General features: G+C 60.9%; 120 protein-coding genes and 2 pseudogenes (2 of these 122 cut by a window edge). 44 read left to right on the plus strand and 78 right to left on the minus strand.

The window, feature by feature from the left end:
- The 17 genes from ASC96_RS13905 to ASC96_RS13985 all read right to left on the minus strand — a co-directional run.
- Positions 1-592, minus strand: partial view of a bifunctional [glutamine synthetase] adenylyltransferase/[glutamine synthetase]-adenylyl-L-tyrosine phosphorylase gene (locus ASC96_RS13905; protein WP_060503642.1) — the 5' portion only. It extends 2,363 nt beyond the left edge of the window; 592 of the gene's 2,955 nt are visible here — the first part of the coding sequence; the start codon lies at positions 590-592; its stop codon lies beyond the left edge, outside the window.
- A 45-nt stretch (positions 593-637) separates the two neighbouring features.
- Positions 638-2,047, minus strand: a complete 1,410-nt coding sequence (locus tag ASC96_RS13910; RefSeq protein ID WP_060503643.1) for an ATP-binding protein — start codon at positions 2,045-2,047, stop codon at positions 638-640.
- Positions 2,044-2,745 carry a response regulator transcription factor gene (locus tag ASC96_RS13915; protein ID WP_060503644.1) on the minus strand — a complete coding sequence of 234 codons (702 nt, stop codon included), beginning with the start codon at positions 2,743-2,745 and terminating at the stop codon, positions 2,044-2,046. Before ASC96_RS13915 ends, ASC96_RS13910 begins: the two co-directional genes overlap by 4 nt.
- A 155-nt stretch (positions 2,746-2,900) precedes the next feature.
- On the minus strand, positions 2,901-4,466 hold the full coding sequence (locus ASC96_RS13920) for a Do family serine endopeptidase (RefSeq protein ID WP_060503645.1): 1,566 nt from the start codon (positions 4,464-4,466) through the stop codon (positions 2,901-2,903).
- Positions 4,467-4,605: 139 nt separating this feature from the next.
- Positions 4,606-5,061, minus strand: a complete 456-nt coding sequence (locus ASC96_RS13925; RefSeq protein WP_060503646.1) for a cytochrome c-type biogenesis protein — start codon at positions 5,059-5,061, stop codon at positions 4,606-4,608.
- Positions 5,058-7,046 carry a heme lyase CcmF/NrfE family subunit gene (locus tag ASC96_RS13930; protein ID WP_060503647.1) on the minus strand — a complete coding sequence of 663 codons (1,989 nt, stop codon included), beginning with the start codon at positions 7,044-7,046 and terminating at the stop codon, positions 5,058-5,060. The genes ASC96_RS13925 and ASC96_RS13930 overlap by 4 nt, the downstream gene beginning before the upstream one ends.
- The gene (ccmE, locus tag ASC96_RS13935; RefSeq protein WP_060503648.1) at positions 7,043-7,495 is read right to left on the minus strand and encodes a cytochrome c maturation protein CcmE; all 453 of its coding nucleotides are present in this window, start codon (positions 7,493-7,495) and stop codon (positions 7,043-7,045) included. The genes ASC96_RS13930 and ccmE overlap by 4 nt, the downstream gene beginning before the upstream one ends.
- Entirely contained in the window at positions 7,492-8,637 is a 1,146-nt protein-coding gene (ccmI, locus tag ASC96_RS13940) for a c-type cytochrome biogenesis protein CcmI (protein WP_060503649.1), read from the minus strand. Before ccmI ends, ccmE begins: the two co-directional genes overlap by 4 nt.
- Before the next feature lie 106 nt (positions 8,638-8,743).
- A complete protein-coding gene (locus ASC96_RS13945; protein WP_060503650.1) occupies positions 8,744-9,190 on the minus strand; it encodes a hypothetical protein in 447 nt (148 codons plus the stop codon).
- A 193-nt stretch (positions 9,191-9,383) separates the two neighbouring features.
- The gene (locus ASC96_RS13950; protein WP_060503820.1) at positions 9,384-10,772 is read right to left on the minus strand and encodes an ATP-binding protein; all 1,389 of its coding nucleotides are present in this window, start codon (positions 10,770-10,772) and stop codon (positions 9,384-9,386) included.
- Positions 10,773-10,872: 100 nt separating this feature from the next.
- Positions 10,873-11,559: a response regulator transcription factor gene (locus ASC96_RS13955; RefSeq protein WP_060503651.1), complete on the minus strand. Its 687-nt coding sequence runs from the start codon at positions 11,557-11,559 to the stop codon at positions 10,873-10,875.
- Between the two features lie 125 nt (positions 11,560-11,684).
- Positions 11,685-11,936, minus strand: a complete 252-nt coding sequence (locus tag ASC96_RS13960; RefSeq protein ID WP_060503652.1) for a hypothetical protein — start codon at positions 11,934-11,936, stop codon at positions 11,685-11,687.
- Between the two features lie 119 nt (positions 11,937-12,055).
- Positions 12,056-12,262 (minus strand): hypothetical protein, encoded by a 207-nt coding sequence (locus tag ASC96_RS13965; RefSeq protein WP_060503653.1) that lies wholly within the window; start codon positions 12,260-12,262, stop codon positions 12,056-12,058.
- A 60-nt stretch (positions 12,263-12,322) separates the two neighbouring features.
- The gene (locus ASC96_RS13970) at positions 12,323-16,165 is read right to left on the minus strand and encodes a glycoside hydrolase/phage tail family protein (protein ID WP_060503821.1); all 3,843 of its coding nucleotides are present in this window, start codon (positions 16,163-16,165) and stop codon (positions 12,323-12,325) included.
- 5 nt (positions 16,166-16,170) lie between these two features.
- Positions 16,171-16,716, minus strand: coding sequence for an NlpC/P60 family protein (locus tag ASC96_RS13975; RefSeq protein WP_082512065.1), 546 nt, complete (start codon positions 16,714-16,716; stop codon positions 16,171-16,173).
- Complete coding sequence (locus ASC96_RS13980; RefSeq protein ID WP_060503654.1) at positions 16,709-17,599, minus strand: DUF2163 domain-containing protein; 891 nt, start codon at positions 17,597-17,599, stop codon at positions 16,709-16,711. Before ASC96_RS13980 ends, ASC96_RS13975 begins: the two co-directional genes overlap by 8 nt.
- Positions 17,596-18,237 carry a DUF2460 domain-containing protein gene (locus tag ASC96_RS13985; protein WP_060503655.1) on the minus strand — a complete coding sequence of 214 codons (642 nt, stop codon included), beginning with the start codon at positions 18,235-18,237 and terminating at the stop codon, positions 17,596-17,598. The genes ASC96_RS13980 and ASC96_RS13985 overlap by 4 nt, the downstream gene beginning before the upstream one ends.
- Before the next feature lie 187 nt (positions 18,238-18,424).
- On the opposite strand from ASC96_RS13985, the gene ASC96_RS13990 reads away from it, so the two are divergent.
- Entirely contained in the window at positions 18,425-19,039 is a 615-nt protein-coding gene (locus ASC96_RS13990) for a hypothetical protein (RefSeq protein ID WP_060503656.1), read from the plus strand.
- Between the two features lie 180 nt (positions 19,040-19,219).
- Here the strand turns inward: ASC96_RS13990 and ASC96_RS13995 are convergent, their stop codons facing one another.
- From ASC96_RS13995 to ASC96_RS14045, 12 genes and pseudogenes are all read right to left on the minus strand, one after another.
- Positions 19,220-19,801 (minus strand): phage tail tape measure protein, encoded by a 582-nt coding sequence (locus tag ASC96_RS13995; protein ID WP_060503657.1) that lies wholly within the window; start codon positions 19,799-19,801, stop codon positions 19,220-19,222.
- 29 nt (positions 19,802-19,830) lie between these two features.
- A complete protein-coding gene (locus ASC96_RS14000; protein ID WP_060503658.1) occupies positions 19,831-20,040 on the minus strand; it encodes a rcc01693 family protein in 210 nt (69 codons plus the stop codon).
- The gene (locus ASC96_RS14005) at positions 20,037-20,396 is read right to left on the minus strand and encodes a gene transfer agent family protein (protein ID WP_060503659.1); all 360 of its coding nucleotides are present in this window, start codon (positions 20,394-20,396) and stop codon (positions 20,037-20,039) included. Before ASC96_RS14005 ends, ASC96_RS14000 begins: the two co-directional genes overlap by 4 nt.
- Positions 20,396-20,803 carry a phage major tail protein, TP901-1 family gene (locus ASC96_RS14010; protein ID WP_060503660.1) on the minus strand — a complete coding sequence of 136 codons (408 nt, stop codon included), beginning with the start codon at positions 20,801-20,803 and terminating at the stop codon, positions 20,396-20,398. Before ASC96_RS14010 ends, ASC96_RS14005 begins: the two co-directional genes overlap by 1 nt.
- 73 nt (positions 20,804-20,876) lie before the next feature.
- Positions 20,877-21,275 (minus strand): DUF3168 domain-containing protein, encoded by a 399-nt coding sequence (locus ASC96_RS14015; RefSeq protein WP_060503661.1) that lies wholly within the window; start codon positions 21,273-21,275, stop codon positions 20,877-20,879.
- Positions 21,272-21,607: a phage head closure protein gene (locus tag ASC96_RS14020; RefSeq protein ID WP_060503662.1), complete on the minus strand. Its 336-nt coding sequence runs from the start codon at positions 21,605-21,607 to the stop codon at positions 21,272-21,274. The genes ASC96_RS14015 and ASC96_RS14020 overlap by 4 nt, the downstream gene beginning before the upstream one ends.
- 2 nt (positions 21,608-21,609) lie before the next feature.
- The gene (locus ASC96_RS14025; protein ID WP_060503663.1) at positions 21,610-22,179 is read right to left on the minus strand and encodes a phage head-tail connector protein; all 570 of its coding nucleotides are present in this window, start codon (positions 22,177-22,179) and stop codon (positions 21,610-21,612) included.
- Between the two features lie 146 nt (positions 22,180-22,325).
- Positions 22,326-22,427, minus strand: a pseudogene (locus ASC96_RS33810) (phage major capsid protein); the annotation flags it as partial.
- Positions 22,428-22,664: 237 nt separating this feature from the next.
- Positions 22,665-22,886: pseudogene (locus ASC96_RS14030) on the minus strand (HK97 family phage prohead protease); the annotation flags it as partial.
- A 241-nt stretch (positions 22,887-23,127) separates the two neighbouring features.
- The gene (locus ASC96_RS14035) at positions 23,128-23,445 is read right to left on the minus strand and encodes a DUF6107 family protein (RefSeq protein ID WP_060503664.1); all 318 of its coding nucleotides are present in this window, start codon (positions 23,443-23,445) and stop codon (positions 23,128-23,130) included.
- Positions 23,446-23,617: 172 nt separating this feature from the next.
- Complete coding sequence (locus ASC96_RS14040; RefSeq protein WP_060503665.1) at positions 23,618-24,763, minus strand: phage portal protein; 1,146 nt, start codon at positions 24,761-24,763, stop codon at positions 23,618-23,620.
- A gap of 62 nt (positions 24,764-24,825) precedes the next feature.
- On the minus strand, positions 24,826-25,446 hold the full coding sequence (locus tag ASC96_RS14045) for a hypothetical protein (RefSeq protein WP_060503666.1): 621 nt from the start codon (positions 25,444-25,446) through the stop codon (positions 24,826-24,828).
- 164 nt (positions 25,447-25,610) lie between these two features.
- On the opposite strand from ASC96_RS14045, the gene ASC96_RS14050 reads away from it, so the two are divergent.
- Complete coding sequence (locus ASC96_RS14050; protein ID WP_156393792.1) at positions 25,611-25,760, plus strand: hypothetical protein; 150 nt, start codon at positions 25,611-25,613, stop codon at positions 25,758-25,760.
- A 439-nt stretch (positions 25,761-26,199) separates the two neighbouring features.
- On the opposite strand, the gene ASC96_RS14055 is transcribed toward ASC96_RS14050, so the two are convergent.
- Positions 26,200-27,444 carry a terminase family protein gene (locus ASC96_RS14055; protein ID WP_244482050.1) on the minus strand — a complete coding sequence of 415 codons (1,245 nt, stop codon included), beginning with the start codon at positions 27,442-27,444 and terminating at the stop codon, positions 26,200-26,202.
- A 346-nt stretch (positions 27,445-27,790) separates the two neighbouring features.
- On the minus strand, positions 27,791-28,381 hold the full coding sequence (locus tag ASC96_RS14060; RefSeq protein WP_060503668.1) for a hypothetical protein: 591 nt from the start codon (positions 28,379-28,381) through the stop codon (positions 27,791-27,793).
- A gap of 343 nt (positions 28,382-28,724) precedes the next feature.
- On the opposite strand from ASC96_RS14060, the gene ASC96_RS14065 reads away from it, so the two are divergent.
- Complete coding sequence (locus ASC96_RS14065; protein WP_060503669.1) at positions 28,725-29,063, plus strand: MmcQ/YjbR family DNA-binding protein; 339 nt, start codon at positions 28,725-28,727, stop codon at positions 29,061-29,063.
- 3 nt (positions 29,064-29,066) lie between these two features.
- Here the strand turns inward: ASC96_RS14065 and ASC96_RS14070 are convergent, their stop codons facing one another.
- Positions 29,067-29,534 (minus strand): YcgN family cysteine cluster protein, encoded by a 468-nt coding sequence (locus ASC96_RS14070; RefSeq protein ID WP_060503670.1) that lies wholly within the window; start codon positions 29,532-29,534, stop codon positions 29,067-29,069.
- Positions 29,535-29,683: 149 nt separating this feature from the next.
- Here ASC96_RS14070 and ASC96_RS14075 point away from each other — a divergent pair, with 149 nt between their 5' ends.
- From ASC96_RS14075 to ASC96_RS14085, 3 genes are all read left to right on the plus strand, one after another.
- The gene (locus ASC96_RS14075; RefSeq protein ID WP_060503671.1) at positions 29,684-31,933 is read left to right on the plus strand and encodes a transglycosylase domain-containing protein; all 2,250 of its coding nucleotides are present in this window, start codon (positions 29,684-29,686) and stop codon (positions 31,931-31,933) included.
- A gap of 250 nt (positions 31,934-32,183) precedes the next feature.
- On the plus strand, positions 32,184-32,771 hold the full coding sequence (locus tag ASC96_RS14080) for a DUF1214 domain-containing protein (RefSeq protein WP_060503672.1): 588 nt from the start codon (positions 32,184-32,186) through the stop codon (positions 32,769-32,771).
- Positions 32,764-33,309, plus strand: coding sequence for a hypothetical protein (locus ASC96_RS14085; protein ID WP_060503673.1), 546 nt, complete (start codon positions 32,764-32,766; stop codon positions 33,307-33,309). The genes ASC96_RS14080 and ASC96_RS14085 overlap by 8 nt, the downstream gene beginning before the upstream one ends.
- A gap of 114 nt (positions 33,310-33,423) precedes the next feature.
- Here ASC96_RS14085 and ASC96_RS14090 read toward each other — a convergent pair whose 3' ends face one another.
- Complete coding sequence (locus ASC96_RS14090; protein WP_112834541.1) at positions 33,424-33,606, minus strand: hypothetical protein; 183 nt, start codon at positions 33,604-33,606, stop codon at positions 33,424-33,426.
- A gap of 388 nt (positions 33,607-33,994) precedes the next feature.
- Positions 33,995-34,282 carry a hypothetical protein gene (locus ASC96_RS14095; RefSeq protein ID WP_060503675.1) on the minus strand — a complete coding sequence of 96 codons (288 nt, stop codon included), beginning with the start codon at positions 34,280-34,282 and terminating at the stop codon, positions 33,995-33,997.
- Between the two features lie 338 nt (positions 34,283-34,620).
- On the opposite strand from ASC96_RS14095, the gene ASC96_RS14100 reads away from it, so the two are divergent.
- Both ASC96_RS14100 and ASC96_RS14105 read left to right on the plus strand, forming a co-directional pair.
- On the plus strand, positions 34,621-35,400 hold the full coding sequence (locus ASC96_RS14100; RefSeq protein WP_060503676.1) for an SH3 domain-containing protein: 780 nt from the start codon (positions 34,621-34,623) through the stop codon (positions 35,398-35,400).
- 374 nt (positions 35,401-35,774) lie between these two features.
- Positions 35,775-36,857 (plus strand): DUF2336 domain-containing protein, encoded by a 1,083-nt coding sequence (locus ASC96_RS14105; RefSeq protein WP_060503677.1) that lies wholly within the window; start codon positions 35,775-35,777, stop codon positions 36,855-36,857.
- Positions 36,858-36,869: 12 nt separating this feature from the next.
- Here the strand turns inward: ASC96_RS14105 and ASC96_RS14110 are convergent, their stop codons facing one another.
- From ASC96_RS14110 to ASC96_RS14125, 4 genes are all read right to left on the minus strand, one after another.
- On the minus strand, positions 36,870-37,217 hold the full coding sequence (locus tag ASC96_RS14110; RefSeq protein ID WP_060503678.1) for a DUF1491 family protein: 348 nt from the start codon (positions 37,215-37,217) through the stop codon (positions 36,870-36,872).
- Between the two features lie 70 nt (positions 37,218-37,287).
- Positions 37,288-38,739 carry a methyl-accepting chemotaxis protein gene (locus tag ASC96_RS14115; protein WP_060503679.1) on the minus strand — a complete coding sequence of 484 codons (1,452 nt, stop codon included), beginning with the start codon at positions 38,737-38,739 and terminating at the stop codon, positions 37,288-37,290.
- Between the two features lie 94 nt (positions 38,740-38,833).
- The gene (locus ASC96_RS14120; protein WP_060503680.1) at positions 38,834-39,814 is read right to left on the minus strand and encodes a peptidoglycan-binding domain-containing protein; all 981 of its coding nucleotides are present in this window, start codon (positions 39,812-39,814) and stop codon (positions 38,834-38,836) included.
- Entirely contained in the window at positions 39,786-41,384 is a 1,599-nt protein-coding gene (locus tag ASC96_RS14125; protein WP_164491953.1) for an ATP-binding protein, read from the minus strand. Before ASC96_RS14125 ends, ASC96_RS14120 begins: the two co-directional genes overlap by 29 nt.
- A gap of 552 nt (positions 41,385-41,936) precedes the next feature.
- On the opposite strand from ASC96_RS14125, the gene ASC96_RS14130 reads away from it, so the two are divergent.
- Positions 41,937-42,386, plus strand: coding sequence for a DUF5330 domain-containing protein (locus ASC96_RS14130; RefSeq protein WP_060503824.1), 450 nt, complete (start codon positions 41,937-41,939; stop codon positions 42,384-42,386).
- A gap of 158 nt (positions 42,387-42,544) precedes the next feature.
- Positions 42,545-42,967 (plus strand): SufE family protein, encoded by a 423-nt coding sequence (locus ASC96_RS14135; RefSeq protein ID WP_082512073.1) that lies wholly within the window; start codon positions 42,545-42,547, stop codon positions 42,965-42,967.
- Here the strand turns inward: ASC96_RS14135 and ASC96_RS14140 are convergent.
- The 10 genes from ASC96_RS14140 to ASC96_RS14185 all read right to left on the minus strand — a co-directional run bounded on the left by ASC96_RS14140 (position 42,964) and on the right by ASC96_RS14185 (position 51,466).
- Complete coding sequence (locus ASC96_RS14140) at positions 42,964-43,809, minus strand: DUF6456 domain-containing protein (protein ID WP_060503683.1); 846 nt, start codon at positions 43,807-43,809, stop codon at positions 42,964-42,966. The genes ASC96_RS14135 and ASC96_RS14140 overlap by 4 nt on opposite strands.
- Positions 43,802-44,080: a helix-turn-helix domain-containing protein gene (locus tag ASC96_RS14145; protein WP_060503825.1), complete on the minus strand. Its 279-nt coding sequence runs from the start codon at positions 44,078-44,080 to the stop codon at positions 43,802-43,804. The genes ASC96_RS14140 and ASC96_RS14145 overlap by 8 nt, the downstream gene beginning before the upstream one ends.
- Positions 44,081-44,497: 417 nt before the next feature.
- A complete protein-coding gene (locus ASC96_RS14150) occupies positions 44,498-44,929 on the minus strand; it encodes a MucR family transcriptional regulator (protein ID WP_060503684.1) in 432 nt (143 codons plus the stop codon).
- 609 nt (positions 44,930-45,538) lie between these two features.
- The gene (gene mnhG / locus ASC96_RS14155) at positions 45,539-45,886 is read right to left on the minus strand and encodes a monovalent cation/H(+) antiporter subunit G (RefSeq protein WP_060503826.1); all 348 of its coding nucleotides are present in this window, start codon (positions 45,884-45,886) and stop codon (positions 45,539-45,541) included.
- Positions 45,887-45,903: 17 nt separating this feature from the next.
- Positions 45,904-46,278 carry a cation:proton antiporter gene (locus ASC96_RS14160; RefSeq protein ID WP_060503685.1) on the minus strand — a complete coding sequence of 125 codons (375 nt, stop codon included), beginning with the start codon at positions 46,276-46,278 and terminating at the stop codon, positions 45,904-45,906.
- Positions 46,275-46,751: a Na+/H+ antiporter subunit E gene (locus ASC96_RS14165; protein WP_060503686.1), complete on the minus strand. Its 477-nt coding sequence runs from the start codon at positions 46,749-46,751 to the stop codon at positions 46,275-46,277. The genes ASC96_RS14160 and ASC96_RS14165 overlap by 4 nt, the downstream gene beginning before the upstream one ends.
- Complete coding sequence (locus ASC96_RS14170) at positions 46,748-48,307, minus strand: Na+/H+ antiporter subunit D (protein WP_060503687.1); 1,560 nt, start codon at positions 48,305-48,307, stop codon at positions 46,748-46,750. Before ASC96_RS14170 ends, ASC96_RS14165 begins: the two co-directional genes overlap by 4 nt.
- Before the next feature lie 5 nt (positions 48,308-48,312).
- Positions 48,313-48,690: a Na+/H+ antiporter subunit C gene (locus ASC96_RS14175; RefSeq protein WP_060503688.1), complete on the minus strand. Its 378-nt coding sequence runs from the start codon at positions 48,688-48,690 to the stop codon at positions 48,313-48,315.
- Complete coding sequence (locus ASC96_RS14180) at positions 48,690-49,109, minus strand: Na(+)/H(+) antiporter subunit B (RefSeq protein ID WP_060503689.1); 420 nt, start codon at positions 49,107-49,109, stop codon at positions 48,690-48,692. Before ASC96_RS14180 ends, ASC96_RS14175 begins: the two co-directional genes overlap by 1 nt.
- The gene (locus tag ASC96_RS14185; protein ID WP_060503690.1) at positions 49,106-51,466 is read right to left on the minus strand and encodes a putative monovalent cation/H+ antiporter subunit A; all 2,361 of its coding nucleotides are present in this window, start codon (positions 51,464-51,466) and stop codon (positions 49,106-49,108) included. The genes ASC96_RS14180 and ASC96_RS14185 overlap by 4 nt, the downstream gene beginning before the upstream one ends.
- 258 nt (positions 51,467-51,724) lie before the next feature.
- Between ASC96_RS14185 and msrB the strand changes: the two genes are divergently transcribed.
- From msrB to ASC96_RS14205, 4 genes are all read left to right on the plus strand, one after another.
- On the plus strand, positions 51,725-52,132 hold the full coding sequence (gene msrB, locus ASC96_RS14190; protein WP_060503691.1) for a peptide-methionine (R)-S-oxide reductase MsrB: 408 nt from the start codon (positions 51,725-51,727) through the stop codon (positions 52,130-52,132).
- Positions 52,133-52,161: 29 nt separating this feature from the next.
- A complete protein-coding gene (locus ASC96_RS14195; protein ID WP_060503692.1) occupies positions 52,162-52,677 on the plus strand; it encodes a hypothetical protein in 516 nt (171 codons plus the stop codon).
- A gap of 31 nt (positions 52,678-52,708) precedes the next feature.
- Entirely contained in the window at positions 52,709-53,254 is a 546-nt protein-coding gene (locus ASC96_RS14200) for an AAA family ATPase (protein WP_060503693.1), read from the plus strand.
- 185 nt (positions 53,255-53,439) lie between these two features.
- Positions 53,440-54,309 carry a DUF4118 domain-containing protein gene (locus tag ASC96_RS14205; RefSeq protein WP_060503694.1) on the plus strand — a complete coding sequence of 290 codons (870 nt, stop codon included), beginning with the start codon at positions 53,440-53,442 and terminating at the stop codon, positions 54,307-54,309.
- Positions 54,310-54,343: 34 nt separating this feature from the next.
- On the opposite strand, the gene ASC96_RS14210 is transcribed toward ASC96_RS14205, so the two are convergent.
- Together ASC96_RS14210 and ASC96_RS14215 are read right to left on the minus strand one after the other, a co-directional pair.
- Positions 54,344-55,003: a hemolysin III family protein gene (locus tag ASC96_RS14210; RefSeq protein ID WP_060503695.1), complete on the minus strand. Its 660-nt coding sequence runs from the start codon at positions 55,001-55,003 to the stop codon at positions 54,344-54,346.
- Between the two features lie 182 nt (positions 55,004-55,185).
- Entirely contained in the window at positions 55,186-56,094 is a 909-nt protein-coding gene (locus tag ASC96_RS14215) for a LysR family transcriptional regulator (RefSeq protein WP_060503696.1), read from the minus strand.
- Between the two features lie 131 nt (positions 56,095-56,225).
- Between ASC96_RS14215 and ASC96_RS14220 the strand changes: the two genes are divergently transcribed.
- From ASC96_RS14220 to ASC96_RS14230, 3 genes are all read left to right on the plus strand, one after another.
- Positions 56,226-56,621, plus strand: a complete 396-nt coding sequence (locus tag ASC96_RS14220; protein WP_060503697.1) for a cupin domain-containing protein — start codon at positions 56,226-56,228, stop codon at positions 56,619-56,621.
- 15 nt (positions 56,622-56,636) lie between these two features.
- The gene (locus ASC96_RS14225; protein WP_060503698.1) at positions 56,637-57,626 is read left to right on the plus strand and encodes an aldo/keto reductase; all 990 of its coding nucleotides are present in this window, start codon (positions 56,637-56,639) and stop codon (positions 57,624-57,626) included.
- 217 nt (positions 57,627-57,843) lie between these two features.
- A complete protein-coding gene (locus tag ASC96_RS14230) occupies positions 57,844-58,770 on the plus strand; it encodes a sterol desaturase family protein (RefSeq protein ID WP_244482054.1) in 927 nt (308 codons plus the stop codon).
- A gap of 244 nt (positions 58,771-59,014) precedes the next feature.
- On the opposite strand, the gene ASC96_RS14235 is transcribed toward ASC96_RS14230, so the two are convergent.
- Positions 59,015-60,637, minus strand: a complete 1,623-nt coding sequence (locus tag ASC96_RS14235; RefSeq protein ID WP_060503700.1) for an arylsulfatase — start codon at positions 60,635-60,637, stop codon at positions 59,015-59,017.
- Positions 60,638-60,825: 188 nt separating this feature from the next.
- Complete coding sequence (locus tag ASC96_RS14240) at positions 60,826-61,251, minus strand: universal stress protein (RefSeq protein WP_060503827.1); 426 nt, start codon at positions 61,249-61,251, stop codon at positions 60,826-60,828.
- 339 nt (positions 61,252-61,590) lie between these two features.
- Here ASC96_RS14240 and ASC96_RS14245 point away from each other — a divergent pair, with 339 nt between their 5' ends.
- Together ASC96_RS14245 and ASC96_RS14250 are read left to right on the plus strand one after the other, a co-directional pair.
- Positions 61,591-62,454 carry a VOC family protein gene (locus ASC96_RS14245; RefSeq protein WP_112834566.1) on the plus strand — a complete coding sequence of 288 codons (864 nt, stop codon included), beginning with the start codon at positions 61,591-61,593 and terminating at the stop codon, positions 62,452-62,454.
- A gap of 149 nt (positions 62,455-62,603) precedes the next feature.
- Positions 62,604-64,784, plus strand: coding sequence for a right-handed parallel beta-helix repeat-containing protein (locus ASC96_RS14250; RefSeq protein WP_162246351.1), 2,181 nt, complete (start codon positions 62,604-62,606; stop codon positions 64,782-64,784).
- Between the two features lie 59 nt (positions 64,785-64,843).
- Here ASC96_RS14250 and aztD read toward each other — a convergent pair whose 3' ends face one another.
- A complete protein-coding gene (gene aztD, locus ASC96_RS14255; RefSeq protein WP_112834567.1) occupies positions 64,844-66,049 on the minus strand; it encodes a zinc metallochaperone AztD in 1,206 nt (401 codons plus the stop codon).
- A 599-nt stretch (positions 66,050-66,648) separates the two neighbouring features.
- Between aztD and ASC96_RS14260 the strand changes: the two genes are divergently transcribed.
- Positions 66,649-67,683 (plus strand): glycosyltransferase family A protein, encoded by a 1,035-nt coding sequence (locus ASC96_RS14260; RefSeq protein ID WP_060503703.1) that lies wholly within the window; start codon positions 66,649-66,651, stop codon positions 67,681-67,683.
- Between the two features lie 50 nt (positions 67,684-67,733).
- Positions 67,734-68,435: a sugar transferase gene (locus ASC96_RS14265; RefSeq protein WP_156393793.1), complete on the plus strand. Its 702-nt coding sequence runs from the start codon at positions 67,734-67,736 to the stop codon at positions 68,433-68,435.
- Between the two features lie 20 nt (positions 68,436-68,455).
- Here the strand turns inward: ASC96_RS14265 and ASC96_RS14270 are convergent, their stop codons facing one another.
- The gene (locus ASC96_RS14270) at positions 68,456-69,274 is read right to left on the minus strand and encodes a nickel-binding protein (protein WP_060503705.1); all 819 of its coding nucleotides are present in this window, start codon (positions 69,272-69,274) and stop codon (positions 68,456-68,458) included.
- Between the two features lie 361 nt (positions 69,275-69,635).
- Here ASC96_RS14270 and ASC96_RS14275 point away from each other — a divergent pair, with 361 nt between their 5' ends.
- The gene (locus ASC96_RS14275; RefSeq protein WP_060503706.1) at positions 69,636-70,418 is read left to right on the plus strand and encodes an alpha/beta hydrolase; all 783 of its coding nucleotides are present in this window, start codon (positions 69,636-69,638) and stop codon (positions 70,416-70,418) included.
- Between the two features lie 113 nt (positions 70,419-70,531).
- On the opposite strand, the gene ASC96_RS14280 is transcribed toward ASC96_RS14275, so the two are convergent.
- The gene (locus ASC96_RS14280; protein WP_060503707.1) at positions 70,532-72,457 is read right to left on the minus strand and encodes a methyl-accepting chemotaxis protein; all 1,926 of its coding nucleotides are present in this window, start codon (positions 72,455-72,457) and stop codon (positions 70,532-70,534) included.
- Between the two features lie 309 nt (positions 72,458-72,766).
- On the opposite strand from ASC96_RS14280, the gene ASC96_RS14285 reads away from it, so the two are divergent.
- The 3 genes from ASC96_RS14285 to ASC96_RS14295 all read left to right on the plus strand — a co-directional run bounded on the left by ASC96_RS14285 (position 72,767) and on the right by ASC96_RS14295 (position 77,022).
- A complete protein-coding gene (locus ASC96_RS14285; protein ID WP_060503708.1) occupies positions 72,767-74,860 on the plus strand; it encodes a S9 family peptidase in 2,094 nt (697 codons plus the stop codon).
- Between the two features lie 81 nt (positions 74,861-74,941).
- A complete protein-coding gene (locus tag ASC96_RS14290; protein ID WP_060503709.1) occupies positions 74,942-75,406 on the plus strand; it encodes a hypothetical protein in 465 nt (154 codons plus the stop codon).
- 110 nt (positions 75,407-75,516) lie between these two features.
- Positions 75,517-77,022: a protein adenylyltransferase SelO gene (locus tag ASC96_RS14295; protein ID WP_060503710.1), complete on the plus strand. Its 1,506-nt coding sequence runs from the start codon at positions 75,517-75,519 to the stop codon at positions 77,020-77,022.
- Between the two features lie 312 nt (positions 77,023-77,334).
- Here the strand turns inward: ASC96_RS14295 and ASC96_RS14300 are convergent, their stop codons facing one another.
- Entirely contained in the window at positions 77,335-77,574 is a 240-nt protein-coding gene (locus tag ASC96_RS14300) for a hypothetical protein (RefSeq protein ID WP_060503711.1), read from the minus strand.
- Between the two features lie 356 nt (positions 77,575-77,930).
- On the opposite strand from ASC96_RS14300, the gene ASC96_RS14305 reads away from it, so the two are divergent.
- Positions 77,931-80,273 carry a glucose/quinate/shikimate family membrane-bound PQQ-dependent dehydrogenase gene (locus ASC96_RS14305; RefSeq protein ID WP_060503712.1) on the plus strand — a complete coding sequence of 781 codons (2,343 nt, stop codon included), beginning with the start codon at positions 77,931-77,933 and terminating at the stop codon, positions 80,271-80,273.
- 127 nt (positions 80,274-80,400) lie between these two features.
- Here ASC96_RS14305 and dmeF read toward each other — a convergent pair whose 3' ends face one another.
- The 3 genes from dmeF to bla form a co-directional block, all read right to left on the minus strand.
- Positions 80,401-81,432: a CDF family Co(II)/Ni(II) efflux transporter DmeF gene (gene dmeF / locus ASC96_RS14310; protein ID WP_060503713.1), complete on the minus strand. Its 1,032-nt coding sequence runs from the start codon at positions 81,430-81,432 to the stop codon at positions 80,401-80,403.
- Positions 81,433-81,464: 32 nt separating this feature from the next.
- Positions 81,465-81,737, minus strand: a complete 273-nt coding sequence (dmeR, locus tag ASC96_RS14315) for a Ni(II)/Co(II)-sensing transcriptional repressor DmeR (RefSeq protein ID WP_060503714.1) — start codon at positions 81,735-81,737, stop codon at positions 81,465-81,467.
- A 408-nt stretch (positions 81,738-82,145) separates the two neighbouring features.
- On the minus strand, positions 82,146-83,030 hold the full coding sequence (gene bla / locus ASC96_RS14320; protein WP_060503715.1) for a class A beta-lactamase: 885 nt from the start codon (positions 83,028-83,030) through the stop codon (positions 82,146-82,148).
- Positions 83,031-83,405: 375 nt separating this feature from the next.
- On the opposite strand from bla, the gene ASC96_RS14325 reads away from it, so the two are divergent.
- A complete protein-coding gene (locus tag ASC96_RS14325; RefSeq protein WP_060503716.1) occupies positions 83,406-83,909 on the plus strand; it encodes a GNAT family N-acetyltransferase in 504 nt (167 codons plus the stop codon).
- A gap of 85 nt (positions 83,910-83,994) precedes the next feature.
- On the opposite strand, the gene ASC96_RS14330 is transcribed toward ASC96_RS14325, so the two are convergent.
- The 5 genes from ASC96_RS14330 to ASC96_RS14350 form a co-directional block, all read right to left on the minus strand.
- The gene (locus tag ASC96_RS14330; RefSeq protein WP_060503717.1) at positions 83,995-84,336 is read right to left on the minus strand and encodes a type II toxin-antitoxin system HicB family antitoxin; all 342 of its coding nucleotides are present in this window, start codon (positions 84,334-84,336) and stop codon (positions 83,995-83,997) included.
- Complete coding sequence (locus ASC96_RS14335; protein WP_060503718.1) at positions 84,333-84,587, minus strand: type II toxin-antitoxin system HicA family toxin; 255 nt, start codon at positions 84,585-84,587, stop codon at positions 84,333-84,335. The genes ASC96_RS14330 and ASC96_RS14335 overlap by 4 nt, the downstream gene beginning before the upstream one ends.
- 40 nt (positions 84,588-84,627) lie before the next feature.
- Entirely contained in the window at positions 84,628-85,545 is a 918-nt protein-coding gene (locus ASC96_RS14340; protein ID WP_060503719.1) for a cytochrome c, read from the minus strand.
- 87 nt (positions 85,546-85,632) lie between these two features.
- Complete coding sequence (locus ASC96_RS14345) at positions 85,633-86,070, minus strand: cytochrome c (protein WP_060503720.1); 438 nt, start codon at positions 86,068-86,070, stop codon at positions 85,633-85,635.
- Positions 86,071-86,245: 175 nt separating this feature from the next.
- On the minus strand, positions 86,246-86,884 hold the full coding sequence (locus tag ASC96_RS14350) for a LysE family translocator (protein ID WP_060503721.1): 639 nt from the start codon (positions 86,882-86,884) through the stop codon (positions 86,246-86,248).
- A gap of 138 nt (positions 86,885-87,022) precedes the next feature.
- Here ASC96_RS14350 and ASC96_RS14355 point away from each other — a divergent pair, with 138 nt between their 5' ends.
- Positions 87,023-87,733 carry a YafY family protein gene (locus ASC96_RS14355; RefSeq protein WP_060503722.1) on the plus strand — a complete coding sequence of 237 codons (711 nt, stop codon included), beginning with the start codon at positions 87,023-87,025 and terminating at the stop codon, positions 87,731-87,733.
- A 9-nt stretch (positions 87,734-87,742) separates the two neighbouring features.
- On the opposite strand, the gene ASC96_RS14360 is transcribed toward ASC96_RS14355, so the two are convergent.
- From ASC96_RS14360 to ASC96_RS14370, 3 genes are all read right to left on the minus strand, one after another.
- A complete protein-coding gene (locus ASC96_RS14360; RefSeq protein WP_060503723.1) occupies positions 87,743-87,973 on the minus strand; it encodes a hypothetical protein in 231 nt (76 codons plus the stop codon).
- Between the two features lie 91 nt (positions 87,974-88,064).
- Positions 88,065-88,919 (minus strand): metallophosphoesterase, encoded by an 855-nt coding sequence (locus tag ASC96_RS14365; protein WP_060503724.1) that lies wholly within the window; start codon positions 88,917-88,919, stop codon positions 88,065-88,067.
- A gap of 146 nt (positions 88,920-89,065) precedes the next feature.
- Positions 89,066-89,665 carry a superoxide dismutase gene (locus ASC96_RS14370; RefSeq protein WP_060503725.1) on the minus strand — a complete coding sequence of 200 codons (600 nt, stop codon included), beginning with the start codon at positions 89,663-89,665 and terminating at the stop codon, positions 89,066-89,068.
- Between the two features lie 245 nt (positions 89,666-89,910).
- Between ASC96_RS14370 and ASC96_RS14375 the strand changes: the two genes are divergently transcribed.
- The gene (locus ASC96_RS14375; protein WP_060503726.1) at positions 89,911-90,237 is read left to right on the plus strand and encodes a hypothetical protein; all 327 of its coding nucleotides are present in this window, start codon (positions 89,911-89,913) and stop codon (positions 90,235-90,237) included.
- An 83-nt stretch (positions 90,238-90,320) separates the two neighbouring features.
- On the plus strand, positions 90,321-91,211 hold the full coding sequence (locus ASC96_RS14380; RefSeq protein ID WP_060503727.1) for a dihydrodipicolinate synthase family protein: 891 nt from the start codon (positions 90,321-90,323) through the stop codon (positions 91,209-91,211).
- 36 nt (positions 91,212-91,247) lie between these two features.
- Here the strand turns inward: ASC96_RS14380 and ASC96_RS14385 are convergent, their stop codons facing one another.
- The gene (locus ASC96_RS14385) at positions 91,248-91,433 is read right to left on the minus strand and encodes a hypothetical protein (protein WP_060503728.1); all 186 of its coding nucleotides are present in this window, start codon (positions 91,431-91,433) and stop codon (positions 91,248-91,250) included.
- Between the two features lie 233 nt (positions 91,434-91,666).
- Here ASC96_RS14385 and ASC96_RS14390 point away from each other — a divergent pair, with 233 nt between their 5' ends.
- Complete coding sequence (locus ASC96_RS14390; protein ID WP_060503729.1) at positions 91,667-92,173, plus strand: hypothetical protein; 507 nt, start codon at positions 91,667-91,669, stop codon at positions 92,171-92,173.
- 67 nt (positions 92,174-92,240) lie between these two features.
- Here the strand turns inward: ASC96_RS14390 and ASC96_RS14395 are convergent, their stop codons facing one another.
- The 3 genes from ASC96_RS14395 to ASC96_RS14405 all read right to left on the minus strand — a co-directional run bounded on the left by ASC96_RS14395 (position 92,241) and on the right by ASC96_RS14405 (position 95,478).
- Entirely contained in the window at positions 92,241-93,191 is a 951-nt protein-coding gene (locus ASC96_RS14395) for an MYG1 family protein (RefSeq protein ID WP_060503829.1), read from the minus strand.
- A 154-nt stretch (positions 93,192-93,345) separates the two neighbouring features.
- The gene (locus ASC96_RS14400) at positions 93,346-94,428 is read right to left on the minus strand and encodes a D-alanyl-D-alanine carboxypeptidase family protein (RefSeq protein ID WP_060503730.1); all 1,083 of its coding nucleotides are present in this window, start codon (positions 94,426-94,428) and stop codon (positions 93,346-93,348) included.
- 162 nt (positions 94,429-94,590) lie between these two features.
- On the minus strand, positions 94,591-95,478 hold the full coding sequence (locus ASC96_RS14405; protein WP_060503731.1) for a branched-chain amino acid aminotransferase: 888 nt from the start codon (positions 95,476-95,478) through the stop codon (positions 94,591-94,593).
- 153 nt (positions 95,479-95,631) lie between these two features.
- Between ASC96_RS14405 and ASC96_RS14410 the strand changes: the two genes are divergently transcribed.
- The 9 genes from ASC96_RS14410 to tsaA all read left to right on the plus strand — a co-directional run bounded on the left by ASC96_RS14410 (position 95,632) and on the right by tsaA (position 103,517).
- Positions 95,632-96,672 carry a zinc-dependent alcohol dehydrogenase family protein gene (locus tag ASC96_RS14410; RefSeq protein ID WP_060503732.1) on the plus strand — a complete coding sequence of 347 codons (1,041 nt, stop codon included), beginning with the start codon at positions 95,632-95,634 and terminating at the stop codon, positions 96,670-96,672.
- 196 nt (positions 96,673-96,868) lie between these two features.
- Positions 96,869-97,036 carry a Thivi_2564 family membrane protein gene (locus ASC96_RS33355; RefSeq protein WP_112834547.1) on the plus strand — a complete coding sequence of 56 codons (168 nt, stop codon included), beginning with the start codon at positions 96,869-96,871 and terminating at the stop codon, positions 97,034-97,036.
- Positions 97,037-97,126: 90 nt separating this feature from the next.
- Complete coding sequence (locus ASC96_RS14415; protein WP_060503733.1) at positions 97,127-97,330, plus strand: hypothetical protein; 204 nt, start codon at positions 97,127-97,129, stop codon at positions 97,328-97,330.
- A 206-nt stretch (positions 97,331-97,536) separates the two neighbouring features.
- On the plus strand, positions 97,537-98,106 hold the full coding sequence (locus ASC96_RS14420; RefSeq protein ID WP_060503734.1) for a dual specificity protein phosphatase family protein: 570 nt from the start codon (positions 97,537-97,539) through the stop codon (positions 98,104-98,106).
- Between the two features lie 200 nt (positions 98,107-98,306).
- The gene (locus ASC96_RS14425; protein WP_060503735.1) at positions 98,307-98,957 is read left to right on the plus strand and encodes a haloacid dehalogenase type II; all 651 of its coding nucleotides are present in this window, start codon (positions 98,307-98,309) and stop codon (positions 98,955-98,957) included.
- A 118-nt stretch (positions 98,958-99,075) separates the two neighbouring features.
- Positions 99,076-99,846, plus strand: a complete 771-nt coding sequence (gene tam, locus ASC96_RS14430; RefSeq protein ID WP_060503736.1) for a trans-aconitate 2-methyltransferase — start codon at positions 99,076-99,078, stop codon at positions 99,844-99,846.
- 160 nt (positions 99,847-100,006) lie between these two features.
- A complete protein-coding gene (locus ASC96_RS14435) occupies positions 100,007-100,840 on the plus strand; it encodes an arginase family protein (RefSeq protein ID WP_082512070.1) in 834 nt (277 codons plus the stop codon).
- Between the two features lie 120 nt (positions 100,841-100,960).
- Complete coding sequence (locus ASC96_RS14440; protein WP_060503738.1) at positions 100,961-102,922, plus strand: elongation factor G; 1,962 nt, start codon at positions 100,961-100,963, stop codon at positions 102,920-102,922.
- Between the two features lie 70 nt (positions 102,923-102,992).
- Positions 102,993-103,517 (plus strand): tRNA (N6-threonylcarbamoyladenosine(37)-N6)-methyltransferase TrmO, encoded by a 525-nt coding sequence (gene tsaA, locus ASC96_RS14445; protein ID WP_060503739.1) that lies wholly within the window; start codon positions 102,993-102,995, stop codon positions 103,515-103,517.
- A gap of 6 nt (positions 103,518-103,523) precedes the next feature.
- On the opposite strand, the gene ASC96_RS14450 is transcribed toward tsaA, so the two are convergent.
- The 5 genes from ASC96_RS14450 to ASC96_RS14470 form a co-directional block, all read right to left on the minus strand.
- On the minus strand, positions 103,524-103,733 hold the full coding sequence (locus tag ASC96_RS14450; RefSeq protein WP_060503740.1) for a molybdopterin-binding protein: 210 nt from the start codon (positions 103,731-103,733) through the stop codon (positions 103,524-103,526).
- 125 nt (positions 103,734-103,858) lie between these two features.
- The gene (locus tag ASC96_RS14455; protein WP_060503741.1) at positions 103,859-104,458 is read right to left on the minus strand and encodes a YdeI/OmpD-associated family protein; all 600 of its coding nucleotides are present in this window, start codon (positions 104,456-104,458) and stop codon (positions 103,859-103,861) included.
- Between the two features lie 18 nt (positions 104,459-104,476).
- On the minus strand, positions 104,477-105,193 hold the full coding sequence (locus ASC96_RS14460; RefSeq protein WP_244482036.1) for a gamma-glutamylcyclotransferase: 717 nt from the start codon (positions 105,191-105,193) through the stop codon (positions 104,477-104,479).
- Between the two features lie 198 nt (positions 105,194-105,391).
- Entirely contained in the window at positions 105,392-105,991 is a 600-nt protein-coding gene (locus ASC96_RS14465; protein ID WP_060503743.1) for a dihydrofolate reductase family protein, read from the minus strand.
- Positions 105,992-106,027: 36 nt separating this feature from the next.
- A complete protein-coding gene (locus ASC96_RS14470; protein ID WP_060503744.1) occupies positions 106,028-106,924 on the minus strand; it encodes a LysR family transcriptional regulator in 897 nt (298 codons plus the stop codon).
- Between the two features lie 164 nt (positions 106,925-107,088).
- On the opposite strand from ASC96_RS14470, the gene ASC96_RS14475 reads away from it, so the two are divergent.
- From ASC96_RS14475 to ASC96_RS14485, 3 genes are all read left to right on the plus strand, one after another.
- Positions 107,089-108,270 carry an MFS transporter gene (locus ASC96_RS14475; RefSeq protein WP_060503745.1) on the plus strand — a complete coding sequence of 394 codons (1,182 nt, stop codon included), beginning with the start codon at positions 107,089-107,091 and terminating at the stop codon, positions 108,268-108,270.
- Positions 108,271-108,368: 98 nt separating this feature from the next.
- Positions 108,369-109,202 (plus strand): aldo/keto reductase, encoded by an 834-nt coding sequence (locus ASC96_RS14480; protein WP_060503746.1) that lies wholly within the window; start codon positions 108,369-108,371, stop codon positions 109,200-109,202.
- 149 nt (positions 109,203-109,351) lie between these two features.
- A complete protein-coding gene (locus ASC96_RS14485) occupies positions 109,352-110,518 on the plus strand; it encodes an MFS transporter (protein WP_060503747.1) in 1,167 nt (388 codons plus the stop codon).
- A 10-nt stretch (positions 110,519-110,528) separates the two neighbouring features.
- Here the strand turns inward: ASC96_RS14485 and ASC96_RS14490 are convergent, their stop codons facing one another.
- Both ASC96_RS14490 and ASC96_RS14495 read right to left on the minus strand, forming a co-directional pair.
- Positions 110,529-110,900 (minus strand): DUF4440 domain-containing protein, encoded by a 372-nt coding sequence (locus ASC96_RS14490; RefSeq protein WP_060503748.1) that lies wholly within the window; start codon positions 110,898-110,900, stop codon positions 110,529-110,531.
- Positions 110,901-110,914: 14 nt separating this feature from the next.
- Complete coding sequence (locus tag ASC96_RS14495; protein WP_060503749.1) at positions 110,915-111,313, minus strand: DUF2780 domain-containing protein; 399 nt, start codon at positions 111,311-111,313, stop codon at positions 110,915-110,917.
- Between the two features lie 283 nt (positions 111,314-111,596).
- Here ASC96_RS14495 and ASC96_RS14500 point away from each other — a divergent pair, with 283 nt between their 5' ends.
- On the plus strand, positions 111,597-111,623 hold the start of the coding sequence (locus ASC96_RS14500; RefSeq protein ID WP_060503750.1) for a helicase HerA-like C-terminal domain-containing protein. It continues 1,533 nt past the right edge of the window; 27 of the gene's 1,560 nt are visible here — the first part of the coding sequence; it begins with the start codon at positions 111,597-111,599; the stop codon falls past the right edge of the window.

Genomic DNA, 111,623 nt, shown 5'->3' on the forward strand with positions numbered 1-111,623 from the left:
GCTCGAAAGCGCCGAGCTTTCCCATGCCAAGCACGACCACACCCGACCGGTCACTCGGATGCGCGGTATCGACGACATTCAGCTTGCCTGCGTCATGGGCGCTCAAAAGCAGATGATCGATGGTGGCCGATACCGAAGCACCGGCAAAATCGCTCAGCCAGCGCGTGGTCTCACGGGCATCGAAAAGGCGCGAAAGGTCGGCAAGGGCAATCGCAAAGGCAATATCCCGCTTGGCCTGCCGCAAACGCGTCATGATCTCGGCATCCGGCACGGATTTTCCGGCGTCGGCACCTTTCCAGGCATCCCGCGCCGTCTGGATGCACGTTTCCAGATAGGGGATCAAAGGCCCGGCAAGCGCCTGCACAAGCACCTGCGGATGCGAAACAGCCGTGTCCCGCAGATAAGGCGAGAGCGACAGCGCCGCGACGATGAAATCCTTGAGTGGTGTTTCCGCAGCCAGAAGATCGGCAATCTGCGGATGGCTCTTTGCAATATCCTTGAGGCTTGAAAGCACGGACTTCGCATCCGTCTGGCTCATCGGCCGCAGCGCACATGTGCCGATATCCGATAGCCGCCGCATATCCGTCTGCATATTGGTCTCTCCCAGCCGCTCCCGATTTCGGCTGCCCTATGCGTATCAGGCGGAGCGCAATGGGAAAACCATGCTGGCAGTCAAACCACGATTGTTTTCAACGTCCGGAACCGTATCACTCAGTTCGAGAGACCCCTGATGCATCTCCATCACCGCCTCGACCAGCGACAAGCCGAGGCCCGTTCCCGGTTTGCTGCGGCTTTCGTCGAGCCGCACGAAACGCTCCACGACGTCGTCCCGTTTATTGGCGGGTACTCCGGGGCCGTGATCCGCCACCGATAGGACGATCGAACCATCCCGTCTGAAGAGGCTGACCTTGATCAGCGGATTTGCAGCGCCGTCGGAATATTTGATGGCATTGTCGATCAGGTTGCCGAGCGCTTGGCCGATCAGTTCGCGATTGCCGGAAATGTGAATATCGTCAGGCACGTCGGCTTCAAGCTTCAGCGCCTGTTCGTCCGCCACCGGTTCATAAAGCTCGACACAGTCGGCGACGCTTTGTGAAAGATTGACATCACTCATCTCCGCAGCCGCGGCCCCGGCCTCGACCCGGGAGATCATCAGCAACGCATTGAACGTCCGGATCAGCTGATCGGATTCGCCGATGATCTCTTCCAGGGATGCCCGATAGCCGGAATTGGTTGCTTTGTGCGCCAATGCTGCCTCGGCCTTGTTGCGCAGGCGCGTCAGCGGCGTTTTCAAGTCATGGGCGATGTTGTCAGAGACCTGCCGCAGACCCTCGTTCAGCTTTTCGATCCGCCCGAGCATGGCATTGAGCGATTCCGACAGCCGGTCGAACTCGTCGCCGGATCCGCTCATCGGCAATCGTTGCGAGAGGTCACCCGCCATGATCCGCGTGCTTGCGTCCGACATCCGGTCGATCCGCTTCAGCGCGTTGCGGCCGATCGCAAACCAGATGATCAACGCGCCGATGCCCATGATGCCAAGCGCCACCACAAGAGCCTGCCGCACTAGCACCCGAAACTTTTCGGGTTCCTGCAAATCGCGGCCAACGAGAATGCGCAGGCCATTATCGAGCACAAGCACATGCGCCAGTGCCACATGGTCTTCCTTGCGGCTTTCGTCGGTATAGCGCTGATAGCGGAATGCTTCGCCCGTCCATCCTTCCTTGTCCAGAAGGCCGGGTTGCAGCGAGGCGACATTACCCGCGAGGATTTCGCCAGTCGGCCCGGCGATGACATAGAGATTGGCACCAGGTTGACGCGCCCGCCGCTCCAGGGTCCGCAGCAATCCGTTGACGCCGCCGCGGCTATAAATCTGCTCGATCTGCGAAACTTCCGCCGTCACCGCATCCCTTGTCTGCTGTTCCAACAGCCGTTGCGACATGGCGGTGACGTAGAAGACCAGAAAAGCGGCGCAGAGCGAAAAGAGCAGAAGATAAAGCGCTGACAGGCGAACGGCGGTGCTGCGGAAGAGGACGTTCAGCCTGTTCATGCGTCCGTGCGTCCGTCTTCCTTGATCATGTAGCCTGCCCCGCGCACGGTGCGCAGCAATGGCTGATCGAAATCCTTTTCGATCTTGGCGCGCAGCCGCGACACATGCACGTCGATAACATTGGTCTGCGGATCAAAATGATAGTCCCAGACATTTTCCAGAAGCATGGTGCGCGTCACCACCTGCCCCGCATTCTTCATCAGATATTCCAGCAGCCGGAATTCGCGTGGTTGCAATAGAAGCTCCCGGCCCTGCCGGCGCACCGTATGCGACAGCCGGTCCAGCTCCAGATCGCCGACCCGATAGACCATATCCTGTTCGGGAGCGCCTTTACGGCGGCCGAGCACCTCGACCCGTGCCAGAAGCTCGTTGAAGGCGTAAGGCTTGGGCAGATAATCGTCGCCGCCGGCACGCAACCCCGTCACCCGGTCATCGACCTGGCCAAGCGCCGACAGGATGAGGACCGGAGTGTGGACGCCCTTGCGGCGCAATTCCGAGATCACCGACAGCCCATCGCGGCGCGGCAGCATCCGGTCGATGACCAGCACATCGTAGCTGTTCTCGCTCGCCATGAACAAGCCGCTCTCGCCGTCGCTGGCATGGTCAGACACGATGCCAGCCTCGCGGAAGGCCTTGGCCAGATAGGCGGCCGCTTCGAGGTCATCTTCGATAATCAGAATCTTCATACGCGTGACCATAGTACCTGACCCGTCTCTTCCACAACCGGTTTGCCATGGGGAAACCACACCCGCCTGCCCGGTTGCGCAGGTCAGCCATGTCCCGAAACGCCAGACGCCGCGAAACCTGGGTAAAGGTCCGCGGCGCCCGGCAGCTGGAGCTGCGTCAGCCCTCGTCAGCCCTGGCTGATGGGAAGCGCCACGAAGCGGCTTGCGTTGTCGGCCTCGATCTGGAACAGCGCCTTTGTGCGTCCGTCCTTCTTGGCGGCCTCGATCACCTTGAGGATGTCGTCAGCAGACTTGACCTCCTGGTTGTTGACCGAAACGATCTTCTGGCCTTCCTTCAGGCCGCGATCACTGGCGTCGGAGTCAGGATCAACCGAAGAGATCGTTACGCCCTTGCCGTCCTCGGAAGGCGTCACGGTCACACCGAGATCCGCCAATGCCTTTTCGCTTGAGGGCTGCTGGTCTTCCTGCTGCTGCTCGGTGCTGGTAGCAGCATCCTTGGTATCTGCAGGCAGGGTTCCGACTTCGAGCTTGACGCTCTCGGCCTTGCCATCACGCCACAGGGCAACATCGACGCTTGTACCGGGACGCATCAGGGCGATCTTGCGGGCCAGTTCGCGCGGCCCCTTGATGGTGTCGCCGTTGACCGCAGTGATCACATCACCCTTCTTGATACCGGCCTTTTCGCCCGGAGAACCAGCCTGCGGCTCGACAACGAGCGCACCGCTTGCCTCGGCAAGGCCGAGCGATTCAGCCACGTCCTTGTCGACTGGCTGGATCTGTACACCGAGCCAACCGCGCGATACTTCGCCATCCTTCATCAGATCATTGACGACATCCTTGGCAACGGAGGCCGGAATGGCGAAAGCGATACCGACATTGCCGCCCGATGGCGAGAAGATTGCGGTGTTAATCCCGACGACTTCGCCGTTGAGATTGAAGGTCGGACCACCGGAGTTACCGCGGTTCACTGCCGCATCGACCTGAAGGTAGTCGTCATAGGGGCCGGATCCGATATCACGGCCACGTGCAGAAATGATGCCGGCGGTCACGGTACCACCAAGTCCGAACGGGTTGCCGACAGCAACGACCCAGTCACCAACCCGAACCTTGCTGTCGTCGGCAAAGCCGACATAGGCAAACTTGCGCTTGTCATCGACCTTCAGCACGGCGAGGTCGGTGCGGCTGTCCTTGCCGATCAGCTTGGCATCCAGTTCCGTGCCGTCGTTCAGGATGACTGTAAAGGCCGAGCCGTCGGAAACGACGTGATTGTTGGTGACGAGATAACCGTCCTCGGAAATAAAGAAGCCCGAACCTTGCGATGTCGGGCGCAAGCGGCCCGGCTTACCGTCGCGCGGTCCATGGTCGCGATCAGCACGCTTGTCGCCGTTCGGGCCGCCGAACTCCTTGAAGAAGCGCTTCAGCGGGTGGTCGTCCGGGAGTTCGTCCAGCCCACGGCCGCCGAAATCGAAGCTGAAGCCGTTGCCGCTACCAGCGTCATCGGAAACAGGATTGGCACGCGACTGGACGCGCACCGACACCACTGCCGGAGAAACCGCATCAACGACGTCAGCAAAACTTGGAACCTGCGGCGCCTCGATCTTGACGGCGGCGGCAAAGGACGAGGTGATGGTAGCGGGGATGCCGGTCGACAGCATGACGGCTGCCAAACCGGCAACGGTCGAGGTCTTCAAGATGGTCTTGAGGGAGGGACGCAGTGCATTTGTCTGAAACATCCGGTTTGCCTTTTCTTTTCATTGACATTTGGCTGCCTGGAGGAACAGCCGATGAAAAAGGAATAGCCGAGCGCACCTTACTGACTTGTGTCCGGAAAATGAACTTTTGGTAATGTTGGGGAATGGGCCTAAAAGGAAATCAATCCTTCAGGACAGCATCCAGACGCGCCTGCTCATCGGCAGAGAGTGCCGTTCCCGTCACCTTGCCGGTCCTGCGCCGCGCGGCGAGAAGCATTGCCGCCACACCGGCCAGCAACAGGATGACCGGCGCGCCCCAGAGAATCAGCGTCTTTGTCTCGAAGCGCGGATTGAGCAGCACGAATTCGCCGTAACGCGAAACGACATAGGCAATGACCGCGTCGTCACTGTCGCCATTGGTGATCCGCTCGCGCACCAAAAGGCGCAGATCCTTGGCAAGCTCGGCATTGGAATCGTCGATGGACTGGTTCTGACAGACCATGCAGCGCAATTGCGCCGACAGCGTACGCGCCCGCGCTTCCAGCGCCGGATCCGACAGCACCTCGTCGGGATTGACGGCAAAGGCCGGCCACGACGAGACCATGAGGAAAGCGATGACGAGCAACCGGCTGATCATCGCGCAGGCTCCAGAACAGGTTTCTTCTGCTTCTTGGCGCGAGCCGGGGCGCCCACCCGCAGCCGCCTGTCGCTGAGCGAAACCGCACCGCCAGCCATCATGAACACCGTGCCCAGCCAGATGCAGAGGATCATCGGCTTCCACCAGATCCTGATCACGACGCCGCCGTCCTTGATGTCATCTCCGAGCGAAACGTAGAGCTGGCTCAACCCGAACGTCCGGATACCGGCCTCTGTGGTTGGCATTTGCCTTGCTGTATAAAACCGCTTTGACGACCAGACCTCGGCCACCTCGATCCCGCCTTGGCTGATGGTGAAATGCCCGGATTCTTCGCTATAATTTGGACCGTTGCCATTGCGCAAACCATCAAAGCGCAGCGTATAGCCGCCCGCATCCGTGGTCATGCCCGGCTTCATCTCGACAATGTGCTCCGTCTCGAATGCCGTGACCGCGACAATGCCGATCAATGTCACGCCAAGCCCGATATGGGCCAGCGCCGTACCGAAAACCGAACGCGGCAGACCGGACAGACGGCGCAGCGCCACAGATCCCGTCACCTTGCCAAGACCGGAACGCAGATAAAGCTCCGTCAGTGAACCGGCAATCATGTAGGCCCCAAGCGCGAGACCGAACAACGCCATGATCGGGCCGCCATTTTGCATGTAGTAGATGATACTTCCGACAACCAGGCCGAATGCCACCGCGGCAAACAGGCGCTGCCCGGCGCCGAGCAGATCGCCGCGTTTCCAGGCCAACAGCGGGCCGAACGGTACCGCCAGCATCAGCGGCAGCATGAGCAGTCCGAAGGTCATGTTGAAGAAGGGAGGTCCAACGGAAATCTTCGCCCCGGTCACTGCTTCCAGCGCCAGCGGATAAAGCGTGCCGATCAATACGGTCGCCGCCGCCGTCGTCAGGATCAGATTGTTGAGAACCAGCGCGCCCTCACGCGAAATCGGCGCAAACAGCCCGCCCGCTTTGAGGTGTGCGGCGCGGAAGGCAAACAGCGACAGGGCGCCGCCGATGAACAGGATGAGGATGATCAGGATGAAGACGCCGCGCGTCGGGTCGGTGGCAAAGGCGTGAACCGATGTCAGTACACCGGAGCGGACGAGGAAGGTGCCGAGCAGCGACATCGAGAAGGTCATGATCGCCAGAAGCACCGTCCAGATCTTCAGCGCTTCGCGCTTTTCCATCACAAGTGCCGAATGCAACAGCGCCGTCCCGGCTAGCCACGGAATGAAGGACGCATTCTCGACCGGATCCCAGAACCACCAGCCGCCCCAGCCGAGTTCGTAATAGGCCCAGTAAGACCCCATCGAGATACCAGCCGTCAGACAGGTCCAGGCGGCCAGCGTCCACGGCCGCACCCAGCGGGCCCAGGCCGCATCGATACGACCTTCGATCAGTGCGGCGATCGCAAAGGAGAAGCAGACGGAAAAGCCGACATAACCGAGATAAAGCAGCGGCGGATGGATGGCCAGGCCGACATCCTGCAGCACCGGATTGAGGTCCTGCCCTTCACCCGGCGCATTCAGCAACCGGTTGAAAGGATTGGACGTCAAGAGGATGAAAAGCGAGAACGATACCGCGATCCAGGCCTGGACGGCCAGCACATTGGCTTTCAGGGTCTCCGGCAGATTGTTGCCGAACACAGCGACCAGCGCCGAGAAAAAGGTGAGGATCAGCACCCACAACAGCATCGAGCCTTCGTGATTGCCCCAGACACCGGAAAATTTGTAGATCAGCGGGATCTGCGAATGCGAATTCTCCCAGACGTTCTGGACGGAGAAATCGGATGTCACATGAGCGTAGGTGAGAATACCGAATGACAGCGCCATCAGCAGGAATGTCGCCTTGGCCGCCACCGTCCCGATTTCCATCAGCGCGTGATCGTTGCGCAGCGCGCCGATGATCGGCAATACCGCCTGCAGGAGCGATGTGGCAAGCGCCAGAACCAGCGCATAGTGACCAAGCTCGATGATCATTGGATATTTTCCTTGCCGCCAAGATTGACGCCCTGCGCCTTCAACCGGTCCGCCACGTCCTTGGGCATGTAGGTTTCATCATGCTTGGCAAGCACGGTATCTGCAACGAAAACCGGACTCCCCTCCTTGAAACTACCCTCGGCGACGACGCCTTGGCCTTCGCGAAACAGATCGGGCAGAATTCCCGTATAGGTCACCGGCACCTTGTCGAGCGTATCGGTGACGCTGAACGTGATGGTCATGCCTTCACCGCGCTTGAGCGAGCCATTTTCCACCAGGCCACCGAGCCGGATACGCGTACCTGGGGCCAGTTCGGCCTTGGCGAGATCGCCAGGAACATAGAAATAGGCGATTGCCTGGCTGAACGCGACCATCACCAGCAGAACGGCGGCGGCGATGAACGTCACACCGCCGCCAATGATCACAAGGCGCTTCTGTTTGCGGGTCATTCCACGCCTCCGTCTGCCTTCAGCCCAAGCTCGCCTGCCAGCACCAGCAATTGCTTGCCCTCGTCGCCGTCGGCCGGAAAAACCGCTAGGCTCTGTTTCAGGGCGTCGCCTGCCTTGTCCTTCTGGCCAAGCACGGCATAGGATCGGATGATCCGCATCCAGCCCTCGAAATTCTTCGGGTCTGTCTTCAGCTTTTCCGCAAGGCTACCGACCATACCTTCGATCATCGCCGTGCGATCACCGGTACTCATATCGTTGGCCGCAGTGATATCCTCGCTTGTGGGATTGCCCAGCGGGGTGCCGGCCTGCTGTCCTGCAGCCGGGACCTTGAGATCGGCGATATGCTCGTTGATCAGCGGCAACCATGGAGCGCCGGCCGGTGAGGTACGGACGATCTGCTCGAACGCCGCCAGCGCCTCCGTCCCTTTGCCTTCCTGCTTCAAGGCAAGAGCCAGATAGAACTGCGCTCGCGGGTCCGTGGGCTCGATCGCCAGCAATTTCTGCAGCGCATCGCGGGCCTCGTTGGTCACCAGCCCGCCGGAAAGCGCGATCAAGCTTTCGGCGTAACCGCCCAGGCGCGCCGGTGTCGCCCCGAGGATTCGCAGCGCATTGCGAAACGCCGTTGCTGCCTGCTCCAGCCGGCCACTGCGATAATAGATCGGCGCCAGAACATCCCATCCGGCACCATCTTCAGGATTGCTGACCAGTTGCTGTTCGGCCCGCGCGATCAGGATGTTCATATCGTCGCCGGGATTTGCCAAACGCGCGGCCAGCGGCGCATCCGGCACATCCGGATTGCCGGTCCGCAAGTAAAGACAGAGCCCGATGGCAGGCAGGATCACGATAACGGCAAGCTGCGCCAGCCGGTTGCTGCGCCTTACCGGTTGAGCCGGCGCAGCGGCTTTCACGGCATCGGTTGCAGCCAACAAACGGCGGGCGACCTCGGCGCGAGCGAAATTCGCTTCGTCGCCGGAAATCAAACCGTTTTTCTCGTCGCGTTTCAGCTCGTCCAGCTGATCGCGATAGACCTCGACATCATGGGATTGGGGGGCCTCGGCGCTGGCGGCGGCGCGCAGCAGCGGAAGCAGCAGAACAGCGGCAACGGCCGCCGTCAAAGTGGCAACTAGGATCCAGAACAGCATGTTCGCTCAATTACTATGCGAAGCCTGCCATTCCAATCGGAAAACCGGAGATGACGGAAATTTGAGGCGTTTCGCCGCAACTATGGAAACTATCGAATGGGCTGGATCAGCCCAACGGCGTCCACGTGCCGTCGGCATTGCGGCAGGCGGCACCACGCGCGACACTGTCCTGCCCTTTGACCGTTACCGTATGGCTGTATTGGCGGCAGTTCTGCGAGCCGACCTGATACGGTGCGGCGGCAACGACCGAGCCGCTGATACCCGATCCCTGCCAGACCACCGGCTGTCCGCCACGGGATGCTTCCAGGGCGCGGTATTCGGCCTCCAGCGCCCGCTGACGGTCTGCCTTGCTGATCGAAAGTCCGGCTTGATGCCCGATCACACCGCCACCAAGCGCCGCGATATAGGAAGCCGATGTGTTCGAGGTAATGCCACCCAGCTTACCGCCCTCGCGCGAGGCCGTACCGCAGCCGGCGATCAGCAACGACGAGGCGATCAGGCACGCAGCCGGCGAAGCGGAGAGGATGGTCGGGAAACGGGCCTGGTTCTTCATCGTATCGGACAGCTCTTACGGTTTCCGGTGCATCGGCAAATCATGGCTCGGCTTAAGGCCGATTCATGGCTCATTATCTTTTTTACATTCCCCGCATGAGCAGGCAACATCACAGCGATCAAAGCTGCTGCATTGCGGAATTTTGCCTGCAACTCTGTCAAAAAAGTCACGCAACGGCTCAAGACACGTTCCATCATGACACAGCCGGCAGCACGATCAGTGCCTTCAGCCCGCCACGTTCACCGCGTGATAATCCAAGCGTACCCTGATATTCGCCGGCGATTTCGCTGACGATCGACAGACCCAGCCCGGTCCCGGGCTTGCTTTCATCCAGCCGCCTGCCGCGTTTGATGGCAACGGTGATCTGCTCCGGCTCCAGGCCGGGACCGTCATCATCAACCTCTATGGCGATCCAGGTGCGCCGCCCCGGGTCCTTGCCCTGCACGCCCTCGGGCGCGATCTGTGCCACGACGCGAACCTGATCGGCTGCATAGCGCGCAGCGTTGTCGAGAAGGTTCCCCACCGTTTCCTCGACATCCTGCTGTTCCATCGCCAGAATCAGGCCGGGGGGCGAGACAGTCAGCAGAAAGGTCTTTTCCGGATGCAGGCGGCGCATGACGCGAACCAGCCGCTCGAGAACCGGCTCCACCTCGGTGCGGGCCAGAACCGATTCCCGTTGCGCCGCGATCCGCGCCCGGTTGAGATAGGACTGCACCTGCATCTGCATCGCATCCGCCTGCGCCTTGACGAGATCGCCGTGCGGCGGCTCCAGCACCCGCGCCTCATTGATCAAGACGGCAAGCGGCGTCTTCAACGAATGCGCGAGGTTGCCGACCTGCATCCTGGCGCGCTCGATGATGCGCCGGTTGCTGTCGATCAGGGCATTAACTTCGCTCGCCAAAGGTTGGATTTCGCGTGGAAATTCGCCGTCCAGCCGCTCGCTTTCCCCGCCTCGGATCTTTTCCAGCGACCGCCGCGCCTGGTCGAGCGGCCGGAGCCCGAAAAGAATGGCCAGCGCGTTCATGCCAAGACCACCAAAGCCGAAGATCGCCAGCGCCAGATAGAGATTACGATTGAAATCGTCGATGTCGGCTTCAAGGACATCGCGGTTGCCCGCAACCCGGAACCGGGCGGTGTGCCCCTGAATATCCAGAACGACTTCGGTCTCCGCCACTTCGACTTCATTGTTGAAGGAATCAACAGTGGTGTAAAAACGCTCGTAGCGAATATCGAAGGGAACCTCATCGACACTGGCAATCGGCAGCTTGCCTGATCCGAGCGAGGTCGAAATCAGCGGCGGGGTGTTGAATTCCCCAATCGGTTCTACGATCCAGTACCAGCCCGTCTGTGGCTGGGAAAAGCGCAGGTCGCCCAGTTGCGGACTGCCGGCCAGCACCGACTTGTCGTTGACGACGATCGAATTGATGACGTTGTAGAGCTGCGCACGCAAGAGATCTTGAAAGCCGCGCTCAGACCCTTGCCGATAGAGTGTCGAGATCACCACGCCGATCACCACCAGCGCCGCCACCGCCCAGATCGTGGAAACCAGAAGAACGCGTGCGGTCAGCGATTGCGGGCGCAGCATCATGGGTGCCGCCGGATGGTTTGGCGGGACAATGGCGTTAGGCCCTTGCCTTGGTGCGCAACCGCCCTGTCCTTCCAGTTGATCATAGTGATCCCGCTCAGGACTTCACTTCCTTGCTGGCCATGCCGGGAGCCTGCATGCGATAACCAAGGCCACGCACGGTTTCGATCAAGTCGTTGCCGATCTTCTTGCGCAGGCGGCCGACGAAAACCTCGATCGTGTTGGAATCGCGGTCAAAGTCCTGGTCGTACATGTGCTCGACCAGTTCCGTGCGCGACACCACCTGCCCCATGTGGTGCATCAGATAAGACAACAGCCGGAATTCATGCGAGGTCAATTTCAGCGCCACGCCGTTGACCATCGCTTTGGAACCCTTGGTGTCAAGCCGCACCGGGCCGCAAACGATCTCCGAGCTTGCATGTCCGGCCGCACGCCGGATCAGCGCGCGGATACGGGCCAACACTTCTTCAACATGGAATGGCTTGGTGACATAATCGTCGGCGCCGGCATCGATGCCCGCGACCTTGTCGCTCCAGCGGTCACGCGCGGTGAGAATCAGCACCGGCATCGCTTTTCCGGCACCGCGCCATTTTTCCAGCACGGTGATGCCGTCCATTTCCGGCAAACCGATATCAAGGATGACGGCGTCATAGGGCTCGCCCTCGCCGAGGTAGTGGCCTTCTTCGCCGTCGAAAGCCTGATCGACGACATATCCGGCTTCCTTCAACATGTCCGTCAATTGACGGTTGAGGTTGACGTCGTCTTCGACCACCAGAATGCGCATGAACAGACTTTCTTCCCTTGCGCGCCAGCATCTCCTGGAGATTTGCCGTCGCGTCGCAACACCAGACTTACTGCTTACCTTATTTCATCCGTTTCGAGAATGTCTTGAAGGCAGGCATTCTGCGGCTACATCGGCACCCGCATCGTCACCTTTTTCGGGCGGCCGCCATTGCCGGGGATTAGCACGGTGACGACACATTTGCCGTCGCCCGTCGGCTGCGCCGACAGCAGTTCGCCACCGGTCTTGGCAACCACCTCGGCCGCCGCCTGACCACAATCGCCGTCCACAGCGACAACCATCGATGGCACATCAATCGCAGGCGGCGCGAATCCGGACAGGCCCGCTGCAAGCGTTGCTATGATCAAGGGTGAGGACATGAACGCACTTTCGCATTGAAAACAAGATTGGTGGCTTGGGATGCATTGTTGCAGATTTAATAAACGATACAGTCTGAATGGCAAATGAATGTGCCGCCACCACCCGGTTTGCGCAATGTCTAGCGCAAACGCGAGCGCGCTGAAATCCGGCCCCAGATGGCAATCAGTCCGCCCACTGCGGCCGCCAGCGCAGTCAGTCCATCCACAACTCCCCTTTCATCGTCAGGCGCGACCTCCAATCCCAGCAGGTTGGCGCAGGATGCCAGGATTGCCACCACGCCACCCCAGACGGTCTTCGACATGTACCAGGTCTTCAAATCGTTCATTTGACGCTCCTCGTCCGGTTTGCTGAATTTGAGTTTGACTTGAATGGGAAAGCCGGGGTGTTACAGGCTGAGCAGCGCCTGTGCCGGCACGCCGAAGGCAACCTTCTGGCCGCGCTGCCGGACGCGAACCGACAAGTCTGCCTGTGGCGCGCCGAAATCCTCGATCTCGAGACCCGCGGCATAGTGCAACACCGGTTCGGACACGTCGAAGGACCGCTTGACGCTCGTCCCGGCGAGAATGTCGATACGATATCGTTCCTGGGGCTCATCCAGCGCGATATCACCGTCGAGCCAGTGGTCGGCCTCCCGGCGGGCGCAGCGGGTCCAGGTGATTCGGATACCACCGCCCTCAAGACGCCGCCCCCGCAGATGCACCGGCGCAACCGGCCTCTCGGCCCTCAAGCCACCGGCAAAGGCAAAGGGACCGCTTGGCTGAGCGGCCTGCCCGCTCGCCTCGGCGATCCAGTTGATCACACGCCCCGCCTCGTCGGGGCTCAGGGCCAACGGCCTGACCGCCGCATTGAGCACCACCACCGGAGCACCGGAAGCACTCCCCGCCAGCATCGCATCCGTGGTCCCGTGCAGACCCCGCAAAAGCTTTGTCAGCCGCCAGCGCCCGGCAGAAATTTCCTCAGCGCTCTGATAACCGATGATTTCCCAGACACCATTCGAAGCAAGGATCGCCACGCGGTTGCGCCCGTTGAGAACGGAAAGGCGGCCTGCCGAAGACAATCCACCGAAATGTAAATCAAGCGTCAGCGTATGCATGGCATCAAACCTGCCGGTAACACCTGCACCAAGCGACGCCGCCAAGACACCCGTCTGCGCTGGTTGCCCCAGCCGCACCCGCGCCTGATAACCTTCCGCCGTTGCCGATGAAGAAAGCGTCACCACGCGCCATGGCCTGGCAAAGACAGCGGCCCGGGCAAAACTGCTGGCATTGCCTGCCACGTATTGTGGCAGGTCCATCAGGTGCACAACGGGAGAGAACCCGTCGGATGGCCTGCGCGGCGGAACGATCGGTTTTGACGGCTGAACCGGGCGGCCGCCGCTCGACGGCACAAACGCCCGCGCCTCGATCGAACGTGCCGCGCCATCCTCGATCCGGCTGACAATAAAACTGCCCTCCGGTCCATCGTCGAAGGCGACCACATCACCCGGCTCGAACGCCAGTGCCGCCGGCGATAGCGAAAAGCGTACGCTGCGCCTCGACACCTGATGATCGCGCAGCGCGTCCTCGACAGCACTTGCCGACGCCCCTTCATGCATCACCCCCGGCAGTGAAAGCCGCAACACCCGGTCATTGGCCGGCGATACCCGGCGGGAACGGGCGGTGGTTCGCTCAAACGCATTTCCCGGATCGAACCGGTCGAGGATCGCCTCGCTGGCAAAATCGCTGTCGTGGCTGCGCGTCTCCTCAAACAGCGGCTGTCCGTCGAGATCCGCCAGCACTGCAATGGCCCTGGGCTGCGAGGCCTGTTTCATCCGCGACCGGAACCGCAACTTCGCCCCGTCTTCAGCAGCATCGATCTGCAGCGCTGCCATCAGCGGCTCCAGCACATCACGCGCCGACACCTGCTCCGACTGCACATAACCGCTGAGATCACCGCTGACGCAGCTTACATCGCCGCCCTGAAATCCGTGATCGGCAAGTACCGCCGCGATCACGTCGGCCGCCGTCGCCCCACCCAACCGGCCGTTCACCCAATGCCCGGTCTGCCAATTGGCGCCGTCGGACCAGAGCGCCGTATTCTCCGGAAAGGCCGGCATCGGTCGCGCGTCCCAGGTCCAGACGAACATATGATCCGGATCAACACATGCGGGTGCGCCCGAGCCTTGCCAGAACCGGTGCTGCGCCTGTAGAAACCGGCGTTGCATGGCATCGCCGCGCGCGCCGTTCGAAAAATACGGAACCGCCGTTTCCGACGATTTCGGATCAGTAAAGACGTTCGGCTGGTTCGCCCCCTTGTCGATCGCCGGGCAACCGAGTTCGGTGAACCAGACGGGTTTGGAGGCCGCTACCCAGGCCGTCGGCACAGCCTGCTCGACGCCGCCTATCCGGTTGCGATGCATCTGCCCCCACCAATTGGCAATATCCTTGTAGCGGTAGACCCATGGCTTTCCCGCCAGCCCGTCGGTAATCGGCGTGCGGATACGGCCGCGGCGATCGTCCATGCTGGCGTAATACCAGTCATACCCCTCGCCGGCAGTGATCATCCTGCGCATCGCGTCGGCATCTTCCGCCAGCCGGAAACCATCCGCATTTCCCTGAAACAGGTCTCCGTCACGCCAGTCGGACAGCGGCATGTAATTGTCGATCCCGACGGCATCGATATTGGCCGATGCCCAGAGCGGATCGAGATTGTAAAGCACGTCGCCAGACCCATCCGCCGGGTGATAGCCGAAATACTCGCTCCAGTCCGCCCCGTAGGTCAGCTTGGTGGCCGCACCGAGAACGGCCCGGACATCGGCCGCAAGATCCACCAGCTTCTCGACGAAAGGAAACGCGCCCGTCCCATCGCGCAATTGGGTCAGCCCGCGCAATTCGGAGCCGATGATGAATCCGGAAATCCCGCCCGCCGCCTTGCTCAGCAACGCGTAGTGAAGCACCAGCCGGCGATACCCGTCGTCCGCAGCAACCGATCTCACCGACGTGCCCGAAACGGCAAAATCCGCCACCGTGGCCGTTCCGCAAAACGCCGCCACCTGCGTGCGCGCCGCCATCGTCCTGTCGGCAGCGCCCGCAAGCCCCGGCGCCGGATCCGCGGTAATCCGCCCCCGCCAGGGATAGGCAGGTTGCCCCGTACCGCCATAAGGGTTGGGCAACGTGTTCCCGGCCGCAATGTCCATCATCACGAAAGGATAGAGATAGACTTCCAACCCACGTGCCTTCAGGTCAGCAATCGCCGCCACCACGCTCGCATCGCCCGGCGTGCCGCCATAGGCCGGGGCGCCATCATTGCGGCTGATCAGCCTCCCACCACCACGCGAAATTCCCGACACCGACCAGGCCAGGCTTTCCCCCCGCCGCACCGGCGTCTCGACGCCGGGCTCGATCCGGCAATGACCAGCCCGCAAATCCGTTCCGAACCAGGACACCACCAGCGCCACCCGCTCAAGGTTCGGGCAGAGCGCCTGCAATTCATCGATAGACGCACGCCAGTCGGAACTCGCATGAAAAACGTTGCGGTTGATCAACCGGCTCGCACCGGCTCCGGTCTCTTCCCTGACGACGCCAGGGTGATAGCCGTATTCGCTCGAACCCGGAATGATCGTGATGGCGCGGATCTGCTTTTCGAGCGTACCGGTCGGCCGCAAGACCTCGAACTGGATCACCGGAATCCGGTTGCCATAACTATCCAATGGCAAACGCTCGAACACGGCATAGGCGAGCCCCCGGTAGGCCGGTGCTTTCCCCACGCCCTGCTTGGCCTCGATCAACGGATCGGGCAATTGACCGGCTGTCCCGCGATAAATGCGCATCTCGATCCCGGTCAGGTCCAGCTCCCGCCCGTCCGCCCAGACCCGGCGAACGCAGGCAATCTCGCCCTCGCAGATCCCAAGGGCAAAATTGGCATAGTAGCGAAACGTCTCGACCCGCGGCCCGCTCGCCTTGCCGCCCTGCCGTTCGACCCGCACTTCTTCTTCAAACCGTGTCGCCCAGATCAGTGTGCCGCCGATGCGCACCGTGCCATAGGCCCGCGTGATCGCCGTGCCGTCCTCGGCACCGGGTATGCGCGCATCGCCCAGCCGGGCGCCGGAAACCGTCGTCATGCCGTTGATGATCGAGCGGTCGATCACCGAGCCCGCAAGCGCACCAACCGCGCGGCCAAGCACCGCGCCAACCGGACCGAACACGCTGCCAAGCGCTGCACCGGCAGCCTGCAGAAGAATGGTTGCCATGATCGTCAAACCTTTCCGGGAAAACGGAATACACCGGCAATCCGCCGCCGCCAGGACGGAACGAGCGCCGACTCGATCACCGCCGCCTGTTCATAGGCATGGATGAACCTGTCTTCGGTACTGAGAATTCCCGCATGCTTGGCCGGAAAGTCCGGCCGCCAGCAAAACAACAGCAAATCGCCCGGCTGCATTTCCGCGGCCGGAAGCTCCGCCCCGAAATACCGCCGCGCCGCCCCGCGCAACCGATCCTCGCCGCTGCGCTCCGCCCAATCCGGCTGATAGGCCGGCGGCAATTCCGGCTCGGAACCATAGATTTCCCGCCACACACCCCGCACCAGGCCCAGACAATCGCAACCAACGCCCTTCAGGCTCGCCTGATGCCGGTACGGCGTCCCGATCCAGCTCCGTGCAACCGAAACGATTTCGCGCGCAAAGCCAACGGCTGGATCTCCCTCTTCTCCCCATCGGGGAGAAGAGGGCCCGCAGGGCCGGATGAGGGGGACCGCAGCCTCCGAACCAACCAAATGATCCTCCGCGCGGTCGTCACTCATAAAGCGCCCGCCCATCATGCACCGCATCGCCATCCGCATAACCGAAGGCAAAATCCGTCCCCGGCATATGCGGAAACCCTTGGAAGTTCAGGCGATTTGCAAACGTCCCGCCACAAGTGGCAAAACTCTTGTCGCATCCCGCCGTCACGGTGAAATTATCTCCCGCCACCAGCGGCAAAGGCGGCGGCAGCCAGAGCGAAAGCGTGACCCCGTCAGCATCCTTGCGGTGATCCTCGATATCGCAGGCATGCCCGGCATTGGCACCGCCAACGAACCGGAACATGCCATACCGGTAAAACCCTGCCATCGCTGCATCGAGCCCCGTCACCCGGATCCGCGTCTCGCCCAGAACAGCCATGATCGCGCCGCTGCCCCGGTAGGCCGGATTGCTCAAGTTTACCCTGCACCGCCCATCGCCAAGCACGGCATCACAGCGCCGCCCGTAAATCCGCCCCTGCACCTGATCCAGCTTGTGCGTCAGCCGCCGCAACTCAGCACGAAAAGCGCCGCCCGCGCGCACGACATCGCCGATCTCCTGCACGCGCAGCAGAATGCGCTGATCCGGCGCCTGCCAGTTCACCTGGAACACGTCGACCCTGGCGCCGTCATAACGTCCGGCGATCACATCCGCCTCGCTGATCGCGGCGCTGGAAAACCCACCCGCAACCTCGCCTGCCTCGACGGAAAGTCCGCTTGCCGCCTCGCTGTCGGCGGCCTGAAACCCGCTGGCGGCCAGAAAATCGGTGCCATCAAAACGGAGGTCGTGATCATGCTCGGTAAAGCCGAGCACCACCCCGTCGCGCCGCGTCACCCTCCAACAATGGCACATCGTTGTCGCATCGCCGTCCAGGTGTTCGGCAAGGGCTGCGGTGAGCGTTCTCATGGCTTGATCTCCACCAAAGGAATCGACGGAATGCGCCCGGCCTGAAACTGCCCCAGATCGACATCGATCCGGTCGGTATCGAAGCGCACCGGCACATCGAATTCGAACCCTGCCTTGATCGCAACGCCGCTTGCCGGAATTTTCGATGGCAGAAACGTCACCCGCCCGCTTGCCGCATCGAGCGTAAAATCGGCAGGCACCACCAGAATCCCACCAACCGACATGACCACACTGCCCAGAACCGGCTTGGCGATCTCGCGCACGCTCGCACCACCCGCATCGCCATAGGTCTTCGCCAACTGGAACACGGCGGTCACGCCATCACCCGTTCCAACAAGCTGATCATTGGCGCTCACCGTTCCACCCGGCGCACAGGACTTGAAATCGACGGGATCGCGAAACCGGAACCCGAAAAGCTGCCCCGCCCGCGCCTCGAAAAACTCCAGCACCGCATAAAGGTCGCCAACAGACTTGATCCCCGATCCCGCATCATAGTGCCTGCGCGCATCACGCCAGCGCCGGTTGCGGTTTTCCCGCCCGTTCGAAAGGCTGACAATATCCGTCCGCCTGACCGGCCCGCCGCTCGTTCCCAAAGCCAGGCGCAAGGGAAACCGGACTTCATGAAATCCTGTTGTCATGGTGTTTTCCGCTGTGTGTTGAATCGGTTGACAGGGAGTCTTCAGGGATTGCTGCACGGCGGCAGCGTTTTTCTGCCGCTGGCGCGTTGGCAACTGCGATTCCCTGCTCCCTCTCTGCGGGTACGGGGAAGTCGCGAGTTGCTTGGTACGGCACTGCCGAGTACGGTCGACGAATGGAGGAGCTTGAATGAAGGCTACGGCGCTGCTGCAGGCAATTTACACGATGGGTCTCGTTAACTATCCTAATGAGGCGCGCAAATGGGTGAACGTGATGAACACGCTGGGCGTCGTGGCTGGTCGTGCCCACAGTCTTTCGGTCTCGGAGGTCAGCAAGCTTGACCTCATGCTGAGGCAGCTTGAACAGGAGCATCTGGAAGAGATCATAGGCCCCGAAAAACAATTCAGCTTTGCAACAGACCTTATCTGCACCCTCTCCGATAGCTGGCTTCTCGCAAGCTACGAGCCGATCCGTGCCGCGTGCGAACAGACGAGGACCCGCAAGGAGCCGTACGAGAGGCTGGACTCGTTCCACCGTCGTCTTGCGTTGGTACGTATACCTATCGCCAAGGCGGAGATTAAGGACGCGCAACGGCTCAAGCCAACGCTGATGCTTTATCCAATTGGCGACGGAGACGATAACAGCGGAAAGCTGTATGCTCATGACGGCTCCTACATTGTACCGAAGGGAGTTTGCGCGGAAACCGGAGCTACCGTGTGGTACCCAATTGACTTGAAGACACAGAAGACCGTAGCGATCTGCCGGCGTGATCTTTCCGACGAATTTTTGGGATTGTTCGACTAGTAGCTAGCTTGCCTCCCTCATGCCACTTTGCCGCCGATGCAACGTCACATCGATGCAATCCGGAAGGTCCCGACGGGATAACCAGTCTGGAAAAAGCTCCTCGATCTGGGCGATGATCTGGTCGGTCGGCCCGAACACATGATCTGAGGGTGATGGCCACCGCGACGGAGAAGCCTCTCCTCAAATCCCCCGCCGTCCCCGCCCCACCGTGCGCGTCAGCATCGCCGCGATCTGCCCCTCCGACTTTCGAAAACTCTGCACATCAGACGCCGTCACATTGAAGACGACATTCATCGGCCCACCGCCACCTGAGGACGCCACGCCCAGCGATCCATCCGAACCGCGCTTCAACGGCAATATCGCCTCCGATCCGGCCTCGCCCATCAGCCCCATCTGTCCATCCATTGGAAAATAGGTCGGCGTTGAGACGACACCTCCAGCAGCAAACGGCGTCACCCTGCCCGGCACGCCACCATTGGCAAAAGCCGTCGCGCCCCCAAAACTCCCGGCAAGCCCCGAGATCGCCGATCCGAGCAGTCCCTCGAGCGGCTTCAACCCTGCTGAAAGCGCGATCTCCGTCAGCCGCAATCCGGCGCCACGCAGCACATCCTCCAGCCCCTTGCCGCCCCGCGTCGCCGAGGCCAAAGCCCCGGTCAGCGCCGAACCGAACGAGCGCGAACGCCGCTCCAGATCGTCGAGCACATCCTTCCAGGCATCCGCATCATCGGCCGCTGCCGAAAACCCGATCTCGTCCTGTTCCATCACGATCTCCTCGAAAAAGGCTCACCATCTCAGTCTGGAAACGCCGCCATCAGCGCCTCCATGCCAGAGCGATCCGCAACGGCAGCGGCAGGCTGCAGCCCACCGAATGCGGCCTGCATCTCGCGCGGCGTCATCGACCAGAAGACGGGGGCTGGAAGCCGCAGCAGGCAAAGCCCGGCATGGATCACCGGCCCCCACGGAAACGGAGGCGGCAAGCCATTGCCCGCTGCGGCACTCAAGGGTTTGCGCCGTCCTCCGCGCCACCAAAAGTCGCCGCCAGAAGTTCGCTGGTCAGCCGCGCCAGCCCGGCAATGCCGCCGTCGAGGCTCATGACAGCAACATCCTCGTCCGACACCAGATTGCCGCCACCGCGCAGACCGGCGCTCAAGATCCGGATCATGTCCTCTGCCTTCAGCCGCCCGGCGGAAAACCGTGCCGCCAGATCCATCAGATTGTCAGCCGCAAACGCCATCTCCAACTCGGCCAGACTGCCGAGCGTCAGGCAGAGGATGCGCCGCTCACCGCCGATGACCGCCTCCACCTCGCCGCGATGCCGGTTCGCCCGGCCTGCCGTTCCCGTACTCCGCCCGCTCATCACAGCGCCGCAAAGGTCAGAGCACCGGCCGATTCCAGCGCCGTTTCAAAAAGGATTTCGCCATTGTACTGGCCGGAATATTCGAGCGCCGTCACCTGGAACGGCCCGGTCAGCGTGCCGAAATCCGGAATGACGATCTGCCAGTTGAGGATGGCGCCGTTAAAGAAAGCTGCCCGCACCAGCGCATCCGAACTCTGATCCTTGAAGATACCGGCGCCCGATATGGAGGCGCGCTGCACGCCCGCGCCACCCAGAAGCTCCCGCCATCGGCCCGCGGATTCCGCATCCGTCGCGTCCACCGTCTCGGCATTGAACGCCAGCCGTTTCGACCGCAGCCCCGCCACCGTCAGGTAAGAACCGCCATTGTCGATCTTCAAGAGAAGATCCTTCCCCTTCTGCGCCACCATGTTTCATCCTTCCAGAAACAAAAAAGGCGCCCGCTGGGGACGCCGATGAAATCCTATTTCGCCAAGCGAAACGTCATTCCGTTACTGCCCGAAACACCATTTCCGCCACATGCCCCTTGGCCTTGGCATCACGCTTTGTCTTCGTGCGTTGATGCAGGATGCTGACCAACGCAAACCCGGTAGGAACGAGAGGCGTATCGTGCAGCAGCGTCCGCACCCGTGCGGCAATCTCCTGCACCACCCGGTTTCCACCTTCGCCCGTGCGCGCCTCCAGCGTGACCAGATGCTCTTCCCCCGCTTCACTGGCCGTCGAAGCATCCCGGCTCTCGATTGCGGCGATAACAATGCAGGGCCTATGCGATCGTGGCTGCAGATGATCGTGAACCCCGTCCGGCCCGATCAACGCCGTCAGCGCCAGGTCTCCGGCAAGCTTTGCAAAGACTGCCTTCTGCAAGGCTCCCGCCGCACTCATCGCCCCTCCTCCGCACAACGGCAGACGAGATAGCGCCGTGTCTCGTCCGGATCGTGAAAGGCCCGGATCGTAAAAATCCGCGCCCCCTTGCAAAACCGCATATCCGCCGCGATATCCTCGCGAAACCGGATCCAGATACGGTGCGTCACGGTGAACATCTCCGCATCCGCCCGCTCCTCCTCGCTGACGCAAACGTGTTCGATCCGCGCCCAGAGCGACGTCACCGGCACAAAACCCGCCACAATACCACCCTGGCCATCACCGGCATCATTGCGCATCTCCAGGTCCAGCCGCGCCGATAATTGCCCGGGATCGAGCATGACGGTTCCCATGCTCAAAGCCCCCGCCGGCAAAAGGGCGCGATCAGCCGGTCGTAGCTGGCAGGCACCGCCGCCGGTTGGCTGCCCGGCGAAACCGCGCCGCGAAACTCGTAGAGCAGCGCCAGGTGTAGAAGCATCGCCCGTTTCAACATGTCCGGCACATCCGCACCGGTCGCGCCGAAACCGGCCGAAAAATCGATCTCGATACCGTTGATCGCCCGTCCCGGCTCCGGTTGCCGCGGCAAGATCAGCCGCGCCGGACGCGCTTGGCCGTCCAGCACGAAACCGGTGGCATCGATGGTAACAGGCAGGCCGGCCGCATCATAAACCGTAACCGCTTCAATCGTTTGCACCGGCCCCCTGCCAATCTGAATCACCCGCCCCGGCGGCCAGTCGTCGAGATAGAGCCGGAAGGTCCGGGTCAAAAGCGATAGTCCTGTCTGCCGCTCCAGATGTTCGCGCACGGTGCGGATCAGCCCGGCGATCAGCGTATCGTCGGCGCTGGTTTCGACACGCAGATGTGCCTTGGTCTCGGCAAGCGTCAGCGGCTCGCCGAGCGGCGGCGCCAGTTCGGTGATGGTCATGGATATCTCCGTCGCGATGAGGCAATGGGGCAAGAAAATGGGTGGACGCAGCGGGAGGGGAGCTGCGTCCACCCTCGCGCACTGCGGCAGGGAAGACCGCGGCGCGAATGGTTGCACCCTTTGAGAAAGGGCGGCCTTACGCTTATTCAAGATGCCGCGAATTTAATCAGCTTGATAGCCTCGAAATTTTGCACTCCCCCGCCGACGCGCTTGGTGGTGTAGAACAGCACCTAAGTGTTGGCTGTGAATTAAACTACTTCGCCAGCGCATTGAGCCGCGCATGCATGTCGCTGGTTACAGCCCGTCGCCTTTGCGTCGAAACGCCCATCCTCCTTAAACGGCGGCAACATTGTTAACGAAACTTTACCGACTCAAATGCTTTAATCCCGCCCGTGCGTTCAGCTGTGAGCGCCGTGTCCAACAGCGCGATAGATCGGTCGGCTGTATTCATTGTGCCGATGATATCGATATTCGTGGGGAGACCGAAGCGCCTCGCCGGGATCATGCTGGAACAGCATGCGCACACCAGATGCCCCGCGCCGGATGAGTGATTGCTGGAAAGCGCCCGGCGCTATCGCATCCTTGCCAAGATCCACCTCGCCAAAAACGCTGGCATAGCCGGAAAACCGGCCCTCCCCGGTCACCCCGGACAACGTCAGGTTGGCAAACTTCTGCGTTCGCCAGACAGGCATCCTGTCGGTCGTCATGTGTCTTTCTCCGATGATTGGAAATGCAGAGGACGGCAAGGCCAGCCGAAGGCGTCAACGCCTTGCTACCAAAATTATTCAAAACCCGGGGTTGATCGCTCGCGACCCCGGCCTATCTCGACCCGGGTCGTCTTCGAGGGACGGCCGTGGACTGACGCAGGATGCGATGCGGCAGGAACACACCCGGGCGGAAACATTTGCTCCGCCCGGGGCGATAGCCGGCAGCGCCACTTGTGCCTGCCTAATCCGGCCGCCTGCCGAACCGCTCTGCCACGCGCACGGCCGCTCCCATTACCCACCAGGCCATAAGGCTCGCCGCCGCCGAACCCGTCAGCATCACCTCGGCACCTGAAAGGCTGCCGGCAATATCGAGCTTGCCGACAATCCACAGCCCCGCCGGCCCGCCGAAAATCAGCCCACAGGAAAGGCCGGTGAAAAAGCGGGAAGCAGCCTCACGCCGGCCCTTCGGCAGCATGTATATCAGCGACACCGCAGCCCCGGCCGCAGCGCCGATCCCCTTGGCAGCCCAAAGGCCCGGGTCATTGCCAAAATCAGCCATTTGTTAAGCCCTTGATGCTATTATCGGAATTGCATCATCTTCACCCAACCGCAGCCAACTGCCGCGAGGTGATGCACAGCATGACGTCGCGTGAGCTGAAGCATTCTCTGAATCTTTTGAATCGGTTGCAGGGCGAGATTGAGAAACTGAATCCGCAGCCTCACGCGTCACTTCAATAGCCCACCGCCTGCCGCTTCTCCTCGTCGGTCAGAAAATCCGCATCCTTCATCCGTGCCCAGATCTCGCTGCGCTCGCCAGTCAATCCGGTTACCTGATCAAGATCCGGCACCAGTTTCAGCGCCTCGCCCAATCGCCCGGAAAACCAGCCGGACAAAGCTGCTGCGGTGCGAAAAACCATCGGCAGGATAGTCAGCCGGTAAAGCGCGCGGTTGGCCTCCTGATAGTTGGCATAGGTGTTGTCGCCGGGAATGCCGAGCAGCATCGGCGGCACGCCGAAGGCAAGCGCGATGTCGCGCGCAGCACCATTCTTGGCCTCAACGAAATCCATGTCCTTCGGCGAAAGCCCCATCGCCTTCCAGTCCAGCCCGCCTTCTAGAAGCAGCGGCCGCCCGGCGCGGATCGGGCCGGAATAGCCGTCCTCCAGCTCGCTCTTCAGCCGGTCGTACTGATCGGCCGAGAGATTGCCGCCCTCCTTCGGCTGGTAGACCAGCGCGCCGGAAGGCCGGGCGGAATTGTCGAGCAGCGCCTTGTTCCAGGTCGCCGCCGCATTGGAGAGATCGAGCGCCATCTGCGCTGCCGCCAGCGGCGGAAAGCCGAGATGATCGTCAAGCGGATGAAACAGCCTCAGATGCAGCAATCCATCGTCACCAGCCGAAATCCGCCGCGCCAGATTGCCCACCCGGTACTCATACCCCTCCGGCCAGCCATCCCGCCCTTCAAGGACGCGAACCCGGTCCGGCCTCAGCAGATGCAGTTCACGCACCGTGCCACCGATCTCGGCCGCATCAATATAGGCATTGCCGGACAACAGCAGATGGCCGTAGAGCGCTTCCAGAAAATCATGCCCGCCCATCCGCCCATTCGGCCGTGCCAGCAATGCCAGCACCGGATGCTCGCTCCGCTCCTGCGTTCCCTCGTAGACCAGCAGCGGCACGTTTGCCGCCCCCTCCGAAATCAGCCGCACGGCCCGGTGCGCCACCGGATTGCGCATGAACCCCTCGCGGGCAAGTGCCGCATAGGACCGCCCGGTCCAGTGCGCTCGCCCCTCCTGTGCAAGGGTAACAAAGCCCGATGCGGCCTTGGTTTCGTGCGCGTTCTCCACCGGGCGGCGCCACGGCAGACGGAATGGATTTTTCATCGGTCGTGATCCTTGATGGCCGCTTGAGCGCGGATCGAAAGGGAAAAAGAAACCGGAAGCGCCTAAGCTGCCCGGGCGTCGCGGAGCGCCGCCAGGTATCGCCTGCCATAGCCTGCCACCAGCGCCGCCCTGTCGCGGCTGTTGATGATCCGCCGGGCGCCGGTCCAATCCTCTTTGTCTTGTGAGAAATACTGCCCGAGCCTCTTGCCGGTAAACGCGCCGGTCTGCATGCCGATGAACAGGATGTCGACGGCAACACCCATCTCCATCGCCCGCTCCGGTTGGGCGATAAGGTCGACCCCGGTTGCAAGCGTCATCTTTTCGTAATTGGCCCTGTGCGTCAGCTGCACCAGCCCGCGCCCAAGCCAGGTCTTTCCCTCCACGTCCCGCCGCCAATAGGGCGTCGAGACGGAAGGTAGACGGCCCTGTTCAAACGCGCGGTCGAGAAGGACGATCGCCCGTGCGTCACTTGCGGCAAACGTCTCGCGCACCGGCTGCATCGTCCGCCCGGTTTCGTGATGCGCCGTCGCCAGCATATAGGCGAGCCAACGGTCATCAAGCGCTACGGCGCTTTCGCCGCGATCAAGAATCGCCGTCAGCCCCGCCACCTGATGCCGTTTCAACACGGCGTCGAACAGGGAAACACGCACCGCATCAAAGAAGGCTTTTCGCACAAACGGCATTCTTTCTCCGTTTCCGGTCGCACGACCCTAAAAAATCTCGTGACTCTAAATCGATTTAACCAATTTAAATCGTTTAAACTGTTTAATGCCCTGATTTACTTTGCGTTTAAGATATGAAATCTGAATTGAGCAACATGATGTTGTCCCTGATCGAGGAGGATCGAATGAACGCGCAAAGCAAGATACAGGCCGACACCACCCGCGCAACGGTCCCGCAGCATATCCTCGACCGGTTCGAAAACGCCTGGCAGCAGATGCGCGCCAATGCGTCCTCCGCGCCGAAGTCTCCCGCGGACGAAGACGGCAAGCGCTGATCGCTCCTGCGTATTTTTCAACTGCCAGCACACAACCGCTGCGGAACCTTCCAGTCCCGCCTGCGTTATCGGCCGTTGCAGAAATCAACGAAAGGATCGCCCATGCCGGCTCAGCAAATTTCCCAGGCCCTGTTCGACCGCCTCGAAAACGAATGGCGCGAGATTCGCGAAACCGCCTCTGCGGCACCAAGGCCCGTTGCCACGGCAGGCAAATAACCCGCCAATAGTCTCACCTTGAAGCCATGTTCCTTCCCTTGAGGGTAGACAATCGCATATGGCGTTCGGCGTAATCCCTCTTCTCCCCAGCGGGGAGAAGGTGGCCCGAAGGGCCGGATGAGGGGGCGGCATGCTCTGAACTCACCGAAAGCCCCCCTCATCGCCTCGTATCCGCTCGGCACTTCTCCCCGCCGGGAGAAGAGGGAGATCGTGGCATCACTCCTCAAATCCCCCTGACCCGTGGCTCGCCGCCGCCGTCCAGCATAAGTGCCGTCAGCGCCCAGACCAGCGCATCCAGCCGGTCCGGTGAACGGCCTGACGACAATCCATCCGGCCCGAAATCACACATCTGGTCCTCCAATGCCGCAAACGACCCGGCATGCACCACCCGGCCCTGTTCGTAGAGCGCTGCCACCGGTTCCGCCCGCAGCCATTTTCCACGCGATGCCCGCACTGATGTCACCGGCAGCTGCGCATCGATGCCGCGCAGCACGGCAGAGACCATGTCGCCGCCCTGATTGACCTCGGCAACGATCCGGTCGGCATCGAAACGCCTGAAAGCGCGCACCACCGCATTCGCCCATCCGGCCGGGCTTGCGCCCTCGACAGAACAGTCGGCCAGCACGACACCACGCCCGGTGCGATCAAGCCCCGCCACGATGATACCGCAGCAAGAGCCCTGCCCCATGCCCGCCGGCGGATCGACCGCAACGACGATCCGGCCAAGCGGCCCGGTATCGCGCAGTTTCAGCGCCTCAATCCCGGCGCGTGACCAGAGCGCATCCTCGCGATCCTCGATCAGTTCGCCGTCCAGTTCCTGCCGTCCCAGACGCGTGCCGCCATACCGCCCGCTCATGGCTGCAAGAAACCCGGGTGCCAGATTGACGGCGTTGTCGCTAGTGCGGATGCGGCACACCGCCGTGCCGGGATCGGCGATCAGCGCCTTCAGCACCGGCACCGGTCGTGGTGTCGTCGTCACCAAAGCGCGTGGACGATCGCCAAGCCGCAGCGCAAACTGCAGCATATCCCAAGTCTCCTGCCCGTGTTTCCATTTACCCAGTTCGTCGCACCAGGCGTAATCGAATTGCGGCCCGCGCAGGCTTTCGGGGTCTTCCGATGAAAAGATCTGCGCCACCGTGCCGTTCGGCCAAATGAGCCTGCGCCGCGACGCCTCGAAATCCGGTCTGTTTCTTCGGGCAATCCGGCAGATGCCGGACACACCGTCGATCATCACCTCGCGGGCATCACCCAACGTCTCGGCCACCAGCGCGATCCGCAATCCCGGCCGTGCCGTCTTTCCGGCCGCCAATTCCTGTATCCATTCGGCGCCCGCCCGCGTCTTTCCCGACCCGCGCCCACCCATCAGAAGCCAGACCCGCCAATCGCCTTCCGGCGGCCTTTGTTCTGAACGGCTGGTATTGCTCCAGGTCGCGAGCAGACGATGGATTCTGGCCGCGTCGGCGATCATAAAAACCTTGGCCGCTCCCGCATGTCCTGCAGGAGAACCTACAGCTTGGGGAGGATTTCCGCTGGTTAACAACGTGTCGCCGGTGCCGAGGGCCAGACCTTGCAGGTTCCCAACGGGATTGGCCATTGTGCCACTCAACGGTTCTTCGATTACGTTAGCGGGCGCCGCATAGTGCCCCTTCTCGCCACTAGCAGCCTGCTCCCGATTATCTCGCAACAGGTTACCCTTCAGCCGTTCCAGCAACCGTTCGGTATTGACGTGCAGATCGAGCGTCCGGCCCACTCCGGTACTGTGAAATGCGGCGATCCCATCCTTCTTTCCAGTCAAGGTCTTCGTCCGGCACCGCTCACGACGGTCCACTGGACCGGGCGTCGCCGATGGCTCGCTCGGCAAGCGAACGCTCTGCCTCAACGCATCCAGTTGCCGTCTCTCTCGCTCGTTGTTGTTCGCGTTCACGGGCAATATCCTGTGCTCGGCTTTCAATCCGGGCTTCGAACTCAAACTGAAGCTTTTGAAAACCCGCCTCATCGAAGTCCCGCTCAGCCATCATCTGCCGGTCATGCGCAATCGTCCTTTGCAGGCTGTCGATCTTTTCCAATGTCCGCACGATCACCGACATCGCCTCGATGCTCGCCTTGGCGTCGGCCTGGATCAGTTTGCGGTCGATCTCCTCGCCCACCGCCTCCGCCCTGCCGTCAGCCAAAAGCCGCAACCGCTGGAACTGCTGCATCTGCTCGCGCAATTCCCTCGTCATGCCGTTCAGCATGTCCTGCAGCTCATCGAGCGGCGAGACGGTCTCCGCCTTGGTCTCGAGGATCACCCGCCGGGCAATATCCTCAAGCTCCGCATCCACATCCTGCGCCACCACCCCGCCATAGACCGGCGCCTTCGGCCACAGGCCAAACAGCTCCGGATCGAAATCCAGATCAGACGTCATGACAATGTCCTTTGAAACTCACCCTCGCCTTGAGGGCGCAGCTCCGGGGTGGGGTGACCACTTTGAAAACCAAATCACGCCGCGGAACCCGCCGCTCTCTCCCTCTTCTCCCCAACGGGGAGAAGGTGGCCCGCAGGGCCGGATGAGGGGGCCGCAATCTCAAATCATCCGGAAAACCCGGCCAACATCGCTACTGCAAGAGTGCCGAAGCATCCCGCCTCACCCACTTTTCCGACTGTGCCATAACCCTATCAAACAACCGTCACGCCGTCAAGGATTATTTTCCTATTAGGATTATTTTCTTGAGTTTTGCGCATCTTCCCGGGCGTGTTACACTTTTCCGATGAGAACCGAGGACCTGGAAAAGCGGGCTTTGGGCCTGCCGGGAGCCGTCGAGAGCGCCCATTTCGGCAAGCGCGATTTTCGCGTCGGCAACCGCATCTTCATGTCCCTGCCGGAAGCCGGCCGTGCGGTCGTCAAGTTCACCCCTGACCAGCAGAAACTGTTCCTCGAAACCGAGCCCGGCGTTTGCGCTGCCGTCCCCGGCGGCTGGGGTCTGAAAGGCTGGACATCCGTCTATTTCATGGACGCCGATGACGACATCATCGGCCATGTAATGGATACCGCCTGGCGCAACGTCGCGCCGAAAAGCCTTTTGAAACCGGCGGTTCCGGCGCAATAGCCCTTAGCGTGCGCTGTGTTCGCCCACCGTCAGCGGCCATTCCACCAGATAATCCTCGAGGTCCTCGACGTCGATATCGTCTTCGCTGACCGTGCGGCCGCGCACCGAAATGCCCGCCTGATGCACGGTTTCCGGATCCCCGGATACCAGCGGATGCCACCAGTAGAGATCGATCCCGTCGCGCACCAGCCGGTAGCCGCAGGTCGGCGGCAGCCAGCTCAAGGTTTCCACTTCTTCCGGCGTCAGCTGGATACAGTCCGGCACCGTCGCCTGCCGGTTGGGATAATCCTTGCATCGGCAGCTCTCGCCATCGAGCAGCGTGCAGCCGACATTGGTCCAGGCGATCTCGCCCGTATCCCAGTCTTCCAGCTTGTTGAGACAACAGAGCCCGCAGCCATCGCACAGGCTTTCCCATTCAGCGCCCGTCATCTCGGCCAGCGTTTTTGTCTTCCAGAAGGGCTGTTCGCCCATGACGCTCATTCTTCCATCTGTTGGATTTCGGCGACAATTTTACAAAACATTGCCGGTTTTTTAAGGCTCATTATCGATATCGGCGTAGAATAGAAACCCGGCCCATGCAAATATCGCATGGGATTTGAAGCCACCAGGATGCGATCGCGTTGCAGGATCCAAGCCAAGACGACAGCCCGAACCCGGAAAACGGCGCCGCACAGGATGACCGTCCGAGGAAGCGCCATATCCTGCTGCGCATCGATTCCTGGATCGATTCGACCGTCTGGAATGCCGGTTTCCGGCTTGGCGTCTGGTGGGAGGACATCACCATCTTCTTCCGCCGTTTTCGCGTTCGCGGCTGGAAGAAGGCTGTGTTCGAGGTGCTTGGCGAAGGCATGACCTGGGGCACGGTTGGCTCGGTGCTGATGCTGGCACTCGCCCTTCCGGCCTTTGAAGACACCAAGGGCAACTGGCGGGCGCAGGGCGATTTCGCCGTTACGTTCCTCGACCGCTACGGCAACGAGATCGGCCATCGCGGCATCATCCACGAGGATTCCGTGCCGATCGATGAACTGCCGGACACGCTGGTCAAGGCGGTGCTTGCCACCGAAGACCGCCGCTTCTTCGATCATTACGGCATCGACTTCCTCGGCCTTGCCCGCGCCATGACCATCAATGCGCGCGCCGGCGGCGTTGTCCAGGGCGGCTCGACGCTCACCCAGCAGCTGGCGAAAAACCTGTTCCTGTCGAACGAGCGCACCATCGAGCGCAAGATCAAGGAAGCCTTCCTGGCCGTCTGGCTCGAATGCAACCTCTCGAAAAAGGAAATCCTGCGCCTCTATCTCGACCGCGCTTATATGGGCGGCGGCACGTTCGGGGCGGCGGCGGCGTCGCAGTTCTATTTCGGCAAGAACATCACCGATATCAATCTGGCCGAAAGCGCCATGCTGGCCGGCCTGTTCAAGGCGCCAGCCCGCTATGCGCCGCATGTCAACCTGCCTGCCGCCCGCGCCCGCGCCAACGAGGTCCTGACCAATCTCGTCCAGGGCGGACTGATGACCGAAGGCCAGGTGATTGCCGCGCGCCTCAACCCGGCAACGGTCATCGACCGCGCCGAAGTCAGCGCGCCGGATTTCTTCCTCGACTGGGCTTTCGACGAAACCAAGCGCATCGCCACCCCCTTCGCCCAGCATTCGCTGGTCGTGCGCACCACCATCGACATGGGCCTGCAGCAGGCGGCGGAAGAATCCGTCGAATCGAGCCTTCGGCAATATGGCGAGACCTACAAGGTCAAGCAGGGCGCCATGGTGATGATCGAGAATGGCGGCCCGGTCCGCGCCATGGTCGGCGGAAGGGACTATGGCGAAAGCCAGTTCAACCGCGCCACCAAGGCGCTGCGTCAGCCGGGCTCGTCCTTCAAGGTCTACACCTATACGGCCGCCATGGAGACGGGCCTGAAGCCGGAATCAACGATCAGCGATGCGCCGATCACCTGGCGCGGCTGGTCGCCGCAGAACTATTCGAAGGGCAGCTATTCCGGCAAGGTGACGTTGCTCACCGCCATCGCCAAATCGATCAACACCGTGCCGGTGCGGCTTGCCAAGGATACGCTCGGCACCGAGATCATCGCCGAAACCGCCAAGAAGATGGGCGTCGAAACGCCGATCCGCACCGATAAGACCATGCCGCTCGGCACGTCCGAAGTCACAGTGCTCGATCAGGCGACGGCCTACGCGGTCTTTCCGGCGGGCGGCCTGCAATCGCGCCGCCACGGTATCAGCCAGATCCTCAATTATGACGGCGATATTCTCTATGATTTCAATCGCGACGAACCGCCCGCCCAGCGCGTTGTCAGCGAGCAGGCCAACGCCTCGATGAACTACATGCTGACCCAGATCCCGGTCATCGGCACGGCCCGCAAGGCAGCCCTCGACAACGGCATCGTCACGGGCGGCAAGACCGGCACGACGCAAGCCTATCGCGACGCCTGGTTCGTCGGCTTCACCGGCGATTACACCACCGCCGTCTGGTTCGGAAACGACGACTATACCTCGACCAACAACATGACCGGCGGCTCGCTCCCCGCCATGACCTTCAAGCGGCTGATGGACTATGCCGAGCAGGGTATCGAGCACCGGGCCATTCCCGGCATCAAAAACCCGCTGCCAGGACCGGATGCGAAGAAGAAGCAAGCGGAAACCGCAGCCGCGAAACCCGCCGACGAAAATGCCCTGCCACCGCTGGTGCGCCCCCGTTCGCTCTCGTCGGAGGTGACCCGGATGCTGAAGTCGCTGGGCGAAAAATTCGATACGGCCCCTGACCTGAAGGTCCCGGCCGAAACTCCCGGCAAGGTCGCTGAACTCGATCCGCAACCGACTGGCACCATCGTCAAAGGAGGCCGGGATGGGAGCCAGTGATGTTTCCATCACGGCGGCGATGGCTGCCCTCCGGCCCAGTCGCCCCCCTCTGTCCCTCCGGGACATCTCCCCCACAAGGGGGGAGATTACCATAGATTTCGCAGGCCACCTGACGGGTGCAGCACTGAACTCGCGACCAATCTCCCCCCTTGTGGGGGAGATGTCACGGAGTGACAGAGGGGGGTATCTTGCCGAACTCCCGAAACCATTCTTTTCCCTCGACACCCCATCAAATCACCGGTAGTCCACGTTGTTCCGCATCCCCCTCCTCGTCGCCCTTGCCCTGTCCGTCGCCTTTGGCGCCGGCATCGTTTCGAGTGTATCGGCGCTGAAGGCGACGGTCGGGTTCGGGGCGATTGCGCTCGGTCCATGGGTGGCTTTTCCGGACGCGCAGACCGAAAACACCGATCCGTATGCGAAGGCGCACCGGGCGCGGGCCGGCAAGCTGCTGTATGGCGGAGCCGAAGGCCTGCAGTTTACCGCTGCCATGGACAGCACCGGCGAGAAGCTGTCCTCCGGCTGCACCTATGATATCGCCGGCATCACCCCGCCTGCCCGTTTCTGGACGCTCTACGCCACCAATGCCAACGACCAGTCGATGAAGACTGACCCGGAACTGCCGTCGGCGATCAACGCCTGGACGGTGCTGCGCCAGCCCGACAGTTCGTTCGTCATCCATGTCTCGCCGGTCGCCCAGCCCGACAACTGGCTGGCAATACGCCGCACCGGCGCCTTCAAACTGGTGCTGACTCTGCTCGACACCCCGACGGCCGGTTCCTCCGGCGTCATCGATCTCGCCATGCCGAAGATCATCAAGACGGGGTGCCCGAATGCGTAGCGCATTTTTCGCCATCCTTGTCGGCCTGGTCGGCGCGGCCCTGCTGCACATCGTCATCATTCTCGCCTTGCCGCAATTTACCGGCAAGGACGCCTATAGCCGGGTGCTCGGCCTCTACGAGATGGATAGCTTCTTCCCGCTGACCAGCGAGCCAGGCCCGACGGGGCTTGCCAATGACGATCCGTTCCTGCGGGTCGCCGTCTGCGGATTTTCGGTGGATGCCGGGCCAGCCCGGTTCGTCGCCAAGGGGGCCGTCCCCTTCTGGTCATTGGCGATCTATGACGCCAATTCCAACGAGATTTTCAGCATGAACGATCATACGGCCGTCAACGGCAACCTTGATCTGGTCATGGCAACACCGATCCAGCTTGTCGATCTCAGAAAGACGCCGCCACCCGCTCTCGCCCAGTCGATCATGGTGGCCATGCCGGACGAGGAGGGATATGCCGTCCTGCGCGCCTTGGCGCCCACGGGCAGCTATGAGGAAACCGTGCGCAACTTCCTGGCCGAATCAAGCTGCGAGCCCTTCCGGCGGTAATATTTGGAGAATGCCCCCGCGCGGCGCGGCCGTACGGTCTTCACCAACGAAATTTCAAAAAATAATTCCAACAGGCGCCAGTCCTCACCGTGAGGTTTCAAACCGGAAAGAATATCAATGCTTCTTTGCCCGGCTGGGGGCTGGTTTCGCCGGCGTGTTGTCCGGGTGACCATCCAGCCGCTCGTAGCGGATGCCGGTAAACAACAGGATCAATGCCTTGCTGGGGACAATCGGCCCCATGGATGGTTTTGGCGGTGCCCGCACAAGGCGGTCCTCCAGTCTGATAATTTCTGCCATGCTCGTCTCCAAAAATGGTTGAGACGGATGAACTACCGTACTGATTTCACCCTGCCCGCTTTGCGGGCCGGCGCGTCCCATAGCCTTTCAGCTTCGGGCATCTGCGCCTTTCTCGTTGCTCCTTCTTCCGGGATTTCCGGATGTCATGCCAGTCTACATGCGAGAATGCCGATGGTATCCACCATCCGCTGTCCGATTGAGCCACACGATAGTTAACAGCTCCTTAACGGTCGCAATCTCAAGTCACGCGAAAAAATCGCCCGTGCCGGCCTCCTCTCAAACGGACATGTCCGGCGCCATCGCACCGGACAATCTTCCTGCCTGCAGGAACCATTATGGACGAACCCCGACCCCGCGGGAGTTTCGAAGGGAACACCCCGTGGCGCTTCTATCTTCGGGCCAGCAGGCCGATCACAAAAGAAACACCGGCAATCGCCAGGAGTGTCGACACGGGCTCCTCGCGAATGCGGTCACGCAGGCGTTCCGTCATTACCTCGACCTCCGAAGCCGCCACCGCCTTGGCGCTACTGCCGATGGCGCTGACCGATTCGGTCAGGCGGGCAATCTCGGCGCGCAGCTCGGCCAGCTGGTTTTCGAGATCGGCTTTTGCCGTACCGGCTTCGATCTCGGCGACATTGGCATCGTTGGAAACAGCTGCGAATTTCTTTTCGACCATGGTCTGGGCTCCTTTTTCAATGTTCCCACAACGCATAAGCCCGGATTTGGTTCCCCTGTTGATCGCACCAAACCACGGTTTCCTGCCGCCCGACCGGTCTTCAATTCACTAACTCCCGCCGCCCGCCATCACGGTGCTGCGCGCCCTTCCCGGCCAAGCGCGGAACGAAGCACGAGCCTTGCGCGTTCCATGGCACGGAACATAGAGCCGGACGCTCCAATCACCTCAAAAAAGACACAAAAACAACGGTGTTTGCAGGAAACCGCGCGCTTGCACTGACCAGCGTCCGCCGGATCGATAGGGATGGAAAACCGATGACACTACCGCGACGATATTCATTGAAATCAGCACTCATGGCGATAGCCGCCACGGCGGCGGCTTTTCTGTTGCCCGCTGCCGCTCAGGCGGCTGAAGGTTTTGCGACGGCGAATGTCAACATGCGCTCCGGTCCCAGCACCCGCTACCCCGCTGTCACCGTCATTCCGGTTGGAACTCCGGTCGAAATTCACGGCTGCCTTGCCGACACGCCGTGGTGCGACGTCTCCTTCTATAACGGCCGCGGCTGGGTCGCTGGCCGTTATGTTCAGGCGCAGTACCAGCAGCGCCGCGTTTACGTCGAGCCGGACTATTACGGCACGCTCGGCATTCCGCTGGTGACCTTCGAAATCGGAAACTACTGGGATCGGTACTATCGCAACCGTGACTTCTACAGGGAGCGGGATTACTACCGCCGCGACCGCGACAGGGACCGCTACAATCCGGATCGCCGGCCACGCCGTGATTACAACACGTACGAGCGCCCGCGTTACAACAATACCGACGGCATCGTCATTGAACGTCCGACACGCGACCGTGACCGGGAACGCATCGAACGCCGCCGTGAGGACAACGCCCGGCAGTTCGAAAATGAACAGAACAATCGGCGGGAACGCGATCGCGAGCGCATTGAGCGCCGCAACTATAATAGCCAACAACAGTTCGAGCGAAATAACAACAATCAGCAGCGGATCGAACGCCGTAATAATAGTCAGCAGCAGATCGAACGCGGGAACGACCGGCCCAGATATCGTGGCGATGGCGGCGGAGGTTGCCGTCCGCGCGACGTGAACTGCAACTAGTTCAATCTAAACGACGACAGAACGGGCGGCATTGCCGCCCGTTCCTGTATTCCCCGGCAACATTGGAACTGAAGAGCGCCCAACCACGCACGCCAATTGTACGGGGATAACCGTGCTTCTCTCCTCCGGTAAACGATATATTAACCACGTCATCCTAATCTCGGATCATCATTCAGCCATGATCGGCAGGGTCGGCATGCTTTCGTCGGCACCAATGTTTTCAGCGCCTTAGCGTCGATGATACTGGTAGCGCCAGCGGCGTTCGAAAACGTCCCCTCCGTCCGTGTCTGAAATTTCGCCACCCTTTCGGACAAGCGGCCATGCCGGCTGTTCGAAATCGGGACAATGTGTTGTGCGTATGAGTGGGTGTATCCGTGGCGGACCGGTTTCGTGAGTTGGAAAGACCGCAGGCAGGGCGGCTGAAGGACGTGGTCCTGATGGCGACCGTGACCGGTTTTGAAGGACTGCGCCGCCCCCGCCGGACCGACCTCAAGCAATTCTCCGAACTGTTCGATCCGCTGTTTTCCGCCTCCAGCGACGAGGCGCGCCGTCAGGCCGCCGCCGCCCTTTCCCAATGCCAGCACCTACCGCCATCGGTGGCATTGCAGATCGGCAATGCACCGATTTCCATTGCCGCGATCTTTCTCACCCGCTCCGCCTCGATCGATGATGCGACACTGCTGCAGGTCATCCGCACCCAGGGGCAAGCACACGCTACCGCCATTGCGCGGCGCGACAATCTCTCGGTTCATGTGGTCGATGCGCTCGTCGAGCGCCGCCAGACCGCCTCTGCCCCGGCAAAGGCAGCAGTTCCTGTCCTGCCTGCCTCTCCCACCCCGCGCACTACAGAAGTATCGCAGCGCCAGCCGGAAGCGACAGCCCAGGACATGACCGCGGCCAAATTGCTGCGCGAGGAAAAGCTGCGCAACGACCTGAAGTCGCTGGCCCGGGCGCCCCAGAAAACCACCGCAGCCCTGCCGGTCATCGAGCCGGTGGATTCCCTGCATGAGGCGCTGCTCGTTCGCTTCGCCCGCTCCGGCGAGGCCAATCTTTTTGCCGCCAGCCTGTCGGCGGCGCTGCGCTCGACCGCAGAATTGGGTGAGCGGATTCTGCTCGATATATCCGGCCAACAGCTCGCCACGACGTTGACGGCGCTGGACATGCACGCCGATGACAGCCTCTTCGTGCTCTGCGCCTTCTACCCGGACCTGACCGAGCGTCTCGGCGGCACCACGCGCGGCGAAGCGCTGCTTGCCTCGCTGAGCTTGGAGACCTGTCGCGTCCGCGTCCAGGCTTGGCTACAGTCGGACCAAAAGGATACCACCGGCCCGGCCGGACATCAGGCCTACCTGTCGCCGGATCGTGGCAACGATCCGCGCCAGACATCTTCGCGGCAGGACCCGGCCCGCGCTTCCGCCGATACCCAGCAGAAGCGGACCTTCGGCCGCGGCCGCTGAGTTTTTACAGGGTCAATTCGGTTTTTCGGTCACAACATCGAACAGATCGCCGCGCGCATCCACTTCGATCTCCACCACCCAGCAATCCGGATCGAACCGGATCTCCCGGGCAATCGCCTGATCGACCGCATCGGCGTCGGCCTCTTCTAGCCGGATCTCAAATAGCCGGCCTGGCGCCGGGTCATCGAAGAAGCTCTGCGGTGCTGGCGCATAGAACGTCTCAGTGCCAATGCGTGACCGCTGCCGGATGAAGATCGCACCGGCTTCGCCTGCCCCCTTGCGCAGCACGGCGGCATAACCGCCAAGGCCAAAGACCCGGCGAACAAGGGCAGACACAAAGATTTCTGATTTCAGGCGCATACACGGCTGATACACTCCACGGAGCCTGGGCGCAAACTCCCCCTGCTCCGCTTACCCGCTCGTCCCGCGCCTAGACCCGGATCGCCAGCCGCAACCCGCCCCAGTGGCGGCCGTTGACGAAGATCGGGGCAGAGATATCCTTCATCAGCACGAAATTCCCGGCCCCCATGTCACGCCGGTAGGTCTGCACCAGAAAAGGCTCGGTACTGCGGCCCGCGGCAAGCCCGACCCGGTCGTTGAACATGCGGCGATTGCGGCAGTTTGCGGTGTTCCAGTCCGTGTCGCCTGCGCGCTGCGGATGGGAAAATTTGCGGTTGTGGGTCGGAAGATAGCCATTCTCGTCGATCGGTGCACAGAAGGCGATGCGCTCGTCGGACGTGGCGACCGGTTCAAGGATGGCCGGCAGAACTCGATCGGTAAACTCGGTAAAGCGAGTGGTCATCTGAGGCGGATTGCTGCCCGCAATCTGCCGGTACTGCCGATCAAACAGCGCATCCATGCTGATACTGCCGGACGCGACATGCCGCTCGAACACCTCTGAAATCGTCGCTGCGACAGCGCAGGCGGTGCGGATATGGGGGCTGTCAGGCGTTTCAAGCCCGGCGCTCGCCGTTACCTGGATGATCTTCTCAGACACCGAAACGACGGCATCGACGCGGGCCGACGCCGTCTGCAGCGCGCCGCTCGACGTATGGATCTCGCCAGCGATATCCGTCAGTTGCTCGGCAAAGGCGGCATATTGCCGGTCAACGGCATCGGTCGTTCCGGTCACAGAGGATGCGCTGTCGAGGATCGCCGACATGACCTGTTCCATGCTGGCAAAGGAGCCTTGGATCTCGCCTGCCTTTTCCTTGACGCCCTTGGCTGAGGCCGAGGCCTGCTCACCTGCCGACGTCAACCGCACGATGCGGCTGCGCAGTTCGCCAAGCGTCTTCTGAATCGAGGCGGTGGTCTGCGATGTCTGCAGCGCGAGGGCGCGCACTTCGGCCGCGACCACGGCAAAACCCTTGCCGGCGTCGCCTGCCCGCGCCGCCTCGATCGCTGCGTTCAGCGCCAGGAGGTTGGTCTGACGGGCGATCGTGCTGATCTCGCCGGCAAAGCGGTCGACTTCCGACAACGCGCCGGAGAAAGACGAGATTTCCGCGCCGATTTCCCGCGTCGTCGCGACCATGTGGTCGATTTCGGCTAGCGAGCCTTGCAGCCGCTGACCCTGCTCGCCCAGCACCGTGCGGGCGCTGGTGGCCGAAGCGTCGGTTTCACGCAGCGAGCGGGCGACCTCGCCATTGGCGGCGGCAATCGAGCGGGCGGTGGCGGTAACGCTGGAAAAGATATCGACATGGCGGGCAGACAGCGCCGCGGCATTCTGGATCGCCCCGGCAATATCGACAAGATCGATGCCAAGACCGGCGGCTTCGCGCGCCATATCGGCGATGACGCGCCCGAGGCCACTGGCGCCCGTATCGCTATCGTCCGCGCCCGGCTGAATTCCGGACACAGGTATGCGCAAAGCCGTCGTCACCATCCCAATTCTCTCCTCAACCCCGCTACAACCTATGCGAACAGGGTTAACGAAGCAAAAACGGGAATTTTAGAGGCATGCAACGGACACGGGAAATTCAGAGAGCGCCGATTTCCTTCATTTTTTTCAGCACCTTGTCGCTTGGCTGGCCGGTTTCGGGCAGCCGGTAGTGCTTTTCGAAATGGCGGATGGCCGAGCGGGTCTGCTCACCGGCGACACCGTCGATCGACACGTCGCTATAGGCAAGGTTGGTCAGACCCTTCTGGATATTCATCACCAGTTCGCTGGAGGCAGGAATATCGACCTTGGGGATATATTGCGGATCGATCTCGGCATTGCGGATTGCCGCTGCGACCGGATCGAGTTCACCCTTGCCACCCTTGACGTTCTCATACGGCCGCTGCGCGGGTTTTGCCGCGGAAGCCGTCTTGCCACCCGTCTGCTGTGCATTGCCCTGTGCGGCGCCTTTTGCCTGCAAGGCTGCCAGCAGCGTTGCGTTTGCCGAGCCCGTCTCCGGACGGCCCGCCTGTTTTTCAAAGCGCAGGATCGCCGCCGAGGTTTTCGGGCCGGTCTTGCCGTCGGCGGGACCGTCGTAGAAGCCCCGGCGCGCCAGTTCCTTCTGGATACCGGCCACAAGCGCTCCGTCGGCCGCAGGTGTCGCTGCAGGCGCAGACTGGATAATCCCGGAAACGGTTTCAGCTTCCGGCTCCGGTTTCGGCTGGTCGATGCTGGCCGTCTGCTCCCCCTCTTCCTCACGCTGGATGACGAAGGTCGTCACCTTACGGGGTGAAAGGCCATCCTCTTCGGCCGCCGCCTTTGCGGTTTGCGGATCGACAAACGGCAGGCGTGTGCGCATGAAGGGTGAAGGATGCGCGCCCGGCTGGTACCACATGGCATTGGCGGCGACGAAACTGAAGGCAACCGCAAACGCCAGCGAGCCGCCGAAGACGCGCGGATTGCGCGACGCCAGGCGGCCGGCGAAGGTCAGGCCGCGCATCGCCAGGCCCGCGGCCATAAGGCCCGCGCCGCGCTGCGCTTTCTTTTTCTTCTCAGGCTGTTTTCGCTTGCGAGCCGTCATGACCAGCACCCCCGTTCATTCCCTCGGCATCCCTCCGGCTCGCTTCCGGAAAGGACTTGCCGTTCGTCTTTACCCGCGTACGCTCCTTCAGGCGCGGCGGAAACTCCACCATTGTCTGTTCCACAGGTTCCTGCTCGTCGATGCCGACAATGCCGGAACCGTCGAGCGCGATCGTTACCGTGATGACGGTGCCCTCGCCCGGACGGCTGCGGATGTTGAATTCTCCGCCATGCAGCGCCACCAGTCCCTTGACCAGCGACAGGCCAAGGCCGGTCCCCTCGTATTTGCGGGTATAGTCGTTCTGGATCTGCACGAACGGCTGTCCGAGCGACGACAGCTTGTTCTCGGCGATGCCAATGCCGGTATCGCTGACGATCAGGTTGAGATTGCTGCCGGCAATTTCTGCGTCGATGGTGACGAGACCGCCGCGATCGGTGAACTTGATGGCATTGCCGACCAGATTGATCAGGATCTGCTGGATCGCACGCTGGTCGGCATTAACCTCTGCAACATTGCGCATGATCCGGCTGGTCAGCTGCACGCCCTTTTCGCGCGCCTGCAGGCCCAGCATCGCTTCGCAGGCGCTGACGGCATCGGCGACCCGGAACGGTTCCGGCATCAGTTCATAGCGGCCAGCCTCGATCTTGCTCATATCGAGCATGGTGTTAACGACCGATAGAAGATGGGCGCCCGACTGGTTGATCAGCGAGACATATTCGCGCTGCCGGTCGTTTTCGAGCTTGCCGAAATATTCCCCCGACAGGATGTCGGAAAAGCCGAGAATGGCATTGAGCGGCGTGCGCAACTCATGGCTGACCGCCGCCAGGAAACGGGTCTTGGCATCGTTGGCGGATTCCGCAAGCCCCGTCTTGTAGATGGCTTCGGCACGCAGCCGCGCCTCTTCGGACACGTCGCGCGACTGGACGAGGATGGCGAATTCGCCGTCGACCTCGCCAAGCGCCGTCATTTCGCAGCGCATGTGGACGAACTGCTCGCCGCCGGCAAAGACGTTGGGATGCTCCAGCCGGATGTCGATGGTCGCCTGGCGATTGCCCTGGCGCAGCGTATCGATGGCCTGCAGAAACAGGATGCGATCGGAGACGTGGATCTGTTCGATGAACCCCCGGCCGCAGGGATTGCGCATCCAGGCCAGATAGGATTCGGCGTCGCGGCCATGCACGGATGTGACCGAGCCGCGGATGTCGTGGATCGTCACCAGACCGGCAAAACAATCATAATGGCGGGCGCCATTATCGATGGGCATTTCCCGGATTTCGACGGCGGCAGGCGTGCGGCCTCGTTGATAGGCAATACCGCCGACGGTTGCGATCAGTGCCGCAGCACCGACTGAAGCCGCGCCGACCGGCAGGGCCAGCGAAACCGGCAAGACAACAGAGAGCGCGAGGGGAACCGTCGGGAACGCAACGAGAGCCGTGGCTGCGACCGCCCGGATAACGGCGAATTCGCGGCTTGCCTCCGGCTCTCCCGCCACCTGGCGGGGCAGCCAAAGGCGCGCGACGTCATCGACACGCGACGCCATCCTGCCAGCAATGTTACGCAATACTCTCAACGTCTGACCCTGTACGCTCGTTCTTTTCCGGAGCCCGTCATGGCTCCATTCTTTATAAGCAAATCATCATGCACGACCGGAAACGGTTTCATTGAACGATCATCTTGCACATCCGAATTTCGCACTGGCGGCTTAATGAAAGGATAAATGAAACTGCGACAAATCCCGCGAAAGGCCTTCAAAGTCCCATTCCGGGACAAATCGCCGGGGCTTTATCTTTTGTGGTTAACGGGGTGTAAGCGCCGGATTTTAGCGGGTTTTTGCTCCCGCGTTAACCTGTGTGGCACCCCCGCCCGCCGTGAGACCCCGCGTTTCGGGGCTTGACCGGAACCGCTTCGCCTTGAACCTTAATAGCGACTGTTAAAATGCACGATAAATGCCATTCAAATGCCGATAATTCAAATTTTATGAAAAGACGGTGCAAATGCCACTGGTTTTGGCAAAGGCATGTTCCGAATCCCTGCCTAAGGTGTGATGACAAGGCGCCAAGGGAGCGAACCCGGCAGAGACCGGACGCAGGTTTGAGCGCCTGACCAAAGGATGGGCAAGACAATGTGGTTTCTGATCAAGGGAACATTCTGGTTTTCGCTGGTGCTGGTGCTCCTGCCGTTTCTCGATCCGGCAAGCACTTCGACACTGGAGCGCGGCCCCAAGGTCGATGTCGGCGATACGGTCTCGGCCGCCACTGAGGCATTCGGCTACATCAGCGCCATCTGCGTCGAAAAGCCGGATGTCTGCGTCAAGGGAACCGAAACCTTCGTCGCACTTGGCCACCGGGCCCGTGAAGGCGCCAAGATCGCCTATCAGTTCCTCGATCAGCAGTTTGCCGAACCGAGCGACGCCGTGACCACCGGCACCGTTGCCGCCGCCCCGCAGCCTACTATCGACGTCACCACCGATCTCGCCACCGCCGAACAGGCCGCCGCGCAGCCGGAGCCCGTCTTCAACAGAATCCCCGTTCCCGAAAAACGCATCGAGCCGAAGGTTTCGGTTGTGCGCTGACACGCACCCGCAGACCACCACGATTTTACAACTGCCTGAACTGCCGATTTTACGGCCGCCGTGAGGAACGCCCACCCCTCACGGCTTTTCTTTTTGCAGTTCTCATTTGCCAATCCATCGCCTATATCAACGGCATGGACCAGTTGCACACATCGCCGATCACCCCGCTTGCCGAAATCATCGACAATTGCGCCTATCTGGACGATTGGCAGGACCGGATGAGCTATGTCATCGAGCTTGGCCGCAAGCTGCCGGAGATGCCGGACGAAAAACGCACGTCTGAAAACAAGGTGCAGGGTTGCGCCAGCCAGGTCTGGCTGGTCACCCATGCCAGCCCGGCGGCAAGCGACCCGATCCTGACCTTCGAGGGCGAATCAGATGCGCATATCGTGCGCGGCCTGGTCGCCATCGTCCTGTCGATCTTTTCCGGGCAGCATGCCTCCGACATCGTCAAGACCGATGCCATCGACCTGTTTAACCGCATGGGACTGATCGAATACCTGACCGCGCAACGCGCCAATGGCCTGCGCTCGATGATCAAGCGGATCAAGGACGAGGCCGCCCGCCAACTGGCCGCCTAAAGCACAATATCGTTCGCCTGCGGGCGATACCCCTCCGCACCCCACGCATGGCTGCGTTTTGCATCCTTGCGTGGTGGCGTATAGTGGCGGGCAAGCGCCATCAGCGCGGTGCGCAGCATCAGCTTGGCCGAGCGCGCAGGCCATTGCCGCTCCCGCTCGACAATTTCCAAGCCCTTCTGGAAGCAGCAGATATCCAGCGCCACACCGCAGAGTTCTGGACCGATCGCCTCCATTGCCTTTCCGACCCGAAACCGCGCCGACATGGCAGAATCGCTGAGATCGGCAGCACCACCCACGCCGCCCCTGGTCTTCGTCGAGAGCCGCGGTTCGTAAACCATGGTCAGCCGTGGCTGCAAATTCGCGCGGGTAAAATCGGCATGCAGCCGCTCACCCGCCGTAATCGCCTCCGGCGGCAGGAAGGGCTGGCCGGATTTCTCTTTCAGCCGCGCGCAAGCACCGAGCGGCGATTCCAGCTGGTTGACCCGAACGGCCTGGCGGACGCCGTCCAGTGCAACGGTCCCGCTCTCGATTTCGCGGTGCTGTTCCTGAAACCCCTCTTCCGGCATCACAAGCGCGCGGCGCAGGAAAGGCAACGCCTCTGCCGTTGCCCGCATGCAACGACCATCAAGGACGACCAGTCCAAGCGAAAGGGCCTGAGCGACCGTGGTTCCGGAAACCGGGCGCGACAACTTGCCCCCGTGCGAACCCTTGCTGTCTGGAACGAGCGTCACGGCCCCCTCTCCGGGCTCCAGCCGGACAGGGGCGTGGGTAACGACAGTGCGAACGAAGCGAACAAGATCCTTTTGCGCGGCGCGTGCGTCCTTTCCGCTTGTGTCAGGCATGGTCGCGTCCTCCCGGTGCACCGAAGAAGCAGGTGACGACGCGCTCCAGCGCGGCGATGAAGTCATCAAAGGCCTGATCGTCGCGCCGGTCCTCGACGACATTGCAGGCATGGCTGACGGTGGTACGGTCGCGGCCGAAGGAATAGCCGATATCGGTCAGCGAAATCTGCAGCACCACATGGCAGACATACATGGAAATCTGCCGGACATGGCAGCTGGTGCGGCGGCGGTCACGCCGGAGCGGCACGCGCTCGCCGACCATCATCACCATCTCCGCCGTCACCTGCCGCACAAGGCGGCACCGGTGGTGGGCGGCAACAGACAGAACCGGGCCCCATGGATCGTCGAGCGTGCCTGAACCGGGCGGCAGGATGGACTGCGTGACCATGCGCGCTCTTGGCGCCGGCAAGGACGGTTTTAGGGACAAGGGCCGATGAAGAAAGTTACTCAGATGCATGGCTCACTCCTCAGATAGGAATTAATTCATACACCCTAGTGTGATTGCGGGGATGAAAGAAAGCGCGCAGCCACAACCATCCGTTGTTTTTCCATGGTTTTCAAGCTTTTTGAGGAAAATAATAGGTTTATTTTCCTCGCCTTCATTTTTTAGCGTCACCGTTGGAGACAAAAAAGCCGGTCTGTGGGAGCCAGACCGGCTTGGAAATTTTACCGCTGATATCCGCGTAACTTACTTGGCGCGGCGCTTGCGGCGCTGGCCGAGGCCCATTTCCTTGGCGAGACGCGAACGCGCTTCGGCATAGGCCGGAGCGACCATCGGATAGTCTGTCGGCAGGTCCCATTTCTCGCGGTATTCTTCCGGCGACAGGGTGTGATGGGTCATCAGGTGGCGCTTCAGCGACTTGAACGTGCCACCGCACTCCAAACAGGTAATCTGGTCATCCTGAACCGACTTGCGCACCGATACGGCAGGCTTCGGCTTTTCGATCACTACAGCGACAGGAGCCGGGCTGCTCGTGTTGTTCAGCGCAGCATGCACATCACCGATCAGCGTCGACAGTTCGGCGACCGGCACGACATGATTGCTGACATAGGCGGCAACGATCTCGGCGGTCAATTCAACCAGTAGATCATGGCCCGAGCCAAGCGGTAGATCCGTCATTTTTTCTTTCTCCTATCGGAATCACTTCAAACGCGCCCGCGACGGGTTTATCGCGAGCACAACCAAACCATTTTGAGAAAGTGCCCGAACATCACGTTTCCCGCCGAGCCAGATGCACTTTGCTTCTGACAGCGACAGAAAACCACGAGAACCGTATAATACTCCTAATTCTTAGGGATTGGAATCCGTTACCAAAGCGCCGGGACAACCCTGCGCCTCAAAGCAACAATCAATAGTCACAACCCATGCTGGAATTTCAGGATGAAGTAATACGAAAATGGACACTTTGCCTTTACTCGATTAGCATCGATCAGGCAAAAGTCCAACCATAATTTATGCGAGATTTAGCCTCTTGATCTTTAAGAGTCGCGCATATCGCCGCGCAAGCGGAAACATTACGATACATCCGGCCGCAGAGGCTGTGCAGCTTGGCAAGTAATTGGCATTTTACTTGGTATTAACCACATTGTTTCCAGCATTACCAAGAACCGGCCGGTAGACATTCTAGGGAGAAACCCCGGTGTGCGGCATAGTAAGCCGACGCACCCGATCAGAATCGCCCGGACGCATGCATCGCGGCAGAATGCGTTCGATTAAAGGCACGGCGTATCAGAGGCTACGCGATTTCTGCGGAGACGGCTGCGGCATCTGGTCCGTCACCGACAGATTGGTCAGACGATACCCGGCCTGATGGGCGGCCTTGGCAAGCAAATGGGCCGAGAGCGGCGCAGTCAGCAGGAAGAAGGCGAAACCGGCGAGCGCGCGCAGCAGGATGGCGATATCCATCGCGTGGATACCGGCGGCAAGCAGCAACAGACCGGAGCCGATCGTCCCCGCCTTGGAGGCTGCGTGCATGCGCGTGTAGAGATCGGGGAAACGCAGCACACCCAACGCTGCCAGAACGCTGAACAGCGAGCCGATCACCAGGAGCGCGCTGACCACGAGCACCATCGCCATATCGGGATCAGTTGCCATTACCGCCCCACCTTCTTGTTGCGCCGGACCGGCTTGACGCGCTTCGCCTTCTGCGCCGCTGGAAGCGGGCGCCCTGCCCCACCTTGCTTTTCCGGAGAAAGCCCCCGCGCCAGGATGAACCGCGCAAAGGCGACCGTTGCCAGGAAGCCGACAAGGCTGAGCGCAATGGCGATATCGACATAGAGATTGAAGCCGCTCTTGATGGCAAGGACTGCGATCAGGCCGATGGCGATCGCCACCAGCATGTCGAGACCGAGCACCCGGTCGGGCAAGGTTGGTCCGCGCAGGATCCGCACCACCGTCAGCAATAGGCCAAGCGACAGCGCGGCAAGCGCGAAATAGATCGAAGAAGACAGGATGGCGGCGGCGCTCATAGCGGAAAGGCCTCCCGAATGCGGCGTTCGAAGCCGGTGGAAATCGCCCGCTTCTCAGCCGCCGGATCATGGCAATCAAGCGCGTGGACATACAGCGTCTTGCGGTCTTCCGAGACATCGACCGACAAAGTGCCGGGTGTCAACGTGATCAGGTTGGCAAGCAGCGTGATTTCGAAATCGCGCGTCAACGTCAACGGAAAGGCGAAAATGCCCGGCCGCAACTGCATATCGGGCCGAATGACGAGAAGCGCCACCTTGATCGCCGAGAGCGACAACTCCTTGAAGAAGACAGCGGTCAGGACCAAGAGCTTGACGGGATTGACGCGGTGACGGGCAGCGGCAAACTGTTCGCGCACCAGACACAGCGACAGCGCGCCCACGGCAAGACCCAGCAGCAGGTTGGGAATGGTGAAACTGCCCGACACGGCCGCCCAGGTCAGCATCAACAACACGTTGACCATGAGGAATGTCATGACGCACCTCCCGCCGGAAAGACCGAATTGAGATAGGCGGATGGCTCGCTGAGCGTCGATGCTGCCTGCTGGACGAGGTTGAGCAGGGTTTCGGGAAGGAGCCCGATAAGAATGCTCAGTGCCGTCAGGACCAGGAGCGGCAACAGGGCGGTGAATGCCAGCGGCTGCGGCACTGCCGCCGCCGGCGCATCAGCTGGTCGCCAATAGGAAAGCAGGAACACCCGGCCCGTGGCAATCGTGGTGAGAAAGCCGGACAAAAGCAAGATGGCCGCCAGCCACGAAACACCTCCATCGATGGCAGCCTTGACCAGCATCACCTTTGGCCAGAAGCCGGAAAACGGCGGCAGGCCGGACACCGAGAAGAACAGCATCAGCGACAGCGCCGTAAACAGCAGATAGTGACGGTAGAGTCCACCGGCGGGCCCGAGCGAAAAATCGCCACTCAACCGGGCGGCAAGACCGGCTGCCAGATAGAGCGCCGTCATCACCAGCATGGAATGCAGCGCATAGAAAATCACCCCACCGATCGCCTCCGGCCCGCCGATGGCGATACCGGCCAGCATGGCGCCGATACCGGAGATGACGAGATAACCGAGCAGACGTCGGGTATCGTTTTGCGCCAGCGCCCCCAGCGAACCGGTGAGCATGGTCAGCGCCGCGACAATCGCCAGCGCAAGGCTCAACTGTTCAATCTCGGCCGGAAACAGCATGACCCCGACACGGATCAGGGCATAGATGCCGACCTTGGTCAGCAGGCCGGCAAACAGCGCCGACACGACAATGCGCGGCGTATGATAGGAGGCCGGCAGCCAGAAATTCACCGGGAACGCCGCCGCCTTCATCGAGAAGGCGAGAAGATAGAGCGCCGTCAGCGTCACCAGCGGCGCTTGCGCCTGCAAGCCCGGGGCCTTGGCCGCGATGTCGGCCATGTTGAGCGTGCCGAAGATGCCGTAGAGATAACCGGTGGTGATCAGGAACAACGTAGTGGCAACGAGGTTGAGAAAACCGTATTTCACCGCGCCATCGATCTGCTCGCGCTCGCCCCCCAGCACGAGAAGCCCGAAGGACGAGATCAAAAGCACCTCGAACCAGACATAGAGGTTGAAGACGTCGCCGGTCAGAAACGCGCCGCTAACACCCGCCATCAGCAGCAGCAGGAAAGGGTAAAAACCGTAGCGCCTGCCGCTGGCATTGACATCGTCGATGGCGGCGGCCGCACCGACCAGCGCCACCACGGCCGATGTCAGCGCAAACAGCGCACCGGTCAGATCAACCGTGAACGCGATGCCGAACGGCGGCAGCCAGCGGCCCATAACCATCGTCACCGGCCCGCCTTGCGCGACATGCCACAGAAGGGCGGCATCGAGCAGGACAAGAACGGCAAGCCCGGCGATCGCCACCAGCGGCTGCGCCACGCCCTTGTGGCGGATCATCATCAGGATCGCGCCGATCGAAATGCACCAGGCGACCGGCAGTATCACCAGCCAGTCGAGCGCTGCCACCGGCTGAAGAACCAGGGCTGCGGAGAGATCGGCAGGGGAAGAGGAAGCGGCCATGTCTGTCAGTATCCGAGCGGCGGCGGCTGGACATCGTCCGGCTCGGCCACGCGCATAATATCGGTGTTGTCCGTTCCAAGAACGCTGTAGGCGCGCCAGGACAGCACCAAAAGGAAAGCGAAGAACGAAAAGGAAATGACGATTGCCGTCAGGATCAGTGCCTGCGGCAGCGGATTGGCGGTCACACCGGCGGGAACATCCAGCCCCGCCCCAATCACCGGCGGTACCTCGCGCAGGATACGGCCGCTGGTGAAGAGCAGAAGGTTGACCGCATTGCCGAGAATGGCAACGCCGAGCAAGATGCGGATGATGAACTTCGACAACAGCAGGTAAACGGCAACGGCGAGGAAAATGCCGGTCAGAACGGCGAAAACAGGTTCCATCAGTCTTCCCCCCTTTCCTCGAGCGACAGGGCAATCGAGGTGACCGCGCCGACCACGACCAGATAGACGCCGATATCGAAAGTCATCACGCTCGACAGCGGAATCTCTTCGCCGAAAACCACCGGATAGACCCACAGCCCGGTCATGAACGGTACATGGAAAACCATCGACAACAGGCCGGACAATGTCGCCAGCAGCAGCCCGGCCCCGGCGATCGACAGCGGATGAAAGACGATGGCGCGCCGCACCGTCTCGCCGCCAAAGGCGATGCCATAGATCGACAGGGCGGCAACGGCGATCAGGCCGCCGATGAAGCCTCCGCCCGGCTCATTATGGCCGCGCAGCAGCACGAAGATCGAGAACAGCATCATGACGCTGGTGATGACTGGCGTAATGGTCCGGAAGATCAGCGATTTCATCGGCCGGCCTCCTCCGCGTCGGGATCATTGTCGGCGATGCGGCGCATCGATCCGGCCCGCAGGCGCACGAGCGACAGAATGGCCAGCCCGGCGATCATCACCACGGCAATCTCGCCCAGCGTATCGGTGCCGCGGAAGTCGACGATGATGACGTTGACGATATTGGCGCCGTGGGCGATGGTTTTCGAATATTGCGCGAAGAAATCAGACAACGCCGTGTCGAACGGCACCTGTGTCACCTTGAGCAACAGCAGCCCGGCGCCCAGCCCGCAGGCAATGGCGATCGCTGCATCCGGCAGGGTCTCGCGGAACGGACGATGATCGGACGGCGACAGCCTCAACCGTGTCATCACCAGCGCAAGGATCACCACCGCCAGCGTTTCGATCATGAACTGGGTGAAGGCCAGATCCGGCGCGCCGTAGAGCAGGAAGATGACCGCGACCGAGAAGCCCTGAATGCCGAGCGAGACGATTGCCGTCAGCCGGTCCTTGGCGAGAACGACGGCAAATAGGCCGATCACCGCGATGACCATGATCGCCAGTTCGTGCAGAGGAATGGACGGGAAGACCGGCGCCAGCGCCAATTCGCCGAAGACGAACGGCGGCACGAGCAGAACGGCCGCAATCGCTGTGAAAGTCATGGTCATGTAACTGTCCAGCCTGCCATTCTGCAGCCGCCGGGTCACGGCGAAGGAAAAGCGCACGAGACCGCGGATAGCCTGATCGAAGCCACGGTCCGGCCCCCAGCCGATCCAGGCGAGAACGGACGCGACGCCTGCCCTCACCCGCGCCAGGCCAAGGTAAAGTGCAATACCGATAACGCCGGTGATGCCGGACAGTGCCAGCGGAACGCCGATATGCGGCACAAGCGAAATGGTGATCACGCGCGGCTCGCCGGCGATAGCGGATGCCATCGGGGTGGAGATCAAGGCGTGTCCGGCCGCCGATAGCACGGCCGCGACGAGACCGGCCAGCGCCAGCACGGCCGGGCCAAGCCAGAGCAGCACCGGTGCTTCATGCGGGTGCTTTGGCGTTGCCACCAGCTTTCCGGAAAACGGCTTCAGCGCCACAGCGAAGGCGATGGCAAACATCAGCGCGTTGCCGGTGATCACAAGAACCGCAAAAACGATCGAACGAGGATCAGACGACGACAGAGCGGCATAAACCTCTTCCTTGGCCAGAAAGCCGAAGAAAGGCGGCAGGCCGCCCATCGAGATGGCGGCAGCAAGCGCAATTGCGAATGTCAGCGGCATAGCAGTGCGCAGCCCGCCGAGACGGGTAACATCGCGGGTGCCGGTCTCGTGATCAATGATGCCCGCCACCATGAACAGGGCGCCCTTGAACAGCGAATGCGCAACGAGATAGAGCACCGCCGCCTCGATGGCATAGGGCACGCCGAAACCGGTTAGCATCACCAGAAGGCCGAGCGACGACATTGTCGTATAGGCGAGCATCAGCTTCAGGTCCGTCTGGCGCACCGCGAGAAGCGCGCCGATGACGAGGGTCGCGGCACCGAATACCGGCAGAATAAGCTGCCACTCCGGCGTATCCCCCAGCACGGGGTTGAGCCGCATCAACAGATAGACCCCGGCCTTCACCATGGTCGCCGAATGCAGGTAGGCGGAAACCGGTGTCGGCGCTTCCATGGCGTTCGGCAGCCAGAAATGGAACGGAAACTGCGCCGATTTGGTGAAGGCGCCGCCCAGCACCAGTACGAGCGCTGCGAGATAAAGCGGGCTTGCCTTGACCATCGGACCAAGAGACATCAGCGCCGAGAACTGGGTAACACCGGAAATGTTCCAGAGCACGATCAGACCGGCGAGCAGAAACAGCCCGCCGCCGCCGGTAACGACCAGCGCCTGGAAGGCGGCACGGCGCGCGGCTTCGCGATGATGGTCAAAGCCGATCAGCAGGAACGACGTGATCGACGTCAGTTCCCAGAAGACGAACAGCATCAGGAAGCTGTCGGACGCGACGAGGCCGAGCATCGACCCCATGAACATCAACAGGAACGAGAAGAACCGGCCCTGATGCGCATGGCCCTTCAGATAGCCACCGGCATAAAGAACGATCAGCGCGCCGATGCCCGAGATCAGCAGGATGAAACTCAGCGACAGGCCATCGATCAGCCACGAAAACCGGACATTGAAGGACGGCACCCAGGTGTAGCCGCCGGTGATGGGGGTGCCTTGCGCGATTTCCGCCGTAAAACCGGCAAAATGGACAAAGATCGCCGCCGGTATGAGGGCCAGTACCCAGGCGGCATTGTGGCCAAGCATTCGTGTCAGCAAAGGCGCAAAAAGCGCCCCCAGGAAAGGAAGGCAGAGGGCCAGAAATGTCAGGTCGGTGACATTCATGGGTCAGCAGGTTCCTTTCGTGGATAGATGGCGAAAAGCGGGAACGGCGGCAAAGAATGCCGCAGCGTCTACCGTTGGGAATAAGGCAAGCGATGGGTAAACTCAAGGTTACGACGGGATATACAAGCCCTTGTGCCCAGTTGCTGACGCAAAACACTCACGGCATCCAGATACCAATTTTAACGCCGGGCCAGTAACGGCAATTGCCGCAGTGCAAGTTCGTCCTATGTCCTGCGCCATAACGTCACGGAGAGGCCGATGAACGAGAAAAACACCCTGAAAGTCGAGAAAACCGATACCGAATGGCGGGAGCTTTTGACCCCGGAGCAATACCGGATCACCCGGCAGCACGGCACCGAGCGCGCTTTCTCAAGCCCGGATTTCGAAATCAGCAAAACAGGCACCTATCGCTGCGTCTGCTGCAACCGGCCGCTCTATCGTTCGCAGACGAAATTCGATTCCGGAACGGGGTGGCCAAGTTTCTTCGAGCCGATATCCATGGAAGCGGTGACGGAGCATCACGACGTCTCCTATGGGCTGAGCCGGACGGAAATTCGTTGCGCCGATTGTGACGCCCACCTCGGCCATGTCTTTCCCGACGGTCCGCCGCCGACCGGCTTGCGTTATTGCATGAATGGTGTTGCGCTGACATTCGAGCCGACTTAGTCGGCCGATGGAGAAATGGAGAAACAGTTTTGAGATATGCGTTGCTGCTGATCGCCAGCTTTTGGGCCGCAATCCCCGTTCTGGCGGCGGACGGGTGGGTCCGTTATTCAAATCCGCGCTTCGACTACAGCGCTGACGTGCCGCCCGGTTTCACATTGGCGCAGGAAAGCGACAATGGCGATGGCGCAACATTTGAATCAAGGGACGGTGCCAGGTTGTTGATTTTCGGCGCTTTTGTCGAAGAGGGGGCATTCGCTGCCGATATCCGGCAACGCATGGCGTGGGACATGCAGGAAGGCTGGCACATTACCTATGAAAAAGTGACACCAGGATGGGCCAGTTATTCCGGTGCCAAAGGTAGCGATATTCTGTATTCCCGCGCCGTCGCTTTATGTGACGGGAGTGCTGCCTATTTCCAGCTGACATATCCGCGCAAAGCACTGAAGGCCTATAACAACCTTGTCGGCCGCATGGCCAAATCCCTGCGCCCCGCGACCGGATGCAATCAGGCGCCGGCATCGGCACCGGGCGCTGCGCCGAATTGAAAGGGGTCAGGCCCATAACAGAGAGATTTTTATGAACCATTTCGTGGTGATTTCAGGCTGCTCGGGCGGTGGCAAGTCCACCTTGCTTGCAGCGCTTTCCGCTCGGGGATATGCCGTTGTCGAGGAACCGGGCCGGCGCATTGTCGAAGACGAGGCGAAGGGCAACGGATCTGCCCTGCCCTGGGTCAACATGACCGCCTTTGCCCGCCGCGCCGTCGCGATGGCACTTGAGGACCGGAATGCCGCTGGTAGATACCAAGGCTGGGTGTTCTTCGACAGGGGGCTGGTCGATGCCGCCGCAGCACTCGAACACGTTACCGGCGAACCGGCATTGGCGAAGTTCTGTCAGGCGCATCGTTATCACAAACGGGTTTTCCTGGTGCCGCCCTGGCCGGAGATTTATGTGACCGATCCCGAGCGGCGGCACGGCCTCGATGCGGCGGTGGCGGAATACGACCGCCTCCTCAGAGCCTATAGCCTGCTTGGCTATGACATCTGCATCCTGCCGAAGACCGGCATTGCCGAACGGGCGGATTTTGTTTTGCAGACGCTCGCGGCTGACGAACCAGCACTGTAACAAATCGCTACCAGAACCTTGAGCCTGCGACACTCAAGCAGCAGCCCGCGCGCTACGCCGCTGGCGGAACTCCCCTCACCTTTCACTCACGCCCGGATTGCGCCGGGTGTATACTTGCGCCGTCTATCGCAGCGGCGTCCACCGCTCTGGCGGCAGGACCGCATAACATTGGCGGGAGTTGAACAATGGCACGCGTTGAATCCGGGCTTGGCGAAGAGGCCGCTCCCCTGCGAGCGGACAATCCCTTTCTGGTCGAGGCTCCGTCGCAGGCGCCGGCGTTGACGGGTTATTTTGCGTCGGTCCTGATGACTGCCGCCGCCACGGTCGTGGCTGTCGGCCTCGACAGCGGCATCAGCATCCCGAACGTCTCGCTCGTCTTTGTCATACCCGTGATTATCGCCGGCGTTTCCTTCGGGCTCGGAGCCTCCGTCTGCTCGGCGATCCTGGGCGCGCTCGCCTACAACTTCTTCCTGACCGAACCGCGCTACACGCTGGCGGTCAACGACCCGGCCAATATCTGGGCAATCGTCCTGCTCTTTTTCGTCGGACTGATCGTCAGCAGCGTCGCCTTCACCTCGCGCCGCAGAGCGATCAACGCGGCGCAGCTGACGAAACAGGCCACTCTGCTGCAAGACTATAGCCGCGATATCGGCGCGGCCGGCGACGCCAAGGCTGCCGTTTCCATCACCTCCGGGACACTGACGGCATTGTTCGGCGCCCCCGCTGTGGTGATCCTCATGGCCGGGAATGACCTTGTGCCGGTCAACAATCTCGACGGCGCGGAGCTTCAGGCCGCCGATCTCGATGCGGCGCGGGCGTCACTGGCGATGGGATCTGTGGCACGAGCGGGTGTCTATCCGGCCGTGGCCTCGCGGTTTGATTTCTGGCCTGTGCCCACGGTTGTGGGCCAGAGCGCCGTCATCGGGATCGCCTTTGCGACGGACCAGCGGCCTTTGTCCCCCGATACGTCTGTCGATATCATTGCGCGCATTCTGGGCCTGGCGCTCGATAACCAGCATTTGCGGGCTGCCCGCAACGCGCCACAGGCGGATTGAGCTGGCCGCCCAAACCGTTAAGGAGAGGCGCTGCTCAGCTCGCAGCGCTGCTGATGCAGGTGAGAACGGCGGAATAGTGCACGGCGGCGGCGGTGACGACGAAGCCGTGCCAGATGGCGTTCTGGAAGCGCAACCTTTCCCAGACATGGAAGATCACGCCGAGCGAATAGATGATGCCACCCGCCAGGATGAGGATCATCGTCGTCTCCGTCAGCTGCGACAGAAGCGGACCGGCGGCAAAGACACCGCTCCACCCCATTGCAAGGTAGAGCAATATCGCCAGCTTGTCGAAACGGCCGGGAAAGACGCATTTGATCAAGACGCCAACAATGGCGATTGACCAGATGCCGATCAGCATGCCGAACAGAAAAGGATCGTCCCAGCCGCGCTGCAGGAAGGGCGTATAGGTGGCGGCGATCAGAATGAAGATCGACGAATGATCAAAGCGGCGCAGGAACCACTTTGTCTGCGATACGGGATAGAGATTGTAGAGGAAGGAAATCGACAGGGTCGCCACCAGGCCGGCGCCATAGATCCAGGCGGCAACCAGCTGCCCCGACGTGCTCCAGACGCTTGCATAAAAGATCATCGCCGTGACGCCGATCAGCGCAAAGGCGAGCCCGACGCCATGAACAACACCATCGGCGATCAGCTCAGAGCGATCGTAGTTCCACTTGATGCCCTTGATTTCCATGCACGCCTCTCAACAGCCGGTCCGGCTCTCTCATTGCAGTCTGCCGTCAACACGGCCGGACGGCAAGCCAGATAACCATAACAATTTGACAGGCTGTTAAAGGCTGGAACAGGGTCATCGGGATCAACATTTGCGACAGGCGGACATCAACGCATGCTCGGTGTCCCCCGGTGCAAGGAACGTCAGCTGGATGAAGCATACGGGCGATAACGAAGCGCGTTCACCAGCAGGACAAAGGCGGCGGACGGCTGTTTGCGGCTGGGATAATAGAGGTGATAGCCGGAAAACGGCGTGCACCAGTCTTCGAGAACACGGATCAACCGGCCATCGGCAAGGTGCGATTGGACAACGTCTTCCGGCAGATAGGCCAAGCCCATGCCCTCGACTGCCGCATTCACCCGAAGGGCAATATTGTTGAAGACCAGCCGCCCCTCGACCCGCACGCGCAGCTCATGCCCATCCTTTTCGAACTCCCAGACATAGATGCCGCCATAGGTCGGCAGGCGCATATTGATGCAGGAATGGCCGGTCAGGTCGTGCGGCGTCTGAGGCTTTTGCCGGGTGGCGAAATAGGCGGGGGAGCCGACGGCCGCCATGCGCATGTCGGGCGCGATCCTGACCGCGATCATGTCCTTCGCCACCTGCTCGCCCAACCGCACGCCGGCATCATAACGCTCGGCAACGATATCCGTCAGGCCATAGTCGACAATGACCTCGGCATTGATATCGGGATAGTCCGGCAACAGCTTTGCAAGAGCTGGCCACAATACCGCTTCGGCCGCATGTTCGCCGGCGGTGATGCGGATGGTGCCGGCCGGTTTGTCGCGCAATTCGCTGAGCGCCGCCAGTTCGCTTTCGATCTCATCCATGCGCGGGCCGGCGGTATCGAGCAGCCGGGCTCCGGCCGGCGTCGGCGAAACGCTGCGGGTATTGCGGTTGAGCAGGCGCAGTCCCAGCCGCTTTTCCAGCCCGGTAATCGTGTGGCTGAGCGCCGATTGCGACACGCCCAGCCTGGCCGCCGCCCGGGTGAAACTCTGTTCGCGGGCAACGGCGATAAAGGCGGTCAGATCGTTGATCGGCTGGCGCGGCATTCATGAATTCTCCTCATGAGGCTTAGCGCGTTCTAGCACCTAATCGCGGGTAATCGCACGCGCTAAATACAGGATCATCACTTGCATCATCATCGGCCATGACCGGCCAGCCTGTTTGGAAAGGACATCTGATGAACATCAAGCGCAATGGCTCTGCGCCATCCGCCAAAGGCCCCACAGACTATTTTACTGGAACAGTCCGCATCGATGCACCGTTTCAGGGAACAGCCCCCGCCCGCGTCAGCGGCGCAACCGTGACGTTTGAGCCGGGTGCACGCACCGCCTGGCACACCCATCCGCTCGGCCAGACGCTGCTTGTCGTTTCCGGGTTTGGCCGGGTGCAGCGGCTTGGCGGCCCGATCGAGGAGATCCGGCCGGGCGATATCGTCTGGTTCGAGCCGGGCGAAAAACACTGGCACGGCGCATCGCCAACCACCGCCATGACCCACGTCGCCATCGCTGAAGCGCTGGATGGCAAGGTCGTCGACTGGATGGAACACGTCACCGACGAACAATATCAGGCCTAATCAGGAGCAACCACAATGCAGAAACGCACACTTGGAAATAGCGGCCTTGAAGTCTCGGCCATCGGTCTCGGCTGCATGGGCTTGAGCTTCGGCTACGGCCCGGCCACCGAGAAGCAGCAGGCCATCACGCTGATCCGCACCGCATTCGAACGCGGCGTCACGTTTTTCGACAGTGCAGAGGCTTATGGTCCCTACAAGAACGAGGAGTTGCTCGGCGAGGCGCTCGCCCCCATTCGCGATAAGGTGGTTATCGCCACGAAATTCGGCTTCGACTTCAATGCCGAGGGCGGGCAGAGCGGCATGAACAGCCGTCCACAGCATATCCGCGCCGTTGCCGACGCCGCGCTGAAACGGCTGAACACCGATGTCATCGACCTGTTCTACCAGCATCGCGTCGATCCCAATGTGCCGATCGAGGACGTCGCAGGCACGGTCAAGGACCTGATCGCCGAAGGAAAGGTCAAGCATTTCGGCCTGTCCGAGGCAGGCGCCCAGACCATCCGCCGCGCCCATGCCGTCCAGCCGGTCACAGCCTTGCAGAGCGAGTATTCGCTTTGGTGGCGTGAGCCGGAGGATGACATCCTGCCGGTGCTGGAGGAATTAGGCATCGGCTTCGTTCCCTTCAGCCCGCTCGGCAAGGGGTTCCTCACCGGTGCAATCAATGCGCAGACCACTTTCGACGACAAGGACTACCGCAACACCGTGCCGCGCTTCTCAACGGACGCCCGCAAGGCCAACCAGGCGCTTGTCGACCTGCTCGGCGAGATCGCGGCGGCGAAGAGGGTGACCCCGGCGCAGATCGCGCTCGCCTGGCTGCTCGCACAAAAGCCCTGGATCGTGCCGATCCCCGGCACGACCAAGCTGAACCGCCTCGACGAAAACATCGGCGCTGCCGCTGTCATCCTGTCGGCCGGCGATCTCGCGTCCATCCAGGCTGCGGTCTCGACCGTGACAATTCAGGGCGCGCGCTACTCGGCCGAGCATCAGGCGCGGATCAATCGCTGATCCGGAAGGGGTTCAGAGGGCCGCGCCTGATTGGCATCTTCCGGTCGATGCGCGAGTTGCCGGATGGTAATTCCATCCCAAGCGGCTGCAAAGCAAGCGCCGAACCCCTGGGGCAAACCTCCTGTTTGCCCCAGGGGTTCAGATTGACGGAAACCGGCCCCGGGCGAGACAAAGTGACATCGGCCTGGATAAGCGGCTTCACATTCGCTTGAAAGCCGTGCAACGGTCACGGGTGAAGTCCCCGAATCAGGTAATCTTCTGCGCTGGAACGCTTTTTATCGGCGAGCGAAGGGGTCCCTACGCTTACGGGGGCCAAAGCGCAGAAGGAATATCAGGGCGGATGACAGGTTTTTTCGAAGGGCTTGCGGAGTTTTCCGTCCTGCTCGCCGTGCTCTACGGCGTGACCGTAGCGCTGTATTTCCTTCTTGGCTGCAGCATAATCTGGCTGAACAATCGCAACCCTGAGCGCCGTATCCAGAAGAAAAGGCGTGGCGAAAAACGCAAGGCGGCAGAAATTCGCCTGAGCCTTGCTTCCATTCTCGTCACCTGCCTGTCCGTGACAATCGGTCTTTTCGCCCAATACAAGGGCTGGGCCATGCAACCCTGGGACTTCAACTGGTGGACCGCAGTGCCGCTGTTTCTCCTCTGCATGGTACTGTTTGACGCCTGGTTCTACTTTGCTCACCGGCTGCTCCATACCAAATACTTCTATAAGTACCATCTGGAGCACCATCGCAGCGTCGCGCCGACCGTCTGGAGCAATGATTCCATCGGGCTTGTCGATACCGCCCTGTCGCAGGGATTTTATGCGGTCATCGTTTTCATCGTGCCGTTTCCACCCCTTATCGTGCTGGCCAACCGGCTGTTTGATCAGATCAACGGCACCTTCGGCCATGCCGGTTTTGAATATTTCGCCTCGAAGACGGCCCGCCGTCCCTCGCCGCTGCTGTGCACGACATATCACGATCAGCATCACGCGGAGTTCAAGTATAACTTCGCCAACTACTTCTCGTTCTGGGACCGGGCGCTGGGCACGATTTCTCCCGTTTACGATCGCAGGGTAGAGACATTCGAAAAAGAAGCGCCGCCAATCAACCTGAAGCTTGAACGGCAGATCGCGGGGACGCGTAAAGCCGAGACGTGAGCTTTCAGAAGGTGCGCCTTCTCAGCGGATGGAGGAGACCAGCCGTTGCCACGCCCTGGTTCCAAGGATCGCTCCGCCCATGACAAGCTGTCCGGCCGTGCAAAACGATCGAATACCGGGGCGGCACTGAGCCGTCCCGGTATTCCTTGGTTACACACGCTAAAAACAGCTCTGCTGGCCGCGAAACCGCCCGTTCGCTGTGGATAACGATGCGAACACAGGCGGGCCTTGCTACGGCACGCTCTCAGCGCGGCGCGAGTTGTTCCAGCTCGCCGAGCTTCTTGAGCGCCGCCTGCTGCTGCAGCCAACCATAGTTGATGTTGCTGGCATTCAGTGTGCTGCCCATCTGGAACGGGTACTTGTCGAAGTCCTGGAAAAACTCCTTGATCTTCCCCTGGATCGGCACCAGCAACCACATATTGCGGGCAAGGAAATCGACCGCCCCTCCGCCTTCCTCCAGTCCTTTTTCGTACGGATCCATCCGCAGATTGGCGATGAGCGCCCAGGCCGGGGTTTCGCGGACACCGGTGGCAATATTGCCATGCGCCACCGCAAAGCTCAGTTTCCAGTCGTTCCACCGGATGGCATTCAGGTTCCCGCCCTGGTCGAAATAATAGACGGATTCACGCGGCGGGGTTTTGTTTTCGCCCTTCAGCAAGGAGGTCAGGTCGAAGCCGTCGAGATGGACCTTGAAGGTCTTGGTGCCGGCCTGATAACCCGTCTTCATCTGCTCTTTAATGTCGGTGATGCCAGCGGCGGTCGCGAATGTCGGCAGCCAATCCATCAGTGTCACCGGATCGTTGATCTGCGTGCCCGGCTTCACGACGCCCGGCCAACGGACCATCATCGGGATGCGGAAACCGCCTTCCCAAGTGGTGCCTTTTTCGCCGTGGAACATGGTCATGGCGCCATCCGGCCACAGGGCAATTTCCGCGCCGTTGTCGGTCGTGTAGAGCACGATCGTATTGTCGGCGATGCCAAGGCTGTCGAGCTGATCGAGCAACTGGCCAACGTGCCCATCATGCTCGACCATGCCATCGGCATGAATGCCTTTGCCGGTCTTGCCAAGCGAGTCCTTCTTCAGGTGGGTGAAGACGTGCATGCGGGTCGAGTTGAACCAGCAGAAGAACGGCTTATCGGCCTTGGCCTGACGATCAATGAAGTCCTTGGCTGCAGCCAGGAACTCTTCGTCTACCGTCTCCATACGCTTGGTATTGAGAGCGCCGGTATCCTCGATCTTGCCGTCCGCCGTCGACTTGATGACGCCGCGTGGACCATACTTTTTCCTGAACTCGGCGTCCTTCGGATAGAAATAACCTTCGGGTTCTTCCTCGGCGTTCAGATGGTAGAGATTGCCGAAAAACTCATCGAAACCGTGTTTCGTCGGCAGATGCTCATCGCGGTCGCCAAGGTGGTTCTTGCCGAACTGCCCGGTGGCGTATCCCTTCGATTTCATCACGTCGGCAATGGTCGGCATCCAGTCCTGGATGCCGTGTGGATCGCCCGGCATACCGATCGTCAGGAGCCCGGTGCGGAAGGGCTCCTGCCCGAGAATGAAGGACGCACGGCCGGCCGTGCAGCTTTGCTGGCCATAGCTGTCGGTAAAGATCGCGCCTTCGGCTGCGATGCGATCGATGTTCGGCGTGCGGTAGCCCATCAACCCCATCGTATAGGCGCTGATCTGGGGAACACCGATATCATCGCCGAAAATCACCAGGATGTTCGGCACTTTGCCGGAGGGAGCGGCGGCCTGTGCCTGTGCAGTCGTTGTGGTGGCGATATTGCCGACCGCAACGACACCGGCCGCTAAAGCTGTTGTGCCTATAAGGAGATTGCGTCGCGTTACGTTGCTGTCGTCGTAGGCCATGTCATGTACCTTCCATCGAACGTTGATCTGTGGCGTGAATGTGAGATGCACTGCTGACGCCACAACCGGGCATATTGATGCGGGCATGCACAAGTACGTTACAGTAACATTCCGATATCAGGCACAGTGAGCGGTTCGGGAGCCGCGCTCCCGAACGGGTGGTGCACGCGCAAAACCACGGGCTTGCCTTAACGGTCGATCAGCACCGCACATTTGCAATGGCTGGCGACGCGGCTGGCCGTCGAGCCGATAAAATAATCGATCAGCCCTGGCCGGTGCGAAGCGATGATCACCAGATCGCCTTCCACTTCCTCGGCAAAAGTGTTGATGATGCCGGCGGCACCGCCGATGCGGATTTCGACCTTGCCCTTCGTCACGCCGTGTTTTTCCATCAGTTCCGTCAGCGTTTTCTTGGCATGCTCGCGCGATGCCTCGATCAACTCCAAGGGAAAATCAACGATCATGTAGCCCTGGGCATAGGCATTCAGATCCTCGACGACGTTGAGCAGGATGATCTCGCCGCCCTCGTCGAGCAGCGATTGGGCGCGCTCCAGGATTTTCTCGCCGTGCTCCAGATGGTCCATGGCAATCGGCACGATAATTCTCGAATACATGACGGTCTCCTCGGGTTCGCCGCGCCGGCCGCAGCGCGTGATGACAGGCTTTGCAAGGCCGTCACCCTCGCCGCATTGCGCGGATAGATTCAATATAGGTGTGACACGACAAAAGTCACAACCCGCCATACGGTCGCAGGCGATTGTCAACACGTTGAGAACAGTACATCCTCAAGTCAGTATCTTCCGTGAACGCCGCGCGCGCGTCATATAGTTGGGCAGACAACGGACGGGGACAGAACAATGACCAGCTTCAACCGACGCACCTTCATGAAGTTTTCGGCCACCGCATTGGTCACAAGCAGCGCCGTCACCACAGCCAAGGCAGGGAGCATCCCCATGACCGTTCAAGCCGAAGACCACGCCGTCCGCATGCCAGCCTATGTCGATCATTCGCATCTGGTCGTGCGCGATCTACCGATGGTGTCCTCATGGTACCAGGCCATCATGGGCCTGAAGCCGATCGAGAAGACCGCAAGCGGCGAGACGCTCGGCGTTGCCAGCCGTCCGCTTCTGACCCTGACGACGCAAGGCAATGCGGCCGTCGCGCCGCACAATGCGCCGGGTCTGTTTCACACCGCCTTCCTGATGCCGGACCGCACCGAGCTTGGCCGCTGGCTCGCCCATATCGCCCATAACAACGTGCCGCTTCAGGGCGCGTCCGACCATCTGGTCTCGGAAGCCATCTATCTCGGCGATCCGGAAGGCAACGGCATCGAGGTCTACCGCGACCGGCCGCGCAGCGAATGGAATTACCTGCAGGACGGCATGGTGAAGATGGCGACGCTGCCGTTCGACCTGCAGGCGCTCTATGACGAAGCCCCGAAGGACAAATGGGACGGCATGGCCGCCGGCAGCACGATCGGTCATATCCATCTGCAGGTTTCGGATATCCCGCAGGCCAACGCGTTCTTCGGCGATGTGCTCGGCCTTGACCTGATGGCAAGCTATCCCGGCGCCAGCTTCTTTGCCTCGGGCAAATATCATCACCATGTCGGCGCCAATATCTGGAACTCGCGCGGCGCACCGAAACGCCAGGCCAACATGACCGGTCTTTCAGACTACACCGTGCATTTCAATGATCCGGCCAAGCTGCAGAACGCGATTGCCAAGCTCGACGAACTGGAGATACCGGTAACGCGCAGCGGTGATACCGTCTCACTGATCGATCCCTGGGGCATCGGCCTGAAACTGACCGCCTGACAGCGCCGCAGCACCCTGCAAAACGAGTTTTCAACAGGGTGCCTGCGACGGATTGTACCGGCGCACTCCTTAAAATTGACTATTACAGTCAAGTATTCTAATTCGCCCCGGCATCCGCTCTTGCGGACGTGAGTCTAGGGGTTAGTATTTTGAAAAATAAGAGCATTCTTGTATACGCGCTCGCCACAGCGAGCGCTGCGCCACTGCCTTTGTACGCAGCCGATTGGCGCCCGTCGGTAGAAATCGACGGCACCTGGCGCAGTGGCAATTCAAGCGCCAGCGGCGGCTTCTTCCTGCCCATCCTGCTCGATTCGGGCAATGCGCTGTTCATCGATACGCAAGGTGCCTTCATCGAGGGTGGCGTGCAGCGCGGGTCGATCGGCGCGGGCTATCGCATGCGGGCAAGCGACGACTGGGTGGTCGGCGTCTATGGCTATTACGACTACCTGAACAGCGCCTATGACAATTCCTTCAACCAGCTGTCCTTCGGCGTGGAAGCGCTCGGACCGGTGTTCGAAACACGCGCCAACATCTACCTTCCGCTCGGCGACGATCATACGCTTGCCGGAATGGGCCGCGGCGAAGTCAGCGGCGGCAAGCTGATGTTCCGCGAAGGCATGGAACGCGCCCGCCGAGGCGGCGATGTCGAAGCCGGTGTTCGCGTACCGCTGTCTGGCGCCAGCGACAAAATGCAGCTGAAGGTGTTTGCCGGCAGCTACTGGTACGACGGTGACAACATCGACGACAAGCTGGGTGCCAAGCTGCGCGCCGAACTGTCCTTTGCCGACCTGCCCGGCCTTCCCGGTGGATCGACGGTGACGATCGGTGCGTCTGGTTCCTACGATAACGAAGATCACTTCAAGGGTGCGGCGATGGCGCGGTTGCGCGTGCCGCTCGGTGCGACCTCGTCCACCGGCTCGTCAGATCCGTTCGACCCGCTGACGCAGCGCGTCGAGCGCAATCGCACCATCGAGACCCATCGTGGTGCCACCGGCGATCTCGAGAAGGCTATAGTCGAACTGAACGGCCAGACCGCAGGCAATGTTATCGACGTCTCCGCCGCCAATGGAGATGCCGCCGCCATCAACGCCATCATTGCCGCGGCCGGCGACAACGCGCTGATCCTTGCCAACGGCGCGATCGGGCTTGACCAGTCGTTGACGCTCAACAACGGCCAGGTGCTGCTCGGCGGCGGCGGCTTGCTCAGCCTGCGCGGCGCCTCAAGCGGCGGCGAAGGCTGGTTCCGCAACCATGGTGCTGCCACGACGCTGACGGGCTACAATCCCGCCCAGGACGTTGTTACCATGGCATCGAACAGCGCGGTCTCGACACTGTCGATTACAGGTGGCCTGGCCGCAATCGGCGGCACAGATGCCTCGAACCTGATGATCGACCGTGTCGATATTTCCGGCACCAGCCATGACGGCATCCGGTTTGACCGGGTGAACGGTGCGATTATCCAGAACTCCAGCATCCACGACCTCTACATCTGCGAAAGCAGCACGGAATGCGAATTCTCGGTGTTCGACCCGAACCGGGCGCCCTATGCCGCCGTCAGCGCGCATGGAACCAGCAACCTGACGATCCGCGACACGGAAATCGACAACGTGACCTACGGCCTCTTTGCCGGCAGCGCGATCGATGAAAATGATTGGCCGCCGGTTATCACCAACGCCGCCAGCAACATCACCCTGGACAACGTGACGATCTCGCGGTCGCGCCGCGAGGGCCTGCTGTTCGTCGCAGCAAACGATGTGAACCTCAACAAGGTCACGATCGACAACTCCATGCAGGAACGCGACATGGACCTCGTCGTATTGCAGGGAACGCGCGACGTCACCATCACCGACATGGTGCTGAAGGGCGGCATCAATGGTCTGATGATGGTCACCTCCAGCAGCATGCCGGAAGGTGCCGTGACCACGAATGTCAATGTCGATGGGCTGACGATCGACGGCACCCGCAATGCCGGCATCTTCCTCAATCCGGTTTCCGGCATCAGCTTCAAGAACGTGGCGATCACCAATGCCGGGACCTACGGCGCGTTCATCTACGGGAGCGACTGGGACTTCCTTGGCGGGCCGATCAGCGACATCACCTTCGACAATGTCACGATCGATAAGGCCGGCACGGCGGGGCTCTACTTCATGGGACCATCGCTGGATGTCAAAGGTGACGTCACCGTTACCGGCACCCCGCGCGATTGCAAGGTCGATCCGTCCTGGGACGGCAGCCTCGGCGGTTCACTGACACAAGGCCCAGGCTCGGTCCTCACCGTCAATGGCAGCGTACTTGACCAGACAAACTTTGGCGGCCGTTGCGGCGGATAAGGCAAATTGAAATCGCTGTCCGCACCTGATGTCAGGTGCGGACAGCGGTCCTTCGAGGCTTAGTGCGTCGCACCGGAGCCACCGGCCGCAACGATCGCAAACGGCATGCCTTCGACGGAAATGGTCGCGGTTTGCTTCAGCGTTTCAGTGTTGATCATCCGCACCAAGCTATGGCGCGGATCGGTGATCGCGATGCTGTCGCCGGCAACCGCAAGCCGCGGACGCGGATCGCGCCAATGGCCATCCTTGCTATAGGGCTCGGTGACGCCGGCAGACCGGACGATCTTGCCGCTGACGACATCCAGCACATGCAGCTTGCCATCCTCCGTCAGGATATAGGCGTTGCGGACATTGGCCGGATCGAGGATGAAATCGACACGGCGGGTGGGAAGTTCGACCAGCCGATAGGGTGAAGCTGCGTCCGGATCGATCAGCACGACCTTGTCGTCACCGTAATTGCCGAGAAAGAACTGCATCGACCGGCCGCCGAGCAGGGTCGAAACCTTGCCCTCCGGCAGATCGCTGCCATAGGCGACCATTTCCAGCTTCGGCCCATCGAGCCCGCCGGGCCGGGCGACAAGAACGCCTTCGGCGCAACCGAAGGCGACCAGACGTGCCGATGACGCTTCGCCATGCAGCCCAGTGCATGTCGCGACATCACCAACCTGCTTGCCTTCCCGGTCGACAATGCGCAGGCCAAGCCGCGGGGGCAGCTCATCCGGCTTCACATCCGTCGTCATATTGGGCAAGGAAACGAGGATATGCTGCCCCATCGGCACGGCGACGCCATGATGCGCGGCCGTGGTATCGACACTTGCAGCAATTCCCTTGCCTTCCAGCAGCGCGCTTTCCTGAAACAGATCGACCTTGCCGCCACGATCGTAAAAGACCGCCACATCATCGCCATGCGTGACCACATGGCCCGGCTTCTTGCCGGTGATGACGCCGGGCAACAGTTTCGGATCGGAAATTTCGATATCGCGGTGCTCGCCATGATCGGCCAGTGCGATGCCGGACGCGATGACCTGCACTGTGTCCTTGTCGCCCTGCACCGCAAAAACGGTCTTGCCGCTGTCGCTCAGGGACAGTGCGGCGTAACCGCCAAGATCGAACCGGCCGAGTTCCTTGCCGCTGGCCATATCGAGCGCCCGCACCACGGGCTGGGTGTGATCGGCGACGAACAGCCGCCATGTTTCCTGATGATCATCGGCGAAGGCTGGAAGGGGAGACAGCGCCGTCAGCGCCAGAACAGCGGCGGCCCGCATCGGTTTGCCAAGATGGATCGGCATGAGTTTCTCCTGCAATATTTATGTAATAACGTAACATTGCGGATTGTTATAAAGTTACACCCACCTTGTCCATCCAGAAAATACGGCATCTGACATTCTGCGGGTATTTAACGGGTCACTGCGGGATGCAGCTTGATTGGGAAGAAACGCGGATCAGCCGGAACCAAGATAATGCGTCACAAACAAAAGACGCGATCTGGCGAGGCGGCAGAAATCACATTGCAGCGCAGCAAAAATTGTACCGTTCACCCGATGCTACCCTTCGTTGGTCCGCACCAATTCCCCCCAATAAAGGTTCAACGAGACGCGGTTACATTCGCATCAACTACTATTGCTCATCCACAATAACTAGTGTATCCACAGAATAACAAACTTAAAACTATGTTACCAATTGATTACCAAGACAAAATTTCATCATTTTGTCACAAATTCGACGCTTACGCTGCCTGAATTTTAGGCAAAATGCTCAATAATTTTGTTTTATTCGCAATAATTACGCACGCGTATAATCGAATTATAAAAAACAACCAGAAATAGAGAGTGTTAATAATAAATATAGTGTGAGGCTTAAAGTGATGACCAATATCGCTGTCATAATACCTTTCTATCAGGCAGAAGACGGAATCCTGCGCAGGGCTCTCGATTCAGTTGCGCTGCAGCAATTGCCCCCCGGCGTTGCGCTGAAGATTGTTGTCGTCGATGACGCCTCGCCGCACCCCGCCAGTGACGAGCTTGACGGATTCTCGTTCAAGTGCGGGCACTCGCTCAACGTCATCACGCAGGTCAATTCGGGCCCTGCCGGAGCACGGAATGCCGGTCTCGACAGCCTTGCCGGCGAAGAGATCGATTTCGTCTCGTTCCTCGACTCCGACGATATCTGGACTCCCCTGCATATCCAAAGGGCATTGTCGGCGCTGCGGAAGAGCGATTTCTTTTTCTGCAATCACGTCAGAAGCAAACATTACGGCGACTATTTCCGTTGCCTGCCCGAGACATGGCAGGCCCTTAGCCAAAACCGGGGGGCAGGTCAGTCGCAGCTGGTCAAGGTCTTCGGTGCGGGTGAACTGACGCGGACAATGATCCGCGAATGCCCGCCGCAGACATCAACCGTCGTCTACAATTTCCGCAAAAACCCGACCCTTCGCTTCAACACCTCGCTCAGAAGTGCCGGAGAAGACCACATCTTCTGGATCGAGTTGTCGATTGACAACGCAACGGCGGTCGATGTTCGTGTCAATGTGAGCTGTGGCGAGGGACTTAACCTTTATTGGTCAAACGTTTCCTGGGAAAGCCCGAAATCGATCAGTATCCAGGGCTGCCTTGCCATCCAGTACAACTATATGCGCAACAACAGCCGCATCTATTCCATGGATGCTGAAACCATCGCCTTCAGGCAGAGACTGTATGAGGGCGCTTATGTCTATGCGCTCCTGCGCGGAGCCGCGAAGCGGTTTCTTCCGGACCCCAAGGTCTTCACCAAGCTGGTATCACACTATCCGGCTTTTATCCTGCGCTGCCCGACAAACCTTGCCTTCTTCGTCATGAACAGGAAGGTGATGACCGATGTGACTTCGGTAAAAAACGTCCCTAGCGCGGACCTCGCCGCGTAGGAGGTTTCATTTTTTGGTGGCGCCCTGCCTTGCCTTCCGAGCGCTCTGCCTTGGACAGCAAAGCAGGTCTTGTGGAAAACCCAAAACATTTCGAGCGCAAAATGATATCATCGGCGGCAAGAAACGGTAAATATTCCCTCCTGCATATTGTCAATCTTCAGTACAGACCAACTGGAGGATTCACCAAGCGTTTCCTGGATGTCTTCATTTCACTGTCGATCATCCTGGTATTCCTGCCAATCATCCTGATGATCGCGGCGCTGGTGAAGCTATCAACCACAGGATCAGTCATCTGCGGCCATGCCGAGATCGGATATGATGGCGTATCCCTTGTCCGCCTGAAGTTTCGGACATCGTCTCCTCCCGGAGGCGAGGATTTCGCTCAATACCTGACAACAACGCCGGAAACGCTGTGGGCACGCAAGCATCAGCCGGACGTCTCGCTTCCGCCGATGGGTGCAGTTCTTCAACAATTGGGTCTGGACGGGCTGCCGCAGCTCTTCAATGTCCTGCGTGGCGATATGAGCATCGTCGGCCCCTCGCCGTTGACTATGAGGGATATCGAGCGATACGGGTCCAATACCTCATCCTATATCAAGTCCCGCCCCGGCCTGATCGGCTACCGGTTGAACAGCGGTCTCGACGCCCATTATCTACGCCGCCTGCAACTCGATAGCGACTACGCGGATAATTGGACGATGGTGACGGATTGCAGGGAAATCTGGCGGTTTCTCACTGCCGCGCGGCAGTAGCGGCAGTTTGGAAACGCGCATCATAGGCCCGCCCATTCGCATCGGAAGGCCAGGACGGGCTTTGAAAAACCTTTGAGCCGGCGGCGTTTTGCCTGCGTGAAAAGATCGGCGGCACCATACTCCCGGAAAATGTTCTCCGACACCAGGATCTGATCTCCGGAGGCCGCATCACACAGGCGGGCTGCCAGTTGCACTGTGGAACCGAACAGATCGTTGCTGTCCTCGACGGGCTCGCCGCAATCCAGCCCGATGCGGATATGAAGCGGCTCGGCATTGCCGCTATTGTAGCGCTCGAATTCCTGCTGGATCGCTCTGGCGCAATCGACCGCTGCTTTTATCGAGGCAAAGGCCGCCATGACGCCGTCACCGGTGTGCTTCACCTCGCGGCCGGAAAACTGTTCGAGGCACCTGCGCACCACCGCGTCGTGGGCCCTGACCAGTTCGGCCGCCATCCGGTCACCAAGCCGCGCCGTCATCGCTGTCGAGCCGACAATATCGGTGAACAGGATCGCCCGGTGGCCGGAATCCATTTCGGCCGAAGATTGCCCCGGGGCCGGCACCGGGTCATGTATCCGGCCCAGAAACGCCTCGACCGCCGACAGGGCAACCTCGACGATCTCGCCGGAAACCAGACCGTGCGCCTCGCGGTGAACGCATTGGGCCGCTTCGGCGTCCGGCGCGTCCATCAGGCAAAACGCGGTCCCACGCCGCTGGTCGAACCAGTAGGTCAGAAACTTGACGCCGTACTGATCCTGAATCTCAAGATCCTTGCTATGTGCCTCGGCAACGTCTGCGGCCGTGGTTCCCGAAAGGTCATGCCGGTCGATGAAGATAGGCATCTGTGCGCTCCCGCCCCGAGCCCTGCACCTGTTCCTGGGTTATAGTCTACGGTCTGGAGGCAACGCCGTCTATATTTTAGTATAGCCTTATCTAAAGGAGCGGGACGTACCCTCCAGTTTCCCGCGCCCTGCTCTGCAACCCCATGACGAATCTCAACAGTCCTTCACGACGAGACCCGCACAGCAAGCCAAGGGGAAACGGTGGGCTGCCGGTGAAGGAGTGCCGCAGGCGGCAGCGCGAGCGCTGAAACGCAAAGGGGAGGACACAACGGCCCCCTAGTGAAACACGCCGCAAAATTCAGTTGCAAAACTGCCGCTTTCGTTGAGATCTGTATGACACCGCATGCGATGAAATACTGAAATGGTGGTCGGCCTCGTGAAGATTGAAACGTTTTTTATCCCGTCCTGTGAGGCAGATGCTCAATTGGAAATTGTTGCAGCCAAACCTGACCATGATGGACCTTATCCGACAGTTGTTTTCAACCATGGCTCGACCGGACGGGGGCAGAATAAATCCTTTTATACAAGGACAATCAGTCCGCAGGTCGTGGCAAACTATTTTGTCGAACGGGGCTGGATGACTCTCTTTCCGCAGCGCCGGGGAAGAGGAAAATCAGGGGGGAATTACGGGGAAGGGCTTGCTTTTGACGGCTCCGGCTATTCTTGCGACGCTGCAATCGCAATCGCGGGCTTCGAGCGGGCTGTCGAAGATATCGATGCTGTCGTCCGCCACCTGCGTGCGCGGTCTGATGTGCACCAGGACCAGCTTGCCATCGGCGGCGTGTCACGCGGCGGCATTCTCTCGATCGCCTATGCGGGCATGCGTCCGCATGTTTTCCGGGGCGCGATCAACTTCAACGGTGGCTGGCTCGGCCAAGTCTGCCCCGCCCATGAAAGTGTCAACCCGGCGCTCTTTGAACGGGGCGCGCCAAGCGGAATTTCAACGCTCTGGCTGCACGGAAGTCATGACCAGTATTATCGAATCGCGCACTGCAGGGGGAATTTCGAAAAGTTTCTGTCAGCCGGAGGACAGGGAAAATTCGTTGCCGCCCGGATGGGCCATGCCTTGATGTTCAAGCCAGCCCTGTGGAAGAACCATCTTGACGGCTACATGGATGCGATTGCCGTGCCGCATTCTTCTTAGGTTCGCGGTGACATTAAACGCGTGTGGTCGAACCGGCCGTATTCCACTTTTGCATCACGGGCTGGGGAGGACACGGCGCCCTCCCCATTTTTATCGCAATCACCAAACCGAAATCAGGCTGCGTAACGTGTGCGCTGATGCTGCGCCGGCTGGCTGTGCGAGAAGCGGTTTTCCTCTTCCAGCTTGAAGCGGGCCAGCAGCGCCTGCAGCTGGCGGCTTTCGTCGGCGAGTGTCTCGCTGGCTGCCGTGGTTTCCTCGACCATGGCGGCGTTCTTCTGGGTCATCTGGTCCATGTGGTTGACCGAGGTGTTGATTTCGGCAAGCGCGGTTGATTGTTCGCGTGCGGCAGTGGCGATGCTTTCGACATGATCGTTGACGCGCAGCACGAGGTTTTCGATTTCAACCAGTGCATCACCGGTTGCCCGCACCAGCGAGACGCCCCCTTCGACCTCGGATGTCGAGGCCCTGATCAGCGTCTTGATCTCCTTGGCGGCATTGGCCGAGCGCTGTGCCAGTTCGCGAACTTCCTGGGCAACGACAGCAAAGCCGCGGCCGGCCTCGCCTGCGCGTGCCGCTTCGACACCGGCGTTCAGCGCCAGAAGGTTGGTCTGGAAGGCGATCTCGTCGATGACGCCGATGATCTGGCTGATCCGGCTGGACGAGCCCTCGATACGGCTCATGGCGGTGACGGCGTTGCGGACGATCTCGCCGGATTTTCCGGCACTTTCCTTGGTTTCGCGCACCATGTCTCGGGCCTCGATGGCGCGTGCCGAGGAGGTGCGCACGGTCGCGGTGATCTCGTCAAGCGCTGCCGCGGTTTCCTCAAGCGCTGCGGCCTGCTGCTCGGTGCGCTTCGACAGATCATTGGCGGCGGAGCTGAGTTCTGCCGAGCTGTCCTTGATGGTGCCGGCGGCACCGCGCACATTGTTCATGGTCGAGCGGAGCGTCACCATCGTGGCGTTGACGTTCTGCTGCAACTCGGCGAATGCGCCCTGGAAATGGCCTTCCATGCTTTCCGACAGATCGGCATCGGCAAGCGCTGCGATGACGCGGCGCACTTCATTGACGGCAAGATCGATACTGCCAACCAGTTCGTTGACGCTGCCGGCAAAACGGTTGAGGTCGTCGTTCTGGTAATCCTTGCCGATACGGCCGGTGAAATCGCCGGCGACCGCCGCTGCAACAACAGCGCTGATGCTCGACTGCAACTCGCTGCTGAGCGCATTCAAGGCTGCTTCCTGCGCCTTCATATCGCGCATCGCCAATGCGTTGCGGCGGAACACTTCGACGGCTCGAGCCATTTCGCCGATCTCGTCCTTGCGGGTGGCATCGGTGCCGGCGCTGTCAAGATTGCCTTCGGCAAGACAGCTCATCGCGGCGGTCAGATCGCGAACGGGGGCGGCAATGCCGCGGCGCGCGACCAGCAGACCGATCACGGCACCGGCGAGAATGCAGGCTGCAGCAATGCCGAGGCCGATCATCAGCGCCGTGCGGGAGGACTCCAGTGCATCAGCACGGGCAGCCGCCAGCGCGTTGCCGGAATAGGTGCTGTATTCCTTGACGGCGACCGTCACGGCCTTTTGCGCATAAAGAACCTGGTCCAGCAAGCCGCGGATGCTGGCCGCATCGTTGGGATTGGCCTGTGCATGGTCGATCATGCCACGGATATCGGTGAAATAGCTCTCGAGCGCACCGCGAATAGCCTGCAGCAGCAGAACCTGCGTCTCATCCGCTCCTACCTCGATCTTGGGCAGGCGTCCCAGCATTTCCTTGGCACGGGTCTCGGCCTCAGTGCGGAATTCCTCGGCTCCGCCCGGTTTCAGGGCGAGCTGGTAGGTCATACGGCTGATGGCGATGACATCAACGCGCAGATCCATCGCCTCGCGAGCAACCTCTTCCTTCATTCCGACGGAGGTAAGCGTGTTTTCGAGGGACACGACCCCTCTTGCTCCGACGGCGGCGATAACCACGGAGGACAGGATCATGACAGCCATGACCAGGCTTATCTTCAGAAGAATGGAAAGATTGCGAAAACTCATGTCGGAACTCCGGCTGGGCAATTGACCGCGCGCTGAACGAAAAAATGGAAAAGCGAGGCATGATGCCTCTGGCAAAGCGCAGCAGGGACATCGCGCCGGAGCGCAATCTGAAGTAATTGCGCTAACACCAAGTTAAAGCTGGCAATCAAGACGTTGCAGCGGCCTCATAAACACGAGCAATCGCACCGGAACCGTTCACTGCCACCTCAAGTTGCCTGCCTCGGCCAAGGCCAGGACGAGTTTCAGCTTGAACCTTGCCCGGCCGGTCTCTATCTCGGACACAGACCCCTCGCATCCCCGGAGATTTCCTTGTCCATCTTCAAGAACCTGCCGCCTGCTCCCGCCGCGCCGAAAAAGCCAGTCACGGATACCCGCCATGGCATTACCAGGACGGACGACTATGCCTGGCTGCGCGCCGATAACTGGCAGGCGATGTTCAAGGACCCCTCGATCCTCGACCCAGCAATCCGTCAGCATCTGGAGGCCGAAAACACCTACATGAAGGCGGCGATGGCCGATACCGAAGCCCTGCAGAAGACGCTGTTTGCCGAGATGAAGGGCCGCATCAAGGAAGATGACAGCTCGGTTCCGATGAAAGACGGGCCGTTTGCCTATGGCACGTTCTACGTTACCGGTGGCGAACAGCCCTCCTTCTTCCGCACACCACGTGACGGCGGCGAACGCAGCGTGCTTCTCAACGGCGACAAGGAAGCCGAGGGCAAGGCCTATTTCCGGCTGGGCGGCGTCGATCACTCGACCGATCACAGCCGGGGCCTGTGGAGCTACGACGACAAGGGCTCGGAATATTATACGCTGCGCGTCCGTGACCTTGCGACCGGCGAGGACCTTGCCGATGTCATCGAAAACACCGGCGGCGGCGGCGCCTGGGCACCGGATGGCAAGAGCTTCTTTTACACGGTTCTCGACGACAATCATCGCCCATCAAAGATCTTCCATCACATCGTCGGCACGCCACAGAGCGATGACCGGCTGGTCTACGAGGAAGAGGACCCGGGCTTCTTCATGGGTGTCGGCGGCTCGATGCTCGACGATTTCATCTACATCGACATCCATGACCACGAGACCAGCGAATACTGGCTGCTTCGGACCTCTGATCTCTTGGGTAAACCGAAGCTGGTGGCGGCGCGCGAAACCGGTCTTGAATATTCGCTCTCGGAGGGCGGCGATGTCTTCTACATCCTGACCAACGCCGACGGCGCCAAGGATTTCAAGATCATGCAGGCGCCGGTTGACAATCCGAATCGAGAGAACTGGACCGACGTGGTGCCGCACACCGCCGGACGGCTGATCATCTCGCATGGCGCCTATGCCCGCCATCTCGTCTGGCTGGAGCGCGAGGGTGGTCTGCCGCAGATCAAGATCCGCGACCGCCGCACCGGCGAGGAACATGCAATCGCCTTTGCCGAAGAGGCCTTCTCGCTCGGTCTGCAGGGTGCCGCCGAATACGATACCGACGTCATCCGCTTTTCCTATTCGTCGATGACCACGCCGAACCAGCTCTACGATTACAACATGGTGACGCGCGAACGGACACTGCTGAAGACGCAGGAAGTGCCATCGGGCCACAATCCCGGCGACTACATCACCCGCCGCGTCATGGCACCAGCCTCCGACGGCGCCGAAGTACCGGTCACCCTGCTCTACCGCAAGGACACACCCCTCGACGGCTCCGCCCCCTGCCTGCTCTATGGCTACGGCGCCTATGGCATTGCCATTCCGGCCTCGTTCAACACCAATTGCCTGTCCCTGGTGGACCGGGGCTTCGTCTATGCCATCGCCCATATCCGCGGCGGCAAGGACAAGGGTTTTCAATGGTACGAAGACGGCAAGATGGAGAAGAAGGCCAATACCTTCAAGGACTTCATAGCGGCGGCCGACTATCTGAATCAACAGAAGTTCACGTCCTACGCCAACATCATCGCCGAGGGCGGATCGGCCGGCGGCATGCTGATGGGAGCAATCGCCAATATGGCGCCGGAGAAATTCAAGGGCGTCATCGCCGCTGTCCCCTTCGTCGATGTCTTGAACACCATGCTCGACGACACGCTGCCCTTGACGCCGCCAGAATGGCCGGAATGGGGCAACCCGATTGCTTCCAAGGACGCTTATGAGCGCATGGCAGCCTACTCCCCTTACGACAACGTCTCGGAAAAGCCCTATCCGGCGATCCTGGCGCTGGGCGGCCTCACCGACCCGCGCGTCACCTATTGGGAACCGGCCAAATGGGTGGCCAAGCTGCGCGAAAAAACCACCGGCTCCGAGCCGATCCTGATGAAGACCAACATGGATGCCGGCCACGGCGGCGCCTCCGGCCGCTTCCAGCGGCTGGAGGAAATCGCGTTCGAATATGCGTTTGCGATCAAGGTGGCGGGGAAGATGTAACCCGTCCTACCGCGGACTTTGGCAAGCCCGGCACATGCCCCAAAGAATAAATCTCCCTGCAACCTTGCAGGGAGATTGGCCATGAAGATCGGTGACAGCATCAGCAACTACTACCGCCCGCAGAATGGCAACCAGGGCGCGGCGTCCTCCGGCCTAGCGCTCAACATCGATGGCGGCGGCGGTAATGAGCGCACACAGGCGCCGACCGTTTCGATCGGCTCGTCAGGCTCCTCCGCATCTTTGTCTTCCGCTCTCTGGCTGTCGATGGCCGACAAGCTGGAAGGTGGCGCCGTGGCGGCAGCGCCGAAAGACAGCCCGGCCGACGAATTCATGGACTGGTCGAAAATGTCGCTGGCCGAAAAGATCCGGGCGCAAATCCTCGCCGACAAGGATTTGACGGAGGAAGATATTGCCGCCATGGACGCTGACGCTCGCGCGGCAATCGAGGCGGAAATCAAGGAAGCGATCAAGCGCCAGCTGGAAATCCCTCAGGATGGTGGCACGGCGCAGGCCGAGGCGGCTGGAGCTGATTTTATCAAGGCGTGATGGCTTGCTGTCCGGCTGGCCACCTGCAGGGGTAATCGTGTCAGCGGGCCTTCTCCTCCTGCCGCTCGAACGCCCTTGCCGCAGACCCGCCCTGCTCTTACCTTAGCCGCATGACATTATCTGCGCACGAAAAAGCGGCCGGCGCCGCACCCATTGCCTTCGACAACAGCTATGCCCGGCTGCCGGCGCATTTCCATGCGGCGGCCAATCCGACGCCCGTTTCCGAGCCATGGCTGATCAAGTTCAATCGGCCACTGGCGCTTGAGCTTGGCCTTGACGCCGAAGCGCTGGAGCGCGACGGGGCGGCGATCTTTTCAGGCAACACCATTCCCGAGGGCGCCGAGCCGCTGGGCATGGCCTATGCCGGGCATCAGTTCGGTCAGTTCGTACCGCTGCTCGGCGACGGGCGGGCGATCCTGCTTGGCGAAGTCATCGATACCCACGGCAGGCGCAGCGATATCCAGCTGAAGGGTGCGGGCAAGACGCCGTATTCCCGCCGCGGTGACGGGCGCGCAGCCCTTGGCCCGGTGCTGCGCGAATATATCGTCAGCGAGGCGATGTTTGCACTCGGCATTCCCGCGACCCGGGCGCTGGCGGCCGTCGTCACCGGCGAGCCGGTCTACCGCGACCGCGTTCTGCCGGGTGGCGTCATCACCCGCGTCGCGGCCAGCCATATCCGCGTCGGCACGTTCCAGTTCCTGGCGGCACGCGGCGACACCGAGGGGCTGAAGGTTCTGGCAGATTATGTCATCGACAGACATTATCCCGAAATCAAAGGTCATGAGCGGCCCTATCCGGCGCTGCTCGAAGCCGTGATCGAGAGGCAGGCCTCGCTGATTGCCCGCTGGCTGTCTGTCGGCTTCATCCATGGCGTGATGAACACCGACAATTGCGCCATTTCCGGCGAAACCATCGATTTCGGCCCCTGTGCCTTTCTCGATGCCTATGATCCGGCCAAGGTTTTCTCCTCGATCGACCGGGGCGGGCGTTACGCCTATGCCAGCCAACCGGCGATCGGCCAGTGGAACATGGCACGGTTTGCCGAAACTCTCTTGCCGCTGCTTGATCCCGAACCATCCGAGGCCGTCAATCTCGCCAATGACGCCATTGCCGGCTATGGGCCGCGGTTCCAGAACCATTGGCTCACCGGCATGAAGGCGAAGATCGGACTGCACACCGAGGAAGATGGTGATCTCGATCTGGTTCAGGGGCTGCTGAGCGCCATGCACCGCAACGAGGCCGATTTCACGCTGACCTTCCGCAGGCTGTGCGATGCGGCCGAAAGCAGCGCCCATGACGGACCGTTGCGTGACCTCTTCGCCAATCCCGCTGATATCGACGCCTGGCTTTTCGCCTGGCGCGAGAGGACCGGACGGGAACCGCTGTCGGATGCGCAGACGGCAGCGGCAATGCGCGCCGTCAACCCGGCCTTCATTCCGCGCAACCACCGCATCGAGCAGGCGATCCGTGCGGCGGAAGACGACGGCGATTTCTCGTTGTTCGAAGCGCTGAACGACGTTCTGGCAAACCCCTATGCGGACCAGCCGCAGTTCGCCTCCTATACCGCCCCACCGGCCCCGTCGGAGGAAGTGCTGAAGACGTTCTGCGGGACGTGAGAACAGCTGACTCTTAATCAGCGGGTCGTAGATCGCCGACGAACTTTGAGTACGATAATCTGGCGAGAGCAGCACCTACTCTCCGTCATCCTCGCCCTTGTGGCGGGGATCCAGCGACCCGGCGTCCGCCGGATCAAAAAGCCCTTCAGCCCAAGGGCTTGGGCTGGCTGGATTTCTGTGACATCCCTCGGGTCAAGCCCGAGGACAGAGATGGCGGAGGATTTAGCAATCGCCTATTTCCCAAGCAGCCTGCCGAACAGTGAGCGGACGAGTTTTTCAACAGTCTGAGAGACTCGTTCGCGGTTCTTCCGGTCACTCCCAGCCGCTTCCCCCAATTGCCGCGCAGCCATACGGTGGTAGGCGGTTTTCGAAATTGGTTTTCAGCTGGGCGCAGCCCCATTTGCGCAAGGGTTCCGGCATCCGGCTGTTGAGTTCGATGCCGACTTCGTCGAGCGGGTCGCTGGTATTGGTGACATAGAGCAGCCAGCGGCCGCCGATCACCCCCACCACGGCCACCACCATAACCAAGAGAACCATCAGCAGTTTCTTCATTTCGACCCTCGTTGTGAATCAACATTGCCGTTGACCTAGCCTATTTCCCGGCCGTGCCGAAATCCTTTTAAATCCCGCGGGATGCTGTCAGTCATCCGCCCGCCGCCACGTCGAATTTTGATGGCTGTGCCGAAATGTGGCCATTGAAAGGCAGGGGCACCGCGTTATGTATCAGGATACGCGCGCGAATTGAAACTCTTTCCGCCGCGCACCCGACAGAGGATCACCGCGCAAATTCCCTCCGGCGCGATGGCCAACCTTGAGACCGGACTGCCTTTTCCCAGAGGCGTTGGACCCAATGCCTGCCGCAGGCGGCACTTGCCGCGCGGCGCGGCTTTCCATAACGGGAGATATCCATGTTGATTTTATTGACGGCCATCGTCTTCGCGCTGATCGGGCTTGGGCTCGGCGGCGGCGGGCTTTGGCTCATCATGCTCGGCGGCAGCTGGTATTATGCCATTGCCGGTCTCGGCTTCCTCATCACCGCTTTCCTGCTGCTTGCACGGCGGGGTGCCGCGCTCACCGTCTATGCGCTCCTGATCATCGGTACGCTCGTCTGGGCGATCTGGGAAGTCGGCTTTGACTGGTGGCAACTCGGCCCGCGCGGCGGCGTCATCATCCTGCTTGGCCTATGGCTGTTACTACCGGGCATCCGCCGTGGCCTCGGCTTTGCCAGCCCGACAGGCGAAGCCTATCCGGCCAGCGCCCTACCGCTCGGTCTCGCTGTTCTCGCCTCGATTGTTGTTGCCGGTTATTCGATGACACAGGATCCGCTTGATCTTGCTGGCGAACTGCCAGTCGGCACCACAACGGCCGCGGTCGATCTCGGTGGCAATGTGCCGGATGGCGAATGGCATCAGTATGGCCGCACACCGTACGGCCAGCGTTATTCGCCGCTGGCGCAGATTACGCCCGAGAATGTCGGGACGCTGCAGGTCGCATGGCAATATCAAACAGGCGACGTGAAACGGCCGGACGATGTCGGCGAGACCACCTATCAGGTGACGCCGCTCAAGATCCGCGACACGCTCTACATGTGCACGCCGCACAATCTCGCCATCGCGCTCGACGCCGCGACCGGCAAGGAAAAATGGAAATTCGACGCCAATTCCGGCATGAACCCGGACCGGCAGCACCAGACCTGCCGCGGCGTCAGCTATTATGCCGATCCGGCTGCCGTTGCCGGCAGCCCCTGCGCCGAACGGGTCTATCTGCCGACCGCCGATGCACGCCTGATCGCGCTTGATGCCGCCGATGGCAAGGTCTGCGAAAGCTTTGCCGACAAGGGCACGCTGCATCTGGAAACCGGCATGCAATACAATCCGGCCGGTTATTATTATTCTACCTCGCCACCGGTGATCACGGCTGGCAAGATCATCATCGGCGGCGCCGTCAACGACAACTATTCGACGCAGGAACAGTCGGGCGTCATCCGCGCTTTCGACGTCAATACCGGCGCCCTGGTCTGGAACTGGGACAGTGGCAACCCGGACGTGACGACGCCGCTGCCGGAAGGCCAGACCTACACGACCAATTCGCCCAACAGTTGGTCGGTGTTCAGCTATGACGACAAGCTGAACCTCGTTTATATCCCGCTCGGCAACCAGGTGCCCGACCAGCTGGGCATGGGCCGTTCGGAGCATGTCGAGAAATACTCGTCCTCGATCGTGGCGCTGGATATCACCAGCGGCGCAGTCCGTTGGGTGCGCCAGACGGTGCATCATGACCTCTGGGACATGGACGTTCCGGCCCAGCCGGTTCTGCTCGACATTACCGGCAAGGACGGCCAGCCGGTTCCAGCGCTTGTCGGCCCGACCAAGCAGGGCGATATCTACGTGCTTGACCGGCGCACCGGAGAACCGATCATTCCGGTCAAGGAAATCCCGGCGCCGAGCGGCGCCATCGCGGAGGACTTTACCGCGCCGACCCAGCCGATCTCCGATCTCACTTTCTCGCCGCCACCTTTGACGGACAAGAACATGTGGGGCGTGACGATGTTCGACCAGCTCGCCTGCCGGATCGACTTCAAGCGGCTGAAATATGAAGGCCGCTACACGCCGCCGTCGCTGGAGGGCAGCCTGATCTATCCCGGCAATTTCGGCACCTTCAACTGGGGCTCCGTTGCGGTCGATCCGGAACGGCAGGTGATGTTCGGCATGCCGACCTATCTGGCCTTCACGTCGAGACTGGTGCCGCGCGACCAGATCCCGGCCAAGGGCCAGGATGAGAAAGGGTCCGAGCAGGGCCTCAATCGCAATGACGGCGCACCTTACGGTGTCTTCATGGGGCCATTCCTTGGACCACTCGGCATTCCCTGCCAGGCGCCGCCATGGGGCTATGTCGCAGGAGCAGACCTCAAGACCGGCAAGATCGCCTACAAGCACCGGAACGGCACCGTGCAGGACATGACGCCGCTGCCTTTGCCCTTCAAGGTCGGCGTACCCGGCATCGGCGGCCCGATGATCACCAAGGGCGGCGTCGCCTTCTTGGGGGCAGCCGTCGACAACTTTATCCGCGCCTATGACCTGACGACCGGAAAGGTGCTGTGGGAAGGCCGCCTTCCCGCCGGTGGCCAGTCGACCCCGATGAGCTATGCCACAGACGACGGCACCCAGTTCGTGCTGATCGTCGCCGGCGGCCATGGCTCGGTCGGCACCAAGCCCGGCGACTACGTGATCGCGTACAAACTGGCGAAGTAGTCCAGTCTTCAACACATGGAAAAGCCGGCGGGGCGACCTGCCGGCTTTTCTGTGTGGTCAGTGCTGCCAAACGATTCTGCAGCGAACCGCCTTGGGAGGCGGTTCAGGGGCTTCACCCCGATAAACCCTACGCCGCGACCGGCGTCACCTCGACGGTCAGATGCGACAGGCCAGCGAGCTTGGCCAGCTTTTCCTTGTAGAAGGCCGGCGGGTGCGGGTTGGCCGTGGCGATGGCGACGATGGCGGCGTTGTGGCCGGGGCCGACCTGCCAGACATGCAGATCGGTGATTTTTTCCTGCGGCGTTTCGATCCTTTCGCGGATTTCCGTCTGCAGTTCCGTCACGGTATCGGTCGCATCGACGAGAATGAGGCCCGTCTGGCGGATGAGACCATAGGACCAGTGGGCGATAACCAGCGCGCCGACAATGCCCATGGCCGGATCGAGCCAGAGCCAGCCATAGATGCTGCCCGCCAGAAGGGCGAGAATGGCGAGTACCGAGGTCAACGCGTCAGCCATCACATGCAGATAGGCGGACCGCAGATTGTTATCGGTGCCGGGCGCCGCATGGCCATGGTGGGCATGCCCCTCGTAGCTATGGCCAGAATGGCCGTGATCATGGTGTCCGCCCGCCGGTTGGGCTTCATGATGGTGCGAATGATGCGCGTGACCACCATGGGAATGTCCGCCATGCGAGTGCCCCAGATGATCGTGGTCATCCTTGAGCAAGAAAGCCGAGACGAGATTGACCGCCAGACCGATCACCGCAACGGCAATCGCCTGCGAAAAGCTGATCTGGACGGGGTTGGCGAGGCGCAGCAGGCTTTCCCAGCCGATCAGAAGGGCGATCAACGCAAGGACAATGGCGCTGGCGAAACCGGCGAGATCGCCAAGCTTGCCGGTGCCGAAGGTGAAGCGTGGATTGCGGGCCTGGCGCCGTGCGTAGAGGTAGGCGAGCGCCGTGATCAGCATGGCGCCCGCATGGGTGGACATGTGCAAACCATCGGCGACCAGCGCCATCGATCCGTAAAGATTGCCAGCGATGATTTCCGCCGCCATCATCGTTGCGGTCAGCGCAATGACCAGCCAGACGCGGCGTTCGTTGCGCCGATGACCGGCGCCCAGAAAGACATGTTCGTGAACCAGATTTTCTGTCGGCACGGGCCTATCCTTTCAAGGTCAGCGGCTGCGGCTCAGCGCACGTAAGTTCTCAAGACAGCGGAGAGTTCATCGACGGCCCGGGCGCGCTCGACATCACTTTCCGCCAGAAGCACATGCTCGCGCAGGTGATCTTCCATCACCTCACCGGTCAGCCCGTTCAGCGCGCCACGAATGGAGGACAGCAGCTGCAGGATATCGCCACAGGGCGTCTCCACCTCCAGCGCCCGCTCGACAGCTTCAAGCTGCCCCTTCAGGCGGCGTACCCGCGCCAGCAGTTTTGGTTTTTCACGAACGGTATGGGACATCAGCACCTCAATATAGGATAGTGGGGTATACTATACTCCCATGAAAGAAAAGCCCTCCGGACGACGCAGAGCGGCGGAGCGAAGCGCACCTGCCCGTCCATGCTGGTGTGACGGGGCGTGCGGGATCATGGCCTACGACGTGGAGAGGGCGATCTATGCGGGTTGCTAAAACCCTGGCCGGCCCGATGCGCGGCTGGGAAAGATGGACTAGAGGAAGCGCCCTCACCCTCCGCCATCCTCGCCTAGTGGCGGGAATCCAGTGACCCGACGTCCCTCGGGTCAAAAGACTCTTTCAACCCAAAGACTTGGGCTGGCTGGATCTCTGTGACGAACACAGAGATGACGGCGGTTGGAAGTGCGCTTGGTCTCCTCAAACGGCCACACGCAATTTTCAAAACCGGCAAGTGTTTAAGCCACCATCCCAGCGATCAGCTTGCCGACTTCGGCAAACACCGGCTCAAGCTCCTTGGTCGGTTTCGTGCCTTCGGCGATATAGACCGAGGCAAGAATCGTGTGGCCTTCAGCGGGACGCATGAAGCCGATATCGCCGGCCTCGCCGCGGCCGCTGGTGCCGGTTTTTTCACCGATGGTCCAGTCCTTCGGGAGCCCTGCCCGCAAGCGCCGGTCGCCTGTCGTATTGGCGACGAGCCAGGCAGAAAACTGATCGCGCGATGCGGGTGAAAGCACGTCCCCGATCAGAAGCTTGCCGAGCGTCTCCGTCATCGCCTTTGGTGACGTCGTGTCGCGCGGATCGCCGATCTTTGCCTCGTTGAGTTCCGGCTCGATCCGGTCGAGACGGGTGGTCTCATCGCCGATCGAGCGCAGCCAGTCCGTCAGCCCCTTCGGACCACCAAAGCTCGCCAGAAGCAGGTTGCCGGCGGCATTGTCGCTGTAACGGACCGTTGCATCGCACAGTTCGCGCACCGTCATACCGCCGCCGACATGTTTTTCCACGATCGGTGAATAGGACAGAAGATGTTTTTTCGAGATCGGAATCCGCCGGTCGAGCTTTTCTTCGACCTTATCGGCACGCGCCAGTGCGAAGGCAGCGGCCAGCGCCTTGAAGGTCGAGCACATGGCAAAGCGTTCATCCGGCCGGTGGGCAAAGGACGCCTTGGTTTTCGTGTCGAGGACATAGACGCCGAGGCGGCCGCCGGTGCGTTTTTCCAGCGCGGTCAACTGCTGTTCGATGTCATTGCTCGCAGCAAGGACCAGATTTGGCGCAAAACCGATGCTGGGAAGAAGCAGGCCGGAGCCGATGATGAAGGACCGGCGATTGAACGTGAACGACATGCGATAGGGTCTCCGTGGATGACTGCGCTGACGGACCAACATCTTGATCAGAATGACGAATATTAGCCATCCCTCAACCAGATACTGTGCGCTTGAGCCAATGGGTAGGCAGCGATTGTGGCCGGTCTTGGCCGGAAACATGGCCGTTCAGAATCTTGTTTCAGCCTTAAAAATTAACAGGCCCGAGAATTCCCGTTGACATTTCGTCGAAAAAGGCGACATTGCCCGCCATGATCAGAACCGCGAACATCGCCCGTTGGTATTTTACGCTGCTCCCATAGGTGCGGCTGTCTGATCTCGTTCAACAAGCCGCCATCAGGCGGCTTTTGTTTTTGGATGGCACCTGATGGCGCAAAAGCCATAAGGAGCCTTGAAATGCTGCAGACTGCCACTCCGACATCCCTTCTCCATCCCGCCACACGCGCGCCGATGGTCACGATCCGTACCGCCAAGCAGCGCGACCTGCCTGCCCTGCGCGAACTGATCACCGAGCTTGCCGCCCATCATGGCGATGCCGCCGCTGTGACCCCGGAAAATCTCGAGCGTGACCTGTTCGGCCGCATGCCCTGGATCACCGCGCTTGTCGCCGAGGCCGCTGGCGAACTGATCGGCTACGCCATTCTCGTGCCGCTCTACCGTGCCCAGCAGGGTGCGCGCGGCATGGAACTGCACCATCTCTACGTCCGCCCGGCCCATCGCGGCACCGGCATCGGCCGTCATCTGGTCGCCAAGGCCCGCGAACAGGCCCGAATGGCCGGCGCCACCTATCTCTCGGTCAGTGCCGCCACCGGCAATTTCCAGGCACATCGTTTCTACGAATCGGAAAACTTCACGCCCGGCCCGGTGACCGGCATGCGCTATCTGCAGACACTCGCCTGAGGCGGGTCATTTCAAGGCAGCAGCATTATGGCGATGGGCGCGTTCGCAAGGGCGCGCCTTGGCCCTTCAGGGACGGAAACAGCCTTTATGCCGCTTTTGCCGCCGCTGCTTTTGCCAGCACTTCGGCTGCCCATTGGTTGAGGCTCTTTCCCGACAGTTCCGCCGCCTTGGCGGCCTGGGCATGCACATCCGGGTCAACGCGAAACATCATCTTGCCGGAATACGATTTTTGCGGATCCTTGCCGATCTTCGCGCAGGTGTCGATATAGTCATCGACAGCCTCGTGGAACGCCGCCTTCAGATCGGCAACCGTATCGGCATGAAACCCGACGCCATCGGTAATGCCTGCGATACGGCCGAAAAAGACTTCGTCTTCCGCGTCATAGTCGATCCGCGCTGCGTAACCCTTGTAGGACATGATGTTCATGGTCTTACTCCTAGACGCAGCAGAAAGTCCCGCGCCGCCCGAACCTGATAGCGCTTTGCTTCTTTCGCCGGATGCGGACGATGGAAACTCTCCACCTCGCTTGCGAAAGAAAACCTGACGCGCGAACCGTTACCTTCGATCAGAGTACACCCAGCCGCCAGAAGCAGGCTTTCGATATCGGCCCAATCGATCGTTCCGGACACAGGCTCCTTGAAGATCGCGGCAAGCGTTTTCCTATGCTTGCTGTTCATGCTAGCATTCTACTATCTGATAGCATGTTATGCAAGCACGCTACTCCACCACCGGCACCGCCTTCAGATACGCCGCAATCGCCTCCCGGTCGGATGCCGGAAGCTTGGCCATGTTCTGCTGGACCTCGACCATCGAGCCGCCGGCCGAATCGAATTCCGGTGTGAAGCCGGTTTCGAGGTAGTTGACGATATCGCCTTCGCTCCAGGAGCCGATGCTCTTCGAGCCCGGCGTGATGTTGGGGATGCGGCCCTCGCCTTCCGGATTGGGCGCGCCCGCCAGCCATTGTGCCGTTTCGAAGCCACCCAAGCTATTGCGCGGCGTGTGGCATTCGCCGCAATGGCCGGGGCCTTCGACGAGATACTGGCCGCGGGCGATTTTAGGATCGCTGGTATCAACGGTGACACGCGGCTTGTCGCTAAGGAACAACAGTTTCCAGCCGCCAAGTGTCAGGCGGATATTGTACGGAAACGGCAGATCGTGTGGTGGCGCCACGTTGGCGCTCTTCGGCAGGGTTTTGAGGAAGCCCCAGAGATCGTTGATATCCTTCGGTGCCATCCGAGCGTAGGAACCGTAGGGGAAGGACGGGTAAAGATGCTCTCCGTTCCTTCCGACGCCGCGTGTCATGGCGTCACCGAATTCCGCCAGCGTCCAGCTGCCGATGCCTGCCGTTTCATCCGGGGAGATATTGGGCACATGAAAGGTGCCGAACGGGCTTTTCAGCGGCAATCCACCGGCGAGGACCAGCTTGGCGTCGCCTTCGGATTTCGCCGCCGCATGACAGCTGGTGCAGCCGCCTGCCCAGAATATCTGTTCGCCATTGGCAACATCCGGTTCACCAAGGTCGGCCCAATGCGATGCGGGCCATGGCTCGGGCTTGGTCAGAAACCAGGCGGCGCCACCGGCGATCGCGCCGAAGAAAACCACCGTCGTCACCAGTTTTCGAACCCGCAAACCCATCACCCGCTCCTATTGCCGGAAAACACATTTGGCGCGCCGGGCCGGGCGCGCCAAAGATCGTCTTTTAGGGGAACGAGGCCCGCCGTGTCATTTCTTGATGCGGTAGGCCTGATGACAGTCGCCGCAATTCTTGCCGATGACGCCAAGGGCTGCTCCGACGCCCGCCTGGTCAGCCGGAAGCTGGGCAAGCGCCATATCGGTGTCTGCACCGAGCTTGGCAGCCTTGGCCTTGAAGTCGTCCATGCTTTCCCAAATCTTCGGGCTGGCTTCGGAATTGGCTTCCGAGCCTGCCGGGAACTGATCCGGAAATGCCTTGATATTGGTGCTGATCGTCGTCAGCGCCGTCTTGACGATCTCGGCGTCATACGGCTTTTCGCCCTTGGCGATACCGGCAAGCGCGCCCATCGATCCGCCGACCTGCTTCATCAGTCCTTCACGGACCTTGACCGGATCATCCGCAGCGATGACGGCGCTTACGCCACAGCCTGCAATCACCATGGCCGTCAATATTGTTTTCAGCTTCATCCATGTCTCCCGGTCAGACACGGCCGCAGCGCTCCGGCGCGGCCTTCCTGTCAATGCGCCGGCATGATTGCATGTTGCGATCCCGAAGGAAGTAACATTTTTTTGAAATCAAGTTTATTACATTCATCGCAACGGCTTGAATTAACAGGAGTATTTTACTCATATTATTGGCAGATCAGCCTTGCGACACCCATCCGTGCCAGGCCGTCAGCGCTGCCACCGCAATCAAAACCACGCCGACTGTCTTGCCGATGATCGCCGTGACGCGCGGGCTGGAGACGATGACATCCCGGCTGCGGCCGGCCGCCAGCGCCAAGCTGCCATAGACGGCGAGCTGGGTCAGCGAGATCATGATCGCCATGATCAGCGCCTGCGACCACACCGGCCCGAACTGGGGTTTCAGGAACTGCGGATAGACGGCGAGCATGAACAGATAGGCTTTTGGATTGAGGATACTGGTCAGCGCGCCGCGCCGGAAGCTCGTCCAGAGCGACAGCCGGGATCCGGTCTCGACCGAGGCGATCGCGATGCTGCTGCGGGCAAGCGACAGGCCGATCCAGGCGATATAGGCTGCCCCTGCAAGCAGGAGCACATTGAACAGTTCAGGCACCAGGTGCAGCAGGAAGCCGACGCCGAGCGCCGCATAGAGCGTATGGAACACGCCGCCCGCCATAATGCCGGCTGTCGCCGTCAGGCCCGAAGCCCGGCCGCCGGTCAGTGCATTGGCCATGACGAACACCATATCCATGCCGGGCACGATAATGATGCCGAAGAGAAGCGTGAAGAACAGCCAGAGATTTTCCGCGTAAGTCATGTCAGTTATCCGTTGATCGAGAGAGAGGCGCATTTTGCACAACGCTTGTTTTTCAAGCGCTTGCCAACATGCTATACCCTCACCCAACTGACAGGGTTCTGTCAGGAGCGTTTCGCCTGATGCAAGAAAAGGTGACCCATGCGCAAGGCATCGCGCCTGTTCGAGATCATCCAGATTCTGCGGCTTGCCACGCGGCCGGTGACGGCGGCTGAGATCGCCGAAACGCTGGAAGTGACGGTCCGCTCGATCTACCGGGATATCGCCGCCCTTCAGGCGATGCGGGTGCCGATCGAGGGCGGGCGCGGCATCGGCTATATCATGCGGCCCGGCTTCGACCTGCCGCCACTGATGTTTTCGATCGAGGAAACGGAGGCAATCGTGCTGGCCCTGGCGCTGCTTGAGCGCACCGGCGATGCGGAACTGAAGGACGCTGCCCGGCGGGTCAACCAGAAGATTGCCGGGGCCATACCGGTGCCGCTGCGCCAGACATTGCAGTCCAAGGCCCTGCATGCCTGGGGTACGATCGCACCGCCGCCGTCAGGGCTCGATCTGGCGCTGGTGCGCCGGGCGATCCGCGACGAACAGAAACTGACGCTCGACTATCGCGATGAACTCGGCCGCGCCAGTGAACGCACAGTCCGGCCGCTGGCACTGATCTATTACTCCACCACCGCGGTCGTGGTCGCCTGGTGTGAACTGCGCCAGGCCATCCGCAATTTCCGCGCCGACCGGGTGGAAAATTGCGACGAGACGCAAGAGAATTTTCGCGGTGAAGGCGACGGCCTGCGGGACATGTGGATCAAGGGGTGGCGGACCGGGTCACCGGCCCCTCCACTGGGCGTCAGCTGAAGAATACGCTTATTTCGTCGCCCCGTGCGCCGGCCCCTCTTCCTTCACCTGCCGCGGCGTCGGCGCCGTAATCACGCCGTGGTCGGGATCGTGCACATCCTGGCCTTTCGAACCATCGGCGGCGGTTGTCCGTTCGCGTTCGCGGCTGGTGCGCAGCGTCTCACGCAGGCTCACCGCCTCCTCGATGAGTGCAGTCAGCTCCCCTTCGGACAGGTCGGATAGATCAAAGGTCTTCGCCATAGTCGTCTCCTCGGCTTGATTGGACCAGAGGTAAACGCACGACTCGGCAAAACGGCTCACGCTGATGGAAATTTTCAGGCGGTGGCCCGCGTCAGGCGCCGAGCCGTATCACCCGGCTCTCTTCCCGCCCAAACCCTTCGATCTCCATCCGGTCCTGAAAGACCGCGACGATCGCAAAGGTGTTTTCGTCCGGCGTGTCGACCATGCCCTTGAACGTCACGAACGGACGGCCGCCGACCTCGCCGAAATTGCCGACATGGTTGTGGCCGCAGAAATAGCCGCGAAAGCAGGCAAAACCGGTGAGCAGGTCAACGATCCGCGCGCTATCCCACATGTTGTGGCTGTTGGGCGGAAAGACAGGATAGTGGCCAAGCACAAGAACGGTTTCGCCATCGGTCTCAGCTTTCTCCATCACCTGCTTGAGCCACCCGAATTGTTCGTCGCTGAGCGAACCGTTCCAGGTCTGCGCATTGATGGCGCCTTCAGCGACAAGTGCCTCCAGCCGCTCCACGGCCAGCGTTGTGCACGGATCTTCTGGCGGCGCTGAAAACGTACTGACATCATTGCCATCCAGGACGACGAAGCGCCAGGAGCCAATGGCAAAATCATAATAGCGGGCGGGCATGCCGAGCCGTTCCGCCACATGACCCAGATGTTCCGGCGCCACTGCGAAATCGTGATTGCCGAGCAGGAACAGGGCCTTGTGGCGCAGAGCTTCATAGACAGGCAGGATATCGTCAAAACTGTCCCAATCGCGATCGATGATATCGCCGAGCGTCATCACAAAATCGAGATCAGCCGCGTTGAAAATCGTTATGGCGTCGGCAAGCTTGGCGAGGCTTTGGGCATAATGCCGGTTCATCGCCTCGTGCGGCGCAATATCGGCATATTGCGGGTCGGCGACGATGCCGAAGCGGAGCACAGGTATTTCGGTGTTGTTTTGCATCGCGCCTGCCTAGAACCGGCCTGTGACAGCCGCATGACATCTGCGCGTGAAAACGGCAAATCTCAAGACGGTACAGGACCTTGCCAAAACGAAAACACCCGGCGCTTGTGACGCCGGGTGTTTTCGCAATTCGATAAGCGGGTTGCTTATGCTGCGGCTTCGTAAAGCTCGAGCACGTAATCCCAGTTGATCAGGCTGTCGACGAAGGCTTCGAGGTACTTCGGACGGGCGTTGCGGTAGTCGATGTAGTAGGAATGTTCCCAGACATCGACGCCGAGGATCGGCGATGCGCCGTGAACCAGCGGGTTTTCGCCGTTCGGGGTTTTCGAGATTTCCAGCTTGCCGCCCTTGACGGAGAGCCATGCCCAGCCCGAGCCGAACTGGCCGGCGCCGGCGGCGATGAAATCGGCGCGGAACTTGTCGTAGCCACCGAGATCGGACTTGATGGCCGCATCGAGCTTGGCCGGCAACTGCGTGCCGCCGCCGCCCTTTTTCATCCACTTCCAGAAATGCAGGTGGTTGTAATGCTGGCCGGCATTGTTGAACAGCGGCTGGTTGGTGCCGTAGGACTTCTTGACGATTTCTTCCAGCGACAGAGCGGAAAGACCGGCTTCTTCAGCCAGCTTGTTGCCGTTGGTCACGTAAGCCAGATGATGCTTGTCGTGGTGATACTCCAGCGTCTCGCGCGACATGTAAGGGGCGAGCGCGTCGTAGTCGTAAGGCAGGTTCGGCAATTCGAAAGCCATGATGGTATCTCCTCTTCTTGGCGGGATCCATGAAAGCCGGGTTGGAATTCATGAAAGAAATCTGTGAGGCGGAACATAGGGACCACTGCTGCAACAGGCAACCGCCGCCATGCCAAATTTCGCACCAGCAATGGAAAATACTTTCATCGCCAGAATGTTCCACAGCGAGGAAACGGGCACAGAATGGACATGATCCTTCGACAGGGTGGCCGCGAACCAGCCGATCCATAAGCCAAGGAAATCAGATGTCTTTTCACCGCCGCTCTGCCCTGATCGCCGCTTTCGCCAGCCTGCTGCCATCAATCGCTGCCGCATCCTCGGATGACGCATGGGCCGCGATGCGGACAGACGTCTCGGCGAAATGCCTGAAGGCGGCGGCGGGATCGATCGAAAAGCCGAAGGCGGTCGTTGATCCCTTCGGTTCCGAGAGCTTCGGCCTTGCGCTGGTCAGCGGCAAGCCAAAGGGCGCCAAGGGCAAGATCACCCAGATCTGCGTCTACAACAAACAGACCAAGACCGTCGAACTGGGCGGTGAACTGACCGAACAGATGCTGAAGACGCCTGCAAAATGACACCGGGACAATCCCGCCATTGACCTCTCACGGCAGGACGGTCACAGCTTGCGGGACTGCTTTCTCCAGCACAGAGACCCTATATGCTGTTTCATGGCCTGTCTGCCTTTCCGATCACCCCTTGCGACGCGGCTGGCCGCGTCGATACCGGTGCGTTGAGCAACCTTCTCAAGCGCATCGATGCGGCGGGGGCTGATTCCATCGGCCTGTTGGGAAGCACCGGGTCCTACATGTACCTCAGCCGGGCGGAAAAACGCCGCGCCATCGACACTGCCACGGAATGCCTTGGCGGCCGCACGCCCGTTATCGTCGGCGTCGGGGCATTGAGGACCGATGAGGCGGTGGCACTGGCCCACGATGCGCAGGATGCCGGCGCACAGGGGCTGCTTCTGGCGCCGGCCTCCTATACGCCGCTTGGCGATGATGAAGTATTCGAGCATTTTTCGGCGGTCGCGACAGCCACGTCCTTGCCGCTCTGCATCTACAACAATCCCGGCACGACGCATTTTTCGATCAGCCAGACGCTGCTGTCGCGTCTCTCGGCCATTCCCAACATCGCTGCCGTCAAAAATCCGGCGCTTGCCGCTGCCGACATTACGGCAGCCCATCAGGCAACAGTGTCTGCCGTTCCCGCCGGCTTCGCCGTTGGCTACAGCGGCGACTGGCTGGTGGCCGATGCCATCCTTGCGGGCGGTGCCGCCTGGTACAGCGTGGTCGCCGGGACACTGCCGGAACCCGCCGTCAAGCTGATGCGGGCAGCGCAAGCCGGCAATCGTCCCGAGGTCGCGCGCATCAATGGGCTGTTTGAACCGCTCTGGGCGCTGTTTCGAGAACTCAGCAGCTACCGCGTGGTCCATGCGATCGCCAACGTCCTGGAACTCAGCAAGTTTGATCCGCCACGGCCAATCCTGTCGCTGTCGCAGCAAGACCGGCTGAGGGTGAAGGCTGCGCTCGAGGTTTTGGCGGCGGTATAACCAGCCGCTGCGGCCGGCCCGCCTGCCATTCAAGCCCTATTGGGCAAATGTAAGGACGGCAGCGGTGGCGCTGATCGCCAGGAGCGCCACGACGCACAACCGCAAAAGCATGGCGACGTCTTGCCGCCCCGTTGTTTCCGCCGTGACAAGGTGATCGGCGGCGGTGGTTTCGCGCGACCGTTGATACTGATGTGAAAGAACCGCGCCACGACCATAGAGCATTGAAAACTTCCTTCTGGTTGACCGTTTGCGTCGCCGCTTCGCATCAGAGGCAAAAGCTGCGGGCGCAGCACCGTTTTAGGTCGAAGCAGCATAGGATTTCGATTGCGCCCGCCCGGCGAACATATCAAAATCCCATAGGACCGCGGCCACCCGGTGCACTCAGCCCGGCGGCACCTGACGGCAGGCCGGCTGATTTTTCTGCGCATCGATCATTATCATTCAGGGGGATTTCCATGGCCAATCCATTGTCCACGCTCGGCATCGTTCACACCGTCATCAGCGTCGTGCCGATCATCGCGGGGCTCTATTCCTTTTCGAAATATGCCGCCATCCTGCCGAAATCGAATTCCGGGCGGATATACATCATTACGCTGTTCCTGTCGGCGATCACCTCGTTCGGCCTGTCGAGCACCGGCGGGTTCAATGCCGGCCATGCGATCGGCATCATCGCCATGCTGGCAGTGATCTTTTCCATCGTCATCGCGCAACTCGGCTGGTTCGGCCGCCTCAACCGCTACCTGCAGGCGCTGTCGATGTCGTTCACCTTCTTCCTCTTGATGATCCCCGGCATCAACGAGACCCTGTCGCGCCTGCCGCCCTCAAGCCCGATCGGCAACGGTCCGGATTCGCCGCCGGTCCAGACGATCACCGCCATCTGGGCCGTGATCTTCCTGCTCGGCATCTGTCTTCAGGCCTTTATCATGCACCGCCGCTCAGGCTCCGGCGCCCTGCCCGCCTGACGGCAGCGAGAGGCGCTGCCGACGGGTCTTCCCGCGTCATCGAGACTGATGACGCTGGCAGTGTCTCTTACTCAGCCGCCTGCACTTGAGAAGGGCCGGTGGCGATCGCCTCCTTGACCGCAAGCTCCGCCATGGCCAGCGCTGCCTCGCGGGTCTTGGCTGCGGCAACGAAGCGGCCGTTGTGGCAGAAGCTTGCACCTTTCACCCCGGAAGCAGCTTCCAGGTCGCCATTGGTGAGGCCAGCCCAGGCGGCCGGCAGGTCGGCGCGGACTTCAAAACCTTCGTCGGCCCGGCGGATGGTGGTCAGGCACCAGTCCTTGTCGCGCGGGTGGACGACGAACAGCAGGTGATCGGCGCCCGCCTTGATGATGGCCGGACGGAACGGCATGCCCATCGGCAGTTCCAGAATACGCCCCTCGCCGGCATCGACGATCGCCTGATGCACCAGCGCCTCGGCCCGCAATTTGGCAGCGCTCTTCCCGATCCGGGCCTCGACGAACGCGCGGGCGATAACAAGAGCGCCGTCAAAGGCCTGATCGTCGGCGTCCGGATCGGTCTCGTCGAAAACGGGCTTGAGGGTTTCCAGCAGCACGGGCAGGCTCAGCCCACCCAGCAACCCGGCAACCGACGGGCTGAGCGCGCCATTGTCGACCAGATCGATTGGGAGCACGAAGCCGGCATCGAACGAGGCATGCACGGTTTCGACATGGGCTTCTGGAACACCGAAGGCTGCGAGATAATCGCGGCCAAAATGCTTCCAGATTAGGCCGAATGAACTATAGGGCTGGCCATCCTCGCGCATCGGCGCGCCGCGCTGATGGTGATCAAAGATGCGCGTCCCGGCATCATAGGCGCCACCGACATCATAGATGACCCGGTCTGCAGCCGGTGTGATCCATTCCGGCGCCCGGCTGCGCACGATGCGCGCCTGCGGGAAAAGCCGGGTGAGGATGACACTCGACAAAAGCTCATCAGCATGGAAGCCACCGGAATGGGTGACGAGGAATTCTGGGGTCATGCCGGGATACGCCTTGTTGTTTGCGGAAATTTGCTTGGGAGTTTGCACCAGATAGCCATTGCCGCGTGTCATCTCAACCCGTCACTTATGTGTTTGACGTGCGGATCGCAGGCACTTCAGGCAAGCAGATGCGTGTTGGCAGCGATTGAGGGCCTTAGCCAGCAGAGCCGGTTTGTTGCTGTAGCTCTGGAGGGCGCCGGACGGGAACAGGGACATCCGCCGGGTTCTCGCTGGCCTTCGTGCTGATGGCGTGGACCTGGCCGGGTATTTCGTCGCGCAAATAGCTCGGATTGCCCGGCAATCCCATCGGGTACAGTGCGTTCCGGCTCGCCTCGTAGGCCGCACTCTTGTCGGTGCAGAGGCGGACACGCATATCCTGAGGCGCCACATCGGTCCGGTTTTGCAGATTGCCGACTAGCCCCGCATTGGCCGGCAGGCCGCCTTCAAAAGCTTGTGTCAGATATTGCGCCGAACGCTCGTTGCGTTCCCGCTCCGTCGTTGCGCCCAAAATCACCACCGCCACGCGTTTTCCATTGCGCGTGGCCAGCCCGACGAAATTCCGCCCGGATGCGCAGAGAAAACCGGTCTTCATGCCGATCGTGCCGTCAAAGCGGGTGAGCAGCAGATTGTTGGATTTGATCTCCTTGCCGTCGATCGTGACGGCCGACGCCAGGAAGAAACGCCGGTATTGCGGAAACAGCCGGTCCACTTCCATGCCAAGGATCGCGAGATCGCGGGCGGTGGTATAGTTGGTCTTGTCAAACAGGCCGTTTGGATTGGAAAAATGGGTGCCGGTCAGCCCGAGGCGGGCCGCCGCTTCGTTCATTTTCCGGACAAAGGCCGTTTCGTCGGGAGCCACTGCTTCAGCCAGGGCCGTCGCGACATCATTTGCCGACGCGGTGATGGTGGCAAACAGCGCATCTTCCAGCGTCATCGTCCGCCCGAAAGTGAGGCCGGATTCGAGAAAGGCCTGTTTCGTTGCATTGCGGGTCATTGTGACAGGTGTGGACAGGCTCACCTCGCCGGAGCGCAAGGCTTCAAACACGACAAATGCCGTCATCAGCTTGGTCGTCGAGGCCGGATACCAGGGCACGCCTGCATCCTCCTGATACAGCACCTGCTGACTGTCGGCATCGACAACGAGCACAGGCGTCGCATGTGCCGGCGCGCACAGGAAAAGCGACGCCATAAACGCCAATTTTTTCCAGGGCCGTCTGGCCAATATGTTTTCGGTCATGTGCCGGTCTCCGGAGAAAGGCATCGTAATGACATGATGCACCACGAAAGGACAAGCGTTTGCTGCGGTAGTATGGCGAAAGGGTGGCTGGGAAGAACCGGCTTTGCCCAATCGCTGGGAAAGAGCCATCCGCTTGCCGCGGATGGCCGGTTTATAACGTTCTTACAAATCCGACGCCGATGAATGCGCCCAGTCCATATACAGGTCCTTGGCCTTGGCGGCGATTGGGCCTGGCTGGAGGTCGCGGTCTTCGAGTTTGGTGACAGGGACGACCTTGGAGTAATTGCCGGAGGTGAAGATCTCGTCGGCGGTCTCGAAATCGGCGAGCGTCAGCGTCGTTTCGACGACGTCGAAACCGGCGTCACGCAGAAGGCCGATGACGCGGAAGCGGGTGATGCCGGCGAGGAAGGTCTTGTTGGAGGCGGGCGTGAAGACGACGCCGTCTTTCACCATGAAGACGTTGGACGAGCCGGTCTCGGCGATATTGCCAAGCATGTCGCGCACCAGCGCATTGGAGAAGCCGCGCTTGCGGGCCTCGATCAGGATACGGCCATTATTGGGATAGAGGCAACCTGCCTTGGCGTCGGTCGGCATGCATTCGATCGTCGGGCGACGGAAGGGGGAAACAGTCAGCGACTGGCCGCCCGGGCCTTCGCCCATCGGCGCTTCAAACAGGCAGAGTGCAAACCGGGTCGAATCGGGATCAACGGCCACGACGCTGCCGGGCATGCCATGTTCGCCCCAATACATCGGCTTGATATAGATGGCGGTCTGGCCGTCGAATTTCTTCACACCTTCCCAGGCCAATGCCTCGATATCCTCTGCGGTCACCACCGGCTTCAGGCCGAGCGCCAAGGCCGAACGGTTGACGCGCTGGCAATGCAGGTCGAGATCCGGCGCGATGCCGTCGAACCAGCGGGCGCCGTCAAACACGGTCGAGCCCAGCCACATGGCATGCGAGGTCGGACCGATCAGCGGCGGATTGCCGGAAAGCCATTCGCCATCGACATAGGTCCAGGTGGCGCTGCGCGGGGATGTATCGACGGCCATAGTGATCTCCTTTTGGTCTCTTGATTTTGCCCGGCATAGCCGGAAAATCGACAAGTGGGGTAAATAGGTACATCAAAAAAAGTCATGCCGTCCAATCTGGATCGCAAAGTTCCGCTCGCCTAGTCTGTTGCCAGAAGCAAAAGGACCCATCCGATGAAAGCCATGTATTACGACGCCTTCGGCAAGACGCCGGATATTCGCGTGCTGCCGGACCCGACACCGAGCGCCGATGGCGTCGTCATCAAGGTCGAGGCGACCGGGCTCTGCCGCAGCGACTGGCACGGCTGGATGGGGCATGATCCGGATATCAACCTGCCGCATGTGCCCGGCCATGAACTGGCAGGCACCGTTGCTGCCACCGGCAAGGGCGTGCTGCGCTACAAAGTGGGCGACCGCGTAACAGTTCCCTTTGTCTCCGGCTGTGGCCGCTGCGGCGAGTGTCATTCGGGCAATCAACAGGTCTGCGCCAACCAGTTCCAGCCGGGCTTTACCCATTGGGGCTCGTTTGCCGAATATGTCGCCATCGATTTTGCCGACCAGAACCTCGTGCATCTGCCCGACAATCTCGACTATGCGACTGCCGCCAGCCTCGGCTGCCGGTTTGCCACCTCGTTCCGCGCCATTGTCGACCAGGGCCGGGTGCGTGGCGGCGAATGGGTGGCGGTACATGGCTGCGGCGGCGTTGGCCTGTCGGCGATCATGATCGCGACCGCGCTTGGCGCCAACGTCATCGCGATTGATATTTCCGAGACGAAACTCTCCTTCGCCCGCGAGATCGGCGCCGTCGCCACCATCGACGGCAGCGTCACCGGCGATGTGGCCGAAGCCGTGCGCGACATCACCAAGGGCGGCGCGCATGTGTCGATCGATGCGCTCGGCTCGCCCGTCACCTGTTTCAATTCAATCAAGAACCTGCGCCGCCGCGGCCGCCATGTGCAGGTCGGCCTGATGCTCGGCGACCATGCGACTCCACAGATCCCGATGTCACAGGTGATCGGTCACGAACTGGAAATCTACGGCAGCCACGGCATGCAGGCGTGGCGCTATCAGGAGATGATAGCGATGCTGGAGACCGGCAAGCTCAACCCGCAAAAGTTGATCGGCCGCCATATCAGCCTGGAGGAAGCTGTGCCGGCGTTGATGACGATGGACACGGCCCAGGACCTCGGCATCAGCGTCATCACGCGGTTTTAGCAGCCAATCCCGGGGTCTTCCGCAGACCCGGCCAAAGCCCGGCACGGCATTGGCCGGGGACACCCGGCCGTTTCTGCCTGCGGTCTAAAACCACCCTTTGCCAGCATATTCTGTAAAACACAGCTTCCCTTCAGACGAGAACGCCCTAATTCAACCACAGGCGCACGCTGCGCCCGTTTTTTTAGGAGTGGGATAAATGGCATCATCCGTGCTGATCAGTATTCTGATTACATTTCTCGTTATCGTACTTGTTCTCTATCTGGTCGCGCGCCTGCCGATCGATGGCCGCGCCAAGCAGATTGTTCAGATCATCGTGCTGATCATCGGTATTATTTCACTTCTGAAATATCTCGCTGTCTTCTAGCGCTGCGAGAGAGAATACTCTCTCGTCACCCGCCCTTCGGATAGCCCGTTTCGACATGCCCAGTTTCGGCCAGCAAAGTGAGTGCACAGATTGACCAGCAAAAACGCCACCAAGACCGCCGCCAAACCAACCGCACGGCGAAGCCCGGACGAAACCTCGGCGGCCGCCCAGCACATCATCAACGCGGAACTGGTGGCGCGCAACAAGAAGACGGCCATGCTGAAAGCCTTGCGGCTTGCCCAGGAACAGGCGGAAGAAAAACCTGTGAAGGTTGCGGCCAAGAAGAAGAAATAGCGGCCAAGCCGCGGCAGTTTCCCGTCGCAACGCCTGAAAATCCTTTCATTTTTCCGGCTTCACAGCAACCAAGTGGGCGTGTGAAATGGGGCGATAGCCGCACAGCGTTGCAGCGCTCAATCCGTCCCTTTCAAAAACCCTCTTCCCCCGCCCCCATTCCAACTGGTATTTTCCCGTCTCACGGCAACGGAATCACGAGGCGATCCATGGCACTGGCAGCGGAAAGGCAGGACAAGCAGACGGATATGCTCTATGCGCCCTTGCTGGCGGCCAATGCAGGCCATCCGAATGGCTGGCCTGCCTGCCTGATCGTCGCGTCTCAAACGGAGGCACGGCACAACAAGGCGGTCTGGGCGCCGAGCCACCTGATCTCGATCCGGGCGCCGGGAACGAAACTTCTGTCGATGATCGACCTGCCGGCGGAACGGCATCTGGAATTACTGTTCGGCGATGTCACCGATCCCGACGAAACGGATGCGGCCAAGTCCGCCCATATCGAGCAGGCCTTCGCCTTTATCGACGGCCTGCCTGAGGATGCGCATCTCCTTGTTCACTGCCTGCGCGGCATCGGCCGTTCGACGGCACTGACGCTCGGAATCCTCGCCCGTTACATGGATCCGGAAGATGCGGCGGCGGCACTGCATGGATTGAGACCGGAGGCCAAACCGAACCGGCACGTGACCGGGCTTTGCGACACCGTTCTCGGCCTCAAGGGGCGGCTGGCCAAGCAGGCGCTGCGGTTTCCGGCCAAAGTCTGGAAACCCGCGAAGAGTTGATGCGGATTGCGCCGAGAAACATTGTGCGGCGCACAAATCTTTGACATGATCCCGGTAGAGAACCGTATCCAAGCGGCAATCGCAGGATGCTCTCGCCTTGACATTGGCGAGTGGCGGAATAATGCGATCAATCAAGGCGCTGCCATCTCTGTTTGATGTATTGACAGAGAGCAGCGTCCGGGAAATGACGGGAGAGTGTGATGTCTCATGCGGCCTATGTGTTCGATGCCTACGGCACGCTGTTCGACGTGCATGCGGCCGTGCGCAGGCATTCAGCCGCGATGGGGCCGGACGGCCAGGCCTTTTCCGACCTCTGGCGAGCCAAGCAGCTGGAATATTCCTGGATCCGCACCCTTATGGGCACCTACACCGATTTCTGGACGCTGACCGAGCAATCGCTGGATTATGCCTTTGCGCGGTTTCCCTCCGCCGACAAGAAACTCAAGGCAGCGTTGCTGGACGCCTATTGGCATCTCGACTGCTATCCGGAAGTTCCAAGTGTCCTCAAGCACCTGAAGGACCGTGGCGCCCGCATCGCCATCCTGTCGAACGGCACACCGCAGATGCTGCAATCGGCGGTGAAGAAGGCCGGGCTTGATCTGATCATCGACGATATTTTCTCGGTCGAGACGGTCAAGGCCTTCAAGACCGCGCCTGCGGTCTACGACATGGTGACGACGACCTACCGGCTCTATCCCGATGCCGTTTCCTTCCAGTCGTCGAACCGCTGGGACATTGCCGGCGCCACCAAGTTCGGTTTCCGTACCGTCTGGATCAACCGCGCCAACATGCCCGACGAATATGCAGATTTCGGCCCGAAGCTGATCCTGCCGTCGCTGGAAAGTCTCTAGGGTATTTTTGCTTTTCCTCGAAATCGCGAAATACCCTCTCTTTCTGTTCTTACGCATTTCCGGACGCAAAATCGCTCCCATTTTTGCCGGAACTGCTCCAACACCTGAAGGACATCCAATGTCTTGGTCTGCCGAACAATATATGAAATTCGAGGACGAGCGTACGCGGCCGGCCCGCGACCTGCTCGACCAGATTCCCAACCTGCCGGATGGTGCGCTCTACGATCTCGGCTGCGGTCCCGGCAATTCGACCGAACTGATCCACGACCGCTTCCCGGCCTATATGCTCACCGGCATCGACAGCGATGAAAACATGCTGGTGGCGGCGCGCAAGCGCATGACCCATACGCGCTTCGAAAAGGGCGACCTGACGCAATGGGCGCCGCCAAAGCCGGCCGTGCTGTTCTTCGCCAACGCCGTGTTCCAATGGCTGCCGGATCATCTGAGCACGATAGAGCGCTTGATGGGCGAACTGATCCCCGGCGGCACGATCGCCGTGCAGATGCCTGATAATCTCGACGAACCGTCGCATGCCTCGATGCGGGAACTGGCGGAAGACCCGCGCTTCTCGCAATATTATCCAAATGGCGGCCAGCGCCGCGCCGCCCTGCCCGCTCCGTCCGCCTATCTCGACCGGCTGGAGGCGAAATGCATCAAGATCGATGTCTGGCACACGATCTATTATCATCGTCTGGCAAATGCCGAAGCGATCGTTGAATGGGTCAAGGGCACCGGCCTTCGCCCCTATCTCGACGCACTTCCGGCTGATGTGCGCGAAGCCTATCTGGCTGCCTATCTCCGGCGCATCCGCGAAGCCTATCCGCCGCTAGCGGACGGGCGCGTTATGCTTAAGTTTCCGCGCCTTTTCGTGGTGGCGGTCAAGCGGTAATGTCCGGGCAACCGTCGAGGCCTGCGCTTTTCCCATAAAAGACTGACGGCCTTGTCTTCGGCGGTGTACTGTAGCGTGCAATCTGTGACGAAGCCCGCTATTGTCTGCGGCGGATTTAAATTCAGGCGTCGCGCAACCAAAATACCGAACGGGAAGTGCGTTGGAAAAAGCCGTTCTAACCGTGTTTCAGGGACGCGCGGGCGACCATAATGATCTCGCAATACCGGGAGCCGCTATCCTGGCGGCTGCCCTTTCCGGTTTGCTTGGCCAAAACCTTCAGGCGATCGGCACACCTGAGCCAGCACTGAATATTCAATGGCAGCCGGAGTTGGAGGCGGCAATGCCTGCATTGCAGGCCATGTCGAGACACTATCAGACCATTTTCGAAGACAGGGTACGCCCTCTTACTGTGCTGACCCGATGCGCGGTCGCCTTGGCGACATTACCAATTATCGCCAGATATCGACCCGATGCCTGCATCATATGGCTCGATGCCCATGCAGACCTGAACACTCCAGAAACCTCGACGTCCGGCTATCTTGGCGGAATGGCAATTTCCGGTGCGGCCAGCCTGTGGGATTCAGGACTGGGCGGCGGTCTTGAGCTGAACAATCTGATCCTGGTCGGAACGCGCGACATCGACCCCGCCGAGCGCGACTTGATCGACGCGGCAGGCGTTCAGATCCTGCAACCACAAGCGGGACTTGGCACAGCAATGATCGATGCGATTACCGGGCGACCGGTCTACGTGCACCTCGATTGCGACGTACTCAACCCCGGCATCGTGCCGACGGATTATCAAGTCGACGGTGGCCTCTCGCTCTTCGACCTAAGGGAAATCGCCGAGGTACTTGCAAGAACCGAGATCATCGGCGTCGAGATCGCAGAATTTCAAGGCGCATGGGAGATCGGCGGCCCTCCGGCCTCGCCTGAAGCATTTCTAAACGCGATCGAACCACTTCTCGGGAGCTTTAGAGCGGCTAAGATCATCTAACGCCTCACACCGTATTGTCACTGTGGCCTTGTGGGAAAAATCACCCTCTGGCGCACGGCCCCGGTTCAGGGCATCCTGTGAGCACAGAGAATTGAGCTTATGGCTGTTGGAGGACCGCCCATGCGCTGCTTTACTGTACTTGGACCGTCGCAGACCGGAAAATCGACGATCGTGGAAAAGCTTGGATCGCTGGAGAGGCCTCCGAGAAAATCCATCTCTCCCTACGGACTGAACCTTACGGAATTCACCTTCGGCAACGAAGCTTGGTGTGCGCTCGACACGCCAGGATTGAATGAGGCGCTCGCCCATGCGCAGCACGCCCTGCTCGCCAGCGATGCCTGCATTCTCTGCGTTTCGCCCGCGCCGGAAGAAGCCGTGCTGGCGGCACCCTATCTCAAGATGATCGAGGCGTCGGGCACGCCCTGCATCCTTTTCGTCAACCGGATGGACGAGCCAAAGGGAAGGCTGCGCGACATCATCGCCGCCCTTCAGGATTATGCCAGCCACACGCTGCTGCTGCGCCAGATCCCGATCCGCGAGGGCGACAAGATCATCGGCAGCTGCGACCTGATTTCCGAACGGGCCTGGCGTTACCGCGAAGGCCAGACCTCGTCGCTGATCGCCATCCCCGAAAGTGCTTCCCAGCGGGAACATGAGGCGCGCACCGAACTGCTGGAACATCTGTCCGAATTCGACGACTGGCTACTGGAAGAACTGATCGAAGACCGCGAGCCGCCCAGCGATGCGCTCTATGCGGTCTCCACCCGTGTACTGCGCGAAAACAAGATCATTCCGGTGCTGATCGGGGCTGCCAGCCATGGCAACGGCATGATGCGGCTGATGAAGGCTTTGCGTCACGAGGCGCCGCCGGTGGATGCGCTGCGTGAGCGTCTTGCCGCGGCCGCCAAGGCCGACAAGAGCAAGCTGAAGGCCGTCAGCTTTCACGCCTATCACCGCCAGAATATCGGCAAAACAATTTTGGCACGCGCACTGAATGACGGGCTGAAACAGGGAACGCCTCTTGCTGGCTCAGGGCTGGGTGCCGTGCAGGATCCCGCCAACGGCAAGGGCAATGTGGCGTTTGCCCCCGTCGCCGGTGACCTCTTCGCGACGGTGAAATCCGATCACCTGACCGTGCCGGCGCTTTTGACCGCAGATGCCGCCCTTGCTGCACCTGAATGGGCCAAGGTTCCGACGCCGATGATGGAGAGAATTCTTGTTCCCGGCAGTGAGCGCGACGAGAACAAGCTTTCAGAAACACTGGCCAAATTGGCCGAGACCGATCGCGGCCTGATCATCCTGCAGGAAGAAGGGACCGGCGCACAGATGGTTTGCGCTCAGGGGCCGGTGCATCTGCGCGATCTCCTGCGCACTCTGTCCGATGTCTTTCATGTGACGGCGACCGAGCGTGCACCAACGCCGGTCTACCGCGAGACGATCTCGAAACCGGCCGATGTCCACTATCGCCACCGAAAGCAGACAGGCGGCGCCGGGCAGTTTGCCGATGTGAAGATGACCATCCATCCCAATGGCCGCGGCCAGGGATTTTCCTTCGGCGAGACCGTCAAGGGTGGCGTCGTTCCGCGCAACTACATTCCGGCCGTGGAAGCGGGAGCGCGCGAGGCGATGGAGAAAGGGCCGCTCGGTTTTGCGGTGATCGATGTCGGCGTGACATTGACCGATGGCCAGCACCACGCGGTCGACAGTTCCGAACATGCGTTCCGCTCCGCCTCGAAAATGGGCGTACGGCAAGCGCTGTCGGAAGGAGCAGCCGTACTGATGCAGCCGGTATTCCGCAGTGAAATCCACATTCCCTCGGTCTATTCGGGCAATCTGGTGCAGATCGTCTCGTCATTGAAAGGACAGGTACTCGGCTTCGACCGGGACGAGACCGCCAAGGGCTGGGATATTTTTCGTGCCCTTGTTCCAGGCGGGGCGCTTGACGAACTGGCCCGCGCATTGCGGTCGGCCACGCAGGGGATCGGCTATTTCTCCAAGACATTCGATCACTTCGAGGAATTATATGGCAAGGAGGCGGACGCGATCGTGCGGGCACATGGGAGCGAGCGCGCCGAGCATTGACGCCGGGATGATGGACATCGGCCCCGCGCTTTCCTAGAACTGGATCGGCAGCGGCACAGGCGGGCAATCGATGGTTCGGGAAAACGAAATACGCGAGAACGAGGTTGCCGTTGATGCACCGCAGGACGCGGATGCGTCGCTTGTGTTCATCGGCCGGATTTCGACGCCCTGGACATCGCGGATGGAATGCCCGCGGCAGGGACGCCATGACGGCCCGCTTTGCCGGATCGAGATTTTTGAACCTTGGGTGCAGGCGCTTCAGGGTGTCGAGGCCTATGAGCGGCTGGAAATTCTCTACTGGCTCGACCGGTCGCGCCGCGATCTGGTGTTGCAGAGCCCGGCCAACAGCGGCAAGGTGCACGGCACGTTTTCGCTGCGCTCTTCCGTGCGGCCCAATCCGATCGGCACATCGATCGTCAAACTGGAAGCGGTCGAGGGTAATATCCTGCTTGTCCGCGGCCTCGACTGCCTCGATGGAACGCCGCTGATCGATCTCAAGCCGGACCGCACGCTGTTCAAGCCAATCGCCCCACCACAGCGGGGCGATTTCGAGACGGGCGATGCCACGGAGGCCCGCCATTGCGAAAAGCTGTAGGGCTGGTCAGTCGACCGCGACCATCACGTCGGATGCCTTGACGACGGCATAGGCCGATCCCCCGACCGTCAGCTCAAGTTCATCGACCGCCTGATTGGTGATCGACGCCGTAACGATGGCGCCATTGCCGATATCGATGCGGACATGGGCCGTGGTCGCGCCCTTGGTGATCTCGACGACTTTGCCCTTCAGGCGGTTGCGCGCGCTGATTTTCATGTGATTTCTCCCTTTTCTCGCTGCGCCCCTATCGCACAGGGACGCTGTTTCGCACGATATATCGCGGCAACAGCAGGATGCAACCGAGCGGGCGCGGACACTGCGCCGGACATGAAAGCTGGGATTCAGGACGTGCTGCGGCGCGGATGGATGGTTTCGCCGCGGGCCAGCATGGCGACCAGCTTTTCGATCATGCGGGCGCGGGTCTCCGGTTTCTTGGCGGTGTGAACGCTATAGAGAACCGCATAGCGGTTGGCGCTGTCGAGCACCTCGAACAGGGTTTTGGCGGCTTCGTTTTCGCCGAGCGCCTGCTGAAAGTCTGACGGCACGGTGATCGTGCTTTGCGACTGATAGGCAAGATCCCAGCGCCCGTCTGCCTTTGCCCGTTCGATTTCAGCAAGACCGGCCGGGCGCATGCGACCCGTCGCAATAAGGGCCTCTGCCCGCCTGCAATTGATCGCCGACCATTTGCTTTTGGGCCGCCGCGGCGTGAACCGGATCAGCCAGTGATTATCGTCGAACGGTTTCAGCTGACCATCAATCCAGCCATGACACAGGGCTGCATCGATCGCCTCAGGCTTTGACACCGTCGGCACACCCGCCGCCTTCCTGGCGAATTTTATCCAGAGACCGTTTGCCGGCAACGGCTGGCTGGCGAGCCAGTTTTCCCATTCAGCCGCATCTGCAAAGGCCAGGACAGGCAGTGGGGTTTGATCCTTGGCCATCATCCTCTCCCTGCCCCGTCAGAGGCTCTGCGGTTCTGTAACCTGGGAATGGATCGACCTGATCTCATCGGCAACCAGCTGCTGCAGCCGCCAAAGGTTGCGGTCGTGAATGCCGAAATCCTCCAGATGCGAGACCGTGTTGTAGAGATATTCGGCGCCTGATCCGAAATGTCCGCACGCCCGGGCGAGGACACCTGCGACCTCATCCAGCGGCAGGCGGGAACGGATGCGCTCGCCGGTCGCCCCCACCCAGAACCCCAAGGCCCGGCATGGGCCGCTTTCGGATTTGACCGATATCCAACGGACGGCATCGATGTTTTCGACGGCGCTGACCTCGCGGCGCAGCATGCGTTCGATCTGCACCGCCCGGTCATGATCCGGCAGCCGGTAAATGACGCCATCGCAGCGGCCGCCGCGCTCCAGCGCCATCATTAATCCGGGCTGATCATGCGAGCCGCGCCAGCGGTTGATGTGCAGGCAGAAGGAGCGGTGCCAGCCGAAGGCCGTTGCCCGCTGCCGGTCGATCGCCTCGAATTCCGGCTTCCAGATCAGCGATCCATAGGCAAACACCCAGAGCGGTTCGCCATGGCTTTCGCGCTCCAGCGCCACGGCGAGATCGCGATATTGCGCGTCGCTGATCGCGGTCCAGCGTCCATCCGGGCCGGGATCGGTGATGTCGCGATGGCAGAGCGCCACCATATCCGGTGTCAGGGACATTTTTCGCGGTTGGGGCATCGATATCTCGTCTCGGCAGGCAGTGTCGGAAGAAGCATGTGGGGCCTGCTTGCCCAAACTGCCAGAGCCAACTCATCAGTCAAGCGATTCGACCGCCACCCGATATCTGCCTTTTCCCGGGACGCCGTCGCCGTTAGAGCCTCCAGAGTTCGTATGCCGGCTTGACCGCTTGCGAGACGCGCGCATTTCCGGACGTGGTTACGCCGGCCGGTAAATCTGCGCCACCGAGCCTCCCGGAAAGGCTGTTGAACTGATCAGCTTGAGGCGCCTTGACGGAGAGACTCCGGAGAAGATCGGCATGCCGTTGCCCAGCACGACCGGATGCACCAGCAAGACGTATTGATCGATCAGATCCTCGGCGATGAGGCTGCGCGCAAAGCTGGCGCCACCATGGGCGATAATCGGCAGGCCATCTCCCGCCTTCAGACCGGCGATTTCGCCGGCCAGATCGCCGCTGGCGACATAGGTCTCACTCCAGCTTTCAGCGCCGGGCTGAAGCGCTCCGGATGGCGCGTGTCCGGCATTGCTTTCGTCTAGAATTGCGAGCCTTCGTTTCGAAAACACGGCTTTGGGGATCTGGTTCATCGGCGACGCAAACACGCCGGTGGCGGTCGGCCAATAGGCGGCCATATCGTGAAAAGTACGGCTGCCCATGATGTGCAGGCTGGCTTTCGACACAGCCGCCACACTCCAAGCAACGGCCTCCGGGTCGCCGCTGAACATCCATTCGACTTCGCCCGCAGGCCCGGCGACAAATCCATCAAGCGACATGGACATTTTCAGGATCAATTCTCTCATTGCTTCGTCCTCGCATTCGCCAGCAAGGCAGTTCCCTTAATCCATCTTTGCGGCAAGAAAATCGATGAAGGCGCGGATACGGGCGGCCAGATGCTCGTGGCCTGCAAAAACCGCATGGACCTGCTCCGGTTCATGCGGATTGTAGTCCGTCAGCACCTCGACCAGCCTGCCGCCGTCGATATCCGGGTCGACATCGAATTTGCCGATGCGGGCGATACCAAGGCCGGTCAGGCACAGATTGCGGGCGATCGAACCGCTCGACGCCTGGACATTGCCGGGCGCCGGCCGGGTGTAAAGCGTTTTACTTTCGGGATCGCGAAACAGCCATTCGCCCGGATTGCGGCCAAAGGTGAAGGTGATGCAATTGTGGGTGACGAGATCATCCGGCCGTTGCGGCGTGCCATGCCGGGCCAGATAATCCGGCGTCGCCACCGTAATCCGGCGACTGTCGAGGAGTTTTCGCGCTTTCAGGCTGGAGTCGCGCATCGGCCCGACCCGGATGGCAATATCGGTGCGCTCCTCGATCAGGTCGATGACGCCATCCGTGAAGGACAATTCGAGACGGACTTCCGGATAGAGCGCCAGGAACTCACCGGCCAAGGGGATGATGTAGCGCTCGCCAAAACCGACCGTGGCGTTGACGCGCAAAAGTCCGCGCGGCGTTGCCAATCCGCCGCCCGCGACGATCTGTTCCGTCTCGGCAATATCAGCGAGGATACGCTGCGCCCGGGCGAGATAAATCTCGCCCTCCGGTGTCAAAAGCAGCGATCGGGTGGTCCGCACCAGAAGGCGGGTGCCAAGCCGGTCCTCGATGCGGGTCACCAGCTTGCTGACGGCCGAGGGGGACAGCTTCAGCCGCCGTCCGGCTGCCGAAAAACTCTTCAGCTCCGCCGCCGTAACGAACACTTCCATTTCGCCTGCCCGGTTGTCCATGGCCGTATCCTGTGAATTAAATTCACAGGCATTTATCTATTCCCCTGGATTATCGCGCAAGTGGCTTTGGCCCATATTCCGCCCAACGAAACCCATGACGGCCCGGATATCCGGTGCGCCGCCACCAACACGTCCGGTCTCCCACCGGCAATAAAGGTGTTCCCATGCCTCTTGCCCTGTTTGCGCTGACGATCGCGGCCTATGCGATCGGAACCACGGAATTCGTCATTGTCGGCCTGTTGCCGACGGTTGCCACCGACCTCGGCATCACTCTGCCGCTGGCTGGCCTGATCGTCTCGATCTACGCGCTCGGCGTCACGTTTGGCGCCCCGATCCTCACTGCGTTGACCGGCCGCATCGAACGCAAGCCGCTGCTGCTCGGCCTGATGGCGCTGTTCGTTGCCGGCAATGCCATGGCGGCGCTCAGCCCGTCTTACGAAACACTGCTCGTCGCCCGCGTTCTCTCGGCCTTTGCGCATGGCGTGTTCTTCTCCGTCGGCGCCACTATTGCCGCCGATCTCGTACCGGAAAACCGCCGCGCCTCGGCCATTGCGCTGATGTTCATGGGGCTCACCGTCGCCATCGTCACCGGCGTACCGCTCGGCACCCTCATCGGCCAGACATTCGGCTGGCGCGCCACCTTCTGGGCCGTGGCCGGTCTCGGTGTCATTGCGTTTGCGGCCATCGCCGTACTTCTGCCCTCCACCCTGTCGAAGGCGGCGCCCGCCAGCCTCCTCGATCAGGTCCGCGTACTCGGATCGGGCCGCCTGCTGCTGGTGTTCGGCATGACGGCGCTCGGTTATGGCGGTACGTTCGTCACCTTCACCTTCCTGGCGCCGATGCTGCAGGACGTCACTGGTTTTGCCGCCTCCTCCGTCAGCCTTGTGCTGGTGCTCTATGGCCTGGCAATTGCCGCCGGCAACATCATCGGCGGCCGTGTCGCCGACCGCAATCCGGTGAAGGCGCTGGTCTGGCTGTTTGCCGCCCAGACGGCGGTGCTGGTGATCTTCACCTTCACCTCCATCTCGACCGTGCCTGCCCTGATCACGCTGGCCGCGCTCGGCTTCCTGTCGTTCGCCAATGTACCCGGCCTGCAGCTCTATGTCGTGCAACTGGCCAAGCAGCACCGTCCCGGCGCCGTCGATGTCGCCTCGGCGCTGAACATCGCCGCCTTCAACCTCGGCATCGCGGCCGGTGCCTGGATCGGCGGACTGGTGGTCGCCTCACCGCTCGGGCTTCAGGCAACGCCATGGGTCGGCGCGATCCTGGTCGCCGGCGCCCTGGTGCTGACCATCATCAGCGGCATGCTCGACCGCAAGCCGGAGCCGATTGCCCAGGCTGCTTGACGCAGGCAGCTTGACCAACACGGCGCACGCCACATCTATTAAGACATCATTCCAGACCCGGCCGTTCGCCGGGTCTCCTCCCTGAAAGGACATTCCCCATGCAGATAGTCAGCGCCAACGGTGCCAATATTCCCGCTCTCGGCTTCGGCACCTTCCGCATGCCCGGCCCCGATGTGCTGCGCATCGTGCCGCAGGCGATCAAGCTCGGCTTCCGCCATATCGATACGGCGCAGATCTATCGCAACGAAGCCGAAGTCGGCGAAGCAATCGAGGCATCCGGCGTTTCCCGCAGCGATATCTTCCTCACCACCAAGGTCTGGGTCGATCATTACAAGCACGCCGATTTTCTCGCCTCGGTCGATGAAAGCCTGAAGAAGCTGCGCACCGATTATGTTGATCTCCTGCTCCTGCATTGGCCCAGCAGCGGAGTGCCGCTGGCCGAACAGATCGGCGCGCTGAATGCCGTGAAGAAGGCCGGCAAGGTGAAGAATATCGGCGTCAGCAATTTCAATACCACGCTGATGGCAAAATCGGTGGAATTGAGTGAAGCGCCGCTCGCCACCAACCAGATCGAATATCATCCCTACCTCGACCAGACCAAAGTTCTGGAGGCTGCCCGCTCCACCGGCATGTCGATCACCGCCTATTATGCGATGGCCGATGGCAAGGTGCCGAACGAACCGCTTTTGAAAGACATCGGCGCAAGGCACGGCAAGACGGCGGCCCAGGTGGTGCTGCGCTGGCTTACCCAGCAGAAGGATGTAATCACGCTTTCGAAAACGGCAACGGAAAGCCGCCTGAAGGAAAATTTCGCTATTTTCGACTTCGACCTTTCCAGCGACGAGATGGCCGCGATCCACAAACTCGCCCGCCCGAACGGCCGCATCGTCAGCCCCGGTGGCCTCGCACCCGACTGGGACCGGGCGGACTGATCCAGGACGACAGCCTCCACGCACTGCGCCGGCAGCCTTGAAAAGCTGGCGCAGTGACAATCGGCTCCTCGGGCAGGCCATCTATTTCAACCCCGCTCATGTTCCGATAAGAGAGGCCAGGCCACAGCTGAGATGGCCGCGAGGGTTTCATGCAGTCATCACACGCCACCGCCGATTTCATGCCCGATTGGGCGGCCATCGTTGCCGTCATTCTTGGTGCATCGGCGTTTTCGGTGGCGCAGGGCATTACCTACCCACTGATTTCGCTGACGCTCGAAAGCCGCGGCGTGACCCCGGCGATGATCGGCTTCAATGCCGTCGGTTTTGCACTCGGCCTTGCCACATCGACGCTGATGATCGGCCAGTTGACGGCACGGCTCCGGACCGACAAGCTGATCATCATCAGCCTTGCGGGATGCTCGATGTGCCTTGCGACCTTTGCCGCGACTACCGCGCTGCCTGTCTGGTTTCTCGCCCGCTTTCTCCTCGGTTTCTTTGCCAGCCTGATCTTCATGCTGAGCGAGGCGTGGATGAACTCGGCCTGCCCCGACCGGCTGCGTGGCCGGGTTTCGGGCCTTTACGGCGCGGGTATCTGCGGCGGGTTCGCCGCCGGTCCGCTCGTCATTCCACTGATGGGAACGGAAGGTGGTTTCGGCTTCGCGTTGACGGCGGTCTATGTGGCGCTCGTCGCTTTTGCCACCGCCCTGTTGACGCTCTCTACCCGCACGACGCCGGAGGCCTCATCCACCCGTGACGTCTTCGTCTTCTTCCGCAGGGCGCCAGTGCTAATCGCCATGGTGCTTGCCTTTGGATTTTCAGACATCGCCGCGATCTCGGTGATGCCGGTCTATTTCGTCAAGACCGGCCATTCGCAGGCTTTTGCCGCACTCAGCGTCACGGTGCTGGCCTTGCCGACCGCCTTGGCCCAGCCGTTCATCGGCGTGCTGCTTGACCGGCTGCCGCGCCAGCGCGTGGCGATCGCCATGGGCGGGATCGGCGCCTTCGCCTTCCTGATCATCCCCTTCCTGACATCGCCGATTGCCATTCTGGCCGATTTTGCCTTGATCGGTGCTGCGAGCTTCTCGCTTTATACCTGCGCGCTGACGATGCTCGGCGAACAGTATCGCGGTAGCATGCTGGTGGCCGGAAGTGCTGCGTTTGCGCTTGCCTATGCGGTCGGCAGCGGCATGGGATCGGGCGCAACGGGATCGATCATGGATCTGTTCGGTGCTCACGCAGCCCCGGTCAGCGTTGGCTTGATCCTGGTGGTTTTCACGCTGTTCATGGTTTTCACGATACGGCAGAAAGCGGCATGAGCAACATCGGCTACACCTTCTTCAGTGTCCCCTGATGGAAGACCATGCGCCAATGACCATTCGTTCGGCGCCAGATCGATGATCGCAGCACATGCCGGCCCTCACCTGCCGTTTCACAGGTGAGCAGCGCGACAGTCTCAGAGAGGCGTTTCAGCTGGTAGTTTTCCGATCGTACGGATGGCCCGGCAGGCTTTGCTTCGGCGGCCAGCGCGGCAATCGTATCGGCGCGGCCATAGGCCTGACCGGAGCTGCCGATTTCGGTGAAATCCGCATCGAGCAATTCACTGGTCAAAAAAACAGAACCGCGCACCTGCGGGTCGTGGAGACGTTGCTCCAGTTGCCTCAGATGCGCGGCGAGATCGTTTTCGGACATATCGTCCATATGACTTCAGGCGATCAGACGAACTGGCTGAGGCCAGGAACCGAGGCAACGACTTCGTCGACCACGTCGGCGCCGGCTTGTTCCTTGGCATAACCGATGGTTTCCTTGGCAAGCGCGGTGATTTCGCCCATGCCGAGGCCTTGGCTCATCAGCTGCTGGCCGAGCGCCATGACGCCGCCGCCGGCGCCGACTGCGCTGAGCAAGCCACCGAGCAGACCACCACCGCCACCCGTGCCTTCGCCGTTATACTGCGCAATCAGTGCATCGGCGCCCGGAATGGCTTCGATCATCTTGGCAACCGGGCCGTCTGCCGCTTCGCGCTGCAGAAAGCCGAGCATCATGCCGATGGCCTTTTCAGCTGTTGCCGGGTCGATGCCGACATTTTCCGCAACGCGGGTGATCAGTTCGTTCATGGTGATTCTCCTCAAATATTTGACGTTAACGTCAAGGTAAATTATCTGGAATTGAAACTCAAGCGCCCTTCGGTACGGGTATCCACAGCGCGAGAACGGCAATATCGTTTCATGCCTCGGTGGCAAATACAATGCGGCCATCCAGCGCGCAAATCCCGTCTTTTGCATGGCAATCCTTCTGTTGCCGCTGACCGGTACTCCTCCTATAACAGTGTTGAGAAAACAATGTGATGAAGGCTGGCGTGCTGCCGGCTTTCATTGGCGAAACGGAGACAAGGCCCACATGCTTGAGGACGGGAAGCTCTATATC

It is taken from the genome of Rhizobium sp. Root1204 (assembly GCF_001424965.1).
In the GTDB taxonomy this organism is placed as follows: Bacteria; Pseudomonadota; Alphaproteobacteria; order Rhizobiales; family Rhizobiaceae; genus Pararhizobium.

Bases quoted from the DNA above. Each gene is read 5' to 3' on its own strand.
- ASC96_RS14425 (WP_060503735.1), top strand. From the start codon at position 98,307: ATGTCTCATGCGGCCTATGTGTTCGATGCCTACGGCACGCTGTTCGAC.
- ASC96_RS14170 (WP_060503687.1), bottom strand. From the start codon at position 48,307: ATGGCCGCTTCCTCTTCCCCTGCCGATCTCTCCGCAGCCCTGGTTCTT.
- ASC96_RS13915 (WP_060503644.1), bottom strand. From the start codon at position 2,745: ATGGTCACGCGTATGAAGATTCTGATTATCGAAGATGACCTCGAAGCG.
- ASC96_RS14010 (WP_060503660.1), bottom strand. From the start codon at position 20,803: ATGGTGGCGCAGAAGGGGAAGGATCTTCTCTTGAAGATCGACAATGGC.
- ASC96_RS14005 (WP_060503659.1), bottom strand. From the start codon at position 20,396: ATGAGCGGGCGGAGTACGGGAACGGCAGGCCGGGCGAACCGGCATCGC.
- ASC96_RS14440 (WP_060503738.1), top strand. From the start codon at position 100,961: ATGCGCTGCTTTACTGTACTTGGACCGTCGCAGACCGGAAAATCGACG.
- ASC96_RS14345 (WP_060503720.1), bottom strand. From the start codon at position 86,070: ATGAAGCTGAAAACAATATTGACGGCCATGGTGATTGCAGGCTGTGGC.
- ASC96_RS14140 (WP_060503683.1), bottom strand. From the start codon at position 43,809: ATGCCTGACACAAGCGGAAAGGACGCACGCGCCGCGCAAAAGGATCTT.
- ASC96_RS14330 (WP_060503717.1), bottom strand. From the start codon at position 84,336: ATGAACATCATGTCCTACAAGGGTTACGCAGCGCGGATCGACTATGAC.
- ASC96_RS14115 (WP_060503679.1), bottom strand. From the start codon at position 38,739: ATGGTGACGACGGCTTTGCGCATACCTGTGTCCGGAATTCAGCCGGGC.
- ASC96_RS14275 (WP_060503706.1), top strand. From the start codon at position 69,636: ATGGTGGTCGGCCTCGTGAAGATTGAAACGTTTTTTATCCCGTCCTGT.
- ASC96_RS13925 (WP_060503646.1), bottom strand. From the start codon at position 5,061: ATGATCAGCCGGTTGCTCGTCATCGCTTTCCTCATGGTCTCGTCGTGG.
- ASC96_RS14350 (WP_060503721.1), bottom strand. From the start codon at position 86,884: ATGACTTACGCGGAAAATCTCTGGCTGTTCTTCACGCTTCTCTTCGGC.
- ASC96_RS14165 (WP_060503686.1), bottom strand. From the start codon at position 46,751: ATGACATTCCTCATGGTCAACGTGTTGTTGATGCTGACCTGGGCGGCC.
- ASC96_RS14355 (WP_060503722.1), top strand. From the start codon at position 87,023: ATGCGCAAGGCATCGCGCCTGTTCGAGATCATCCAGATTCTGCGGCTT.
- ASC96_RS14070 (WP_060503670.1), bottom strand. From the start codon at position 29,534: ATGGGCGAACAGCCCTTCTGGAAGACAAAAACGCTGGCCGAGATGACG.
- ASC96_RS14130 (WP_060503824.1), top strand. From the start codon at position 41,937: ATGTGGTTTCTGATCAAGGGAACATTCTGGTTTTCGCTGGTGCTGGTG.
- ASC96_RS13995 (WP_060503657.1), bottom strand. From the start codon at position 19,801: ATGGAACAGGACGAGATCGGGTTTTCGGCAGCGGCCGATGATGCGGAT.
- ASC96_RS14090 (WP_112834541.1), bottom strand. From the start codon at position 33,606: ATGGCAGAAATTATCAGACTGGAGGACCGCCTTGTGCGGGCACCGCCA.
- ASC96_RS13980 (WP_060503654.1), bottom strand. From the start codon at position 17,599: ATGAGAACGCTCACCGCAGCCCTTGCCGAACACCTGGACGGCGATGCG.
- ASC96_RS14245 (WP_112834566.1), top strand. From the start codon at position 61,591: ATGACCGTTCAAGCCGAAGACCACGCCGTCCGCATGCCAGCCTATGTC.
- ASC96_RS13955 (WP_060503651.1), bottom strand. From the start codon at position 11,559: ATGCGCATTCTGGTGGTCGAAGACGACGTCAACCTCAACCGTCAATTG.
- ASC96_RS14455 (WP_060503741.1), bottom strand. From the start codon at position 104,458: ATGGCCAAGGATCAAACCCCACTGCCTGTCCTGGCCTTTGCAGATGCG.
- msrB (WP_060503691.1), top strand. From the start codon at position 51,725: ATGAACGAGAAAAACACCCTGAAAGTCGAGAAAACCGATACCGAATGG.
- ASC96_RS14340 (WP_060503719.1), bottom strand. From the start codon at position 85,545: ATGGGTTTGCGGGTTCGAAAACTGGTGACGACGGTGGTTTTCTTCGGC.
- ASC96_RS14205 (WP_060503694.1), top strand. From the start codon at position 53,440: ATGGCACGCGTTGAATCCGGGCTTGGCGAAGAGGCCGCTCCCCTGCGA.
- ASC96_RS14495 (WP_060503749.1), bottom strand. From the start codon at position 111,313: ATGAACGAACTGATCACCCGCGTTGCGGAAAATGTCGGCATCGACCCG.
- ASC96_RS14385 (WP_060503728.1), bottom strand. From the start codon at position 91,433: ATGCTCTATGGTCGTGGCGCGGTTCTTTCACATCAGTATCAACGGTCG.
- ASC96_RS14220 (WP_060503697.1), top strand. From the start codon at position 56,226: ATGAACATCAAGCGCAATGGCTCTGCGCCATCCGCCAAAGGCCCCACA.
- ASC96_RS14185 (WP_060503690.1), bottom strand. From the start codon at position 51,466: ATGAATGTCACCGACCTGACATTTCTGGCCCTCTGCCTTCCTTTCCTG.
- tsaA (WP_060503739.1), top strand. From the start codon at position 102,993: ATGGTTCGGGAAAACGAAATACGCGAGAACGAGGTTGCCGTTGATGCA.
- ASC96_RS14150 (WP_060503684.1), bottom strand. From the start codon at position 44,929: ATGACGGATCTACCGCTTGGCTCGGGCCATGATCTACTGGTTGAATTG.
- ASC96_RS14270 (WP_060503705.1), bottom strand. From the start codon at position 69,274: ATGCCTATCTTCATCGACCGGCATGACCTTTCGGGAACCACGGCCGCA.
- ASC96_RS14280 (WP_060503707.1), bottom strand. From the start codon at position 72,457: ATGAGTTTTCGCAATCTTTCCATTCTTCTGAAGATAAGCCTGGTCATG.
- ASC96_RS14210 (WP_060503695.1), bottom strand. From the start codon at position 55,003: ATGGAAATCAAGGGCATCAAGTGGAACTACGATCGCTCTGAGCTGATC.
- ASC96_RS14410 (WP_060503732.1), top strand. From the start codon at position 95,632: ATGAAAGCCATGTATTACGACGCCTTCGGCAAGACGCCGGATATTCGC.
- ASC96_RS14420 (WP_060503734.1), top strand. From the start codon at position 97,537: ATGGCACTGGCAGCGGAAAGGCAGGACAAGCAGACGGATATGCTCTAT.
- ASC96_RS13965 (WP_060503653.1), bottom strand. From the start codon at position 12,262: ATGAACGATTTGAAGACCTGGTACATGTCGAAGACCGTCTGGGGTGGC.
- ASC96_RS14215 (WP_060503696.1), bottom strand. From the start codon at position 56,094: ATGCCGCGCCAGCCGATCAACGATCTGACCGCCTTTATCGCCGTTGCC.
- ASC96_RS14095 (WP_060503675.1), bottom strand. From the start codon at position 34,282: ATGGTCGAAAAGAAATTCGCAGCTGTTTCCAACGATGCCAATGTCGCC.
- ASC96_RS14180 (WP_060503689.1), bottom strand. From the start codon at position 49,109: ATGAAATCGCTGATCTTCCGGACCATTACGCCAGTCATCACCAGCGTC.
- ASC96_RS13930 (WP_060503647.1), bottom strand. From the start codon at position 7,046: ATGATCATCGAGCTTGGTCACTATGCGCTGGTTCTGGCGCTTGCCACA.
- ASC96_RS13990 (WP_060503656.1), top strand. From the start codon at position 18,425: ATGAAGGCTACGGCGCTGCTGCAGGCAATTTACACGATGGGTCTCGTT.
- bla (WP_060503715.1), bottom strand. From the start codon at position 83,030: ATGTCGTTCACGTTCAATCGCCGGTCCTTCATCATCGGCTCCGGCCTG.
- ASC96_RS14365 (WP_060503724.1), bottom strand. From the start codon at position 88,919: ATGCAAAACAACACCGAAATACCTGTGCTCCGCTTCGGCATCGTCGCC.
- ASC96_RS14175 (WP_060503688.1), bottom strand. From the start codon at position 48,690: ATGGAACCTGTTTTCGCCGTTCTGACCGGCATTTTCCTCGCCGTTGCC.
- ASC96_RS14295 (WP_060503710.1), top strand. From the start codon at position 75,517: ATGACATTATCTGCGCACGAAAAAGCGGCCGGCGCCGCACCCATTGCC.
- ASC96_RS14035 (WP_060503664.1), bottom strand. From the start codon at position 23,445: ATGGCTGATTTTGGCAATGACCCGGGCCTTTGGGCTGCCAAGGGGATC.
- ASC96_RS14085 (WP_060503673.1), top strand. From the start codon at position 32,764: ATGCGTAGCGCATTTTTCGCCATCCTTGTCGGCCTGGTCGGCGCGGCC.
- ASC96_RS14370 (WP_060503725.1), bottom strand. From the start codon at position 89,665: ATGGCTTTCGAATTGCCGAACCTGCCTTACGACTACGACGCGCTCGCC.
- ASC96_RS14480 (WP_060503746.1), top strand. From the start codon at position 108,369: ATGCAGATAGTCAGCGCCAACGGTGCCAATATTCCCGCTCTCGGCTTC.
- ASC96_RS14050 (WP_156393792.1), top strand. From the start codon at position 25,611: ATGAACGCGCAAAGCAAGATACAGGCCGACACCACCCGCGCAACGGTC.
- ASC96_RS14335 (WP_060503718.1), bottom strand. From the start codon at position 84,587: ATGAACAGCAAGCATAGGAAAACGCTTGCCGCGATCTTCAAGGAGCCT.
- ASC96_RS14065 (WP_060503669.1), top strand. From the start codon at position 28,725: ATGAGAACCGAGGACCTGGAAAAGCGGGCTTTGGGCCTGCCGGGAGCC.
- ASC96_RS14260 (WP_060503703.1), top strand. From the start codon at position 66,649: ATGACCAATATCGCTGTCATAATACCTTTCTATCAGGCAGAAGACGGA.
- tam (WP_060503736.1), top strand. From the start codon at position 99,076: ATGTCTTGGTCTGCCGAACAATATATGAAATTCGAGGACGAGCGTACG.
- ASC96_RS14400 (WP_060503730.1), bottom strand. From the start codon at position 94,428: ATGACCGAAAACATATTGGCCAGACGGCCCTGGAAAAAATTGGCGTTT.
- ASC96_RS13945 (WP_060503650.1), bottom strand. From the start codon at position 9,190: ATGAAGAACCAGGCCCGTTTCCCGACCATCCTCTCCGCTTCGCCGGCT.
- ASC96_RS14110 (WP_060503678.1), bottom strand. From the start codon at position 37,217: ATGCGCCTGAAATCAGAAATCTTTGTGTCTGCCCTTGTTCGCCGGGTC.
- ASC96_RS13970 (WP_060503821.1), bottom strand. From the start codon at position 16,165: ATGGCAACCATTCTTCTGCAGGCTGCCGGTGCAGCGCTTGGCAGCGTG.
- ASC96_RS14395 (WP_060503829.1), bottom strand. From the start codon at position 93,191: ATGACCCCAGAATTCCTCGTCACCCATTCCGGTGGCTTCCATGCTGAT.
- ASC96_RS14290 (WP_060503709.1), top strand. From the start codon at position 74,942: ATGAAGATCGGTGACAGCATCAGCAACTACTACCGCCCGCAGAATGGC.
- ASC96_RS14305 (WP_060503712.1), top strand. From the start codon at position 77,931: ATGTTGATTTTATTGACGGCCATCGTCTTCGCGCTGATCGGGCTTGGG.
- ASC96_RS14160 (WP_060503685.1), bottom strand. From the start codon at position 46,278: ATGAGCGCCGCCGCCATCCTGTCTTCTTCGATCTATTTCGCGCTTGCC.
- ASC96_RS14235 (WP_060503700.1), bottom strand. From the start codon at position 60,637: ATGGCCTACGACGACAGCAACGTAACGCGACGCAATCTCCTTATAGGC.
- ASC96_RS14375 (WP_060503726.1), top strand. From the start codon at position 89,911: ATGTCTTTTCACCGCCGCTCTGCCCTGATCGCCGCTTTCGCCAGCCTG.
- ASC96_RS14360 (WP_060503723.1), bottom strand. From the start codon at position 87,973: ATGGCGAAGACCTTTGATCTATCCGACCTGTCCGAAGGGGAGCTGACT.
- ASC96_RS14200 (WP_060503693.1), top strand. From the start codon at position 52,709: ATGAACCATTTCGTGGTGATTTCAGGCTGCTCGGGCGGTGGCAAGTCC.
- ASC96_RS14020 (WP_060503662.1), bottom strand. From the start codon at position 21,607: ATGGGAACCGTCATGCTCGATCCCGGGCAATTATCGGCGCGGCTGGAC.
- ASC96_RS14015 (WP_060503661.1), bottom strand. From the start codon at position 21,275: ATGAGTGCGGCGGGAGCCTTGCAGAAGGCAGTCTTTGCAAAGCTTGCC.
- ASC96_RS14225 (WP_060503698.1), top strand. From the start codon at position 56,637: ATGCAGAAACGCACACTTGGAAATAGCGGCCTTGAAGTCTCGGCCATC.
- ASC96_RS14240 (WP_060503827.1), bottom strand. From the start codon at position 61,251: ATGTATTCGAGAATTATCGTGCCGATTGCCATGGACCATCTGGAGCAC.
- ccmI (WP_060503649.1), bottom strand. From the start codon at position 8,637: ATGCTGTTCTGGATCCTAGTTGCCACTTTGACGGCGGCCGTTGCCGCT.
- ASC96_RS14055 (WP_244482050.1), bottom strand. From the start codon at position 27,444: ATGATCGCCGACGCGGCCAGAATCCATCGTCTGCTCGCGACCTGGAGC.
- ASC96_RS14490 (WP_060503748.1), bottom strand. From the start codon at position 110,900: ATGGACGATATGTCCGAAAACGATCTCGCCGCGCATCTGAGGCAACTG.
- ASC96_RS14450 (WP_060503740.1), bottom strand. From the start codon at position 103,733: ATGAAAATCAGCGCGCGCAACCGCCTGAAGGGCAAAGTCGTCGAGATC.
- ASC96_RS14470 (WP_060503744.1), bottom strand. From the start codon at position 106,924: ATGGACAACCGGGCAGGCGAAATGGAAGTGTTCGTTACGGCGGCGGAG.
- aztD (WP_112834567.1), bottom strand. From the start codon at position 66,049: ATGCGGGCCGCCGCTGTTCTGGCGCTGACGGCGCTGTCTCCCCTTCCA.
- dmeR (WP_060503714.1), bottom strand. From the start codon at position 81,737: ATGTCCCATACCGTTCGTGAAAAACCAAAACTGCTGGCGCGGGTACGC.
- ASC96_RS13960 (WP_060503652.1), bottom strand. From the start codon at position 11,936: ATGTCCTCACCCTTGATCATAGCAACGCTTGCAGCGGGCCTGTCCGGA.
- ASC96_RS14485 (WP_060503747.1), top strand. From the start codon at position 109,352: ATGCAGTCATCACACGCCACCGCCGATTTCATGCCCGATTGGGCGGCC.
- ASC96_RS14040 (WP_060503665.1), bottom strand. From the start codon at position 24,763: ATGAAAAATCCATTCCGTCTGCCGTGGCGCCGCCCGGTGGAGAACGCG.
- ASC96_RS14325 (WP_060503716.1), top strand. From the start codon at position 83,406: ATGCTGCAGACTGCCACTCCGACATCCCTTCTCCATCCCGCCACACGC.
- ASC96_RS14045 (WP_060503666.1), bottom strand. From the start codon at position 25,446: ATGCCGTTTGTGCGAAAAGCCTTCTTTGATGCGGTGCGTGTTTCCCTG.
- ASC96_RS14380 (WP_060503727.1), top strand. From the start codon at position 90,321: ATGCTGTTTCATGGCCTGTCTGCCTTTCCGATCACCCCTTGCGACGCG.
- ASC96_RS13910 (WP_060503643.1), bottom strand. From the start codon at position 2,047: ATGAACAGGCTGAACGTCCTCTTCCGCAGCACCGCCGTTCGCCTGTCA.
- ASC96_RS33355 (WP_112834547.1), top strand. From the start codon at position 96,869: ATGGCATCATCCGTGCTGATCAGTATTCTGATTACATTTCTCGTTATC.
- ASC96_RS14460 (WP_244482036.1), bottom strand. From the start codon at position 105,193: ATGCCCCAACCGCGAAAAATGTCCCTGACACCGGATATGGTGGCGCTC.
- ASC96_RS14025 (WP_060503663.1), bottom strand. From the start codon at position 22,179: ATGACCATCACCGAACTGGCGCCGCCGCTCGGCGAGCCGCTGACGCTT.
- ASC96_RS14475 (WP_060503745.1), top strand. From the start codon at position 107,089: ATGCCTCTTGCCCTGTTTGCGCTGACGATCGCGGCCTATGCGATCGGA.
- ASC96_RS14390 (WP_060503729.1), top strand. From the start codon at position 91,667: ATGGCCAATCCATTGTCCACGCTCGGCATCGTTCACACCGTCATCAGC.
- ASC96_RS14465 (WP_060503743.1), bottom strand. From the start codon at position 105,991: ATGAGAGAATTGATCCTGAAAATGTCCATGTCGCTTGATGGATTTGTC.
- ASC96_RS13985 (WP_060503655.1), bottom strand. From the start codon at position 18,237: ATGACAACAGGATTTCATGAAGTCCGGTTTCCCTTGCGCCTGGCTTTG.
- ASC96_RS14405 (WP_060503731.1), bottom strand. From the start codon at position 95,478: ATGGCCGTCGATACATCCCCGCGCAGCGCCACCTGGACCTATGTCGAT.
- ASC96_RS13920 (WP_060503645.1), bottom strand. From the start codon at position 4,466: ATGTTTCAGACAAATGCACTGCGTCCCTCCCTCAAGACCATCTTGAAG.
- ASC96_RS14060 (WP_060503668.1), bottom strand. From the start codon at position 28,381: ATGACGTCTGATCTGGATTTCGATCCGGAGCTGTTTGGCCTGTGGCCG.
- ASC96_RS14145 (WP_060503825.1), bottom strand. From the start codon at position 44,080: ATGGTGATGATGGTCGGCGAGCGCGTGCCGCTCCGGCGTGACCGCCGC.
- ccmE (WP_060503648.1), bottom strand. From the start codon at position 7,495: ATGACCCGCAAACAGAAGCGCCTTGTGATCATTGGCGGCGGTGTGACG.
- ASC96_RS14300 (WP_060503711.1), bottom strand. From the start codon at position 77,574: ATGAAGAAACTGCTGATGGTTCTCTTGGTTATGGTGGTGGCCGTGGTG.
- ASC96_RS14120 (WP_060503680.1), bottom strand. From the start codon at position 39,814: ATGACGGCTCGCAAGCGAAAACAGCCTGAGAAGAAAAAGAAAGCGCAG.
- mnhG (WP_060503826.1), bottom strand. From the start codon at position 45,886: ATGGCGATGGTGCTCGTGGTCAGCGCGCTCCTGGTGATCGGCTCGCTG.
- ASC96_RS13975 (WP_082512065.1), bottom strand. From the start codon at position 16,716: ATGAGTGACGACCGCGCGGAGGATCATTTGGTTGGTTCGGAGGCTGCG.